Annotated in this window: 107 protein-coding genes and 1 riboswitch (2 of these 108 only partly in view); of the genes, 42 read left to right on the top strand and 65 right to left on the bottom strand. The window is 53.9% G+C overall.

Features of this window, described 5'->3' with window-relative positions:
- On the top strand, window positions 1–1,417 hold the 3' portion of the coding sequence (locus COO92_RS14350) for a peptide chain release factor 3 (RefSeq protein WP_101303175.1). 179 nt of this gene lie to the left of the window's left edge; only the last 1,417 of its 1,596 coding nucleotides appear in the window; the start codon falls outside the window, past its left edge; its stop codon occupies window positions 1,415–1,417.
- A 77-nt stretch (window positions 1,418–1,494) separates the two neighbouring features.
- Here the strand turns inward: COO92_RS14350 and COO92_RS14345 are convergent, their stop codons facing one another.
- The 3 genes from COO92_RS14345 to COO92_RS14335 form a co-directional block, all read right to left on the bottom strand.
- Window positions 1,495–1,824: an AzlD family protein gene (locus COO92_RS14345; protein ID WP_101303173.1), complete on the bottom strand. Its 330-nt coding sequence runs from the start codon at window positions 1,822–1,824 to the stop codon at window positions 1,495–1,497.
- A complete protein-coding gene (locus COO92_RS14340) occupies window positions 1,821–2,630 on the bottom strand; it encodes an AzlC family ABC transporter permease (protein ID WP_101303171.1) in 810 nt (269 codons plus the stop codon). Before COO92_RS14340 ends, COO92_RS14345 begins: the two co-directional genes overlap by 4 nt.
- 131 nt (window positions 2,631–2,761) lie before the next feature.
- Entirely contained in the window at window positions 2,762–3,670 is a 909-nt protein-coding gene (locus COO92_RS14335; RefSeq protein WP_101303170.1) for a LysR family transcriptional regulator, read from the bottom strand.
- A gap of 183 nt (window positions 3,671–3,853) precedes the next feature.
- Here COO92_RS14335 and COO92_RS14325 point away from each other — a divergent pair, with 183 nt between their 5' ends.
- The 6 genes from COO92_RS14325 (at window position 3,854) to COO92_RS14300 (ending at window position 9,709) form a co-directional block, all read left to right on the top strand.
- A complete protein-coding gene (locus COO92_RS14325) occupies window positions 3,854–4,954 on the top strand; it encodes an ABC transporter substrate-binding protein (protein ID WP_101303166.1) in 1,101 nt (366 codons plus the stop codon).
- 138 nt (window positions 4,955–5,092) lie between these two features.
- Entirely contained in the window at window positions 5,093–6,142 is a 1,050-nt protein-coding gene (locus tag COO92_RS14320; protein ID WP_101303164.1) for an ABC transporter ATP-binding protein, read from the top strand.
- Complete coding sequence (locus COO92_RS14315; RefSeq protein ID WP_101303162.1) at window positions 6,139–6,990, top strand: ABC transporter permease; 852 nt, start codon at window positions 6,139–6,141, stop codon at window positions 6,988–6,990. Before COO92_RS14320 ends, COO92_RS14315 begins: the two co-directional genes overlap by 4 nt.
- The gene (locus COO92_RS14310; protein WP_101303160.1) at window positions 6,987–7,793 is read left to right on the top strand and encodes an ABC transporter permease; all 807 of its coding nucleotides are present in this window, start codon (window positions 6,987–6,989) and stop codon (window positions 7,791–7,793) included. Before COO92_RS14315 ends, COO92_RS14310 begins: the two co-directional genes overlap by 4 nt.
- A 53-nt stretch (window positions 7,794–7,846) precedes the next feature.
- The gene (gene speB, locus COO92_RS14305; protein WP_101303159.1) at window positions 7,847–8,902 is read left to right on the top strand and encodes an agmatinase; all 1,056 of its coding nucleotides are present in this window, start codon (window positions 7,847–7,849) and stop codon (window positions 8,900–8,902) included.
- 3 nt (window positions 8,903–8,905) lie between these two features.
- Window positions 8,906–9,709, top strand: coding sequence for a carbon-nitrogen hydrolase family protein (locus tag COO92_RS14300; protein WP_101303157.1), 804 nt, complete (start codon window positions 8,906–8,908; stop codon window positions 9,707–9,709).
- On the opposite strand, the gene COO92_RS14295 is transcribed toward COO92_RS14300, so the two are convergent.
- A complete protein-coding gene (locus COO92_RS14295; RefSeq protein WP_101303155.1) occupies window positions 9,682–10,602 on the bottom strand; it encodes an AraC family transcriptional regulator in 921 nt (306 codons plus the stop codon). The genes COO92_RS14300 and COO92_RS14295 overlap by 28 nt on opposite strands.
- Window positions 10,603–10,939: 337 nt before the next feature.
- Here COO92_RS14295 and COO92_RS14290 point away from each other — a divergent pair, with 337 nt between their 5' ends.
- The 6 genes from COO92_RS14290 to COO92_RS14265 all read left to right on the top strand — a co-directional run bounded on the left by COO92_RS14290 (window position 10,940) and on the right by COO92_RS14265 (window position 21,149).
- The gene (locus COO92_RS14290; protein WP_240626445.1) at window positions 10,940–13,135 is read left to right on the top strand and encodes a methyl-accepting chemotaxis protein; all 2,196 of its coding nucleotides are present in this window, start codon (window positions 10,940–10,942) and stop codon (window positions 13,133–13,135) included.
- A gap of 334 nt (window positions 13,136–13,469) precedes the next feature.
- Entirely contained in the window at window positions 13,470–14,603 is a 1,134-nt protein-coding gene (locus COO92_RS14285; RefSeq protein ID WP_101303366.1) for an efflux RND transporter periplasmic adaptor subunit, read from the top strand.
- Window positions 14,604–14,605: 2 nt separating this feature from the next.
- Complete coding sequence (locus COO92_RS14280; RefSeq protein WP_240626444.1) at window positions 14,606–17,773, top strand: efflux RND transporter permease subunit; 3,168 nt, start codon at window positions 14,606–14,608, stop codon at window positions 17,771–17,773.
- A gap of 1 nt (window position 17,774) precedes the next feature.
- Entirely contained in the window at window positions 17,775–19,226 is a 1,452-nt protein-coding gene (locus COO92_RS14275; protein WP_101303153.1) for an efflux transporter outer membrane subunit, read from the top strand.
- 115 nt (window positions 19,227–19,341) lie between these two features.
- The gene (locus COO92_RS14270; protein WP_101303151.1) at window positions 19,342–19,953 is read left to right on the top strand and encodes an alpha-ketoglutarate-dependent dioxygenase AlkB family protein; all 612 of its coding nucleotides are present in this window, start codon (window positions 19,342–19,344) and stop codon (window positions 19,951–19,953) included.
- 146 nt (window positions 19,954–20,099) lie between these two features.
- Window positions 20,100–21,149, top strand: coding sequence for a LacI family DNA-binding transcriptional regulator (locus COO92_RS14265; protein ID WP_101303149.1), 1,050 nt, complete (start codon window positions 20,100–20,102; stop codon window positions 21,147–21,149).
- Between the two features lie 26 nt (window positions 21,150–21,175).
- On the opposite strand, the gene COO92_RS14260 is transcribed toward COO92_RS14265, so the two are convergent.
- Window positions 21,176–21,775 (bottom strand): DNA-3-methyladenine glycosylase I, encoded by a 600-nt coding sequence (locus COO92_RS14260; protein WP_101303148.1) that lies wholly within the window; start codon window positions 21,773–21,775, stop codon window positions 21,176–21,178.
- Between the two features lie 338 nt (window positions 21,776–22,113).
- Here COO92_RS14260 and COO92_RS14255 point away from each other — a divergent pair, with 338 nt between their 5' ends.
- Genes COO92_RS14255 through folD form a run of 3 tightly spaced genes read left to right on the top strand, consistent with a single transcriptional unit; the run spans window position 22,114 to window position 23,676 of the window.
- Complete coding sequence (locus COO92_RS14255; protein ID WP_101303146.1) at window positions 22,114–22,410, top strand: YggT family protein; 297 nt, start codon at window positions 22,114–22,116, stop codon at window positions 22,408–22,410.
- A 37-nt stretch (window positions 22,411–22,447) separates the two neighbouring features.
- Window positions 22,448–22,780, top strand: a complete 333-nt coding sequence (locus COO92_RS14250) for a DUF167 family protein (RefSeq protein ID WP_101303144.1) — start codon at window positions 22,448–22,450, stop codon at window positions 22,778–22,780.
- Window positions 22,777–23,676, top strand: coding sequence for a bifunctional methylenetetrahydrofolate dehydrogenase/methenyltetrahydrofolate cyclohydrolase FolD (gene folD, locus COO92_RS14245; RefSeq protein WP_101303142.1), 900 nt, complete (start codon window positions 22,777–22,779; stop codon window positions 23,674–23,676). Before COO92_RS14250 ends, folD begins: the two co-directional genes overlap by 4 nt.
- Before the next feature lie 112 nt (window positions 23,677–23,788).
- Here the strand turns inward: folD and COO92_RS14240 are convergent, their stop codons facing one another.
- Together COO92_RS14240 and COO92_RS14235 are read right to left on the bottom strand one after the other, a co-directional pair.
- Window positions 23,789–24,619, bottom strand: coding sequence for a hypothetical protein (locus COO92_RS14240; protein ID WP_101303140.1), 831 nt, complete (start codon window positions 24,617–24,619; stop codon window positions 23,789–23,791).
- Window positions 24,620–24,684: 65 nt separating this feature from the next.
- On the bottom strand, window positions 24,685–26,598 hold the full coding sequence (locus COO92_RS14235; RefSeq protein WP_101303138.1) for an SLC13 family permease: 1,914 nt from the start codon (window positions 26,596–26,598) through the stop codon (window positions 24,685–24,687).
- 187 nt (window positions 26,599–26,785) lie between these two features.
- Here COO92_RS14235 and COO92_RS14230 point away from each other — a divergent pair, with 187 nt between their 5' ends.
- The gene (locus COO92_RS14230; protein WP_101303136.1) at window positions 26,786–28,024 is read left to right on the top strand and encodes a winged helix-turn-helix domain-containing protein; all 1,239 of its coding nucleotides are present in this window, start codon (window positions 26,786–26,788) and stop codon (window positions 28,022–28,024) included.
- 106 nt (window positions 28,025–28,130) lie between these two features.
- On the opposite strand, the gene COO92_RS14225 is transcribed toward COO92_RS14230, so the two are convergent.
- The 7 genes from COO92_RS14225 to COO92_RS14195 form a co-directional block, all read right to left on the bottom strand.
- On the bottom strand, window positions 28,131–28,901 hold the full coding sequence (locus tag COO92_RS14225) for an SDR family NAD(P)-dependent oxidoreductase (protein ID WP_101303134.1): 771 nt from the start codon (window positions 28,899–28,901) through the stop codon (window positions 28,131–28,133).
- An 84-nt stretch (window positions 28,902–28,985) separates the two neighbouring features.
- Window positions 28,986–29,987 (bottom strand): ABC transporter ATP-binding protein, encoded by a 1,002-nt coding sequence (locus COO92_RS14220; RefSeq protein ID WP_022731670.1) that lies wholly within the window; start codon window positions 29,985–29,987, stop codon window positions 28,986–28,988.
- Between the two features lie 39 nt (window positions 29,988–30,026).
- A complete protein-coding gene (locus COO92_RS14215; protein WP_022731669.1) occupies window positions 30,027–30,857 on the bottom strand; it encodes a carbohydrate ABC transporter permease in 831 nt (276 codons plus the stop codon).
- Between the two features lie 9 nt (window positions 30,858–30,866).
- Window positions 30,867–31,739 carry a carbohydrate ABC transporter permease gene (locus COO92_RS14210; RefSeq protein ID WP_022731668.1) on the bottom strand — a complete coding sequence of 291 codons (873 nt, stop codon included), beginning with the start codon at window positions 31,737–31,739 and terminating at the stop codon, window positions 30,867–30,869.
- Between the two features lie 167 nt (window positions 31,740–31,906).
- The gene (locus COO92_RS14205; protein ID WP_101303132.1) at window positions 31,907–33,220 is read right to left on the bottom strand and encodes an ABC transporter substrate-binding protein; all 1,314 of its coding nucleotides are present in this window, start codon (window positions 33,218–33,220) and stop codon (window positions 31,907–31,909) included.
- Window positions 33,221–33,415: 195 nt separating this feature from the next.
- A complete protein-coding gene (locus COO92_RS14200) occupies window positions 33,416–34,366 on the bottom strand; it encodes a sugar-binding transcriptional regulator (protein WP_101303130.1) in 951 nt (316 codons plus the stop codon).
- A 176-nt stretch (window positions 34,367–34,542) separates the two neighbouring features.
- Window positions 34,543–35,568, bottom strand: coding sequence for an aspartate-semialdehyde dehydrogenase (locus COO92_RS14195; RefSeq protein WP_101303128.1), 1,026 nt, complete (start codon window positions 35,566–35,568; stop codon window positions 34,543–34,545).
- Between the two features lie 453 nt (window positions 35,569–36,021).
- On the opposite strand from COO92_RS14195, the gene COO92_RS14190 reads away from it, so the two are divergent.
- The 4 genes from COO92_RS14190 (at window position 36,022) to sigJ (ending at window position 39,509) form a co-directional block, all read left to right on the top strand.
- Entirely contained in the window at window positions 36,022–37,245 is a 1,224-nt protein-coding gene (locus COO92_RS14190) for an SAM-dependent methyltransferase (protein ID WP_101303126.1), read from the top strand.
- A 221-nt stretch (window positions 37,246–37,466) separates the two neighbouring features.
- Window positions 37,467–37,886, top strand: coding sequence for a hypothetical protein (locus COO92_RS14185; RefSeq protein WP_101303124.1), 420 nt, complete (start codon window positions 37,467–37,469; stop codon window positions 37,884–37,886).
- A gap of 131 nt (window positions 37,887–38,017) precedes the next feature.
- A complete protein-coding gene (locus COO92_RS14180) occupies window positions 38,018–38,452 on the top strand; it encodes a carboxymuconolactone decarboxylase family protein (protein ID WP_101303122.1) in 435 nt (144 codons plus the stop codon).
- 133 nt (window positions 38,453–38,585) lie between these two features.
- Window positions 38,586–39,509: an RNA polymerase sigma factor SigJ gene (gene sigJ, locus COO92_RS14175; protein ID WP_240626443.1), complete on the top strand. Its 924-nt coding sequence runs from the start codon at window positions 38,586–38,588 to the stop codon at window positions 39,507–39,509.
- A 34-nt stretch (window positions 39,510–39,543) separates the two neighbouring features.
- On the opposite strand, the gene COO92_RS14170 is transcribed toward sigJ, so the two are convergent.
- The 21 genes from COO92_RS14170 to ccoN form a co-directional block, all read right to left on the bottom strand.
- Window positions 39,544–41,586, bottom strand: a complete 2,043-nt coding sequence (locus tag COO92_RS14170; protein WP_101303120.1) for a hypothetical protein — start codon at window positions 41,584–41,586, stop codon at window positions 39,544–39,546.
- Between the two features lie 170 nt (window positions 41,587–41,756).
- The gene (leuB, locus tag COO92_RS14165) at window positions 41,757–42,860 is read right to left on the bottom strand and encodes a 3-isopropylmalate dehydrogenase (protein ID WP_022731658.1); all 1,104 of its coding nucleotides are present in this window, start codon (window positions 42,858–42,860) and stop codon (window positions 41,757–41,759) included.
- A gap of 91 nt (window positions 42,861–42,951) precedes the next feature.
- Entirely contained in the window at window positions 42,952–43,563 is a 612-nt protein-coding gene (leuD, locus tag COO92_RS14160; protein WP_101303118.1) for a 3-isopropylmalate dehydratase small subunit, read from the bottom strand.
- Window positions 43,564–43,567: 4 nt separating this feature from the next.
- Window positions 43,568–43,756 (bottom strand): hypothetical protein, encoded by a 189-nt coding sequence (locus tag COO92_RS14155; protein ID WP_101303116.1) that lies wholly within the window; start codon window positions 43,754–43,756, stop codon window positions 43,568–43,570.
- Between the two features lie 12 nt (window positions 43,757–43,768).
- The gene (gene leuC / locus COO92_RS14150; RefSeq protein WP_101303114.1) at window positions 43,769–45,175 is read right to left on the bottom strand and encodes a 3-isopropylmalate dehydratase large subunit; all 1,407 of its coding nucleotides are present in this window, start codon (window positions 45,173–45,175) and stop codon (window positions 43,769–43,771) included.
- 616 nt (window positions 45,176–45,791) lie between these two features.
- Window positions 45,792–46,202, bottom strand: a complete 411-nt coding sequence (gene rplS / locus COO92_RS14145; protein ID WP_022731654.1) for a 50S ribosomal protein L19 — start codon at window positions 46,200–46,202, stop codon at window positions 45,792–45,794.
- A gap of 3 nt (window positions 46,203–46,205) precedes the next feature.
- On the bottom strand, window positions 46,206–46,922 hold the full coding sequence (trmD, locus tag COO92_RS14140) for a tRNA (guanosine(37)-N1)-methyltransferase TrmD (protein WP_101303112.1): 717 nt from the start codon (window positions 46,920–46,922) through the stop codon (window positions 46,206–46,208).
- 3 nt (window positions 46,923–46,925) lie between these two features.
- Window positions 46,926–47,600 carry a ribosome maturation factor RimM gene (gene rimM, locus COO92_RS14135; RefSeq protein ID WP_022731652.1) on the bottom strand — a complete coding sequence of 225 codons (675 nt, stop codon included), beginning with the start codon at window positions 47,598–47,600 and terminating at the stop codon, window positions 46,926–46,928.
- Between the two features lie 47 nt (window positions 47,601–47,647).
- Window positions 47,648–48,058 carry a 30S ribosomal protein S16 gene (rpsP, locus tag COO92_RS14130; RefSeq protein ID WP_022731651.1) on the bottom strand — a complete coding sequence of 137 codons (411 nt, stop codon included), beginning with the start codon at window positions 48,056–48,058 and terminating at the stop codon, window positions 47,648–47,650.
- Between the two features lie 162 nt (window positions 48,059–48,220).
- Entirely contained in the window at window positions 48,221–49,708 is a 1,488-nt protein-coding gene (gene ffh / locus COO92_RS14125) for a signal recognition particle protein (RefSeq protein ID WP_101303110.1), read from the bottom strand.
- Window positions 49,709–49,940: 232 nt separating this feature from the next.
- The gene (gene panC / locus COO92_RS14120) at window positions 49,941–50,810 is read right to left on the bottom strand and encodes a pantoate--beta-alanine ligase (RefSeq protein ID WP_101303109.1); all 870 of its coding nucleotides are present in this window, start codon (window positions 50,808–50,810) and stop codon (window positions 49,941–49,943) included.
- A 60-nt stretch (window positions 50,811–50,870) separates the two neighbouring features.
- Window positions 50,871–51,716 carry a 3-methyl-2-oxobutanoate hydroxymethyltransferase gene (gene panB, locus COO92_RS14115; RefSeq protein ID WP_022731648.1) on the bottom strand — a complete coding sequence of 282 codons (846 nt, stop codon included), beginning with the start codon at window positions 51,714–51,716 and terminating at the stop codon, window positions 50,871–50,873.
- A gap of 214 nt (window positions 51,717–51,930) precedes the next feature.
- Window positions 51,931–52,629, bottom strand: coding sequence for a cyclic nucleotide-binding domain-containing protein (locus tag COO92_RS14110; protein ID WP_101303107.1), 699 nt, complete (start codon window positions 52,627–52,629; stop codon window positions 51,931–51,933).
- A gap of 79 nt (window positions 52,630–52,708) precedes the next feature.
- Window positions 52,709–52,906, bottom strand: a complete 198-nt coding sequence (gene ccoS, locus COO92_RS14105; RefSeq protein ID WP_101303105.1) for a cbb3-type cytochrome oxidase assembly protein CcoS — start codon at window positions 52,904–52,906, stop codon at window positions 52,709–52,711.
- Window positions 52,903–55,332, bottom strand: a complete 2,430-nt coding sequence (locus tag COO92_RS14100) for a heavy metal translocating P-type ATPase (RefSeq protein ID WP_101303103.1) — start codon at window positions 55,330–55,332, stop codon at window positions 52,903–52,905. Before COO92_RS14100 ends, ccoS begins: the two co-directional genes overlap by 4 nt.
- Window positions 55,329–55,847 (bottom strand): FixH family protein, encoded by a 519-nt coding sequence (locus tag COO92_RS14095; protein ID WP_022731644.1) that lies wholly within the window; start codon window positions 55,845–55,847, stop codon window positions 55,329–55,331. Before COO92_RS14095 ends, COO92_RS14100 begins: the two co-directional genes overlap by 4 nt.
- 36 nt (window positions 55,848–55,883) lie before the next feature.
- Window positions 55,884–57,377, bottom strand: a complete 1,494-nt coding sequence (ccoG, locus tag COO92_RS14090; protein WP_101303101.1) for a cytochrome c oxidase accessory protein CcoG — start codon at window positions 57,375–57,377, stop codon at window positions 55,884–55,886.
- A 243-nt stretch (window positions 57,378–57,620) separates the two neighbouring features.
- On the bottom strand, window positions 57,621–58,493 hold the full coding sequence (ccoP, locus tag COO92_RS14085) for a cytochrome-c oxidase, cbb3-type subunit III (protein ID WP_101303099.1): 873 nt from the start codon (window positions 58,491–58,493) through the stop codon (window positions 57,621–57,623).
- Between the two features lie 15 nt (window positions 58,494–58,508).
- The gene (locus tag COO92_RS14080) at window positions 58,509–58,670 is read right to left on the bottom strand and encodes a cbb3-type cytochrome c oxidase subunit 3 (protein WP_022731641.1); all 162 of its coding nucleotides are present in this window, start codon (window positions 58,668–58,670) and stop codon (window positions 58,509–58,511) included.
- Window positions 58,671–58,684: 14 nt separating this feature from the next.
- Window positions 58,685–59,416 carry a cytochrome-c oxidase, cbb3-type subunit II gene (ccoO, locus tag COO92_RS14075; RefSeq protein ID WP_101303097.1) on the bottom strand — a complete coding sequence of 244 codons (732 nt, stop codon included), beginning with the start codon at window positions 59,414–59,416 and terminating at the stop codon, window positions 58,685–58,687.
- Window positions 59,417–59,428: 12 nt separating this feature from the next.
- Window positions 59,429–60,886 carry a cytochrome-c oxidase, cbb3-type subunit I gene (ccoN, locus tag COO92_RS14070; protein ID WP_101303095.1) on the bottom strand — a complete coding sequence of 486 codons (1,458 nt, stop codon included), beginning with the start codon at window positions 60,884–60,886 and terminating at the stop codon, window positions 59,429–59,431.
- A 420-nt stretch (window positions 60,887–61,306) separates the two neighbouring features.
- On the opposite strand from ccoN, the gene COO92_RS14065 reads away from it, so the two are divergent.
- The 3 genes from COO92_RS14065 to COO92_RS14055 all read left to right on the top strand — a co-directional run bounded on the left by COO92_RS14065 (window position 61,307) and on the right by COO92_RS14055 (window position 64,121).
- Window positions 61,307–61,816: a hypothetical protein gene (locus tag COO92_RS14065; protein WP_240626441.1), complete on the top strand. Its 510-nt coding sequence runs from the start codon at window positions 61,307–61,309 to the stop codon at window positions 61,814–61,816.
- Between the two features lie 75 nt (window positions 61,817–61,891).
- Window positions 61,892–62,737 carry a diaminopimelate epimerase gene (dapF, locus tag COO92_RS14060; RefSeq protein ID WP_101303093.1) on the top strand — a complete coding sequence of 282 codons (846 nt, stop codon included), beginning with the start codon at window positions 61,892–61,894 and terminating at the stop codon, window positions 62,735–62,737.
- A 190-nt stretch (window positions 62,738–62,927) separates the two neighbouring features.
- Window positions 62,928–64,121, top strand: a complete 1,194-nt coding sequence (locus COO92_RS14055; RefSeq protein ID WP_101303091.1) for a phosphoglycerate kinase — start codon at window positions 62,928–62,930, stop codon at window positions 64,119–64,121.
- Between the two features lie 150 nt (window positions 64,122–64,271).
- Here the strand turns inward: COO92_RS14055 and COO92_RS14050 are convergent, their stop codons facing one another.
- From COO92_RS14050 to gpmI, 11 genes are all read right to left on the bottom strand, one after another.
- Entirely contained in the window at window positions 64,272–64,517 is a 246-nt protein-coding gene (locus tag COO92_RS14050; RefSeq protein ID WP_101303089.1) for a hypothetical protein, read from the bottom strand.
- Between the two features lie 210 nt (window positions 64,518–64,727).
- Window positions 64,728–65,714, bottom strand: coding sequence for a squalene/phytoene synthase family protein (locus COO92_RS14045; protein ID WP_101303088.1), 987 nt, complete (start codon window positions 65,712–65,714; stop codon window positions 64,728–64,730).
- Between the two features lie 110 nt (window positions 65,715–65,824).
- Entirely contained in the window at window positions 65,825–66,499 is a 675-nt protein-coding gene (locus tag COO92_RS14040) for a hypothetical protein (protein WP_101303086.1), read from the bottom strand.
- A gap of 217 nt (window positions 66,500–66,716) precedes the next feature.
- A complete protein-coding gene (locus tag COO92_RS14035; RefSeq protein ID WP_101303084.1) occupies window positions 66,717–67,562 on the bottom strand; it encodes an alpha/beta fold hydrolase in 846 nt (281 codons plus the stop codon).
- A gap of 39 nt (window positions 67,563–67,601) precedes the next feature.
- The gene (locus tag COO92_RS14030) at window positions 67,602–68,408 is read right to left on the bottom strand and encodes a methyltransferase domain-containing protein (protein WP_101303082.1); all 807 of its coding nucleotides are present in this window, start codon (window positions 68,406–68,408) and stop codon (window positions 67,602–67,604) included.
- 64 nt (window positions 68,409–68,472) lie between these two features.
- Window positions 68,473–68,664 carry a hypothetical protein gene (locus tag COO92_RS14025; protein ID WP_101303080.1) on the bottom strand — a complete coding sequence of 64 codons (192 nt, stop codon included), beginning with the start codon at window positions 68,662–68,664 and terminating at the stop codon, window positions 68,473–68,475.
- An 84-nt stretch (window positions 68,665–68,748) separates the two neighbouring features.
- Window positions 68,749–69,309: an RNA pyrophosphohydrolase gene (locus tag COO92_RS14020; protein ID WP_412777376.1), complete on the bottom strand. Its 561-nt coding sequence runs from the start codon at window positions 69,307–69,309 to the stop codon at window positions 68,749–68,751.
- Window positions 69,310–69,358: 49 nt separating this feature from the next.
- Complete coding sequence (locus COO92_RS14015) at window positions 69,359–70,909, bottom strand: divergent polysaccharide deacetylase family protein (RefSeq protein ID WP_101303078.1); 1,551 nt, start codon at window positions 70,907–70,909, stop codon at window positions 69,359–69,361.
- Window positions 70,910–70,967: 58 nt separating this feature from the next.
- Complete coding sequence (locus COO92_RS14010; protein WP_101303076.1) at window positions 70,968–72,269, bottom strand: S41 family peptidase; 1,302 nt, start codon at window positions 72,267–72,269, stop codon at window positions 70,968–70,970.
- Window positions 72,266–73,603 carry a murein hydrolase activator EnvC family protein gene (locus COO92_RS14005; protein ID WP_240626440.1) on the bottom strand — a complete coding sequence of 446 codons (1,338 nt, stop codon included), beginning with the start codon at window positions 73,601–73,603 and terminating at the stop codon, window positions 72,266–72,268. Before COO92_RS14005 ends, COO92_RS14010 begins: the two co-directional genes overlap by 4 nt.
- A 13-nt stretch (window positions 73,604–73,616) precedes the next feature.
- Window positions 73,617–75,209: a 2,3-bisphosphoglycerate-independent phosphoglycerate mutase gene (gene gpmI, locus COO92_RS14000; protein WP_101303355.1), complete on the bottom strand. Its 1,593-nt coding sequence runs from the start codon at window positions 75,207–75,209 to the stop codon at window positions 73,617–73,619.
- A 286-nt stretch (window positions 75,210–75,495) separates the two neighbouring features.
- Window positions 75,496–75,590: riboswitch (glycine riboswitch) on the top strand.
- A gap of 203 nt (window positions 75,591–75,793) precedes the next feature.
- Between gpmI and COO92_RS13995 the strand changes: the two genes are divergently transcribed.
- Together COO92_RS13995 and COO92_RS13990 are read left to right on the top strand one after the other, a co-directional pair.
- Window positions 75,794–77,236, top strand: coding sequence for an L-serine ammonia-lyase (locus COO92_RS13995; RefSeq protein ID WP_101303072.1), 1,443 nt, complete (start codon window positions 75,794–75,796; stop codon window positions 77,234–77,236).
- A 161-nt stretch (window positions 77,237–77,397) separates the two neighbouring features.
- A complete protein-coding gene (locus COO92_RS13990; RefSeq protein ID WP_101303353.1) occupies window positions 77,398–77,931 on the top strand; it encodes a dihydrofolate reductase family protein in 534 nt (177 codons plus the stop codon).
- A 141-nt stretch (window positions 77,932–78,072) separates the two neighbouring features.
- On the opposite strand, the gene rlmH is transcribed toward COO92_RS13990, so the two are convergent.
- The 4 genes from rlmH to COO92_RS13970 all read right to left on the bottom strand — a co-directional run bounded on the left by rlmH (window position 78,073) and on the right by COO92_RS13970 (window position 81,008).
- The gene (rlmH, locus tag COO92_RS13985) at window positions 78,073–78,531 is read right to left on the bottom strand and encodes a 23S rRNA (pseudouridine(1915)-N(3))-methyltransferase RlmH (protein WP_022731621.1); all 459 of its coding nucleotides are present in this window, start codon (window positions 78,529–78,531) and stop codon (window positions 78,073–78,075) included.
- 138 nt (window positions 78,532–78,669) lie between these two features.
- Entirely contained in the window at window positions 78,670–79,059 is a 390-nt protein-coding gene (gene rsfS, locus COO92_RS13980; RefSeq protein ID WP_240626439.1) for a ribosome silencing factor, read from the bottom strand.
- A gap of 57 nt (window positions 79,060–79,116) precedes the next feature.
- On the bottom strand, window positions 79,117–79,725 hold the full coding sequence (locus COO92_RS13975; RefSeq protein ID WP_022731619.1) for a nicotinate-nucleotide adenylyltransferase: 609 nt from the start codon (window positions 79,723–79,725) through the stop codon (window positions 79,117–79,119).
- Complete coding sequence (locus COO92_RS13970; RefSeq protein WP_101303070.1) at window positions 79,722–81,008, bottom strand: glutamate-5-semialdehyde dehydrogenase; 1,287 nt, start codon at window positions 81,006–81,008, stop codon at window positions 79,722–79,724. Before COO92_RS13970 ends, COO92_RS13975 begins: the two co-directional genes overlap by 4 nt.
- A 320-nt stretch (window positions 81,009–81,328) precedes the next feature.
- On the opposite strand from COO92_RS13970, the gene COO92_RS13965 reads away from it, so the two are divergent.
- Window positions 81,329–83,191, top strand: coding sequence for an ABCB family ABC transporter ATP-binding protein/permease (locus COO92_RS13965; protein WP_101303068.1), 1,863 nt, complete (start codon window positions 81,329–81,331; stop codon window positions 83,189–83,191).
- Between the two features lie 75 nt (window positions 83,192–83,266).
- The gene (locus COO92_RS13960) at window positions 83,267–84,376 is read left to right on the top strand and encodes a YHYH protein (protein ID WP_101303066.1); all 1,110 of its coding nucleotides are present in this window, start codon (window positions 83,267–83,269) and stop codon (window positions 84,374–84,376) included.
- 19 nt (window positions 84,377–84,395) lie between these two features.
- Here COO92_RS13960 and COO92_RS13955 read toward each other — a convergent pair whose 3' ends face one another.
- Window positions 84,396–85,352, bottom strand: a complete 957-nt coding sequence (locus tag COO92_RS13955; RefSeq protein ID WP_101303064.1) for an AEC family transporter — start codon at window positions 85,350–85,352, stop codon at window positions 84,396–84,398.
- A gap of 133 nt (window positions 85,353–85,485) precedes the next feature.
- On the opposite strand from COO92_RS13955, the gene COO92_RS13950 reads away from it, so the two are divergent.
- A complete protein-coding gene (locus COO92_RS13950; protein ID WP_165792366.1) occupies window positions 85,486–86,127 on the top strand; it encodes a DUF4269 domain-containing protein in 642 nt (213 codons plus the stop codon).
- A gap of 13 nt (window positions 86,128–86,140) precedes the next feature.
- Here COO92_RS13950 and COO92_RS13945 read toward each other — a convergent pair whose 3' ends face one another.
- The 4 genes from COO92_RS13945 to nadB form a co-directional block, all read right to left on the bottom strand.
- Window positions 86,141–87,205: a sensor domain-containing diguanylate cyclase gene (locus COO92_RS13945; RefSeq protein WP_101303060.1), complete on the bottom strand. Its 1,065-nt coding sequence runs from the start codon at window positions 87,203–87,205 to the stop codon at window positions 86,141–86,143.
- A gap of 146 nt (window positions 87,206–87,351) precedes the next feature.
- Entirely contained in the window at window positions 87,352–88,434 is a 1,083-nt protein-coding gene (locus COO92_RS13940; RefSeq protein ID WP_101303058.1) for a GGDEF domain-containing protein, read from the bottom strand.
- 235 nt (window positions 88,435–88,669) lie between these two features.
- Window positions 88,670–89,128, bottom strand: coding sequence for an MOSC domain-containing protein (locus COO92_RS13935; protein WP_101303056.1), 459 nt, complete (start codon window positions 89,126–89,128; stop codon window positions 88,670–88,672).
- Between the two features lie 35 nt (window positions 89,129–89,163).
- Window positions 89,164–90,810, bottom strand: coding sequence for an L-aspartate oxidase (nadB, locus tag COO92_RS13930; RefSeq protein ID WP_022731610.1), 1,647 nt, complete (start codon window positions 90,808–90,810; stop codon window positions 89,164–89,166).
- 238 nt (window positions 90,811–91,048) lie between these two features.
- Between nadB and COO92_RS13925 the strand changes: the two genes are divergently transcribed.
- Entirely contained in the window at window positions 91,049–91,459 is a 411-nt protein-coding gene (locus COO92_RS13925; protein WP_051145964.1) for a GFA family protein, read from the top strand.
- 40 nt (window positions 91,460–91,499) lie between these two features.
- On the opposite strand, the gene COO92_RS13920 is transcribed toward COO92_RS13925, so the two are convergent.
- The 8 genes from COO92_RS13920 to COO92_RS13885 form a co-directional block, all read right to left on the bottom strand.
- Window positions 91,500–92,471: an SAM-dependent methyltransferase gene (locus COO92_RS13920; RefSeq protein WP_206186414.1), complete on the bottom strand. Its 972-nt coding sequence runs from the start codon at window positions 92,469–92,471 to the stop codon at window positions 91,500–91,502.
- Window positions 92,472–92,569: 98 nt separating this feature from the next.
- Complete coding sequence (locus COO92_RS13915; RefSeq protein WP_101303054.1) at window positions 92,570–93,871, bottom strand: esterase-like activity of phytase family protein; 1,302 nt, start codon at window positions 93,869–93,871, stop codon at window positions 92,570–92,572.
- Window positions 93,872–94,036: 165 nt separating this feature from the next.
- Window positions 94,037–94,642, bottom strand: a complete 606-nt coding sequence (locus COO92_RS13910; RefSeq protein ID WP_101303052.1) for a flavin reductase family protein — start codon at window positions 94,640–94,642, stop codon at window positions 94,037–94,039.
- An 86-nt stretch (window positions 94,643–94,728) separates the two neighbouring features.
- Complete coding sequence (locus COO92_RS13905) at window positions 94,729–96,018, bottom strand: amidohydrolase family protein (protein ID WP_101303050.1); 1,290 nt, start codon at window positions 96,016–96,018, stop codon at window positions 94,729–94,731.
- Between the two features lie 53 nt (window positions 96,019–96,071).
- Window positions 96,072–97,013, bottom strand: a complete 942-nt coding sequence (locus tag COO92_RS13900) for an ABC transporter permease (protein WP_022731603.1) — start codon at window positions 97,011–97,013, stop codon at window positions 96,072–96,074.
- Window positions 97,014–97,024: 11 nt separating this feature from the next.
- Window positions 97,025–98,095, bottom strand: coding sequence for an ABC transporter permease (locus COO92_RS13895; protein ID WP_101303048.1), 1,071 nt, complete (start codon window positions 98,093–98,095; stop codon window positions 97,025–97,027).
- Window positions 98,092–99,702, bottom strand: a complete 1,611-nt coding sequence (locus COO92_RS13890; protein ID WP_101303046.1) for an ABC transporter ATP-binding protein — start codon at window positions 99,700–99,702, stop codon at window positions 98,092–98,094. Before COO92_RS13890 ends, COO92_RS13895 begins: the two co-directional genes overlap by 4 nt.
- Window positions 99,703–99,827: 125 nt before the next feature.
- Complete coding sequence (locus tag COO92_RS13885; protein ID WP_101303044.1) at window positions 99,828–100,835, bottom strand: BMP family protein; 1,008 nt, start codon at window positions 100,833–100,835, stop codon at window positions 99,828–99,830.
- Between the two features lie 477 nt (window positions 100,836–101,312).
- On the opposite strand from COO92_RS13885, the gene COO92_RS13880 reads away from it, so the two are divergent.
- Together COO92_RS13880 and COO92_RS13875 are read left to right on the top strand one after the other, a co-directional pair.
- On the top strand, window positions 101,313–102,413 hold the full coding sequence (locus COO92_RS13880; protein WP_022731599.1) for a site-specific DNA-methyltransferase: 1,101 nt from the start codon (window positions 101,313–101,315) through the stop codon (window positions 102,411–102,413).
- A 140-nt stretch (window positions 102,414–102,553) separates the two neighbouring features.
- Complete coding sequence (locus COO92_RS13875; RefSeq protein WP_101303042.1) at window positions 102,554–102,763, top strand: hypothetical protein; 210 nt, start codon at window positions 102,554–102,556, stop codon at window positions 102,761–102,763.
- A 98-nt stretch (window positions 102,764–102,861) separates the two neighbouring features.
- Here COO92_RS13875 and mutY read toward each other — a convergent pair whose 3' ends face one another.
- Window positions 102,862–103,935, bottom strand: a complete 1,074-nt coding sequence (gene mutY / locus COO92_RS13870) for an A/G-specific adenine glycosylase (protein WP_101303040.1) — start codon at window positions 103,933–103,935, stop codon at window positions 102,862–102,864.
- Window positions 103,936–104,004: 69 nt separating this feature from the next.
- Between mutY and COO92_RS13865 the strand changes: the two genes are divergently transcribed.
- From COO92_RS13865 to COO92_RS13825, 9 genes are all read left to right on the top strand, one after another.
- The gene (locus COO92_RS13865) at window positions 104,005–104,628 is read left to right on the top strand and encodes a DUF721 domain-containing protein (RefSeq protein WP_101303038.1); all 624 of its coding nucleotides are present in this window, start codon (window positions 104,005–104,007) and stop codon (window positions 104,626–104,628) included.
- Window positions 104,629–104,861: 233 nt separating this feature from the next.
- Window positions 104,862–105,458: a thioredoxin domain-containing protein gene (locus COO92_RS13860; protein WP_022731595.1), complete on the top strand. Its 597-nt coding sequence runs from the start codon at window positions 104,862–104,864 to the stop codon at window positions 105,456–105,458.
- Between the two features lie 76 nt (window positions 105,459–105,534).
- Window positions 105,535–109,068, top strand: coding sequence for a chromosome segregation protein SMC (gene smc, locus COO92_RS13855; RefSeq protein ID WP_101303036.1), 3,534 nt, complete (start codon window positions 105,535–105,537; stop codon window positions 109,066–109,068).
- Between the two features lie 65 nt (window positions 109,069–109,133).
- Window positions 109,134–110,483, top strand: coding sequence for a class I SAM-dependent methyltransferase (locus COO92_RS13850; protein ID WP_165792365.1), 1,350 nt, complete (start codon window positions 109,134–109,136; stop codon window positions 110,481–110,483).
- Window positions 110,484–110,709: 226 nt separating this feature from the next.
- Window positions 110,710–111,285, top strand: a complete 576-nt coding sequence (locus COO92_RS22295) for an AtpZ/AtpI family protein (RefSeq protein WP_240626438.1) — start codon at window positions 110,710–110,712, stop codon at window positions 111,283–111,285.
- Between the two features lie 34 nt (window positions 111,286–111,319).
- Complete coding sequence (locus COO92_RS13840) at window positions 111,320–112,042, top strand: F0F1 ATP synthase subunit A (RefSeq protein ID WP_022731591.1); 723 nt, start codon at window positions 111,320–111,322, stop codon at window positions 112,040–112,042.
- Between the two features lie 60 nt (window positions 112,043–112,102).
- Window positions 112,103–112,327 (top strand): F0F1 ATP synthase subunit C, encoded by a 225-nt coding sequence (locus COO92_RS13835; RefSeq protein WP_022731590.1) that lies wholly within the window; start codon window positions 112,103–112,105, stop codon window positions 112,325–112,327.
- Between the two features lie 74 nt (window positions 112,328–112,401).
- Window positions 112,402–112,887: a F0F1 ATP synthase subunit B family protein gene (locus COO92_RS13830; protein WP_022731589.1), complete on the top strand. Its 486-nt coding sequence runs from the start codon at window positions 112,402–112,404 to the stop codon at window positions 112,885–112,887.
- Between the two features lie 4 nt (window positions 112,888–112,891).
- Window positions 112,892–113,395 carry a F0F1 ATP synthase subunit B family protein gene (locus COO92_RS13825; protein ID WP_022731588.1) on the top strand — a complete coding sequence of 168 codons (504 nt, stop codon included), beginning with the start codon at window positions 112,892–112,894 and terminating at the stop codon, window positions 113,393–113,395.
- A gap of 93 nt (window positions 113,396–113,488) precedes the next feature.
- Here COO92_RS13825 and COO92_RS13820 read toward each other — a convergent pair whose 3' ends face one another.
- On the bottom strand, window positions 113,489–114,454 hold the full coding sequence (locus COO92_RS13820) for a glutathione S-transferase family protein (protein ID WP_101303032.1): 966 nt from the start codon (window positions 114,452–114,454) through the stop codon (window positions 113,489–113,491).
- 156 nt (window positions 114,455–114,610) lie between these two features.
- Here COO92_RS13820 and COO92_RS13815 point away from each other — a divergent pair, with 156 nt between their 5' ends.
- A protein-coding gene (locus COO92_RS13815) for a LysR family transcriptional regulator (protein ID WP_101303030.1) crosses the window boundary here: on the top strand, window positions 114,611–115,343 show its 5' portion. 230 nt of this gene lie beyond the right edge of the window; 733 of the gene's 963 nt are visible here — the first part of the coding sequence; its start codon is at window positions 114,611–114,613; its stop codon lies beyond the right edge, outside the window.

Raw genomic sequence — 115,343 nt, 5'->3', positions numbered from 1 at the left:
CGAACAGGACCGTGGTATTTCCGTGTCTTCGGCTGTGATGACGTTCGAGTTTGAAGATAACATCTACAACCTGCTTGATACGCCGGGCCACGAAGATTTTTCCGAAGATACCTACCGGGTTCTGACCGCAGTTGATTCCGCCGTCATGGTGATTGATGCCGCCAAGGGGATTGAAACCCAGACGCGCAAACTGTTTGAAGTTTGCCGGATGCGCGATGTGCCAATCACGACGTTTGTGAACAAAATCGACCGTGAAACCCGCGATTTCTTTGAGCTGATCGATCAAATCGAACAGGATCTCGCCCTTGATGTGTCGCCGGTCACTTGGCCGATTGGCTCTGGCCGTGATTTTAAGGGCTGCTATGATCTGATCAACGACCGCATCCTGTTTATGGAAAAGGGCGGTAATGTTGTTAAGGATTCGATTCAAATCAATGGCCTGAATGATCCGAAACTTGATGAGTTGGTCCCAGATTACCTCGTCGCACAGCTGCGCGAAGACATCGAAATGGTCCGCGCGATGTGCCCTGAATTTGATCTTGAAAGCTACCGCGAAGGTCACCTGACGCCGGTGTTCTTTGGTTCGGCGATTAATAACTTTGGTGTGCGTGAATTGCTGCGCGGTATTGGCGAAAATGCGCCGACCCCGCGCCCGCAAGAAGCCGCCACGCGAACGGTTGAATCATCTGAAACCAAGGTGTCTGGCTTTGTGTTTAAGGTTCAGGCCAATATTGACCCGAACCATCGCGACCGCATTGCCTTCATCCGTCTGTGTTCCGGTCATTTCAAACGTGGCATGAAGTTGAAACATGTGCGCGCGGGCAAACAGATGGCGGTGCATAACCCGATGCTGTTCTTTGCCAATGAACGTGACATTGCCGAAGAAGCCTGGCCGGGCGATATCATCGGTATTCCGAACCACGGCACCTTGCGGATTGGCGATACCCTGACCGAAGGCGAAGACTTGCGCTTCCGCGGTGTTCCGGCCTTTGCACCGGAATTGCTGCAAAAGGTCCGTCTTGATGATCCGCTGAAAGGCAAACATCTTCAGCGTGCCCTTGAGCAGCTCGCCGAAGAAGGCGCATCACAGGTGTTTAAACCGATGATGGGGGCGGACTGGATTGTTGGCGTGGTTGGGCAACTTCAGTTTGAAGTTCTCAAAGAACGCATTTCGGCGGAATACGGCATCAAGGTGCATTTCGAACAAACCCCGGCCTATGCCGCACGTTGGGTGATGGGCGATGACCCGCTCGAAATCAAAAAATTCCGCGATACCAATCAGTCGGCGTTGTTTGAAGACCACGATGAAACGCTCGTTTTCATCGCGCGTAACGCTTGGCATCTTGAAACCGCACAACGCGACTGGCCGAACCTGCGGTTCGAATCCACCCGCGAACAGAATATGGTTGTGGCGTAGTACTACGTTTTGCAAGCCACATAAAAAAGCCGCCCTCTCGTTTGAAGGCGGCTTTTTGTTTTCGCGTGCTTGGTCAATCAACTGCCGATAAAATACCGGCCAACCCCCACCAAAATCATCCCAACCGCCATGGCGGCAAACAGATTGCGGGCCAGTGCCATTGTGATCACGGTGGCGGCGGCCCCGGCAATGCCAATCGCACCGGCCGAAAGCGCACTGGGCACCCAGACGGAAATCAAAACCGCACCGGGCAACCGTTCAAGAACATGTGCCCAGCGCCCATGTTGGGGTAAACGATCGGCCATCATAAGGCCCCCCAGACGCATGCCGTATGTAACGGCGGCCATGCCAAGGATGGTCAGGACAGACTCAAGGCTAAAGCTGGTCAAATCAGGAAAGCTGTTCATTTGCCAACCTCCGGGTTAAGCGTGCCTTCGGGCGCACCATAGGCTTGTCGGCCATCGACGGCATATTCGGCCTCGGGGCTGGTGTCGTCCATATCGTCGCGCCATGTCAGGGCGGCGATGACAACCCCGGCCCCGGCACCAGCCAAAATCGACCATGTGCCGGGCAGGGTATAATGCCCGATGATCGATCCAATGGCGGCTGCTACCCATGGCAGTAAATCGACCTTGCCTTTCCACATGCCAATGGTCAGGGCTGCGAAAACAGCGGTGAAGGCAAAATCAAGCGCATAAACCTCCGGGTCGGGAATGCCGCCGCCCAAAAGGTAGCCCACACTGTTGCCCGTCGCCCAAACGACCCCAAGGAAGATACCACCACCCAGCAAGAACCCCGGATTGGCAAGGTTTTCCTGCGTCATGGTGACGGCCCAGTTTTCATCGGCGACCATATGCATGCCGCACACCTTGACCCAAAGAGGACGGCCGCGAAACACCGGGCGCAGCGACGCCCCGATCAGGATATAGCGCATATTGATCACCGCCGTTGCGATGATGATTGTTGCCGCAGGCACCGTTTCACGCCACAGATCGACCGATACAAATTGTGCTGATCCGGCAAACACCGTCAGGCTCATGAACAGAAGTTCACCAAGTGACAATCCGCGCTGGGACGCAAGCACACCAAGCACCGCACCAAAAATGATGGTGCTGGGCAGAAGCGGCAAACAGGCGATTGCACCGCGCCTTATGGTTTCCGGGGCAAAATGCCCCATCTTTGTTGGGGGTGGGGCAGGTGTGGGGCGTGACATTTCCAACGTTTCCAAATCTTGTTCATTTGTGTGTCAGTTGACCTGACGCTTATGTGGTGGGCGAGGAGCCTGCACCGATCATGGCTGAAATCAAACTCGGAATATTGGACAATATTGCTGTTACGCAATGCTCAATCGCGTTTGGCGCCAAAATCATCAATCAGGATATCAAGGAACAGCTCGGCCACCGGATCAAGTTGCTTGCTGTCATCAAAGCTGGCCTGAAAGGTTGCCTCAACATAAAACTGATCCGGGCGGATCGGGCGCATGCGGCCTGCCTCAACGAACTGTTTGGCATAATGTTCGGGCAGATATCCCAAAAATGCACCTGACAGGATCAGGCGTGCTTCGGCCTCCATGTCGGAAACCATCGCATGCGGCTTGGCGATGGCAAAATCCTTAAGGTCCCGGCCAAGCCAGAATTTACGCCCGACAATGCGATATCGTCTTACTTCGTCGATATCAATTCCGTCATCGGATTGGTTAAATAGCGGATGGTCGGAACTGCAATAAAATCGGTGCATTTCTGGATAGAGTGAAACGTAACTTAACCCCAGTACGGTTTTCGGAAACGCACAAATGCCCACCTGAACCGCCCCGGTGACAATTTCACGCAACAAATCATTGGGCGGATAGGTCACAACATTCAACGTCACATCCGGGGCCTGCTTTACAAAACGCGCAATGGTTTTTTCAATCTTGCGCGCACCGGGATCGGTGATGGTGTTGTCGGTCAGGCCAATGGTCAATGTGCCGTTGAGTTTGTCGCGCAGTGACCGCATCTTGGTTTCATATTGCGACACGGATTTGAAAAGCCGGTGGGCTTCCTCAAAGACAATTTGTCCTTCACGGGTTAGCGAAAACCCGCTGCGCCCGCGTTTGCAAAGCGTGAAGCCAAGCCGGGTTTCAAGGGTGGTGACATAACTTGAAATCGTTGAAAGCGACAGGTTGAGTTCACTTTGTGCGGCGGCAAATCCCCCCACTTCGACAATCGTCAGGAAGATCCGAAGCAGCTTCAGATCGGTTTGGTCCATTGCCATGTGATGGGTGCTCCCTGTGCATTACTTTGAAGATTCCCAAAGTAAGTTTCAGCAATACGTGATTTTTCAATCCGCCGCAATTTGATCTGCTGCTGATACGACGTCGCCGCACTGGAAAACGACGACGGGAAAAAATCAAAAACGGACGCCCAAACAGCGTTCAAAGTATCAGAGGTGGATCACATGGACGACATCAAAAAGGGCATCAGTCGCCGTTCTGTTTTAGCCGGGATTGCAGGCGGTTCTGCAGTGGCGATGGCGGGTATTGCCGGTTTCCCCGGCGTCGTGCGCGCACAGGAAAAAAGCCTGAAAATCGGTGCGTATGGCGGCTATTTCAAAGACAGTTTCGATAAACACATCTTCCCGGAATTCACCAAGGCGACCGGTATTTCGGTTGAATCAATTGCCCAACCGACAGGTGAGGCATGGTTGGTTCAGCTCGAACAGGCGGCCCGTGCAGGTCAGGCTCCTGCCGATGTGTCGATGATTTCGCAAGTTAGTATGCTGCGTGGTTCGGCCGCAGGCATCTGGGCAAAACTTGATCCGGCAAAAATGCCGAATATCGAAAACGTCATGCCGTCCTTCATTAATAAATATGACGATGGCAGCGTTTGTGGCGTTGGTGCGGTAACCTGGTACATCACCCTTGTTTCCAACTCCGATGTGATTGCACAGGCACCATCCAGCTGGGAAGAGCTGTGGAAGCCCGACCGCGCCGGACAGCTTGGATTGCTCGCACTGGTGACAAATTCCTTCCTGCTTGATGTGACGGCCAAGACCTATTTCGGGGGTCAGGAAATCCTCGACACCGAAGAAGGTATCATGAAGGTCATGGACAAGCTGGCCGAGCTCAAGGACAACGTCCAACTCTGGTACCGGGACGAAGCCCAGTTTGAACAGGCACTTAAATCGGGTGAAATCCCGATGGGTCAGTATTACCACGATGTTGCCGGTCTTGCCGCGGCGGATGGGTATCCGGTGCGTTCGACCTTCCCCAAAGAAGGTGGCATCAACGATTCCGGTAGTTGGGCCGTTTCCAAGGCATCCGAAAAGCTTGATTTGGCACATGTCTTTATCGACTTCATGAGCCAGCCAGAAATTCAAACACTTCTGTCACGCAAGGTCGGGACCTCTCCAACCGTGGCGCGGGCGAAAACCAGCCTTACCGATGCTGAATTCGCATCTGTTTCCTCGGAAATCGAACCGATCATTCCGCGGTACGACATGTATCAGCAGCGCGCTGACTGGCTGTCGCAGAAATGGACCGAACTGATCGTAAGCTGAACCTGACACAGGTTTCGCGCACGTATCGCTGATTTTGTCAGGCAGCATGTCACCTGTTGCACTGTGCATGGTCTTGCACCGGCATGCTGTCTGACATTTTCCTAGTTGCCCCGTCTTTCGTCACATACAGGATCGCCAATGTCCGGTCTGGTCTTTGAGTCCATTGTTAAAAAGTTCGGCGAATTCACCGCCGTTCACGAAACCAGCCTTACAATCCCGCAGGGCAAGTTTGTTTGTCTGTTGGGCCCGTCGGGCTGTGGCAAGACAACTTTGCTTCGCATGATTGCCGGGCTCGAAGCCGCGACAGCGGGTCGTATCTTGCTGGATGGGGATGATGTAACACGCATTCCAACCCACAAACGCGATTTCGGGATGGTGTTCCAGAACCTGGCTCTTTTCCCGCATCTGACGGTTGGCGAAAACATCGTCTATCCGCTGCGCATTCGGGGGGTATCCAAGGCCGACTGCTTGGCAGCGGTCAAGCGATTGCTTGATCTGGTTCAACTGCCTGATATGGCGGGTCGTCCGGTTTCAAAACTTTCTGGCGGACAAAAACAACGGGTGGCCATTGCCCGGGCTCTGGCGTTGGAACCAAAACTGTTTCTGCTGGATGAGCCGCTCTCGGCCCTTGACGCCAAGTTGCGCGAAAGCATGCAGATTGAGCTTAAGCAACTGCAACAAAAACTGGGTATCACGACCATTGTTGTCACCCATGACCAGCGCGAAGCCATGACCATGGCCGACCTTGTCGTCGTCATGTCTCAGGGCAAGGTCCATCAGGTTGCCCCGCCGGTCGAAATTTATCGCAAACCCAAGGATGCCTTCGTCGCCGATTTCATCGGCTCAACCAATTTAATCTCCGGGCGCATCAGTGGTTCGGGGAAACTCGCCGTGGCCGGGGGCACATTGCTGGCCGATGACCTACCTGCCACTGGGGATGTGACAGTGTCGGTGCGACCGGAAAATATCCGGGTAACAGCTGGCAGTGGAGACAATACACCGGGGTGTTTGGCTGGTGAGGTGTCTTACATCCGTGACCTCGGCGCGAGTATCGAGATGTATTTGTCGGTCGCCGGTCAGCAGATCACCGCGATAACCACCCCGTCGGACCGTCCCGACATTGCCGCGGGTGACGCCGTTTCGGTGCATTTCCCCAAAGACGCCTGTGTGGTGCTGGGGGACGCATGAAAATCAAACCGCGCACGTTTTCCGATTACGCCTCCATCGGCTTTCCGGCCGGGATGTTGATGGTTTTCTTTGTGATCCCGTTTGGCATCATGATCGCGGTGTCCTTTTTCCAACGCGTTCAGGGGGCCTTTTATGAACCGGCGTTCGTGTTTGATAACTATGCCCGGTTCCTGACATCGTTCTTTGGCGGGATTCTTGGGTTTTCGATCGGGTTGGCGGCATTGGTTGCGGTCGTTTCCGTTCTGCTGGCTTTCCCGTTTACCTATATCCTGACCCGGATGGCCCGCCGCACTCAGGTGGTCTGGCTGGTGTTTTTGCTGTCGGTCTTATCGCTTTCAGAAGTTCTGATCGGCTTTGGCTGGTCAACGCTTCTGTCGCGCACAGCGGGCATAAGCAACCTGTTGGTTGCGGTTGGGATACTCGATAAACCCATGTCGTTATCGCCCAGTTTCGGTGCTGTCATGACCGGCATGGTGTATCAAACGTTTCCCTACACCGTTCTTGTGCTGTTTCCGGCCCTGTCGCGTCTTGACCCATCCTTGGTCGAAGTCGCCCGGACACTGGGTTCCGGGCCGGTGCGCAGCTTCCTCAATGTGGTTGTACCAGCCTTGCGCAACAGCATCGTCTCGACACTGATCATGGTGTTTGTCTTTGCACTTGGCTGTTATCTGTTGCCGCAACTGTTGGGCAAACCGTCGCACTGGACGCTGTCGGTTCTGATTACCGATCAGGCGATCTATCAGTCGAACATGCCGTTTGCAGCCGCAATGGCGGTGTTTCTTGTACTGGTCAGCCTGTCGCTGGTGGCGATCTCGCTTCTTTATGGCAAGAAGGAGAACGCCGCATGATCAACACCTTTATCCTGCGGCTGTTCCTTGGAACGATTGCACTGTTTATGGCCGCCCCCTTGGCGGTGGTGGCCGGGGTTTCGTTCAATGAACGCAAATCGCTGTCGTTCCCGCCAGAAGGCTTCTCACTTGACTGGTACGCGCAGATTTTTACCGAAGACAGTTGGCGCAGTGCGCTTTTCAACAGTGTCGGTGTTGCAGTTGGGGCGTCCAGTCTGGCGGTGGTGGTTGCCTTTCCGCTGGCGTGGTTCCTGTGGCGGTTTCATGCCCCGTGGGCCCGGATTGTTCAGGTTCTTGGGCTGGCGCCCTTTATCTTGCCGCCGGTGATTACTGCCCTTGGGTTTTTAAGTTTCTGGACCACGGCCGGGGCCTATGGTCAGGCATGGACGGTTGTGATCAGCCACGGGATTTTCTTTGTGACCTTGCCGCTGGTGACCCTGACGCTGGGGTTTGAGGCCGTCGATGACAGTCTGGTCGAGGCCGCCGCAACCATGGGGGCCGATGACCGTACCATTTTGCGCACCATCATCCTGCCATTGATCCTGCCGTACATCATATCGGGCATGGCGTTTGCGTTCGTGCTGTCGCTCAATGAATACATTGTTGCCTATATGGCGGTCGGCTTCACGGTCGAAACCCTGCCGATCAAGATTTTCAATTCCTTACGGTATGGCTACACGCCAACCATGGCGTCGGTCACCGTCCTGTTTGTCGCCATCGCGGTGGTGGTGTTTGGCCTGATTGCCCGGTTTGGTGATTTGCCTCGTTTGCTTGGCGCGTGGCGCCATGACGATGACAGTTAATATGCACGCATCCCAAGAAACAATAACGTCCGACACGGATCAAGGAGGCCACCATGGTCAACACTGAAAAACTCGCAAAACTGCGCGAAAAATACGGCAACGCCAAAGGCGGCGATATGTTCGACCCGCACTTCAGGGAAGTGGCCGAAACCCAGTTTTCCGCCAGTGGCGAACGCAAATGGCCGTTTGCCGGTGTGCCGACATTCCTCGATGCACCCTTTGCGCCGGACGCGGCCAAGAATGACTTTGCCGGTCTTGACGTTGCGCTTGTCGGGGTGCCGATGGATTTGGGGGTGACCAACCGGGCAGGGGCGCGGCTTGGCCCGCGTGCGGTGCGTAATATCGAACGCATTGGCCCGTATGAACATGTGTTGCGCATGGTGCCCGGCGCCCAATGCAAGGTTGCCGATATCGGCGACGTTCCGTTTCGCAGCCGTTTTTCGCTGGAAAGCTGCCATCAGGATATCGAGGATTACTTTACCAAAATCGTTGATGCCGGTGTGATCCCGATTGCCATTGGTGGTGATCATTCCATCACCTATTCGATCCAGCGTGCGGTGGGCAAGGATCGTCCGGTTGGCATGATCCATCTTGATGCCCATTGCGATACCAGCGGCGAATACGAAGGCGCCAAATTCCATCATGGCGGCCCGTTCCGCCAGTCGGTGATGGACGGGGTTCTCGACCCTGAACGCACGATCCAGATCGGCATTCGCGGCGGCGCGGAATATCTGTGGGAATTTTCCTATGACAGCGGCATGACCGTCATCCACGCCGAAGAAGTGCCGCAAATGGGGGTTGAGGCCGTCATTGCCAAGGCCCGCGAAGTTGTCGGTGATGGTCCGGTTTATCTGTCCTTTGATGTCGATTGCCTTGATCCATCCTTTGCGCCGGGGACTGGTACGCCGGAAATCGGTGGTCTGACATCACGTGAAGCACTGGCGATTTTGCGCGGTCTTCGGGGGCTTGATTTTGTCGGGGCCGACGTGGTCGAAGTCGCCCCGCAATATGACGCCACCACCAATACTGCTCATGCCGGCGCACAAGTTCTGTTTGAGGAACTTTGCCTTGTCACCGATGCGCTCAAACGGCGCAAGGCGAGGGCGTGATCAATGAAAATCGCGGTTTATCAGTCAGGCTCCGACGCAGTCATTGATAAACCGACCCGGATTGCGTGCCTTGCGCAACGTGCGCGTGAGGCACGCGATGCCGGGGCCGATCTGATCATTGCGCCGGAAATGTATCTGACCGGCTATAACATCGGACGTGACCGGATAATCCAGCAATCCGAACGGTTGTCGGGCGAAAGCCTGTCGGCGGTTGCCGATATGGCCCGGGACATTGGCATTGCGATTGTGGTTGGCTTTGGCGAATTGGGCGAGGATGGGCGCAATTACAATGCCTGTGCCCTGTTTGACAAAACCGGCAAACGGCGGTTGCTCCATCGGAAAATTCAGCTGTTTGGTGATCTTGATCGCACCTGTTTTGCGCCGGGCAACAACATGCCGCTGGTGATTGACTGGAATGGTATCAAGGTCGCGATGCTGATCTGCTATGACGTTGAATTTCCTGAATTGGTGCGCAGCATTGCACTTAAGGAATGTGATCTTTTACTGGTACCAACCGCCCAGATGGCGCCGTTTGACCGGATTGCTGAAATGATGGTGCCGGTCCGCGCGATGGAAAATCAGCTGTTTCTGGCCTATGCCAACCGCTGTGATCAGGAAGGTGACCTGAATTATGTCGGTAAAAGTGTGATTTGTGCGCCGTGGTCCGATCTGGCCCGTGCGGGCGATCAGGATTGCCTGATTATTGCCGATCTCGACTTTGACGCACTTGAAAAATCACGCAAGGAATTCCCGTATTTGCGCGATCGCCGACCGGAAAGCTATTTCGGAATTTTGGACGATGTCTGATCAAGATTGGCAATAAACGCCCCCGGACTGACCCCCCACATGCCTTTGAAATGCCGGTTCAAATGGCTTTGGTCAGAAAACCCGGTGGCCGCTGCCGCATCGGCAATGGATGATCCGTCAAACAGCATCCGTTTGGCGCGGCGCAACCGCATGTGGTTGAAATAGGCATGCGGGGGCTGGCCAGTGGCCGCGCGAAATACCCGCAGCAGGTGAAACCGGCTCAGCCCGGTCAAGGTGGCCAGTTCATCAAGCGATATGTTGGCATCCAGATGGGCGGCCATATAGTCAATCACCGCCTTGACGCGTTTGTCTTCTGATCCGGGGTGATAGACATAGGGGGGCGCATCCGCATGACGCAGTGCCAGGCGCGCCGCACTATAAAGCATCTGGCTGTCGCGTTCCAAAAGGCTTGTGGTCTGTTCAAATTCGGGCCGGAACATGCGATGGAGCCCCTGAAGCTGCAAATGCAGGTCCGGGTCGTTGGCCACGCAATTGCCAAAAAATGGCAGACCAACATCCTTGGGCGAGATCTCACTGACCAGATTGCCAAAGATTTCCGGGGCGATAAACATGATCTGGTAGTTATAACCGTCATCTGACGCCGGGCCGCCATCATGGACCTGCATCGGGTTCATCATCAAAAGCTGCCCGCGCGATGCGACATAGTTTGTCCCGCGCGTCATGAACCGTTCCGCCCCGTTCAGGATGGTGCCAAACGCATAGTAATCATGGCTGTGCTTGGGAAAGGTGAAGTGCTTGTAATCAGCTTCAAACAAATCAATGCCATCAGCCACCCGCCAGTGACGGGCAGTCTCGGGGGCTGTTTTGCGCGGGCGCGTCGCGACCGTTGATAAACGGCCTGCTGCCCGGCCATGTTGCGGAGCCTGATACATTTGCCAACTATACCGCCAAAACAACATTCCAGCTTGGACAATATTGTCATGGCGACAATCAGTCGCCTGTTAGGGCCCTTGATCTGTCTTGTCGCATCATATGTCGCGTGCGCGATCAACATCCGTATCTGGCATTCCAAATCGCCGATTCGCACCATTGGGCGGAATGTCGTGGCAAGTTGGTGTGATTATGGCTTTTCCAAATGGTCAGGAAGACCCCCTATCTCTGTATAGGAAAGGTTCATTTGAACATTTTATCGGGTGATTATTGTTGATGTGAGTTTGCAAAACCATCGTCACGACCAAAAAGCACTGGATGAATGCGGATTTCATCTAAGTGTTACAAAACGGCCCGGCTGCACGGGGTAAGGATCGCGCCAAACGCTTCATCTGTCTGTTTGGATATCTCATGTTCCTTGATCGTATTCGCATCGGATCGCGCATCTTTGCCGGTTTCTTTGTTCTGGTTGTCCTGCTTGTGGGCTTAAGCGCGCTGTCCTCAACCTATCTTCTGGGGTTTGGCGGTCATGCTGATCGCATCGCCAAAAGCACAAACCTTGTCGGCCTTGCCAATGACTACGCCCTCAAACTTGAACGCCTGTCCAATCAGGTCCTGCTGTTTGCCCAGACAGTGGATATTCAGGACCGTGAAGGCATCGCCACGATCCGCGCTGCTGCCGAACAAAGCGGTGCGACACTGGTTGATGCCCTGCGTGATGCCGGGGATGGGGATCGTGCCGACGCGCTCGAAAGCCTGACGGCTGATTACATCGCAACGCTTGAACCCCTTGTCTTGCGCGCTGAAAACCTGACGGCTGCGTCCGATACCATGTTGCTGGGTGCCAGTCAGCTTGGGCAATCGGCCGCCAAACTCGAAGAATTCATCGCCAAGCGCGATCCGGTAATGGCTGAAAAATATGGCGATAAACTGGGCGCGTTTAATCTGGCCGCCATCGTCAATAGCCTGCAATACCCCATTGTGCGCACGCCAGAGGCCCTTGAGGCCGCACGCGCCAAAACCTCCGAGCTCACCGACCTTCAGGAAGAAATCAAATCGGCCTTTGACGGGCTTAAGCGCAACGAGAAAAAGCTGTTCTCCTATGCTGTGCGCGACAATGATTTGCTCAAACAAGGGGCCAATCAGCTTGAAGGCTCCATCGGCGGTTTCCGTCAATCAATGGATGACTTTAAAACGGCCGTACGCGGTGTACAGGCCATCACCCAGAACATCCGCGAAGAAGCCATGGCCCGTCAGGCCGCACTGGTCGATGCCGCCCATGCGGACTCAACCAATTCGGCACTAACCAACATCATTGTTGCGGCGATTGGCGTGCTGATCGCGCTGACACTGGCGTTTGGCATCACCATGAGCATCCTGCGCCCGCTTAAGCGTGTGAACGGCGATATGACCCGCTTAAGTGAAAATGACACCGAGATTGATCTTTTCGATATCAATCGTCGTGATGAGTTTGGCGCCATGGCCCGCACCGTTTCGATCTTCCGCGACAATGCGCTCAAGATCGAAACCATGGCCGAAGAACGCATTACCCTGCAACGCATCGAAGAAGAAAAACGCAGATCCTCTCTCGGCGCGATGGCCAACACCATCGAAGGCGAAACCACTGGTCTGGTCCAATCGGTCAGCCATCAGGTCACCCGCATGCGCGAAGCCGTGACCGAGGTCGCAGCCGCCGCCGAACGTGTCACCACCCAGACCGAAACCGCAACCGATGCCGCCGAACAAAGCCAGTCGCATGCAACCGCGATTGGCGATGCTGCTGTGCGGCTGACCAATGCCATCGGCTCGATCGCCAACCGGGTTGAACGTCAACGCGGTATTGCCCAGAACGCGGTTGGGTCGACCCAGCAATCGGCAAAGGCGGTCGATGATCTGCGCGAAGTCGCCACCAGCATCGAACAGATTGTCGATCTGATCCGCGGTATTGCCGGTCAAACCAATCTTCTGGCCCTTAATGCGACGATTGAGGCTGCCCGTGCTGGTGATGCCGGCAAAGGGTTCGCCGTGGTCGCCGCCGAGGTCAAAAACCTTGCCGGGCAAACCGAAAAGGCCACCGAACAGATCACCGAACACGTCAATGCCATGGGCGCTGTAACCGATCGGTGTGTGGCATCCATGGAAGACGTCGGTGTGACTGTGCGCGACATGATGTCGATTTCCGATGAGGTCGCAGGGGATGTTGAACAACAACGCCTTGAAACCGAAGAAATCACAGGCGCGATCGCCCTTGCCGGGGATGCGGCCCATAACGTCAGTTCGGCCATCTTTGAAGTCTCGAACGACATCGAAGCGACCCGTAAACTCAGCGTCGATCTAACCCGTCGTGCTGACGAGGTTGAACGAAATGTCACGGAACTGACCGCATCGCTGGATCGGGCGGTGGCCTCTGCCGGAAGTGACGAGGATGCGACCGAAGACGGATCAGACAAGGACCAAACGTCATCAGATACGCAGAACTGGGATGAGGGCAACCTTGTGCGGTTTCCACAATCGAGCATGTTAGGGGCTGCTTAAACACCCCTACAATTTCTGGCGATTTGATCGTTTCTTTGTGAACGAAACCGGCCTGCATACCGTACCGTGTATGCAGGCCGGTTTGCGTTTGCAAATTGAATGGCTGTGAAACGTTTGGTTTTGTTGGTGTCTTGATACAAGCTGCGACGTTTCTGATACACTTTTTGTGTGGTTCTGGCCGACGGGTTGCAGTAGCTTTTGCCCCATAATGTATTTCACCAAAAAACAATCACCCTTGCCGGGTAAAGAATTGAAATACAAAATGTTTCCCGGACGGGAACAGGCCTCTCAGGGTGGTGGGTGAAACCTGCCCCGACTTGGAAGTATGGATGTGATGACGCGTAAAACAACGCTTCTGATCGCAGGTGTGGCTATCATCGCGATGGCAGCACTTGCGTATATTTTTGCCAAAGACGACATCGTGGCGCTTGTCACCCCCGGTGAACAAGCCCCGCAGGCGCGCGAAAACGTCGGGGATCGCGGCCTGCCGGTGATTGCCGAATATGCCAGTCTGATGGATGAAAAAACCGTTGTTGAAGCCGTCGGAACAGGCAAATCAGCACTGGGTGTGACGATCTATCCTGCGGTGTCGGGCGAAGTGTCAGACGTTCTGTTTCGCGCTGGTGACAAAGTGACCAAGGATCAGGTTCTGGTCATCCTTGATTCGGATCGCGAACGCCTTGCGCGCAATCTTGCCACCGTGCAGGTCAAAGACGCCAAGCAGCTTCTTGGCCGTTACGAGCAGGCCCGCCCCCTTGGGGCTGTTGCCGACAGCGAAGTCGATACGGCACGCACTGCATTGGCCGAAGCCAAAATTCAGCTCGATCAGGCCGAAGTCAATCTGGCTGATCGCACCATCTTGGCCCCGTTTGACGGCATCGTCGGCATTTCTGAAATTGAGGCAGGCGACCGCGTTGACAGTTCAACCGTGATCGTCACCCTTGATAACATCGAAAGCATTCTGGTCGATTTCGAAGTCGCCGAAACCCGGTTTGACAATGTAAGGCCGGGCCAAAAGGTCCGGGTTGAAACATGGAGCCTGCCGGGCGAGCTGTTCGAAGGAACCGTTGAGTCCATCGGCAGCCGCATTGACCCGGTCAGCCGGACGTTTAGTGTCCGTGCCCGCGTGCCCAACCCAAAAGGCCGTCTTTTGGCCGGGATGTCGTTTGCGGTTTATGTTGATATCGAAGGCAAAAGATACCCGTCCGTGCCCGAAATCTCGGTCCTTTGGGGGGACGAGGGAACTTACATCTGGCGGATCAAGGATGATGCGGTGTCGCGCGTACCCGTCCGCGTTGTCAAACGGACCAGTGGGCGCATTCTTGTGGATGGCGATATCGAAAAAGGCGATCTGATCGTTGTCGAAGGTGTCCTTCGCCTGCGTCCCGGTCGCAAGGTTGCGACTGTCATCCGCGACAACAACGATACGGGTGTTGCCACCCGCGATGGCATTGGTGAAGGTTCCTGACCATGGCGATGGAAACCGGTAATCAAAACCATAATGATCTTGCGTCGCTCAGCATCCGGCGACCGGTTTTAATCATCGTCGCGGCGATGTTGATCATTCTGGCCGGACTTGCCGCCATGCTGGGCGTTGAAATCCGTGAATTGCCAAATGTCGATCAACCAACTGTAACCGTCTATGCCACATATGACGGGGCATCCCCCGAAACGGTGGACTCGGAAGTCACCGGCATCCTCGAAGCTGCCGCATCACGGGTCAGCGGTGTTAAGGAAATCAGCTCCAACAGCGAAGAAGGCAGCGCGCGCGTCCGTGTGCGGTTCTATCCCGATGTTGAGGTCAATGATGCGGCCAATGACATCCGCGAAGCTGTCAGTCGCGCTTCGCGCAGCCTGCCTGATAACGTCGAAGACGTCCGTGTGGTCAAGGCCGACGCCGATGCCAGTGCCATCATGCGCCTTGCCGTGGTCAGCAAAAGTCTGACCGAGGAAGAACTGGCCAATATCGTCGAAGACCAGATTGAGCCTGCTTTGCTGGCCGTCCCCGGTGTTGCCGAAATTTCGATTAACGGTGATCGTGAACGTGTCCTTCATGTCCGGGTCGACCCGCTGCGTCTGGCAAGCTATGGCCTGTCGGTTCAGGACGTGGCCGATGTTTTGGAAACGGCACAGTTCGATATTCCAGCGGGCAGTTTTGAATCAAATGATCAAAAGCTGTTTGTCCGCGCCGACGCCTCTGTCTGGGAAGTTGGGCGCCTGAACCAGATGATGGTCCGCGACAGCATCCGGCTTGGTGATGTTGCCGATGTCTATTACGGCCCGGATGATGCGACCTCCTATGTCCGACTTGATGGCCGCACCGTTATCGGTCTGGGTGTCACCCGTCAGGCCCAATCAAACACCATCGCAATTTCAAACGGTATCCGCGAGGCAGCAGAAAAACTGAACGCGCAATATGATGATGTTGATGTCTTCGTGAATTCTGATGATGCGGTGTTTATCGAAGGTGCCTTAAGCGAGGTGGTCTACAGTCTCGCCCTTGCCATCGTGATTGTGATTGGCGTGCTGTATCTGTTTTTGCGCTCCTTTACCGCAACCCTGATCCCGACGGTGACCATTCCAATCGCGCTGATTGGCACGGTTGCGGCGATTTGGGCGATGGGCTTTTCGATCAATATCCTGACCTTGCTGGCCCTTGTTCTGGCCACCGGCATGATTGTTGATGATGCGATTGTGGTGCTTGAAAACATTCAACGCCGCCGACATCAGGGGCTGGGATCTATGGCGGCGGCTGTTCTTGGCTCACGTCAGGTCTTCTTTGCGGTGATTGCCACCACATTGACCCTGATCTCGGTTTTCCTGCCGATTTCCTTCCTGCCAAGCACCGCCGGAAGTCTGTTCCGGGAATTTGGTTTTGTGTTGGCATTTTCGGTGGCGGTGTCTTCTTTTGTCGCCCTGACCCTGTGTCCGATGCTGGCGTCGCGCCTGAAACATATTGATCCGCATGACGGGGATGCGAATGCCAAACCCAATATGCTGGAAAAGGTCGGTTATTTCTTTGCCGATATTTACAAAAGCATTCTCGAATGGGTTTTGCGGTTTCCCTATATCACGCTGATCGGCTGTATTCTTGTCGGGACAATGGCATTTGGTGTCTATAACAGCGTCACCAAGGAATTGCTGCCCGACGAAGATCGCGGGCGCATTCTTGTGTCGCTGCGCGGGCCCGATGGGGTCGGCATTGATTACATGGACCGTCAGGTTGAGACGGTAGAAAGTATTTTGCGTCCGGTCGTTGAGTCCGGGGATGCCTATAATATTTACACCATTGTCGGACTTTGGGACCCCAATCGGGCCTTGGTCATTGCGCCATTGATCCCGTGGGATGAACGCGACCGCAGTCAGCAGGACATTACCGCCACCATTCAGGATCAGCTTAACGCTCTTCCCGGTGTGCAGGCCTTTGTCTATCAGCCGAACAGCCTTGGTCTGCGCGGCGGCAGTGGCGAGGGGCTGGAATTTGCCCTGACCGGAACCAGTTATCGCGTACTTGCCGCACAGGCGCGCGACATGCAGCGCGAATTCGAAGAAAACTATCCCAACTTGCTGGGAATACGGATCTCCTATCAGACCACACAGCCACAGCTTCTGGTCAATATCGACCGCGAACGGGCATTTGACCTTGGCATTCCGGTTGAAAGCCTCAATGTGACGCTGCGCACGATGATCGAGGGATATGAAGTTACCGAAATCAATGTCGATGACCAGAACGTCCCGGTGAAACTGCGTTCAAGCCTTGGCAGCATCAATGATCCGTCCGATCTTGAAAATCTGTTTGTGACCGGGACGGACGGGCGGGTATTGCCGCTATCGTCCGTGATCAGTCTAAGCGAAGAAGCGGTCGCATCGGAGCTCGAACGCGAAGGTCAGCAGCGCGCTGTGATGGTCTCGGCCAATCTTGCGCCCGGCTATACCTTGCAACAGGCGGTCGATGATGTGAACGCAGCCGCCGACAAGGTTCTTTCCCCCGGGATCGGGGTGTTGATGACCGGCGATGCTGCGACCCTTGGCGAAACCAACAATGATGTACAACTGACCTTCCTGATTGCCGTGCTGGTGGTGTTGCTGGTGCTTGCTGCCCAGTTTGAAAGTTTCATGTCCGCTTTGGTGGTTGTCCTGACAGTTCCATTTGGTCTGGCAGCCGCTATCTTTGCGCTGGGCTTAAGTGGGACATCAATCAATATTTACAGCCAGATCGGGCTTGTGATGTTGGTCGGTCTGATGGCCAAAAACGGTATTCTGGTCGTCGAATTTGCCGATCAGCTCCGCGATTCCGGGAAATCGGTCCGTGATGCTGTGCATGATGCGGCCATGGTACGCTTGCGGCCAATCATGATGACAATGATTTCAACGGTTCTTGGCGGATTGCCACTGGTGCTGGGCTCGGGTGCCGGGGCCGAGGCCCGGGCGGCAATTGGTTGGGTTGTGTTTGGCGGGCTTGGTTTTGCCACGGTCTTTACGCTGTTTTTGACCCCGGTTTTGTATCTGTTGCTGGCACCACTGGTCTCCGCGCGTGCGGACGGCGGGCTTAAATTGCAAAGCCAGTTGCGTGCGGCTGAAGCCATTCCTGATACCGGCGAAATGGACGACAGCAAGATTCAGGGAAGTGCGAAATAACATGCAGGTGAAACGACTTTCGGCACTTTCTTGCGCTGTCATGTTGATCGGGTTGGCCGGGTGCCAATCGGTGGGGCCAGATTATGCCGCACCGAAATTTGATCTGATCGGGGCCTATACCCCGGAAATTCCGGTTATCGCGAATAACCCTGCCGATCAGGCCCGCTGGTGGGAAACCACAACCGATCCGGTTTTGGACGCCCTGATCAAAGAAGGTATCACCAACAATATTGATCTTAAGATCGCGATCAGCCGCATTCGTGCGGCGGCGGCAACCGCGCGTGGTGTGCGCGGGGAAAATGGTCTTGAAGTCGGTGCCAGCGTCGATGGATCGGCTGAACGTAGAACGTCCAGCCGGGTAGATGGCAATCGGGTCGATGACCTTGGATACGGGGCGGGGATTGATCTTTCCTGGACGGCGGATGTTTGGGGCGGCGAAGCCCGCGAAGAACAGGCTGCCGAGGCCGATTATCTTGAACAGGTTTATTTGCGCGAGGATGTCTATCGCGTGATGATCGGCGACATTATCCGTAACTATATCGAACTGCGCGGGTCTCAAAAACGTCAGGAACTGTTGCGAAGCTCACTTGATCTGCAACGCCAGACCAGCAACATCGTGCAGGTCCGCCAGCAAACCGGTCTTGCGTCCGAACTTGATCTATCGCGTGCGCGTGCCGAAGTGTCCGATATTGAATCAAGTTTGCCCGCTCTTCAAACCGACATAGACCGGTCGATCAATGCGATTTCCATTCTGGTTGGTGCACAGCCGGGAACCCATCGTGATGTGTTGCTTGATGTGTCACCCTTGCCGGAATTTCAAAGTGCGCCACCGATTGGTATTCCAGCCGATCTTCTGCGCCGCCGTCCCGATGTGCGTGCTGCCGAACTGGCCTTGATTTCCGCCACGGCACAAATCGGGGTCGAAACCGCGACCCTTTATCCTGAACTCTCACTCGATGGCTCTTTGGCCTTTGGCGTGACGGGCTATGGCACTGGGCCGATTATTCGCACTGCAATGGCGGCCATTGGCGCACTGATTGATGCGACGCTTTATGATGGTGGGCTGCGCCGATCCAACATAACCGTGGCCGAAGAAGAAGCCGAGCAGGCCTTTCTGACCTATCGCAAGACGCTGTTGGCCGCGATTGAAGAAGTCGAAAGTGCGATTTACGGCTATGTCGGTGCCGTGCAGCAACGTGATTCGCTGATTGCATCGGTGAGCTATCACAGCGATGCGTTTGAACAATCGCGGGTACGCTACGTTCAGGGGCTTTCGAACTTTCTTGATGTGCTTGATTCTCAACGCAGCCTGACAACGTCACAGCAATCCCTTGCCGATGCCGAGACCGATCTCGAACTTGAAACCATCAATCTTTATAGCGCGGTTGGCCTAAGCGTTGAGGATGTCGAACGGTATGCCAATCAGGAAGGGATAGATCTGGTCAACGGCTAGGGTCAGAACTGATGTGTGCCAAGTCACTGTGGAAACAACTATATCAGTGAACTGTGTCTTGAGTTTCGCCCACGTTCGTCCTAGGTGTTTGTCAGAATGACTTCCGGGGATGATCATGACCGGCGATCTGTTTGCCAACGAGCCACCACGCAATCTGCTGCCCTTTGACGGGCAGGTTTTGCTGTTGCGTGGCATTATGCCTGATGACGATGCCGACCGGACCTTTGACCGGCTGCTCAGTGGCATTGTCTGGCAACAGGAAACCGCCCGGATGGCTGGTAAGGAAATCCCCGTTCCACGCCTGACCGCATGGTTTGGTGAGGTCGCCTATCGTTATAGCGGCGTCTATCACCCGGCATCTCCTTTTCCGGCAAAGGTCGCCCCGTTGCGTGATCTGGCCGAAAACCTTGCCGGTACGGCCTTTAACACGGTGCTGCTCAACCAGTATCGCGATGGCCGCGACAGTGTATCCTGGCATGCTGATGACGAAGATGTTCTGGGCGAAAATCCTGTGATTGCCAGCCTGTCCTTTGGCGAGGAACGCCGCTTTCATCTGCGTCACAAGAAAACCGGGGATCGCATCAGCATCGATCTGCCCCATAATTCAGCCCTGATCATGGGCGGCGAAACCCAGCATAGCTGGCTGCATCAACTGCCCAAAACCGCCAAGCAGGTCGGGCCACGGATCAACCTGACCTTCCGCAATACCAGCCCCGAAAGCCGTTAAAACCAAGGGCGGTTTTCTGTAACGTCAATGTCTTGTGGCAAGACAGTGTTGGTTCTGGCTATAGTGGTTTTAAGGAAAAAACATCTGCCGTCGTCGCCGTTGGGCGGGGCAGTTTAAAAACGCACGGACTGGGAGAGCAAAACGCAATGGCTGCAAAACGCGTAAAACTTCTGGATGTCGCCAAGGCGGCCGGGGTTTCGCAAGGAACGGCGTCCAATGCGTTTGGCAAACCTGATCTTGTCCGCAGCGAAGTCCGCGACCGCATTTTTGCTGCGGCCAAGGACCTTGGCTATCGCGGGCCGCATGTTATGGCGCGGATGTTGCGCACGGGGAAGGCCGGGGCGCTTGGCGTTGTGTTTCCCGACAATCTTGAATATGCCTTTTCCGATCCGGTGGCGATTGAATTGCTGCGCGGGATCGGGCGCGAATGTGCGCGCCATGGCATCAATGTCATGATCATTTCGGCCGAAAACCCGCAGCAGGCGATTGCCGCGGTCAATAATGCCGCGGTCGATGCCTTTTTGGTGCATTGCTATTCGGACAATAACGATATCATTTCCGCCATCCAGCGCCGCAACCAACCGCTGATCAGCATTGATACCGACATCGCCGGTGCGGCGGGGACAGTATTGCTTGACGATCATGCGGCGGCGAAAACGGCTGGGGCGCATTTGCTCGATTGCGGGGCGCGCAAATTTGCCATTCTGTCGTTACAGGCAACCGAACATGATCATTTCGGCCCGATGAATGCCAACCGTGTCGGTGCGGCAAGCCACCGTGTCGTGCGTGAACGCATGGCGGGCTATCACGATGCCCTGCAATCGGCGGGCATTGCTCCGACCGACATCATCCATGTCGAATGTGACAACCATTCCGAACACAGTGCCAAAATGACGGTCGAGATGCTGGTTCAGCATCCTGAAATCGACGGCATCCTCGCCATGTCCGACGTGATCGCAATTGGGGCGCTGGATGCGGCGCGCGAGTTGGGCCGCAAGGTGCCTGATGACCTTAAAGTCATCGGAATTGACGGCATTGTGGCCGGCGAACGCACCGACCCGCCATTGTCATCAGTACGTCAGGATTCGGTTGAAAAGGGCCGCCTGGCCGCCGAAATGGCCCTTGGCGAAGACACCGGTCGCACCATCATCCTCGAAACCGGTCTTCTGGTGCGCGGCTCAACCAAGGTTGTCTAACCGCCTTGGGACATCCGAACAGAGGACTATTTCACCAGTTCTTTGTAACGGTAGCAGTCAACTGTATGGTCCATGACAAGGCCGGTGGCTTGTAGGAATGCATAGATGATGGTGGTGCCGACGAATTTCATGCCGCGTTTTTTAAGGTCTTTGGACAGTGCGTCGCTGAGATCGGTGGAGACTGGAACGTCGCCCATGGTCGGCCAATGGTTGATGATCGGGGTGCCGCCGACGAAATTCCAGACGTAGGAATCGAAGCTTCCGAACTCTTTCTGGATGGCGATGAATATTCGCGCATTTTGAATAGTCGCGGCTATTTTTAATTTATTTCGAATAATCCCCGGATCGGCCAGAAGCGTTTGTTGCTTTGCTTCGTCATAAGCCGCGATCTTATGGACATCGAAATTATCGAATGCGGCCCGATATGTTTCACGCCGGGCCAAAATGGTCAGCCAGCTTAACCCGGCCTGCGCCCCTTCAAGGATCAGCATTTCAAAAAACTGCCGGTCGTCATGCACGGGCACACCCCATTCGGTGTCGTGATACTCGACGTAAAACGGTTTGTCGACATGGCTTAGCGCCCAGCCGCATCGTTTTTTTTCGCTGTTTTGCACGCTGTTGGTCATGTTTTGCCTTTCCCGATGATCCACTGATCTGTTGTGGCGCGAAGTGACGGCATGGGCAAGGGATGATCACGGGCAGACTGACATCTCCTGACAGTTTTTTGTATGCACAGGTATCGTTTTGGGTGTTTTAAATAGTATGAGGAATATGGTGAGGCGGAAATTTGAGGTGTGCCGCGTCGTGATTGGGATCACAAATCGGGGGAAATCGGCCCAATAGGCGGTTAAATCAATGCTCTGCGCTTGCGTTGTCGGGCATTGCCGACTAGGTTTTGCTGCGTAAAAACATAATTTCGGGGCCGATTTTGCACATCGACCCGGGCGGCAGGTAAGGAGCAGCAATGCTGGCGATTTTTTGGCTTATTGATACGGTTGTGGGTATCTACATTTTCATGCTGATCGGGTCGGCAATCCTGTCGTGGCTTGTCGCGTTTAATGTGGTCAACACCAGCAACAAGTTTGTCTATATGGTCGGTGATTTCCTGTACCGGGTGACCGAGCCCGCATTGCGGCCGATCCGGCGCATCATTCCCGATCTTGGCGGCATTGATATTTCGCCGATCATTCTGATTTTGGTGCTGCAATTTGCCAATATGCTGATCCAGACCGATGTCCGGATGGCGCTTGTCGGCTATTGATGTCTCATTTCGCCTATTCATTCGTCTCATTTAGACAATGTCTGATGCTGTCTGCGTGATAGGTTCTGATCAAACAGGGATAAGTCTGTTTGTCAGGTTGACACCCAAGGCATCGCGCAACGCGATTGGTGATGTGGTGGCCGACGCCAGCGGACAAATGCAGCTTAGGGTGTCAGTGACCGCCGTGCCGGAAAACGGCAAAGCCAATCAGGCGCTGATAAAACTTTTGGCAAAAGCGGCCAAATGTCCTAAGTCCTCGATCAGGATCGTCTCCGGGCTGACTGATCGTAACAAAAAGCTGCGGATAGACGGCGATCCCGACGAGCTGATGGTGCAAATATCCCAACTTACGGGGCGGACAGACAGATGAGTGACGCAAAAATCATCGACGGCAAAGCCTTCGCAGCCAAACTGCGCGAAGACATCACTTCCGAAGTAACCAAGCTGAAAGCCGATCACGGCGTTACCCCCGGTCTGGCCGTGATTCTGGTCGGCGAAGACCCGGCCAGTCAGGTCTATGTGCGCAACAAGGGCAAACAGACCCTTGAATGCGGCATGAATTCCTATGAACACAAATTGTCCCCCGATACCCCGCAGGCAGATTTGCTGGCACTGATTGCCAAACTGAACGCCGATCCAAATGTGCATGGTATCCTGTGCCAGTTGCCCGTCCCCGACCATATTGACGAGCAGGCCATTCTGGCCGCGATTGATCCGGCCAAGGATGTGGATGGGTTTCATGTGGTCAATGCCGGGGCCCTTGCCACGGGGGGCGAAGGTTTTGCACCCTGCACGCCGTATGGCTGCCTGATGTTGCTCAAAGATACGCTGGGTGATTTGTCGGGCAAACGCGCCGTGGTTGTCGGACGGTCAAACATCGTCGGCAAACCGATGGCGCAACTTCTGCTTAAAGAAAGCTGCACCGTCACCATTGCCCATTCGCGCACCCGCGATCTGCCCGATGAAGTTCGCCGGGCCGATATCGTGATTGCGGCCGTGGGTCGCCCGAACATGATCAAGGGCGACTGGATCGCACCGGGGGCCACGGTGATTGATGTTGGTATCAACCGGATCGAAGGTGATGCGGGCAAAATGAAGCTGGTCGGCGATGTCGAGTTTGCAACCGCGTCCAAGGTGGCCGGGGCGATTACCCCGGTGCCGGGCGGTGTCGGCCCGATGACCATCGCGTGCTTGCTCAATAACACCCTGATTTCGGCCTGCCGTGCCAATGGCGTTGCGGTGCCGAAGCTTGGTTTTGACGGCTAAGCAAAGCTTCTAATCGAAATATGCAACAAGGCGGCCCACTGGGCCGCCTTTTTTTGTGTATGATAGCGGCCCGCAACTTACAACAACTTCAGTAGACCAAACGGTTTTATTCCTATTGGTACCAGGTTTTGGGGATGGGTTCTCGACGTTTGGAGCAAAGTTTTTGGTCATGGATGACATGCCAAACCATCCAGCGATCTTCATCTGAGTCAATTAGGAAGACCTCATCCAAGATAGGTGCCTCGTTTCTGTTTATATTCTTAGCCTGATATACTTGCTCAATTTTATTTATAATAAGGTTTGGTTCCGACAGAGCAATATCATTAAACTCTAGTACAAGGACTGATTTGTCTTTTGAGGCTGTAAAAGCAGAAAACTTCTTACTCTTTTCCGTGAAGGCTCTTTTAGTTCGCGTTAAACGAGAGATTTCTAGATTCATAGGTGGGAATCTTGAGAATAGCATGCTGCCGCCGAGTCCCTTGGTCGTTATTAAGACTTTCAGCTCAATTTCGTCAATTATGGTAGAATCTTCGAAAAATTTGTGATCGCCCAAGTCTTCACTCCGTGGCAGGATACTGTTGATCCATAAAGCGGACTTTCTTGCAAACTGACCTACTTCTCGGTCAGAAACTTCATACAATTTGTGTGAGAATGATATTTGTACCGATGCATGTGAGGGCACATTCGCGAATTTTTGTTTCTCTAACTCATCATGTATTTTTGAAAATTTTGAGTTACTTCGAAGCGCATTTTCGTATGGTTCAATTTGAGTATGTTCAATCCAATAAGAATTTTTATTTAATTCTACGTGCAGTTCTGTCGCTTTGTTATTGCGGTCTTCTTTATCTGGCGAAGATTCGTTGGTGCGTTTTGAATGCGTGATTTTCTCCAATATTCTCACAACGATTTCGCAACATTTTTCTTGATTAGCTGTTTCACCCATATTTAGCCAAACTCCTTAACAAGCGTTTGGGGTGCTCCCCAGCATCAGTCGATACAAGATGTTTTTTAAAGCGGCCAAACCCACAACAACATCGGCACGCCAACCGCCACCACGATGATTTCAATCGGGAGGCCGAGTTTCCAGTAGTCGCCAAAGCGGAAGCCGCCGGGGCCGAGGATAAGCGTGTTGTTCTGGTGGCCGATTGGGGTGAGGAACGCACAGGATGCGCCAATCGCGACCGCCATCAAGAACGGGTCGGAGCTGGCCTCAAGCTGGGCGGCACTGCCAATCGCAATCGGGCACATCACGGCCGCGGTGGCGGCATTGTTCATGAAGTCCGACAGGGTCATCGTGACGACAAGGATCAGGCCAACGGCAATGGTCGCGTTGCCCTGCGCCACCGATTGCAGCAGGAAGCGCGCGATCAAGTCGGCACTGCCGGTACTTTCCATGGCATTGGCCACGGGTATGAGGGCGGCGAGCAGGACGACAACCGGCCAATCGACAGCATCATAGAGGGTTCGGGGTGATACCACGCGCACCAGCAATGCGGTCAAAACGCCAAGGGCAAAGGAAATGGCGGCGGGTAGAATGCCAAAGGCGGCCAGCAGGATGGCGATGGCCATGATCACGGTGGTTTTAAGGGCCTGTGCCTTATCGGCCAGATGCAGGGACCGTTCGGCGAGTGGCACACAGCCAAGGCGGCTGGCAAAGTCATAGATAGCTTCTGGCGGGCCTTGCATCAAAAGAACGTCGCCGGCCTGCATCGTCATGGTGCGCAAACGCGCCATCGAACGGCGGCCTTGGCGCGAAACGGCCAGCAGGTTGATGCCATAGCGGTTGCGCAGCCGTATGTCGGTCGCAGACCGGCCAATAAAGGCGGCATTTGGCAGGACAGCCAGTTCAATCAGCGAAATATCATCCGATTGCAGGGCGGTTTTATCGGCGTCTTTGGGCGCGTCATTCTGATCTGCATCGGAGGGGTTTTCTGCATCACCGGTGGTTTCGGGTTTTGTGCTGTCGTCAGCCTCGGTGTCGGAAAGGGTTTCTTCGTCGCTGTCCAGTGCCTTGAGTTTGGCCTGCGCATCGTTCCATTCGGCCTCAAGGGTAAGCTCAACCGCAGAAAGGGCGGCGGCGAGGCCTTCTGGTTCGGTTTCGATCAGAAGAACGTCGTTCTGGTGCAATTCGCGAAAGGGGTTTGGCGCGGGGATGCGGCGTTCATTGCGGATCAGCCCAATAACCTGTGCGTCGGTTTTTTCCAGTTCATTGTTGATGTCGCGCAACAGCATGCCGATGGCCTTGCTGCCCTCGGTAATGCGGGCCTCGGTCAGGTAGGAGCCGGTTTCAAATCCCTCGGCCCCGGCACGTTCGCGGGTGGGGACCAGAAATCGACCCAGCAGAATGACAAACACCAGTCCGGATGCGGCAATCGCGACCCCTACGGGGGTGAAATCAAACATCGAAAAGCCCGAGCCGTTCAGTTCGGCGCGAAAGCCCGAAACAATCAGGTTGGGCGGTGTCCCGATCAATGTGGTCATGCCGCCCAAGATTGAGCCAAAGGCCAGTGGCATCAGGATTTTTCCGGGGGGCAAATTCTGCTTTCGGGCAATTTGAAGTGCCACTGGCATCAGCAAAGCCAAGGCCCCGACATTGTTCATAAAGGCCGACAGGATGGCAGCCAGCAGACTAAGGGCGGCCATGGTGACAAAGGGACCGGCCGATTGCGGCAGAACCGTTCGGGTTAATGTATCGACCGCCCCGGATTTTTGCAGGGCCGATGACAGGATCAGAATACAGGCCACGGTAATGACCGCCGGATGGCCAAACCCGACAAAGGCATCGCCGGTCGGCACCAGTCCCAAGACGACACAGGCCAATAACGATGCCATCGCCACCATGTCATGACGCCAGCGCCCCCATAAAAACAGGGCAACCGTCCCGACAAGGACGCTCAGGATCATGATCTGTTCGATTTCCATCTTGCGTTCGTGTCCTGTGTTGCGGTGTGCGCGATGATCATCCGGGCATAGACCCTTGGCAGACTTGGCAGAGGGTGTGACCCGTCAAGAAATCATACACGAAAACATATGGAATCCTCCTGCCGTATTTGTCAGGGGGATATGCTAACATCATGCTGTTTTTATTTGCCAATTTGAATGTTTAACCATGCCAGATGACAGTGTTCATATCCCGATGCGATCCGTTGCCGTTTCCATCAAGCAGGCGCGCAACCTTGCGCTTGTCGGGCAGGGGTTTGATTGCGATGACAATCGCCCGGTGACCAAACGCCGGATCATCAAGGCGATCCGTCAAACCAATATGTTGCAGGTCGATAGTGTCAACGTTTTGACGCGCGCGCATTACATGCCGATTTTCAGCCGGTTGGGGGTCTATGACGCCGCCTTGCTTGATCAAGTGGTCTGGGGCACGGACCGGCAGCGCAAATTGTTTGAATATTGGGGCCATGAAGCATCGATGATCCCGGTTGAGGATTACCCGCTGTATCGCTGGCGGATGGAGGATGCGCGCAATGGAAAGGGGACATGGGGCCGGATTGCCCGGATGCAGCGCGAACAGCCCGATCTGATCAATGGCATTCTGGCCCGGATTGAGCGTGAAGGTGCGATTGGCGCGAGTGACCTTGAAGACAAGCGTGCCAACAGTTCGGCATGGTGGGGATGGTCGGACACCAAAACCGCGATGGAATATCTGTTCTGGAGCGGTCAGGTCATGTCGCGCAAACGCCGCAGCAGTTTTGAACGGGTTTATGATTTGCCCGAACGGATCATTGGCGATGCGGCCAATCTTGCCGCCCCCGACAGGCAGGATGCGCAATGTGATCTGATCTGTAAGGGGATTGCCGCGATGGGGGTGGCGACCGAGGCGGATCTGCGTAAATATTTCCGCCTGCCAACAGCGGACGTGAAAGGATGCCTTGTGCGTCTTGTCGAAGAAGGACGGTTGTTGGCAGCAGACGTTCAGGGGTGGAAACAGCCGGGCTATATGTGCCCGAACGTCAATCCACGGTCACGGGCCAAGCCGACATGCTTGATGGTGCCGTTTGATCCGGTGATGTGGGAGCGCGACCGGGTGGAACGCATTTTCGGGTTTAACTACCGGATCGAGATATATGTTCCGGCCGAAAAGCGCCAATACGGCTATTACGTCCTGCCGTTTATGTTAAACAGCGAATTTGTTGCGCGTGTCGATTTGAAAGCAGATCGGCAGGCCGGGGTGCTTTTGGTGCAAAGCGCGCATCTTGAAGATGGTTTTGCCGCAGGTGATGTTGCCGGGGCGCTTATGGCCAATCTTGAACGCCTGTCGGCGTTCCTTGGCCTGTCGGGTGTTGTGGTGATGCCCGCGAATGACTTTTCGCGGTATCTGGCCAGTGTTCGCGTGGCCTGAAAAGGTAAACGGGGCGCAGGTCCCACAACCGCGCCCCGTTTTAACCATCATTCCAGCCTGACTGTAAATAACTTCAGGAGATTACAGTCAACAGTTCCACCTGGCCTTACCAGCAGGTGTAACCCCCATCAGCCAGAACGATGGATCCGGTCATCAAGCTGGATGCGTCTGAGGCAAGGAACAGCACAACCGAGCCGATTTCATCGGTCTCGCCCAAGCGGGCCATCGGAGTGCCATTGATCCATGCGTCGTACATTTCCGGCTTGGATTTCACGAACTCATTCAGCGGGGTTGCGATATAGGTCGGTGCAACCGCATTGACGCGCACGCCGCGTCCGCCCCATTCAGCCGCCAGCGATTTGGTCAACTGATGCACAGCCGCCTTGGACGCGTTGTAATATGCCTGTTCCTGTGGCTTGTTGACAATGACGCCCGACATCGAGCCGACATTGACGATGACGCCATTTTTCTTGGCCAGCATCTGCTTGCCAAATTCGCGGCAGCACCAGAATGTGCCGTTCAGATTGACGTCAACGACATTGAGCCAATGTTCATCCGCAACTTTTTCGGCCGGGGTTTCCGACCGTGCGATGCCGGCGTTATTGACAAGAATGTCGATGCCGCCCTGCTTGGCCATTTTTTCGGCACTGGCACGGACCTGATCGGTGTTGGTGACATCCATGATGTCGATGTCGGCGGAGTACCCTTTGGATTTCAGGTAATCACGGCCTTCTTCGGCGACAGCTTCGCTGATATCGCCAATGATGACATGTGCGCCTGCTTCTGCCAGTGCTTCACAGCAGGACAGGCCGATTGCACGACCGCCGCCCGTGACATAGGCACGGCGACCGGTAAGATCGAACTTTTTAAGATACATTTGGGTCTCACAGTTTTCTTGATTTGGTAAGGCGGGATCGCAACGCGTGTGCGGCATTGCGACCCGGTGTGCACGGTTTAGAAATTATCCAAGGGCCAGACCGTGGGCGTCAAAACGATGGATGCGGTCCTGTTCCGGGGTGAGGAAGATTTTGTCATTCCCGCTCAGCGGCATTTCACCGGTTGCCCGCACCGTCATTGCGCCAAATTCATCCGATTGCACATGGAGGTATGTTTCCGCCCCCAAGTGTTCGGCGATTTTGACCGTGGCCGGGATCACACCGCTTTCGGTGCTGACCACGAGGTGTTCAGGGCGAACGCCGATTTCATGACAACCATGTTTTGCCGCCAGTTCGCCGCCCAGGAAGTTCATTTTCGGCGAGCCGATGAAACCGGCGACGAATTTGTTGGCCGGTTTGCTGTAAAGGTCCATCGGTTTGCCGACTTGCTCGACACGGCCAGCCTGCAACACAACGATTTTGTCGGCCATGGTCATGGCTTCGACCTGATCATGGGTGACATAGATCATCGTGGTTTTGAGGTCCTGATGCAGACCGGTGATTTCAAGACGCATGTTGACGCGAAGGGCGGCATCAAGGTTCGATAACGGTTCATCAAACAGGAAGGCGGCCGGGTTTCGGACAATCGCACGGCCAATGGCAACGCGTTGACGCTGACCGCCCGAAAGGGCACCGGGGCGCCGTTCGAGATAGTCGGTCAGATTGAGGATTTTGGCCGCACTCTGGACTTTCTCGTTGATAACTTCCTTGCTTTCACCGGCCATTTTCAGGCCAAAGGCAATGTTGTTAAAAACGGTCATATGCGGATAAAGCGCATAGGACTGAAAGACCATCGACAGGCCGCGCTTGGCCGGGGCTTCGTTGGCAACGTCGATACCATCAATCATGATTTTACCGTCGGTGACATCTTCAAGCCCGGCAATCAGGCGCAGCAAGGTTGATTTGCCACAGCCCGACGGGCCGACAAAGACGACAAACTCACCATCATTGATGTCAAGATCGACACCCGGAATCACATCCAGCGTTCCGAAGGTTTTCTTGACTTTCTCCAGTCGGATAGCACCCATTGCGGTGTTCCTTCTTTCTAGATTTCAATAGGGCAGCGGTTACTTGACCGCGCCAAATGTCAGACCACGAACCAGCTGTTTCTGTGAGAACCAGCCAATGACAAGAATTGGTGCAACTGCCAGAGTTGAAGCGGCTGAAAGCTTTGCCCAGAACAGGCCTTCGGGGCTTGAGTACGAGGCAATGAAAGCTGTCAGCGGTGCCGCATCGGACGTTGTCAGATTGAGTGTCCAAAAGGCTTCGTTCCAGGCAAGGATCACATTCAAGAGCATGGTCGATGCAATGCCGGGCAGGGCCATGGGCAACAGCACAAAGATGATTTCCTTGGGCAGGGTTGCGCCATCCATGCGGGCGGCTTCGAGAATGTCGGTCGGGATTTCCTTAAAGTAGGTGTAGAGCATCCAGACCATGATCGGCAGGTTCATCAAAAACAGAACCATGATCAGACCAAACCGGGTATCAAGCAGTCCCCAGTCGCGAAACATCAGATAGATCGGCACAAGAACGCCAACGGGTGGCATCATCTTGGTCGACAGCATCCAGAGAAGCGCGTCCTTGGTGCGTTTGGTCGGGTTAAAGGCCATGGCCCATGCGCAGGTGACAGCAAAGACCAAGCCAACCAATGTGGAGCCGACCGCCAGAATGACGGAGTTCATGGCGAACTTGAAATAGTTCGACCGTTCCTGAACCTCGACATAGTTTTCAAGCGTCCAGTCAAAGGAGATGAAGCTTGGCGGAATGCTGACGGCTTCAAGTTCGCTTTTGAAACTGGTTAAAACCATCCAGAAGATCGGGAAGAAAATCAAAAGGCCGACAACCCAGGCAAAGGCCGAGAAGCTGATATAGCCAAGAGGTGTTTGTTTCTTTTCCATATCGCGCCCCTAATTATCCAGGTTCTTGCCGATGAGGCGGATCAGGAAGATCGCCACGATATTGGCCAGAATGACCGCGACAATGCCGCCGGCTGATGCGCCGCCAACGTCGTACTGCAACAGTGCTTGTGTATAGACAAGGAACGCAATGTTGGTCGTTGCCAGACCCGGGCCACCACCTGTGGTGACAAAGATTTCGGCAAAGACAGTCAGCAGGAAGATGGTTTCAATCAGCACAACCACGGTAATCGCACGGCTGAGGTGGGGCAGGGTAATATAGAAAAAGATCGATACCGGACCGGCGCCATCCATCTGGGCGGCTTCCTTTTGGTCGCGGTCAAGCGACTGAAGGGCGGTCAGAAGGATCAGCACGGCAAAGGGCAGCCATTGCCATGACACCATGATGATGATGGATGTCAGCGGCGCATTGGTAAACCAGTCAATGGCAGGCAGGCCAAGTAAACTGGCAAGCCAGGCAAACATCCCCGAAACCGGGTCCATCAAAAGGTTTTTCCAGACCAGTGCATTGACGGTCGGCATGATGAAGAACGGTGCAATCACCAGAAGTCGCAGGATGCCGCGCCCAAAAATCGGTTGATCGAGCAGCAATCCCAGCAGGATGCCACCAATCACGGTGATGACCAGAACTGAACCGACAAGCAGCAGCGTGTTTGCAAGGGAGGCAAAGAACGCCGGGTCGGTCAGGAAAAATTCGTAATTGAGAGTGCCGATCCATTCTTCCGTGCCTGGCGACAACAGATTGTAGCGCAGGAAGGAAAAGTAAATTGTCATGCCCAGCGGGACGGCCATCCATAAGAACAGGACGATGATCGATGGCGCGGACATGATGCGCCCGGTAAGGGTCGAGGCACGTGTCGACATGATGTGCTCCCCGAAATTGATGTTGATGTCCCGATCCGGATGGAAAGAGGGTGGCGGTGTTAGAGCAAGTTGCTCTGTGGCCGCCACCCCAAGTTCATCAGGTCAAGGAGGTCAGGCCGGATATCATTTCATGATGTGCGATGATCTGAAATCCGACCTGTGGTGCATCAGTAGTAACCGGCTTTGCGCATGGTGCGGTCGGTGCTGGCTTGTGCGGCCGAAAGGGCCTCTTCAACCGTGGACTGACCGGCAAGAGCTGCCGAGAACTGCTGGCCTACAGTCGTACCGATACCCTGGAATTCCGGGATCGCGGCGAACTGAACACCAACATAGGGTTTCGGTTTGAGGGTCGAGTTGATCGGATCTGCGCTGTCGATGGCGAGAAGCGTCTCGTCTGCAAAGGGTGCAGCCTCAAGATATTTCGGGTTTTCGTACAGCGAAATACGGGTTCCCGGGGGAACGTTTGCCCAACCTTCTTTGGAGGCAACCAGTTCGAGATATTCTTTGGACGTTGCCCAGGCGATGAATTTCTGAGCGGCTTCGACGTTCTGGGATCCCATCGGAATGCCAAGGTTCCAAGCCCAGAGCCAGTTGGCACCGGTGCAGGTTACAGCGCAAGGAGCCTCGGTGAAGGCAACCTGATCGGCAACTTTGGATTCTTTGGGGTTGGTGACAAAGGATGCTGCAACGGTTGCATCAATCCACATGCCACATTTGCCGGAGTTGAACAGCGACAGGTTTTCGTTAAACCCGTTCGATGTTGCCCCCGGAGGACCGTAGTTACCAAGGATGTTGGTATACATGTCCAGGGCGGCTTTCCATTCCGGCCCGTCGAAGGTCGGGTTCCATTCTTCGTCAAACCAGCGTGCGCCATAGGCATTGCCCATGGTCGAGATCAGCGCCATGTTTTCGCCCCAGCCGGCTTTGCCACGCAGGCAGATGCCATAGACGCCGTTGTCCGGGTCATGCAGCTTTTTGGCGATATCAAGGGTCTGATCCCAGGTCAGGCGACCGTTGACTTCAATGCCGGCTTTTTCGAACAGATCCTTGCGGTACATCATCATCGAGCTTTCGCCGTAGAACGGTGCAGCATAAAGCGCATCATCCTTGGAGACGGCCGCCCGGATGGCAGGCATCAGATCGTCGACGTCATAGTCGGAGCCGAGATTATCAAGCGGTGCCAGCCAGCCTTTTTCAGCCCAGATTGGCACTTCGTAGGTGCCAATGGTCATGATGTCATACTGACCGCCCTTGGTGGCGATGTCGGTGGTGACGCGCTGACGCAGGGTGTTTTCTTCGAGGGTGACCCACTCAAGCGAAATATCAGGATTCTGTGAGGTGAAATCATCCGTCAGCTTCTGCATGCGGATCATGTCACCGTTGTTGACGGTTGCGATGGTCAGTTTGGTTTCGGCATTGGCGGTGAATGCAACACCGCCTGCTAGTAGCGCGCAAAGCGCGGCTCCCATAACGCGTTTCATGTTTCCTCCCTAAAGGACTATGTACCCGGTAAGCAAATTCTTGCTCGTATTGATCATTTGTTCAGGTGGTGAGCATTCACTCAATTACTGGGTCTCTTGTCAAATTAAATCGTTCTTGCGGTGCACAAAAACAACCCCTGCCAAACGGGTTGACAGGGGGGATGGGGCTTGGTTCTTCGAGGGTTGTTGCAGATGCTACTGCAATAAAGATTCTGCGGTGGCTTCGTCGGTGATCAGGGTCGAGATCAGTTTGCCGCGCATCGCACCGCGAATCGCTTTGACCTTTTTCGTGCCCTTGGCAACCGCGATGGTATTGGTGGTCGGCGACTGGGCCGGGGCACTGGTAACGCAATGATTGACCGCATGATCAAGGATGGTGCCATCCTGATCAAACGACCAACTGATGACTTCGCCAATGCCGCCACTTTTGCGCAGCGACGTCAGTTCATCCTTGCTGATGAAGCCGTCAATATGAAGCGGCGCGTCATCGCCAAGATGCCCGACCCCGATAAAGCGAATGTCGGCCTCAGCAGCGAGTTTGAGGATATTGTCCATCGGGGGCTGTTGCTGCATGCGTTGACGCATTTGCGGATCTTCGATGATGACCGGAATCGGCAAGGGATAATGCGGTGCGCGGGTGCGGTCGGCAAGGTCGATCACCGCGTCATAGAAACTGGCAGCACCATCATGGGCAATGGTGCCGACAAGCGAGACGATCTTATGGTGGCGGCCATCAATCCGGCCAACCTCATCGACCATGGCGCGCATGGCACGCCCGGTGCCCAGTGCTATGATTTGCGGATCGGGTGATTGCAGGGCGCGTTCAAGATAGGTGGCTGCGGCCTGGGCCATGCCAAACATCGCCTCGGGGGCGGCAGGGTCGGTCGGGACAACGTCACAGGCGGCAAGTTCGTATTTTTCGCAAATCGCCTTGCCCAGTTCCATGCAATGCGCAATCGGATGATCAAGGCGGACCTTGACCAGACCTTCGCTGACGGCAGCGGACACAAGACGCTGTGCGGTCGGGCGCGAGACGCCAAGTTTGGTAGCGATTTCGTCCTGCGTATTGCCAGCACAATAGTACAGCCAGCCCGCGCGGGCGGCTTCGTCCAGACGTGCGGCTTCCTTGCGTGTGCGTTTAACCATCCGATTTCCCCGAAATTATTTTTCTTCGTAACGTGCCGGGCAGGCGGTGGAATTTTCCATCCCTTAGACTGATTGCCTAGCGCCTTTTTGCGCATCTGACCAGCATGTTTGATTTCATAAACGACAAAACCCGCCTTCGAGAAGGCGGGTTTTGCATCGTGGAAAGACGTGAAACGTTATTTCTTCGGCAGATATTCCGCGACCAGTGCTTCGGCGATCTGAACCGCGTTAAGGGCAGCCCCTTTGCGCAGGTTGTCCCCGACACACCACAGCGACAGACCGTTTTCAACCGTCGGGTCCTTACGCACGCGCGAGATAAAGACATTGTCCTCGCCCTGCACTTCCTGCGGGGTGACATATCCTTCGTCCTGACGGTAGTCGACCACCGAAACGCCGGGGAAGGCTTTCATTGCCTTGCGGGCTTCTTCGACGGTGATCGGGCCATCAAATTCGATGTTGACCGCTTCGCCATGACCAACAAAGACCGGGACACGGACACAGGTGGCGTGAACGGCAATTTCGGCCGGGGCCATGATTTTGCGCGTCTCGACCGCCATTTTCCATTCTTCGCGGGTGGCACCGTCATCCATGAAGGTATCGATATGGGGAATGACGTTAAAGGCGATCTGCTTGGTGAATTCTTCCTTTTGCGGAAGATCGTTCACATAAATGCCCTTGGTCTGATTGAACAGTTCGTCCATGGCAGCCCGGCCAGCACCCGATACCGACTGATAGGTCGACACCACGATGCGTTTGATCGGGGCGATGCCCTGAAGCGGTTTAAGCGCCATGACCATCTGGATGGTTGAGCAGTTCGGGTTGGCAATGATGTTCTTTTTGGCGTAGCCCGAAAGTGCTGCGCCATTGACCTCGGGCACGACGAGTGGCACGCCCGGTTCCATGCGCCAGTAGCTGGAGTTGTCAATTACGACACACCCGGCTTCGGCAGCCTTTGGCGCCAGTTTCTTGGCCGCTTCACCACCAGCGGAAAACAGCGCGATATCAACCTTGGAAAAATCAAAGGTCGCAGAATCCAGAACGCTGAGATCGGTGTCATCGCCATAGGAAACCGTGCGGCCGATTGATTTTGAAGATGCCAGCGCAAAGATTTCGTCAGCCGGGAAGTTGCGCTCGGCAAGGGTGTTGAGCATTTCACGCCCGACATTACCAGTCGCACCGACAACAGCGATTTTATAGCCCATCAGATGCCTCTTTTCAGTCTGTATGGCATGTCGCGCCCCCAATGCTGACCTTATTGCAACCATAAGACCGGGCAAACGGCGCGATAAACATACCTGTGGATAGTTTTCGATGATCTGCGGCGAGATGTAAGGCTTTCGGGGCAATTGCGCAAGCGTATCCTTGGCAGGGCAGCCACGATTACTACTTGAGATCGTAGAAAATTCTGGCAGAATTATTACGGGGTTCACGTACTGAGCCCGAGATCAGAATCGTTCGGCGTCCTGCTTGGTTGATTTCTGCTTTTGGCATGGGCGTAACGCGTTGTGCGTGTCATGTGGTGTCATGTTCTGGCTTCCTTCCGAACGTCTTTAAGACATGATCCTGATTTAGGGTTGGTACGTATGCGTGGGTGGCACCGCGCATGGGGCGATCAATTTTCCGACTTTTAAGAAGGAAGGGCGATGACGTACCCGATGAGTTTGGATTGGACACAAAAAAAGGTTCTCGATTTCTTTCGGGAACATGTGACGCGTGGAACATTGATATTCCGCGTTGATGACAAACACGAGGTGGTTCTGGGTGACGGCCAGGAACCAAAAGCCGCCATGACCATACCCGACTGGGCCAATACGCTGAAAATGGCGTTAAGTCCTGATCCCGGTTTTGGCGAAGCGTTCATGCGCAGTGGGTTTGATCTTGTTTCTGGCGAATTGGAAGATCTGATCAAAGTATTGCGCCTGAATTTCGAAGGCGGTCATTCCGCCAACGGGTTTGGCAGTTTCATTGAAAAACTGCAGGCCCTGAAATTCCAGATTGCCCAGTTTACCAGCATCAAGGCGGCATCACGCCGGGTGCGCCATCACTATGATATCGGCAATGATCTTTATACCCGGTTTCTTGATCCGGATATGCAGTATTCCTGTGCGTTCTGGGATGATGGTGCGCAAACGCTTGAAGAAGCACAGCACCGTAAAATGAGCCTGACGACCCAGCGGCTTAAGATCAATGAACCCGGATTGCGGGTGGTAGATATCGGGTGCGGCTGGGGCGGGTTAAGCCGTTTTATTCGGCGTGAAACCGGGGCCGAGGTGCACGGTATCACGTTGTCGACTGAACAATACAACTGGGCACAACAACAGCGTCTGGAATTGGGCGACAATGCCAGTCGCGGCCTTGATTACCATCTGCTTGATTACCGGGTGTTTTCCCAGGCCAATGCGGGAAAATACGACAGGGTAGTATCGGTCGGCATGTTTGAGCATGTTGGCCGCCATCAGTTCAAAACCTATTTCGAAAAGGTTGGTGAGCTTCTGAAAACGGGTGGTCGAGCGGTGATCCACACGATCATCAAGCCGCGTGCTGAATTTACCTCGCCGTGGATTGATCGATATATTTTCCCCGGCGGGTATATCCCGGCAGTGCATGAAGTGATCGAAGCGGCCGAACATGCCAGTCTGATGGTGGACGCATCGCATTTCCATCCCGGACGCAACTATGCCAAGACGCTGATGGCGTGGCGCGACCGGTTTCGTGATGTGGCCGATCAGCTTGATCCGGAAAAATACGACACAGAGTTCAAACGGATGTGGGAGTTTTATCTGGCAGGTTGCATCAATGCCTTTGACGAGGCCGAGGGCGGCGGTGGCATGCGGGTTGGCCAGTTTGTCTTTACCAAGCCGGGATTTGACTACGCGTAATATGACGGGGCGGGGAGCAAAAGTTTCCCGCCCCGTTTGATTTTAGTCCCCATATGCAAAATATCGGTGATGAACCCCGAGACATTGGGGAACACCAAAGGCGACAAAAACAAGAAATGGCATTGTTGCCCAAAAAGATACACATCGCGTGATCGACCGGCACGTCAGATGTGACGCATGCGAACGGTTCTAAACCGGTCATTTTGTCGGGAGGAAACGACATGTTGAAAGTTTTGAACTGGGACGACGGTACGGACCGCACTGCTGATATCAATGCCGGTGATGCGCCCCATATTGGTCAGGTGGAAGATTACGTCAACGCACTTGCATCTATCGAGGTATCGAGCTGTGAACGCGATATGCTGCGGGTCCATGCCAATGCACCGGGCCGTGAGATTAGCGGATTGAAGTTGGCCCAGACGGTGGGACATTTTGGCGCGCGGATTGGCAATAAGAAATATGGCCGGTTGGCGCGTAAAATTTCGCAGGCCGCAGGACTTCCAATGTGTGACAGCGATGTCAGTGATTATCTGGCCGCGATCTTTACCCTTGCCGATGGGAAGCCGACGGACGGTGAAGACTGGACATGGGTGATGCATGGAGCGGTGGCCGATGCGCTGAAAGAAGCTGGCGTTGTCTAGGTTTCGAAAAAACTGATCCTTTTGAAAATAATCGGGCGGGCTGTGTAACACGGCCCGCCCTTATTTCGTCCTTGTTTGCAGAAAGGGCATTTTGCCCGGCGAATTCACTGCTGTTTTCAAGGAGAACCATCATGAGCCGTTTCGCATTTCCCAAAGCCAGCCCGAAACTGTTTGAAGCCATGTTTGAGCTTGCGAGCAAACTTGCGGAAGACGCGAAAATTTCGCCCGCACTGCGCAGCTTGATCGAATGCCGTGTATCGCACATCAACGAATGTGCCCATTGCCTCCGGATGCATTCAAAAAGCTATGGCGAGCAAGGTGGCGACCCGGTCAAACTTGCGATGCTGCCACTGTGGCGCAGTTCAAAGGGCTTTGATGACGGGGAGCGTGCGGCGCTTGACTGGGCGGAATGCCTGACCAAGGTCGAGAGCCAGTCGCGTATTTCGCAAAGCCACCGTGCGTTGCTTGAACATTTCGAAGAAGACGAAGTTTCGGAACTTACCTGCATCATATCAACCATGAATGCCTGGAACCGGTTGGGCATTGCGCAGCATGAGTTTGCGTAAATCCGTTTGCGCAAATCCTGAGGACGGGGGTGACCCTGCGCCTTTGCGTCCCCGTCCCCTTTCGGGCAAAATGACTTTCATATCGGCGATACGGGATTTTCCCGTATCGCTTCATGCGTTTGATGGACCCAAGATGGCAGATCAGATTTTCGAGGCACATCGCCCCCGTTTAATGGCCCTGTCGTATCGCATGCTGGGCAGTCATGCCGATGCCGAGGACGCGGTACAGGACGTCTGGCTGCGGTGGCGGGCGCAGGATCATGAAATGATCAAGGATGCCACGGGTTGGCTGGTTAGGGTTTGCAGCAACATTTGTCTGGATGTTTTGAAGTCTGCGCGGCGGCAGCGTGAAAAATACGTCGGGCAATGGCTACCCGAACCGTGGTTGCCGCCCGAGCAACCCCACGCCGAAAAAATGCTGATCGAACAGGATGGTCTGGGGCAGGCGTATTTGCTGATGCTCGAACGGCTGGCGCCGGTTGAACGGATTGCGCTTGTTTTACACGAAGTATTTGACTGGACCCATGACGATATTGCCCCGGTAATTGAACGCACAGCCAATAATACCCGTCAGATACTGTTTCGTGCCCGGCGCAAGATGGCGCGTGAGAACGACAGGGATCCGACGCCCGCTGTTGCAGCAAAAGCCTGCGACCAGTCGAAAATCGAGGCGTTCATCAATGCCCTTAGTCTGGGGGATGTTGGGCAGTTGATGAGCCAGTTGGCCCCGGATGTGATTATGCATTCTGATGGCGGGGGCAAGGCATCAGCCGCCCTTAATCCTGTCTTTGGTAATGATAACGTTGCGCGCTTCTTTGCCGGTGTCTGGGGCAAACGCAGCCCGGATGCCCAAATTTGTTATGTGACCAATCAACGCGAATGCTGGCTTTTGATGTATGAGGGGGCCGAGGTTGTCACCGCAATCAGCGCATCAGAACGCGATGGTTTGCTGGTTGATGTTTTTGTGCATCGCAATCCGGACAAACTGGCTCTTTTTGCCCCGATGATACGTCAAGAGGAAGCCGTTGCCGTTCCAAAGACAAAGGCCGGGATTTAACCCGGCCTTTGCAAAAGTCTCTTTTTCGAAACGCCTATTTTGCGTTTTCATTGGCCTGAATGGTCAGTCCCAAAAGGTCCGCTATCGCAGGTGGTTGCATGCCGCCCGCCGCCAGCACGCCAAACGGAACAGGTGCATCGGGTGCCAATGTGATGATCAGGTGCTGTGGATTGCTAAACCAATCGACAAGCTCGGTCAGTGCGTTTGACAGGCGAGGATACTGCGCGAATTTTTCCTGCGTTTGCATCAGGACCATTGCACCAACCATTTGCAAGTCCTCGGCGGTTTGGCCATTGCCCTGTGCCGCCAGCCTGAGGAATATTTTCACCAGTTTTTCACCTTGAACCTCAAGACGGGCAGCATTGAAGCTTGTTTTGGTCAAGGCGATTTGGCGTAGTTTTTCGGTCTGATCAAGGCGAGTTGAAGTCAGTTCGCCCATGATTTCAGGTGTCAGATTACCAACACTTGCCGAAAGGCTGATGCTGCCAATGTCGTCGATAGATGTTTCTTCGATGTCGTAGGTATAGACACCGCTTTGATCATCCCACGTGATATTGATTTTGCCATTGAGGCTGAGACGGTCAAAGTTTTCCAGGCCGATCATACTGGCGATCAGGTCTTTCACCGGTGAGGTGTCGGGTAGTTCGATATACATTCCCTGAACGGCGCTGCGGCCCTTTTTGGCAAAGGTGGTGCCGTTTCCGTCAAAACGGACGGGATCACCGATGCTGGCCGACGCACGATCAATGCCAAACTTAAGGTTCTTGTTGGCATCAGTGTTGCCTGATAGCGAAAGGTCGGACACCAGGAAGCTTTCATAGACCATCGGTGACAGCAGAATGCCAAGATCGCCAAGTGTCTGGTTTTGAGCCTTTTCGATCTGTGCCATCGGATCGTTGCTTGTCGGGGTGCCGTACATTTCAACAATTTGTTGCATACGGCTTAAAGACACTTTCGATATTTCGAAATGGCCAAGTTTGAAAACCGGCTTGTCTTCATGGTCCATCAGGTCGAACTGAAAATCTGAAACTGCCAGTTTAGCAACCTCGCCGTCTTTCAGGCCGTTGACGGCAACGCTGCCAAGTTTGGTGGTAAATTCGTCCTGAGAACTCGACATTTCGGTGACAGAGAAAGCATCGACCGACAGGTTATCAATCAGATGCTGCCATTCGCGGGCATCCAATTTATTGTTGCTATCAAATGCGTCAGAGCGAATGGATTGTTTCAAATTGGTCAGCGCAATTTCGCCAAAGCTGATTTGCGGTTTGTCGTCTTTGGAGGCTGTCACTTCGGTCAGGCTTATGGCCTGTGCGCCAGATGAACTCAGACCATCAAAGCCAAAGCTGGCAAGGGTGATTTTTTCCTTGTCAGCCCGTTCAAGCAGCACGCCGGTTCCCGACAGGGCAGAGCAAAGATCGAAAGGCTTTTCAGATAAGTCGAAGGCTGTTTCGAACGATTGGGTGATGTCACAATCTGAAAAAGAAGCCGTTTCAACAGAAAAGCTTTGTTTTTCAGACGGAAGCACCAGACTAAGGTTTTGTAAGGTTAATCCCCCAAGTCGGCTTTCGGTAATGTCCTCAAGCGCGATCAGATCGGCCTTTGCCGTGCGGCCTAAACCGTCTTCGACGTGAATTCCGGGCAGTTCGGCAGCCTTGGCGGCGTAGTGAATGGTGCCATCCTTCTGGATAATGCGAAGATCAATTAAGGATGGAGCCGGGGACGATAGACGCGCGTCTTTGTTTTCGATCTGTCCGTTGTCGACGGTGACCGATCCCGCCAGAGTATCGCCAAACGGATTGGCATTCAGCAGCGTCAGCCAATTGACCTGTTCGAACTTTACGGCATCTCCGGTGATGGTGGCGCCGTCGGCGGTGCGCAGCGACACATCGGTTGCCGACATGGTGCCGCCAAACAGCGAGAGTGCGAAGTTATCAAACTCGCCGTGCAGTTCTGATCTGGGATTGGTCAGATAGCTGCGGAACTGATTTTCAAAGAAAGAAGGGGCGGCAAAATGCGCAGCGGTGGCCGCGATTGCAACGACAGCAACGCCGCCAATAATGATTTTAGTTTTGCTCATGTGGCCCTGCCTGGGTGCGTTTGAAGATGCATTATTTGGATGATTGTATTTCAACACCTTCTGGCGTGCGCGATGCGGTGTCAACCCACCCTAAGGAACAGGAAAGCAAACGGGCCGGACTACAAAGTAGCCCGGCCCGTGGGTATCATCGAGGCAATTTGATCCGTTGATCAGGCCATTTTGTCGAGTTCGTTGATCAAGGCTTCGCCCATCACCGTGGTCGAAACTTTGGCCATGCCGGGCTGCATGATGTCGGCGGTGCGCAGACCACCTTTCAGCACGTTCTGAACAGCAGTTTCGATCATGGTTGCGTCGTCACCCATGTCAAACGAGTAGCGCAGCATCATGGCAAACGACAGGATGGTGGCCAGCGGGTTGGCGATGTCCTGCCCGGCGATGTCCGGGGCGGAACCGTGTACCGGCTCGTAAAGGGCTTTGCGCGCGCCGGTGTCATCGGCCGCACCAAGGGACGCGGACGGCAACATACCGAGCGAGCCGGTCAACATGGCCGCACAATCAGAAAGAATGTCGCCGAACATGTTGGTGGTGACCATCACGTCGAACTGTTTCGGATTGCGGACCAGCTGCATGGCGGCGTTATCGACATACATGTGGCTGACCTCGACTTCCGGGAAGTCTTTGGCAACGCGTTCGACAACTTCACGCCACAGAACAGTTGATTCGAGAACGTTGGCCTTATCAACAGAACACATGCGCTTGTTGCGTTTCATCGCCATGTCAAAGGCAACGCGGGCAATGCGTTCGACTTCGGGTTCGGAATAGACCAGCGTGTTAAAGCCAAAGCGAACGCCATCGCGTTCTTCGATGCCGCGTGGCTGACCGAAATAGATGCCGCCGGTCAGTTCGCGCAGGATCATGATATCAAGACCCTTAACGATGTCTTCCTTAAGCGTTGAGGCACCGACAAGCGCATCAAACACAAGGGCAGGGCGCAGGTTGGCAAACAGGCCCATTTCCTTGCGGATTTTCAGAAGCCCGCGTTCCGGTTTGATATCAAACGGAATATCATCCCATTTCGGACCACCAACAGCGCCAAGCAGAACGGCGTCTGCGGCCATGGCTTTGGCAAGCGTTTCGTCGGTCAGCGGATTGTTATGCGCATCAATCGAAGCGCCGCCGATCAGGCCTTCGGTGGTTTCGAAATTCACATCGCGCTTTTTCGCCATCCAGTCCATGACGCGCTGAACCTGACGCATGACTTCCGGGCCGATACCGTCGCCCGGCAGCATCAATACTTTTTTGGTGATGGTCATAAATGAATCCTTCCCAGAATATATCGGGGCCATTCACCCCGTAGAGATAAAAAAGGGGCGGCAAACATCGGGCTTGCCACCCCTTTTTGAATTAAAGCGACAGCCAGGGCTGACTTGCAGCACGCTTGGCTTCGAATGCGTTGATGGCGTCGCCCTTTTGCAAGGTCAGTCCGATGTCATCAAGGCCATTGAGCAGGCAATGCTTGCGGAAGGCTTCGACTTCGAACTTGATGCAGCCGCCGTCCGGACCGGTGATTTCCTGTTTTTCAAGGTCAATGGTCACGGTGGCGTTGGAACCGCGTTCGGCATCGGACATCAGCTTGTCGACATCTTCGTGCGGCAGACGGATCGGGAGGATGCCGTTCTTAAAGCAGTTGTTATAGAAGATGTCGGCAAAGCTTGGCGCGATCACGCAGCGAATGCCAAAATCAAGCAGTGACCACGGGGCGTGTTCACGCGAAGAGCCGCAGCCAAAGTTGTCACCCGATACCAGAATCTGTGCGTTGCGATAGGCTGGCTTATTCAGAACGAAATCAGGAATTTCGTTGCCATTGTCATCGAAGCGCATTTCATCAAACAGGTTCTTGCCAAGGCCGGACCGTTTGATGGTTTTGAGAAACTGTTTGGGAATGATCATGTCGGTATCGACATTGATCATCGGCAGTGGAGCGGCGACGCCGGTCAGTGTGGTGAATTTATCCATTGTCTTATCCCTTGCTTCCGGTTTCCCACGCGAGACCAAGTGCTTCGATCAATTCTTCGGTTGCGTCAATTTCCTGTGCGACAAAATCGGGCAGGTTAATGCCTGTGAGTTGCGGCAACAGATGTTCGAGCACCGGGGCGCGTCCCAGTCGGGGCGCGCTTTCGCGAAAATTGATGAGGGCTTGTTCTGCCATGGGAACCTGTTCTTAACCGAGTTTACGAATGTCAGTCAGATGACCGGTGATCGCAGCCGCTGCTGCCATGGCCGGGCTGACCAGATGGGTGCGACCCCCACGGCCCTGACGGCCTTCGAAGTTACGGTTCGAGGTTGATGCACAACGCTCACCCGGTTCCAGACGGTCCGGGTTCATCGCCAGACACATCGAACAACCCGGTTCACGCCAGTCAAAACCAGCCTCGATAAAGATTTCATGCAGGCCTTCGGCCTCGGCCTGTTCTTTGACTAGACCAGAACCCGGAACGATCATGGCATTGACGGTTTCGCAAACCTTGCGGCCTTTTGCGACAACGGCAACAGCACGCAGATCTTCGATCCGGCCGTTGGTGCAAGAGCCAATAAAGACACGGTCAATCTTGATGTCTTCGATCGGTGTTCCTGCGGTCAGACCCATGTATTCCAGCGAACGGGCAATGGCTTTTTGTTTGCCCGGATCGGAAACATCGGTCGGCGCCGGGACTTTGCCGGTGACCGGAACGACGTCTTCGGGGCTGGTGCCCCAGGTGACCTGCGGAACGATATCGCCTGCATCAAGTTCGACAATCTTGTCGTAATGCGCACCTTCGTCAGACGGCAGGGTCTTCCAGTATTCGACGGCTTGTTCGTATGCGGCACCCTTTGGCGCCATCGGACGGCCTTTGATGTATTCAAAGGTTTTTTCATCCGGTGCGATCAGGCCAGCGCGTGCGCCACCTTCGATCGACATGTTGCAAACCGTCATGCGGCCTTCGACCGACAGGGCGCGGATGGCAGAACCGGCGTATTCGATGACATAACCGGTACCGCCAGCAGTGCCGATACGGCCGATAATGGCAAGGGTGATGTCCTTGGCGGTCACACCGGGATGCAGATCGCCTTCGACCTTGACCAGCATGTTTTTGGCCGGTTTTTGAACCAGCGTCTGGGTGGCGAGAACATGTTCGACTTCGGACGTGCCGATGCCAAAGGCCAGTGCGCCGAACGCGCCGTGGGTGGAGGTGTGCGAGTCACCACAAACCATCGTCACACCAGGAAGGGTAAAGCCTTCTTCGGGGCCGACAATATGGACAATGCCCTGACGCAGGTCAGACATCGGGAAGTAATGAATGCCGGTATCGGCAGCGTTTTTATCAAGGGTTTCAACCTGAATGCGGCTGTCTTCTTCCTTGATGCCTTCGGAGCGATCAGACGTCGGAACGTTATGATCGGGCACGGCAAGGGTCAATTCAGGATGGCGCACTTTGCGACCGGTATTACGAAGGCCTTCAAAGGCCTGCGGGCTGGTCACTTCATGGACAAGATGACGGTCAATATAAATCAGGCAGGTTCCATCATCCTGCGTGTCGACCACATGGCTTTCCCAAATCTTGTCAAAAAGGGTTTTAGGCGCACCCATCTCGACCTCCTCTTAAAATCGATCTCATATGCAGCGACGATCAGACTTTGGTGCGCAGATCGGACATTAAACCGGGGATTTCGACCGAATAACACCCGTGGGGTGCGATACGGTTTGGCGCGCTTGGTCGCCTGTTCCTCCGGGCATCCGGGTTTATCCCGGCTTGCGAAATATTATTATCCAGAACCGCGCGGGTTTGATCGTTTTTGCCGCGGGAGTGCCTTTATACACCTCGGTCCTTAAATCGCAAGCCGCCGGGCGGGTGTTTTTCCGTGCGGCACACCCTTAAATAGAGTCGTGGGAAAAACAGCATCCCATAGTAGCTAAATGCGACAGAATCCAGATAGGTAAGAGATATCTGATATAATGAAAGCTGATGAAAATATCGTATGGTTTCTGCGGGCATTGGGAAATCGGGTGGAAATCATGCGATTCGGTATAATGCACGCATAGGATGTATTTCTGTGTGCTTGATCACTTGGTGGCCGGCCCGGAGTTCTTTGGCTTTCAGGTGATCACGTCATCAGGTCGGATTTGCCCGTGGGTCTGACAAAATAAAACGGGCCCACCCGAAGGTGAGCCCGCTTATTCTTCCGACACATCGGAACGCCAAGAATTACTTCTTGTTTTTGGTGCGTTCTGCGGCGGTCAGTTTGCCTTTGTGGCCGGTGGTCTGCTCGGCGATACGTGCAGATTTACCGGTACGACCACGAAGGTAGTAAAGTTTTGCGCGACGAACGTCACCGCGGCGAACGACTTCGATTTTGTCGATGGCCGGGGAGTAGTTCTGGAATACGCGCTCAACACCTTCGCCCGATGCGATTTTACGCACGGTGAAGGAAGAGTTCAGGCCGCGGTTCTTACGCGCAATGCATACGCCTTCGAACATCTGGATACGTTCGCGGGTACCTTCAATGACTTTCAGGTGTACACGAATGGTATCACCTGCGTCGAATTCCGGGACTTCGCGCTTTGCAGCGATTTTGTCGAGCTGCTCGGTCTCGAGCTGCTGGATGATATTGGTCATGGTTTAACCCTCTTTGATGTGCCCGTTTGCAACATACGCGTCCCAAAGGTCGGGTCGCCGCTCACGGGTAATTTCTTCTGCCTGAGCATGCCGCCAGGCTTGTACCTTGGCATGATGACCGGAAAGCAAAATCTCCGGCACGTCACGCCCGTTCCAATTGGCCGGGCGCGTGTAATGCGGATATTCAAGCAACCCGGTTTCAAAGCTTTCCTCATCAACGGAGGCGGTCGTATTGACCGTTCCCTCGATCAGGCGAATGCACGATTCAATCAGGACCATGGCCGGCAGTTCGCCGCCCATGAGGATGTAATCACCGATGCTGACCTCTTCGGCCTGATGTGCATCCAGAACCCGTTGGTCGATACCTTCGTAACGACCGCAAAGCAGGATGGCACCCGGACCCATTGCCAATTCACGGCAACGTTTCTGGTTCAGCACTTTTCCCCGCGGGCTGAGGTAAATCAGCGGTAACTGCGGTGCAGATGCACGCAATTCCAACAGGGCGGCGTCGACAATATCCGGGCGCATGACCATACCGGCCCCGCCCCCAAAAGGATTGTCGTCTACAGTGCGGTGGCGGTCGGTTGCATGATCGCGGATGTCTTTGACATCAAGCGACCAGATCCCGTTTTCGAGCGCCCGGCCAGCCAAGGACTGACCCAGAACGCCCGGAAACATTTCCGGGAACAATGTTGCAACTTTTGCCTGCCACACAGACATCGATCAGGCCTCCTTCCCGCTGCCGGTCGCGTTTTCCGCGCCTACTGCATCAGCAGAGACGGCATCAGAATCGCGGTCGGCCTGAGAGTCTTTGCGAGATTTGTTCGGACGACGTGCGCGATTGCCCGGTCCTTCCTCATCTTGCAGTAGCCCCTCGGGCGGATTTACCACCAGCTTGCGTTCCGACAGAACCACCTCTGGCACAGCTTCCTTGGTAAACGGAAGAACAACAACCTTGCCCCGGACTTCTTCGAGCGCGACTTCGATAACATCGCCCGCGCCAAAATCAGCCACACCCCGTACAGTGCCAAACAGCGAACCATCAATGTGGTAAGCGGTCAGACCAACAAGGTCAGCAAGATAAAATTCGTCTTCGTCTATCGTTTCAGGCAGTGCCGTCCGCGGTACATGTAGCTTGGTTCCCCGCAGCCGTTCGGCGGCGTCCCGGTCGTCCACACCTTCGATCTTTGCGATCAACTGGTCGCGGACATGTCCGACAGGGGACAGCTTGTATTTCAAGCGGCCCTTGGCATCGAACAACGGGCCGTAACCGACAAGGTTATCCGGGTCGACGGTATAGCTTTTGACGCGGACAGCACCACGCACCCCGTGTGGAGCGGTGATCATGCCAACGCAGACATAAGCGTCGTCGTTTTTGGATTTGCGGGTATCAGCCATTTCGGTTCACAAGTTTCCGGTATCTGATCAAAGCGTACGTTCAGCGATTACTCGCCAGCAGCTTCTTCAGCAGGTGCTGCTGCTTCGGCAGCGGCTTCCGCAGCAGCGGCAGCAGCAGCTTCAACTTTTTCAGCTTTTTCGCGAAGACGTTCCTGAGCTTTCGCTTTCGGAGCAGACTTCTGCGGCTGTTCGGTCGGTTTGAACGCTTCGGCCAGGCCAGCTTTGCCCAGGAAACGTGCAACGCGTTCGGTCGGCTGTGCGCCAACTGAAAGCCAATATTTGATGCGTTCTTCTTTGAAGGTTACGCGGGTGTCAGAATCCTTCGGGAGCATCGGATCGTAAGTACCGACACGCTCGATGAAGCTGCCGTCACGCGGGGCACGAACGTCAGCAACTACGATACGGTAGTACGGACGCTTTTTGGCACCGCCACGGGAAAGACGAATCTTAACAGCCATTCGGATAAGTTCCTTTCAGCTTGGGTTTGTAGTCTTCTACATCATGGCCCCGAGGGGCCTATTCATTTAGTCTATGGGCGCCGGCTTTATGGGCCGGTTTGGTTCCTGATCAGAATTCGGTACGAACACTTTCAGGAACACGTTCGAGTATCTGGGGTCTGGCTATTTCTTCTTGCCGAACCCCGGAAATCCAGGAGGCATGCCACCGCCGCCCCCTAATCCCGGGAAGCCGGGCGGTAAACCGCCGCCGCTACCGGTTAATCCTTTTGGCAAATTATTCAGGTCGGGCATGTCCCCGCCTTCAAGCATTGCCGGGTCCATTTTCGGCATGCCGCCAAACAGACCCTTTTTACCCATCTTGCCCATCTTTTTGATCATGGTGGACATGGTCTGGTATTGTTTCAGAAGCTTGTTCACATCCTGAACCGAAAGTCCGCAACCTGCGGCAATACGCTTTTTGCGCGATGCCTTGATCAGGGCCGGGTTTTCACGTTCCTTGGGCGTCATCGACAGGATGATGGCTTCCTGGTGGGTCAGAAGTTTCGGATCGAGCTTGGTCTGCGACATCTGCTTTTTCAGCGCGCCCATGCCCGGCAACATTCCCATGATGCCCGAAAGATCACCCATGTTCTGAAGCTGTTTGAGTTGGGACAGAAGATCGTTGAGGTCAAACTGACCTTTACGAAGCTTCTTGGCCATTTTCTCGGCGTCTTCGGCCTTGATGTTCTCCGCGGCTTTTTCAACAAGGCTGACAACATCGCCCATGCCGAGAATGCGGTTGGCAATACGATCTGGATGGAAGGCTTCCATCTCGTCGATTTTTTCGCCAACACCCAGCATCTTGATCGGGCAGCCAGTAATCTGACGCATCGAAAGTGCTGCACCACCACGTGCATCGCCGTCAACACGGGTCAGAACAATCCCGGTGATGCCGACTTTTTCGGCAAATTCCTTGGCGACATTGACCGAGTCTTGCCCGGTCATCGCATCGGTAACAAGCAGGGTCTCAACCGGGTTGACCGCATCACGGACCTGGGCGACTTCGCTCATCAGTTCCATGTCGATATGCAGGCGACCAGCGGTATCAAGGATCACCGCGTCGTAACCTTCTTTGCGACCCATATCCATGGCGCGCTTGGCAATCGAGACCGGCTTTTCGCCCATAACGATCGGAAGGATACCCAAACCATTATCGTCGGCCAGAACCTTCAGCTGCTGCTGGGCGGCTGGACGGTAAATATCGAGTGATGCCAGAAGGACTTTCTTGTTGCGTTTTTTGGTCAGGTGCAGCGCGATTTTGGCGGAACTGGTGGTTTTACCCGAGCCCTGCAGACCGACCATCAAGATTGGAACGGGCGGGGTGGAGGCAAGATTGATTTCTTCGCCTTCGCCGAGCATGTTTTTAAGTTCGTCATGGACGATCTTAACAACCATCTGACCCGGTGTTACCGAGCGCAGAACATCCGCGCCAATCGCACGTTCGGTTGCATTGGAGATGAAGGTTTTAACGACCGGCAGCGCCACGTCAGCCTCAAGCAAGGCGACGCGTACTTCGCGCATGGCTTCCTTGACGTCAGATTCCTTGAGCGCGCCACGTTTGCGCAGCTTATCAAGAACCCCGCCAAGGCGATCGCTTAGTCCTTCAAACATTCCAAATCCCGTCTGTGTTGCTGGTGTTTCCACCGTGTGCGCACAAAAAACTAAAACCCAGTGCTCGAAAACTCGAGGACTGGGGGAGTCACCTCTGGGGCGACCTTTGGTAGGCAGGGTTTATGGGATCGGCTGTCGGGAGTCAAGCGCTATTGGGCGCAAAAGCGCAGAACATCGCGCTTTTTGAGTCAATTACGCCCCAATCAGTGATTCTGCCAGCCCAACCGGGTGTTTAACCCGCAGTATGAGAAGGCTCAATCGCGTGATTGTCAATCAAACGGGCCTTGCCAAGACGGGCGGCAACGAAGACTCGCGCCGGTTTGGTGACGGTTTGCGTGACAAGGTCAAGTGTCTGCGCATCGCGGATTTCAAGATAGTCAATCGGATCAAAACCCGCCGACAAAATATCTTCGCGTCCCTTGGCCAAAAGCGGGCCAATGTCGGCCCCGGAGGCCGCCGCAGCGGTGATAGAGGCGAGAACGCGGTTCAGTGTCGGAGCAATCGCGCGTTCATCGGGTGTCAGGTATCGGTTGCGTGATGACATGGCCAAGCCGTCTTTTTCGCGCAGGATTTTTGCACCTATGATCTCGACCGGGATGTTGAGATCGGCGCTAAACCGGCGAATGACCATCAGTTGCTGATAGTCCTTCTGGCCGAAAATTGCGCAATCAGGCAAGGCTTGCAGCAAAAGCTTGGTGACGATCTGGGCAACCCCGTCAAAATGGCCCGGACGTGCCGCACCACATAAAACGTTGGTCATGCCACCATCGACATGAACCTTGGTGGCAAAGCCATCGGGATACATTTCATCAACCGACGGCGCAAAACACAAGGCGACCCCGGCTCCATCAAGCAATTTCTGATCGTCAGGAAGGGTGCGTGGATAGGCACCGAAATCCTCGTCCGGGGAAAACTGGGTTGGATTGACAAAGATGCTGACGATCACGCGGTCAGCGTGTTCAAGGGCCAGTTTCGTCAGGCTGATATGGCCGTCATGAAGCGCGCCCATGGTCGGGACCAAGGCAACACGAAGACCTTCGGCGCGCCAACTGGCGACAGTCGCGCGCAGATCAGCGACAGTGTGAACAGTCGTAAGGGACATCTTTATCGTCGAACCGAAAATTTCCAGAAATTGCGGCGGTCATATGGGCAGGTTTAGCCCTTAAACCGCGCGCAAGTTACCTTTTTTCGCAATGCCAAAGCAATGTTCATCCGATGGGAATTTCCGGGTACGGACTTCCTCGGCATATTTGCCAACTGCTTCGGATACGGAATCCCCAAGGTTGGCATAGCGTTTGACGAATTTCGGGGTGAAATCGGAAAACAGGCCAAGGATATCTTCGGTCACCAAAACCTGACCGTCACAGGCAACCGATGCCCCAATGCCGATGGTCGGGATATCGATGGTTTCGGTGATCTGGCGTGCGACGCCTTCGACCGTTCCTTCGACGACGACGCAAAAGGCACCGGCCTTGGCAACAGCCTTGGCATCGGTGATCATTTTCTGGGCGGCATCATCGCCGCGTCCCTGGCTTTTAAACCCGCCCATGGTGTTGACCTGTTGGGGCATCAGGCCGATATGGGCCATGACAGGAACGCCGCGTGCATTAAGAAACTCGATGGTTTCAGCCATTTCAGCCCCACCTTCAAGCTTCACCGCAGCACAGCCGGTTTCGGCCAGAATATGGGATGCGGTCTGGAACGCCTGTTCCTTGGATCCCTGATAGCTGCCAAAGGGCAGATCAACAACAACGCAGGCGTTTTGTGATCCGCGCATGACGGCTTTGCCGTGGTTGACCATCATATCGACGGTGACGGCAAGGGTACTTTCCATGCCATAAACAACCATGCCCAGTGAATCGCCAACCAAAAGCAGGTCGCAATGTTCATCAAGGCGTTGAGCCATCGGTGTTGTATAGGCCGTCAGGCAGACAATCGGTTCAAGGCCTTTGCGGGCACGGAGTTGCGGAACGGAAACCCGCCCCGTCTTTTTGCTGGTGGCACTCATGACGTTTCTCCCCCGGTCCTACCGGAATTTGCTGCCCGATCTATGTCAGGCGAGGGGTCATGTTTACAATATGATGACCATTCGCGGGAAATGTTTTTTCGCAATCGCGAAATAAGTAATTCGGCCAATAGCGTGCAATTAAGCGATGTTTTCCCGTGCTTTTCGAAGGTTATTGACCGATTTGGACAAATTGCGTTGCAAGCGCACAGTAAAATTACAAACCTTCGGCAAGATCTTCGAGCATCTCGCGACCGACGGCTTCAATATGTCGGTTGTCTTTTAGTGAAATCGTGGCTTCCTTGCGCAGTTGGGTCAGGGTGCGCGACACGGTTTCAATGGTCAGGCCAAGATAATCGGCAATGTCTGAACGGCTCATGGGGATGCTGATCATGTCGCTGTCTTCGCCGCGATGTTCCTGACGGCGGGCCAGCATCAACAGGAAGGATGCCACTTTTTCCTTGGCGGTTTTACGGCCGAGCAAAAGCATCTGGTCCTGTGCGGCCGCAAGTTCGTCGACAGCCATTCCCAGCATGCGTTTTTCAAGCTGCGGGAAGTCATCAAACAGTTTTTCAAGCTTTTGACGCGGGAAGCGGCACGCGGTTACAGGCTCAACCGCCTCGGCGGTGTATCGGTAATTTGTATTGAGAGCCAGACCCAGAAAGTCACCGGCAAACAGAAAGCCGGTGATCTGACGACGGCCATCGCCAAGAAGCTTGTAAAGTTTTACCGAGCCCGACGTGATGTTGAATACATAGTCGGCGTCTTCGGCTTCGTGGAAGATGGTGTTATGTCCGTCAAACTGAACATGGGTCAGAATTTGGCGCAAATGGTCGTGCTCAGCACCATGCAAAGACGAGCAGAACGTCAGGTCCTTAATGGAACAGGCTTCGCAAAGTTGGGGGCGGACTGCCATTGCAAACTCCGTTGCTTGTAATCCAAGACGTTCAGACTATGACAATCTATGCGATTAGGCAGGTATGTTTCAAGCTATTCTAACTCTTATCTTGTGTAGTTTGATCGAGATTCTTATGTGGTGGGGTTTTATCGTCATCATCATCGTCAAACAGGATGCGATTGGCGGCCCCTTCCATATCGTCGAACTGTCCGGATTTAAGCGCCCATAGAAACGCCCCCAAGCCAAGCAAGCCAAGAAACAGTGCAATCGGGATCAGCAGCAAAAGGTTGCTCATGTGATTGGGGCTCCGGCGTGTTGAGGGGCAGGCGAGGTTTGCGGGTAAGACGGATTGTGGGTTTGTTTGCCATTTGCGTGCAGGCGCAAGGCATTGGCAATCACCACCAGCGAAGACGAGGACATGGCAATTGCCGCAATCAACGGTGTGACCAATCCCGATACCGCAAGCGGGATGGTGATCAGGTTATAGGTAAAGGAGATGGCGAAATTTTGCCGGACAAGCCGGTCGGCTTTACGCGCGATATCAAGGGCTTCGATCACTGCGCCAAGACGGTCGCCCTGAAAAACAATGTCGGCTGCATTCTGACTAATTTCGGCCGCACTGGCGGGGGACATTGATGCGTGGGCGGCCGCCAAGGCCGGGGCATCATTGATGCCGTCACCGACCATCAGATCAAACATACCGGCGTCACGTCGTTTTTGAATATGGGCGGCCTTGTCGGTTGGTGTCAGACGGGCACGCCATTTGGTAATGCCAAGTCTTTCGGCAAATTGTCGCACCGTTTGTTCGCGGTCGCCGGAAAGAAGGCTGATGTCAAACCCGTCGTTGCGCAGATGTTCGATGACCTCGCTGGCATCAGCACGCGGGGTATCGCGAAAGACAAAGCGGATCGGGGATTGGCCCGGTTGCGTCATCCAGATTTCAGGCCCGTAAATGTCACTGGGAAGATCGGCCTGTTCGGCGACATCGCAAAAACGTCGACTGCCAAGACGAATTTCACCGGCAAGTGTTTCAACCATCAGGCCCAGCCCCGGCTTTTCAACCACATTTTTGAGTGGTGAAACATCGCCGACAGCGCGCACCAGCGCACGGGATAACGGGTGGTTGCTGTTGGCGGCAATTTGGGCGGCAAGGGCCAGTGCATCCGGATCAGCCGGGCCATATAGTTCGGGTTTGCCGGTGGTCAGTGTGCCGGTTTTATCGAAAATCACCCCGGTAATTTTTGTCAGCCGTTCCAGTGCAGTTGCCGATTTGACAAGAATGCCGGCACGGAGCAAACGGCCCGTGGCAATGACTTGGACCACGGGGACGGCCAAGGCGAGTGCGCAGGGGCAGGTGATGATCAACACTGCAATGGCATTCATCAGCGCGTCATTCCACGGCACGCCGCCTACAAGCCACCAGCCAACAAAGGTGAGGAGCGACAATAGATGGACCACCGGGGCATAGGCCTTGGCCACCCGGTCGGCAATGGCGACGTATTTTGCCCGGCCCTGTTCGGCATTTTCCATCAGGCGGACGATTTCAGACAGAAGCGTGCTGTTGCCTGTTGCCGTTACACGGATGCGCAAGGGGGCCGATATATTGGTTGTTCCGGCGAAAACCGTTGCGCCGGGCTTGATTTGGGCAGGGATGCTTTCACCGGTAATCACACTGGTGTCGACATCTGACTGGCCGTCGGATACTTCGCCGTCAATGCCAATGCGTTCGCCAGCAGCGACCAGAACGGTCATGCCGGGGTTTGCCTTTTCCGGAGAAACAAGGCGTCTGGTGCCGTTATCTTCAATGATTGTGATTGAGCGCGCGCCAAGGGATAAAAGATGTTCGGCAGCGGATCTGGCCTGCCCGCGGGCACGGCCATCAAGGTAACGCCCGATCAGCAAAAAGAATAAAAGCGTAATGGCCGAATCATAATAGGCGTGTGGCGCGCTTTGGATGGTTTGTGCCAAGCTCATGCCCAAGGCAAGGATCACGCCCAGACTGATTGGTACATCCATATTGACCCGACGATGGCGGATGGCCCCCAAGGCAGACCGATAAAACGGCATCCCGGCATAGGTCGCAGCAGGCACGGCAATCAGGGCGGAAATCCAATGAAACAGATCACGGGTTGCCCCGCCCATGCCTTGAAAATATCCCGCCCAGACGGAAACAGACAGCAGCATGACGTTGCTGGCGGCAAAACCGGCAACTGCGAGACAGCGCAGCAGTTCCTTGTTGCGCGACTGGGTGGCCTGTTCAAGGGCGGCCGGGTCAAATGGAATAACCCGATAGCCCATTTGAAGAACAGGACGCAGCAGGTTATCGACATCTTCAATCTTGCCCGTCCAAGACAGGCGCAACCGGCGTGTGGTCATATTGACCCGTGCCGCCACGACGGAAGCATTTCGTTGCAAAAGGGTTTCAATCAACCAGACGCAGGCGGCACAATGAATGCCATCCACCATCAGATGCAGGTGATGCGTGCCGTTGGCATCTGTGCTGGCAAGATCGGTGAAATCGAAATGGCCGAAATCCTCTTCATCCGGGCGAAGGGCCCTAACTTTGGGATCAATTGCGCGGCGTTTGTAATAGGACGACAGGCCCAATTCACCCAAAAGCGCGTAGGCACCTTCACAGCCCGTGCAGCAAAAATCTGGCGCGGCAGGGGACATGGATGTGACGCGTTCTCCGCAATGGCGACAGGTGGCAGATTGGTTCATGGCTGTACGACGACATACTCGACCGTTTGGTAATCATCCCCCATGGCATGTGCGATGGTACGCAATTGCCAGCGGCCATAAACCGGGAAATTGGCACTGGCGCGATATTCGCCCGGTGCGATTTCGACCATCGGTACGGTCTGATCAAGGTCGTCACGGTCTGAACGGTTCAGCACGACAGACATTTTCGCCCCGGTAATCGGATTGGAGTCGCGATCGCGAAACAGTACGGAAATGGTCGCGTTTTGGTTTATGACGCCTGCAACCGATAGCTTGCTGCGCCAGCCAAGTTCTTGTTGGCGGGCTGCACCAGACATGGCGGCATTGTAATTATTGCCTTCTTCAAAGGCGTGTTTGGTGACAAGCCCGTTCCAGCTGGTCATGGAAAAGGTAATAAGCGAGATATTGGCAATCAGCATGACAGCAAAACCGCCAACAAAGTACCACGGGATCCAGCGGTCCGATTTGCGCGGGCCGTTTGTGTTTGTTGATTGTGAGGTCATCTGTGTTGCCATGGGTTTATCTCCTGTGCCCAAGAACGCGGTGTGTCACTAATGCGCGGTCTTTGGGCCGGCAAATACTGTATCATAGGTTATGGAATTGGCATCTTTTCGGTCGGTGACTTTGAATTCAAACGGGGTTGCATCACCGTCCAGACTATCGGGGGCGGCGGAAACAAAGACGCGGAAACTACCCACCCGGTCGGGTGCCACATCAAGATCAAAACTACCGTCCTGATTGGGTTCAAGTCCGATGACCTGCATTTGTGTCGGGGTGATGCCAGTGACCGTCAGGGCATAGGTTTTTGTTGCCTGTTCCTTGTTCAGGACCTTGATCGTGTAACCGTTGCGTACGTCCCCGTCTGACAGACGAACAAACAGCGGGTTGCGATCGCGCAAGACATTCAGTTCAAGGACAGAACGATTGAGCAAGCCAAACATCATCACCGATGCCACAAGGGTCAGAATGACGGCATAGAAAATCGTGCGTGGGCGAATGATGCGTGTATGGGTGGCTTTGCCCATGGCGCGAAGCTGGGTGTTTTGGATCGAGTCAAACCGGACCAGATCGCGCGGGAAGCCGACCTTGTCCATCATCTCGTTACAGGCATCGATGCACAGCCCGCAGCCAATGCATTCCATCTGCAGGCCATCACGAATATCAATTCCGGTCGGGCAGACATTGACACAGGCATGACAATCAATGCAGTGCCCGGTTTCGGGGACTTCGCCGCGCACAAGGTTTTTGCGCTTGATCGGGCCGCGTGTTTCGCCGCGCCAGTCTTCGTAGGTGACGATCAGGCTTTCATCATCAAGCATCGCAGACTGGAACCGCGGCCACGGGCACATATAGGTGCAGACCTGCTCACGGCCCCATCCGGCGAGAAGATAGGTTGAAAAGGTTAGTGATGCGATGGTGACATAAACCGCAAGAGACGCATAGCCGGTGAATACATCGACGACAACCGTTGGCGCATCGTTGAAATACAATACAAACGCGCCGCCGGTTGCCATGGCAATGCCGATCCAGGCCAAATGCGTGGCGCCGATTTTCCAGATTTTTTCCAATGTCCATTTTGATTTATCAAGACGCACACGCGCATTGCGGTCGCCTTGGATATGGCGTTCGACCAGCATGAAAAGATCGGTCCACACAGTTTGCGGGCAGCCATAGCCACACCAGATGCGACCAAACAGTGACGTTGCCAAAAACAGTCCGATGGCGGCCAGGATCAAAAGCCCGGTGATGTAATAGACTTCCTGGGGCCAGATCTCGATAAAGAAGAAATAAGCGCGCCCCAGATCCATATCGATCAAAACCGCCTGATCGGGGGCGGTTGGCCCGCGATCCCAGCGCAGCCACGGTACAACCCAGTAGATTGCCAAAAGGGCAATCAGGGCAAACCATTTGAGGTTTCGGAAATACCCGGAAACACGTTTGGGGTAGACCTTGTCGCGGGTTTTATAAAGCGGTTGGTCACGATCATCTTCACCGTCGGTGGCGATCATGTTGGGGTCGGGATGCTGCAAATCGGACATGGCCATGTTCGCTACCTGAATTTTACGCCGCACAACTTCGACTGCTCTCTGTGGTGGAACCACCAGCCGGGCTCTGCGGCGGCGCTGCCATAAACATTTGATGTGTTTGACAGCTTTGTGGGGCAGGCTCGAATTATTCAAATCTTAGACTGAAAGTACAAAAAGCCCGCCGCTGTCACCATGATGCATGTCAATTGCTGACAGGATCATTCATATGACGGGGCGACGGGCTTTCTATTTGCGTGGGCCTTACTGACCACCCCCAAGGGAGTGGACATAAACGGTCAGCATTTTGATGGTTTCTTCGTCCAGTCGGTCGCCCCAAGCAGGCATCACACCGCGCCTGGAATTTGTCACGGTGTCCGTCAGCGTTGCCTGATCGCCACCATATAGCCAGATGGCATCGGTCAGATTTGGTGCGCCGAGTTCCTGAATGCCTTTGCCGTTGTCGCCATGACAGGCAGCACAGTTTTCTTCAAAAACAATCGCGCCACGCTGGGCGGCATCCCCGTCGGTCGCCCGATTGGAATAGCCCATGACAAACTGCACGACATCGCTGATGTCTTCGCGTTCAAGCAATCCATCACGGCCAAAGGCAGGCATGTCGTTAAGGCGGGTATCTTCGTTTGCATCCCAGCGAATGCCGACATGAAGCGTTTCATTGATCGCATCAAGCGAACCGCCCCAAAGCCATGCATCATCCTGAAGCGACGGGAAACCGGGATTGCCCGATCCACCCGTACCATGACAGGGCGCACAGTTATCAGCAAAGATCGCCTTGCCCCCGGCCATCGAGAAATTCAGAAGTTCCGGATCGTTGACAACTTCACTGACATCAAGTGCAGCCAGACGTTCCATGTAAGGGGCGCGTTCGGCGGCAACATTGGCCATGGTTTCGTGCAGTTGGGTGCGGTTGGTCGTGCCAAACGTCCCCTTGAGATAGTCGGTCGCGGTTGGCCATGATGGGTAAACAACCCAATAGCCAACAGACCAGATGATGGTGACCCAGAAAACGTAAACCCACCAGGATGGCAGGGGCGTATTCAGCTCCTTGATGCCATCCCATTCGTGGCCGGTTGTTTCACGCCCGGATACTTGGTCTTTTTCGACGTTTGTCGGCATTGCTTTGTTCTCCCCTTAATCCTGATCCCGCAAGGGAATCTGGGCATGCGCTTCCATGTCTTTGTTGCGTTTTTTGCTTGGCCACATGACCCAGGCAATAATCGCGCTAAACAGCAGCATCAGCCACAAACCCCAGAGAGGGCGGAAAAAGTCAGCAAGTTGCGTAAAGAATTCCATGACTTTCCCTCCTCCTAGCGCAGGTTCATTTGCGGGTTGTAAGTGGTAAAGTCGACCATCCGGCCCAACACCTGCAGATACGCAATCAGTGCATCCATCTCGGTCAGTTTTTGCGGATTGCCGTCAAAATCACCCGTCGCCGCCTTCGGATAGCGTGCAAGGAAATCGTCGTCATAGGCGGCGTCCTCGCTTGCTTGCAGGTAAAGGTCTGCCTTGGCGGCCTCGATCATCTCGTCGGTATAGGGAACCCCAACCATTTTGAGCGTTTCGAGATGCGCCTTGGCGTCATCGAAGTCCAAAGCACGGTTCGCAAGGAACGGGTAGCCCGGCATGATAGATTCCGGAACCACAGAACGCGGATCGGTCATATGGGCAACATGCCAGGCATTGGAATATTTCGCGCCAACACGTGCCAGATCGGGACCGGTTCGTTTTGACCCCCACTGGAACGGATGGTCATACATCGATTCGGCCGCAAGGCTGTAATGGCCATAGCGTTCGACCTCGTCACGGAACGGACGGATCTGCTGGGAATGGCAATTATAGCACCCTTCGCGGAGATAGATGTTGCGACCCGCCTGTTCGAGAGGCGAATAGGGGCGCACCCCTTCGACCTTTTCAATGGTCTGTTCCATCGTAAACAGCGGCACAATTTCGACAATGCCGCCAATGATGATGGTCAGGAAAATGCCAAGGATCAGAACGAAGACGTTCTTTTCAACAATATGGTGTTTCTTAAGAAGCATGTTTCGTCCCCCTTATTCGGCCGCAACGGTTGCGGGTGTGCCAATCGGTGCTTCGTTGCGCAGATCGCCGCGGATCGTTTTGTAAACGTTCCAGACCATCAGGAACGAGCCGAGCAGGAACAGCAGCCCACCGGTTGCACGAATGATGTAGTAGGGATGCATTGCCTCGACCGTTTCGATGAAGGAATACTGAAGGAAACCAAGTTCATCGTAAGCGCGCCACATCAGACCCTGCATGATCCCCGATACCCACATCGAGGTGATGTAAAGAACGATGCCAATGGTGCCGAGCCAGAAGTGATGCGACACAAGACGCATGGAATAAAGGCGTTCACGGTTCCAAAGGACCGGGATCAGATGATAGATCGCCCCGAAGGATACGAATGCGACCCAGCCAAGTGCGCCGGAATGCACGTGTCCAATGGTCCAGTCGGTATAATGCGAAAGACCGTTAACCGCCTTGATCGACATGACCGGACCTTCGAAGGTCGACATGCCATAGAAACCAACAGCCGCCACCATGAACCGCAAGACCGGATCAGTGCGCAGTTTGTCCCAGGCGCCTGAAAGAGTCATCAGGCCGTTGATCATCCCGCCCCAGGATGGCATCCACAGCATGATCGAGAAGGTCATGCCAAGGGTCTGCGCCCAGTCAGGAAGGGCGGTGTAATGCAAGTGATGCGGACCGGCCCAGATATAGAGGAAGATCAGCGCCCAGAAGTGAATGATCGACAGACGGTATGAATAGACCGGACGTTCGGCACGTTTGGGGATGAAGTAATACATCATGCCAAGGAAGCCAGCCGTCAGGAAGAAGCCAACCGCATTATGGCCGTACCACCACTGGGTCAAGGCATCCTGCACGCCGGAAAACATCGAATAGGATTTGGTGCCAAACAGCGAAACCGGGATTGCAAGGTTGTTGCCCAGATGGAGCATCGCAATCGTGACGATGAATGCCAGATAGAACCAGTTCGCGACATAAATATGCGGCTCGCGACGTTTGAGCAGCGTGCCGACAAACACTGCCAGATAGCACACCCAAACGATGGTCAGCCAAAGATCGACAAACCATTCTGGTTCAGCATATTCACGACCCTGAGTAACGCCCGTGACATAGCCGATTGCCGCCATGACGATAAAAAGCTGATATCCCCAGAATACAAATGCCGGAAGCGCCTTTCCGCCATAAAGCGAGGCGCGGCAGGTCCGCTGAACCACATAGAATGATGTCGCCAACAGCGCATTGCCGCCAAAGGCAAAAATCACCGCAGACGTATGCAACGGACGCAAACGTCCGAAGTTGAGATATTCTATATCGAAGTTGAGGGCCGGAAACGCCAATTGCCAGGCGAGAACATCGCCCACCAAAAAACCAATCACACCCCAAAATACGGTCGCCAGTGCGCCCCAGCGCACAACGTCCATATTGTAATTAACAGCAGCAGATGATGGTGCTGTCTGTGCCATGCTCCCCTGGCTCATGCTCGACTCCCGTTCAAGGTATTCGGGGAACTGGTCAACCTTTGGCTGGCCGGTTCCAATCTGTCCCGGTGAACGGCATGCTGCTTACAAGCTGCCATTCCCCTGCACCAAAAGCCCCACCCATACGGTGTCGTCCCGGATGGGCGACATCGTCACAGGCGAGGTTTTCTTAAGTCTTGAGCGATTATGCGGGATTGTGATGGTCACGCCATTGATGTGCATCAATGTATGCGCTTAAAACCTTCCTGCTACTCAATCATAAGAAAATATGGGCCTGCATATTTTAAGGACTCTTCAGTGCTGAGAGTGTTTATGCGCGGTTGGCCGGGCAAAGGTGTTGATGCACATCAAGGTTGGGCCGAATTATTTGCGCCATGATCGGGAAAATTCCCAAGGATTAGGGCCATGGCAGCAACATATTACGCACGTCCCCTTACATCGCACACAGCCGACATGACGTATCCGCTGGTGCAGATGTTGCAGGCTGATCTGACGTTTGATCGGTGGTGTGAATTCGTCGCCGAATGTTGTTCACCCACGTCCGAGATCGTGCCCGGCGAGGGATGCGAAGACATTCTTTGGCTGCGGTCGCGCGGTATTATCGTGGTTGCCAACGAGCGTGGGTACATCCACGGGCTGTTTTCCTATCAGGTGCATGATGACATGGCCGATGGTCGTGTTCTTCATCTTGATAATGTGATGACGGTGGAAATTGTTTCGCGGCCCTATGTGCTCGATGCCATGCGCGAAGCCATGACCCGATTGGCAGCGGAACATCAATGTGGGAATGTTTATGTCTCGCTTGGTGAAATGGACCAACGCCAGCGCGATTATTTCAAGGCGGCCGGTTTCACACCACGCAAAGTACGCTATTGCGCACCAGCGACACCTTTCAAGCCAGCAATCTCAGCCTGACCAACAGGTGGGGCACTTATATGTCGTGATAAGCCGCATGTGGACGCAGGGTGAAATCATGATTATAAGGCAGGTATGAACGGTATTCCTTTTGTCAAAATGCATGGTCTTGGAAATGATTTCGTTGTCTTTGACGGACGACGTGATCCCGCTGTGCTCGATCTTGATCACGCAACCGCTGCCCGTATCGCGGATCGTAAAACCGGTGTTGGCTGTGATCAGTTGATTGTTATTGAGCCCGCCCGTGACGAGTTGGCCGATGCGTTTATGCGCATTCGCAACAATGACGGCGGCGAGGTCGAGGCCTGTGGCAATGCGGCGCGTTGTGTTGCCAATATTGTGATGGGTGAACTTGGCCGCAAAGACGTGATCATCGAAACCGTGGTTGGGTTGCTTGATGCCAATGGTTTGGCAGATGGGCAGATCACGGTTGATATGGGACAGGTCAAACTGGACTGGTGCGATATTCCGTTGGGCAGTGCGGTTGATAGCAACCATATTCCGCTGTCGCTGGGGCCGCTTTCGGACCCGGTCGGGGTAAATGTTGGTAATCCGCACGCTGTTTTCTTTGTCGATGATGCCGAGGCGATTGATATTGAAAAGCTTGGTCCGGTTCTTGAGCATCATGAAATGTTCCCGGAACGGGCGAACATCGAAGTATGCAGCATCATTGGTGAAAACCAGTTGCGCATGCGAGTCTGGGAACGTGGTGTCGGTGTGACACGCGCGTGCGGGACAGGTGCCTGTGCAGCGGGTGTCGCCGCAGCACGCCGTGGACTGACCGGGCGCAAAACCGAAATCATTCTGGATGGCGGCAATTTAACCATCGAATGGCTGCCCGATGATCATGTTTTGATGACCGGGCCGGTTGCGACCAGTTTTTCGGGCTTTGTGCATGCGTCGCTTTTGGCCCATCACTGATCAGGTTTCGATAACCGGCCCACACGAATTGTGAAGGCCGGTTTTTTTTGACAGGTATTCTTACGGACCCCATCTGGCCTTGCGTCGGTTGTGCTGATCGGGCAAAACAGGGCGCATCAGGATTTGGTCCAATCCATGTCGGGACATCCCCCATCCCGTCTTTTGTAAAACTCAAAAGCAGGTTCAGATAATGGCTGACTTTAATACGCTTGACGGTGTCAATGTCGCTGGCAAGCGCGTTTTGCTGCGCGCTGATCTTAACGTCCCGATGAAAGACGGTGTTGTCGGGGATACTACCCGTATCGACCGAACCGTTCCCGGACTGATCGAACTGGCCGATGCCGGTGCGAAATTGGTTGTGATTACCCATTTTGGCCGTCCGAAAGGTGCACGTGTACCGGAAATGTCGCTCAAACCGGTCGCAGAGGCACTTGCCAAACAGCTTGGTCGTCCTGTGAAGTTTGCCGATGATTGCATTGGTGATACGGCAGCAGGTGTTGTGAACAGCCTTGAAAACGGTGAGATCGCCCTTTTGGAAAATCTGCGCTATCACGCAGAAGAAGAAAAAAACGATCCGGCATTTGCCGCCGAACTGGCCAAGCTTGGCGATATTTATGTCAATGATGCCTTTTCATGCGCGCACCGTGCACATGCTTCAACCGAGGGACTGGCACGCGCGTTGCCGTCTTATGCAGGTCGTTTGATGCAGGTCGAACTCGAAGCATTGAGCGAGGCGCTTGAAGCGCCGAAACATCCGGTGATGGCGATTGTTGGTGGTGCCAAGATTTCGACCAAACTTGATCTTTTGGGCAATCTGGTTGCCAAGGTGGATCAGCTTGTCATTGGTGGTGGCATGGCCAATACGTTCCTGGCCGCCAAGGGTGTCAATGTTGGTAAATCGCTGTGCGAGCATGATCTTCTTGAAACAGCACGCGAAATTTTCAAAAAGGCCGAAGCCGCCAATTGCGAGATTGTGTTGCCAGTCGATGGTCTGGTGGCCAAGGAATTTGCCGCCAATGCGCCGCATGATGTTTCTGACATCAATGATGTTGCGGATGACGGTATGATCCTTGATGCCGGTCCAAAAACGATTGAAGACCTTAATAAGCGTCTGGAATCGTGCGAAACGCTGGTGTGGAACGGACCTCTGGGTGCGTTTGAAATCACCCCGTTTGACACGGCAACCGTTTCGGTTGCACAGCATGCAGCCAAACTGACCAAGGAAGGCAAACTTCTTTCGGTTGCTGGCGGTGGTGATACGGTTGCAGCCCTGCGCCATGCCAATTCTGATCAGGCATTTTCCTATGTCTCGACGGCTGGCGGTGCTTTCCTTGAGTGGCTGGAAGGCAAGGTTCTTCCGGGTGTTGCGGCCCTGCGCGGTTAACCCTGTCGCACCACACAGAACGCTACAATGACAAACCCCGCCAATTTGGCGGGGTTTTCTTTTGCATCCCGAAGTGGTGCAGCATTGCTCGACAGAAGCAAAGTCGGCGCAAAAGGCCTGATCAGGAGCATTCCGGATTGGTTGCCGTGGTCACTCAGCTTTTTCTTGATAGAAAATGAGCCCGATGCTCCGCAAAACTGGCGGGACCGATCGAATGATGTGGGCCAGCCCCAAAACAAGCACGCCATGTGATGTGCCAACATTTCCAGACATGACATCATCAAAAAGTGTGTCGCCGGTATCATTCAGGGCGGTGAACAGTAATATGAAGCCAACAGCAGCATCGACCCATTGGTTGCGGATCCAGGATTCCACCTTTTTTAGCAACGGAAACATCAATTAACCTCTTTTGCGAACGAGAGAGAGGCCGCAGGGAAGTCTTTTCGTGAATTTTGGCTCTTTTAGTCTGGTTTCCGACATTTGGGACGAGTTTGGCAAAGTCAAATTCGTTGCGGCCGTTATTTTGCTAAGTTGTGGCGAAAAACATCATGATTGAGGTTAGCTCGAAGGTCGAGCCTCTTTGTGAATTCGATCCAAAAGCCCGTCTTATTGTTCGTTAACGTCCGGCAGGCTGCTTTGGGCTGTGATTTGCATGATCTCGTCGCGGTCCGACAGAAACGCAGCATATCCATTTTCCATCATCGCCCCACCCAGTTCGATATAAACCGTAAACAGGCGCGACAGGGTGTCGGCTTCGTCAGCATCAAGAACGGACAGCAATTCGCCAGAGCGGGCCTGACCAGTTTCAAAATGTTCCCAAGCATGTTCCATCAGGATCGAGCCCAGAAGGTCAAGATCGCTATATCGGCCCTGACCGATAGCATTGCGAATTTCGCCAATTGTAATATCGGCAGCAATCAAAACTTCGGACGGGATGGTGACGAGGCGGTCGGGGCCTTTGATGTCTTCGGGAAGGTCGCGCAGGATATGGATGATGTAGCAGAAAATCGCCATGTCGCGCGCATGATACAGCGGTGCGTTCGTCAGCGGCGACGTATAACCAATTGCCTCATCATACCGTGCCGACAGCAGATAAACGAAAATCGATGCCGGTGCGGCAGTCGCCCCCTCGCAATAGGAAATGAAATCGTCCCATTCATCCATCGGGTCTTCGGCAATATCGCGGCGCAAGGCGTCGGCAAGTTCGATCCATGGATCGGTTGCAAGATCGCTGCGTCCCAGTGTTTGACGCAAGGCGTCATAGACATTTTCATCAAGAGGGCCGGTTTCGGGCAGTGGATTGGGCTTGTCAGCCTTGGACGCAACAATCTGTGCTTGCCAGTTATCAAGGGTCGCAAGGACGTTTTCACGGTCGAGTTGACGTTCGGTGTCTGGCAGTTCGAGAAAACCGTCGTCGACAATATCGTCAATCACGCGCATGGAGGCGTAACTTGCCAAAAAGAACCGCTGGCGTTCCGGGCTAAGCCGCATGGCTGCGCGATAAAGATTGGCATTTTTGGCCGAAGCAAGTGCATTGCAGGCGTCAAATGGTGCGCCAAGGATGACTTGTTCGGGCTGGTGCGGAGTGCTCATGCGCGTTTATATGTCCCTGTGTTTCCTGCCAAGAGTCATACAGGACAGCAAGGTGACGCAACAAGGTATTTGATGGTTGATCGGCCAAAAGACACAACGGCAAAGATGGATCAAAACTCGATCCGGTAGCGTGCGGTCAGGCCAAGCATGGCATCAATACCATCAAGTGTACCCTGATGCGTTTCGGAAGGTGTCAGGCTGTGCGATACGCTGCCGTGCAGCCCGATCCAGATGTCTTCAAGCGGCATGAAGGATAAGGATGCGGCAAACCCGGCATCATCAAAGCCGCTGCTGCCATCCGAGAGCATAATACGCGATGAGCGCGTTTGATGCTCATAGCTTCCGGCTTCATAAGCACCGAAATTATCCGCCCTTGAACCGCTGAGGTCGACAAAGGGTCCGACGGCAATGCCGACATCCGGGGTTGGGGCATAGCCAAGGCCAACTTGCGCACTCATACCGTTTCTGTCGGTGGTCTGCCCGTTAAGTTCAAGCCAGACCTGCCCAGCATCATCAGTGTTGTTGGTGTCATCGGGGCTTATTTGGATGCCATATGTTGTGCGGCCGGAGATATAGCGCCCTAAACTGTTATGGCCAGCCGGGGGTAAAATGCCTGACATGAGATTGCCACCCGGCACAAGGTAGGATGATGAAGACGAGGGTGCATCTGTCATGGTTGATGTCGTCGTTGACTGCGCATAGGCAGCATCCAGCGGGCCAAATCCGAATACGGTGGCCAGCGGCGCTGCAAGCAGCCAGTTGATCGACAAATGCGGGTTCGTCATGCGGCTTGTTCCCAAGCAGTAAGAAACAGCACAACATTCGACGCGAGGTTCAGGACAAAGCCTGTACGCTGGCCAACTTGGGCAAGATCGGTGTCGGTCCCATACCAACGATGTCTGTTCGCGGCGTTAATTATTTTGGCTCAACGTTTCGCGAACAGTCAGGCATCATGCTATTTTGGGCCGGGTTTTGTATGGTGCGGCATTCGTTTGGGAATGCCTATTGCGATTGGCCGGTCAAAAATGCCCTGATTGCGTTTATTTGTGCTCTGTCATTCAAATGGGGAGCGTGCCCGCAGTTCGCTACTGCGAAAATCGGCATTTGTGGTTTTTTTTGTTTCATCTTGTCGACGATGCGACGCGGTATCAGGTCGGATTGTTCACCGCTGATCAGCATAACGGGGCAGGGAAGCGCATCAAAAACGTCCCATGCATCAAAAGAATCAATATGTTCGGCAAAGACGCGCATGACTTCGGGATCGTAATGCATCATGAAATTACCATTGGGTAGACGCCGAACTGAACGCGATGCCAAAAACGACCAGGTTGCATCATCTTTGACCCCGAATGGGGCATAGATCATCCGAACGATCTTTTCGACCTCGTCGATTGTTTCAAATTCCGGTGCAGCACCAACGTAGGATTTAATACGGTCAACGGCACCTTGATCCAGTTCGGGGCCGATATCATTGAGAACCAGCTTTTCAATGCGCCCGGCGACTTCGGCGGTGGCATAAAGGCCAATCAACCCGCCCATTGATGTGCCAATCCAGTCGCACGTATCAACATTGAAGTGATCAAGCATCTCAAATGTCTGGGCGACATAAAACGGGACGGTGTATTCCTGATCGGGGTTCTTTGCCCAGCTTGAAAAACCCCGTCCGATCATGGTTGGGCACAGCACGTAATACTGATCGGTAAAATGCGGTGCGACATGATCGAAATCATCTGCCAGACGGGCAAGCCCGTGGCTCATGATCAGGGGGCGTTTGGACGGATCGCCCCAGCTTCGGACATGCATTTCATAGCCGCAAGCTTTGACGAAATGTTCGCGAAAGTCAGCCATGGGAATGTTCCTGTCATAAGTTGGGCGTTATGGTCGGATTTATGCCGGGCGTTTGCGCACAATCATGAAAAGCCGGTTGAATGGAAAAAGGGTGCGACCATCATCGCGCGGGGGATAAACCTGAGACAGCCGTGCCTTGTATTTTTCAGTAAACTTTGCGCGGGCTTCATCATCGGGCAGAGCCGCCATTATCGGACGCAGTGTGGTTGAACTGACCCAGTTGTGCACCGGGTCCTCGCCGGTCAGCACATGGCAATACTGGGTTTGCCAAAGATCAATGTCGTCACATTCCGGTGCCATCGCATCAAAATAGTCGCCGGGGCGCATGATGCGTGCGGCATGCATGGCCTTGGCCACTTCCTTGGGCCAATCAAGACCGGCTTCGCCGATCAATTGGTGGCTGGGAGCAAGGAAATTATTGGGGACCTGAATGGCCAGCAACCCACCGGGGCGCACGAAACTTAAAAGACGTGGAAACAGTTTCGAATGGTCAGGCACCCAATGAAGGGCGGCATTGGAAAACAGAAGGTCGACTTTCTCTTCTGGTTCCCAACTGGCGATATCACTCTTTTGCCAGTCGATGTTTTCGTCGCGCTTTTGGGCGGTGTCGATCATTTCATCAGATGAATCGACACCGACAATTTTAACGTCATCGGTTGCGGTGCCCGGATAGGCCGCGGCCAGCAATGCGGTGACATTGCCCGGGCCGCAGCCCAGATCAACGATGTGACGCGGTGAAAATCCGTCGACCGCTTTGGGTAAGCGGGCAATCAGGTCGATGGCCGGTCGTTGGCGTTCATTGCCAAACAAACCGTAACGGGCGGGATCCCAATGTGTATTGCTCATAGACTATCCCTAACGCGCATCGACCCAGATTGAAACCTGTTAGTTGCAAGGGTTTGTATGCTGATTACGCGTGGTCGGCTTCTTCAAGCTGATCATAATAACCTTTGATCAGGTGGAACATGAACAAGACAGCGCCAATAAACAGGGCCAGACCGACAAAATAAGAATAGCCGTCCTGCGAACCCGACGCATAAAACAGGCCGAAAATGCCGACCACGATGGTCAGAACACCAAAGATAACCCGATCCGTACCCATGTTGGAACTCCTCTAAACCACTGGTATTTTGTATGTCATGAAATTGGGTGAAAAACACGTCGCAATCAAGCCGCGATGGTGGGGTTATAGACCCTTCATTTCACGAATTCTTTGCGGTACATCACGAAATGACTCAGCAATTTGCAAATAAACCGGTCGTTTGAACGGTACAATCAGGTCGGGCAAAGTGACAAAGTCCGTCCAGCGCCACGCATCAAATTCCGGATTGGGCACATCAATCTTGATGTGTTTGTCTTTGCCGGTAAAGCGCATGGCGAACCATTTTTGTTTTTGGCCGCGATAGGCACCCTTGAACGCCTTGCCGATCAAATGGTCCGGCAGGTCATAGGTCAACCAGTCAGGTGTTTCAGCAACGACTTCAGCCTTATCGGTGCCGATTTCTTCTTTAAGTTCGCGCATGGCGGCATCAAGGGCAGTTTCACCGTCATCAATCCCGCCTTGGGGCAGTTGCCATGCCCCTTCAAATCCAAGCCGGTTGCCCATCCAGACCAGACCGTCGGCATTAAAAAGGGCAATGCCGACACAGGGGCGATAGGGCAGGTCTTCGGCCTGAACCTTTGGGGTGTTGGGTATTGGGGTATCCATGTCGGTTGCCGGGGTGGTGGTTTTGGTCTTGCGCGCCATGATGGCTCCTGACTACGGAAGTACCAGACAAGACTGGCACTTTTTCCAGCTAGTTTTCAATGGTGTTGGTTGGTTCGGCAGATTCGTCGCCATTTTCTTGCGCGGCGGCAGCTTCGTTTTCCAGTTGTTCTGCCTGACGCCTTGCGGCTTCGGCTTCGTCGGCGGACTGGGCGGTGACCTGACGGTTTGCAAGAGCACTTACAGGCGCGAGAACAACGCCTTGCCGACGTAATCTGAAAGCCCAGTTTTTAAGCCGTTGAATGGTCACAGGATAGGATTGGGCAAAGCCAATGGCAGCACCATTGCGTTTGGCCAGTTCAACAAGTTCATTTAACCGAGCATCAATTTCGCGGCGGCTGGGAACGTCATCAATCACGATGTTGCCAACGGCATTTGGCGAACTGGCATTTGCGGCCAGTTGCGCGCCATAGCTTGCGATGCCGCTGTTGGATCCTTCGACATACATCAGACCCGACCGGGTGATGATTTCAAGCACCGGACGGATGGCGCTATCCATGCTGCCAAACTTTGATCCCTGATGGCTGACAAGTCCGGCGTATCCCGGGAACCGGGCCAGCAACCATTCAAGCCGTACAAGATTTTCGCCCTCGGACAAGGAGGTCAGAAGCGCACGCGGTCCCGGATCGGAAAGCGGGAAATCATTGGGTTCCATCGGCACTTGCAAGAAGACTTCATGGCCCATGGCGCGTGCATCCATTGCGACCTTGGCAATGTCGCGGGCATAGGGTGAAATCCCCAAAGAGATGTTCAGTGGCAGATCATTGATGGCAGCTTCTGTACGGGCTGTATTCAAACCCACACCGGTCAGGATGATGGCGACATAAGGCTGATTCTCGACAGTTTCAAAGGGACGTTTATAGGCGTCAAACGGGGTGGTCCCATCATCCCCAATCCGTGGAATTCGGCCAAAGCTGCCTTCTTCGTCAAGGCCAGGCACAGGGGCTGGGCGCAAGGGATCAGGTTCAATCGGATCGTCAATTGCGCCTTCTTCTGCGATCAGGGCTGCGAGTTCTTCGGGGGTTGGCTGCGTGCTGTCGCCTGTAGTGCCACCTTGATTGGGAGCGCCGATCAGATCAGACACCCCCTCGAGCTGATTGGCGATATCGTCGGAAGTTTGCCCGTTTTCAGGTGTGCCGTCCGGCGCGGTTGCGTCTTGGGCTGCGCGATCACGATCCTGAACATCCTGAACGCCGCGCGAAATTTCTTCCTGAAGTTCACGTTCGGATCCAGGCACTGCAACGGTGGCCTTGGGACCGCCAAGATGGAACAGGCGCCATCCGGTTTCAGGATCAAGAACCGGGATCATGGCAACGGCTGTTGCCCCAAAGGGGAATATGAAAAGTGTGATGATCAGAAGTTTAGACAGCCAGCTGCGCCGCGATTTCGGGCGCTTTGGCATTTTCTTGACCTGAACTTCAATCGGCAATTCGCTGAACAGAAGGTCGTCTTCGTCAACGCCGTCGGATGCGGCGTTATCCGCATCCGACATGGCGTCGTTCATCCCATCGTCGAGGTCATCAGCCATATCATCGGCCATGTCCTCGTCGAAATCGCCGTTCTTTTTCTTACCGAACGGCAAAGAATTTAGGATTTTCCTGAACACGACTTGTCAGTCTCTCACGATGCCGTTCTGGTCCTTAACCTTGCGGGCGCGGACCAAACAGGGAAATGCCCCTAATCATGTCCAGCGCACGCGACAGCTGATAATCGTCAATCGCAAGCTGTTCGGCATCATCGCGACGGGAATTTGCATCCTTTTCCGCATCTGAGGTGCCTTCATCTTCATTGCGCAATGCGCCACTGAGTGATGCTTCGGAGCGACGTACATCGCTTTCGATGCTTTCGACGCGGGCCTGCGGGACGATGATGTCAGGTACGATACCGACTTCCTGAATGGATTTTCCAGACGGTGTGTAATAGCGCGCTGTCGTAAGGCGAAGGGCGACGTTGCCCGGCATCGGCAGGATGGTTTGCACCGATCCCTTGCCAAAGCTGCGTGTGCCCATGATCACGGCACGGCGATGATCCTGAAGCGCACCGGCAACAATTTCAGATGCCGAAGCAGACCCGTCATTGATCAGAACAACCACCGGCAGGCCTTCGGCCAGATCGCCAGTACGGGCATTATAGCGTTCGGTGTTTTCCGTGTCGCGCGGACGGGTAGAGACAATTTCACCCTTATCAAGAAACGCATCGGAAACCGAAATTGCCTGATCAAGCAAACCGCCCGGATTGTTGCGCAGGTCAATCACCAGACCCTTGATTTCAGGGCCGATCTGATCACGCATGTCGCCAATGGCGCGCTGCAGTCCGCTAAAGGTTTGTTCGTTAAACTTGGTGATCCGGATATAGCCAATGTCTTCTTTGACTTCGGCGCGGACCGATTGGATTTTGATCACGGCCCGGGTCAGGGTGACATCGAACGGGGCCTGTTCACCCTTGCGGATGATGGTCAGAATGATGTCGGTATTGACCTTGCCACGCATCATCTCGACGGCATCGTTCAGTGTTTTACCACGGATGGCGGTGCCATCAATATGGGTGATGAAATCGCCCGGTTGCAGACCGGCCTTCTCAGCAGGCGTGTCATAGATTGGCGAGATGACTTTCACAAAGCCTTCTTCCATCGTGACTTCGATGCCAAGTCCGCCGAACTCGCCGCGGGTGTCGACCTGCATTTCCTCGAAATTATCCATGTTCAGATAAGAGGAATGCGGATCAAGCGATGTCAGCATGCCGTTGATGGCGGCTTCTATAAGCTGCTTATCATCGACTTTTTCGACATATTTTGTTTTGACCTGTTCAAAAACATCGCCAAACAGGTTCAACAGGCGATAGGTCTCGGCCGAGGAGCTTGAAGACTGCGCCAAACTAGGCGACGCAAGGCCGAAAGTCATGCCGGTCGCGAGAGCGAGTACTGCCAATCGAGAGGTTTTCATCCACTTACCTTGCCGTTTTTCGAGGCCAGCCACGGAAGCGGATTAATCGCTTCTCCGTCCTGACGCATCTCCAGATACAGTTTTGGCGCAGTTTCACCCATAATACCAACAGGTTCGCCAGCCAACACATATTGTCCTACCACACTGTCGAGCCGATCAAAACCGGCGATAAGACTATGGTATCCTTCGCCGTGTTCGATAATCAAGAGGCGGCCGTAACCGCGGAAAGGACCAGAAAAGACAACTTTACCGTCAAAAGGCGAGACAACCTGCGCATTTTCGCGTGTGCTGATCTCGATCCCCTTTGACCGGGCGACGGTTAAACCGTCGGGCCCACGTGATTTTTCACCAAACAGTGTGACGACTTTGCCACTGACGGGCATGCGCAAATGGCCGCGCGCCAATGTGATGGAACTGCCAACCGCAAACTTTTCGTCATCGGCACTTTCCGCACTGGAGGCATTGCCCTTTTCGGCGGGTGGCTTAGGTGGTTCATTTTTCGCAATTGTCGAGGAGCCCAGCGTATCACTATCGGGTTCGGTGCGCTTAGCTAATTGTGGTTCGGGCTGTTGTTTGATCGGCTCGTCCGGGCGCATGCGCGGTATCGGCAGCCCTTCGGCACGTGTGCGCAAGGTCGCCAACAGGTCACCAAGTGACTTTGCCTCGTCGGCAAGCTTGCTGACGGCTTTGGCGGCTTCGCGTGCCTCTGCCTCAGTTTCCGACCGTAAACGGCGTTTTTCATCAAGTAACGCGGCAAGGGATCCGCGTTCTTGTTGCAGGGCGGCGGTTGCGGTTGCCATTTCTTCGCGGCGGTCGCGGATATCAGCGCGCAATGTCGAGATGTCATGCAGTTCGTCGCGCAGATCACGCGCATGCTGTTCAACACCGGGCAGGGCGGCCTTTAACAGAACCGCAGACCGCAGGGTATCTTGCGGCGATGTTGGCAGCGCAATCACGGCCTCGGGCGGGGTGGTTGAAAGTCGCTGAAGCGCCATCAGAATGCGGGCATATTGCCCGGCCTTGTCTTCGAGGCTGGTATTGGCGCGTTTTTCACGTGCTTCAAGCGTTTCGAGCTGATCTTCAAGGTCGGTCAGGGTTGTTTCAAGGCGCTGGGTACGGCGTGCAACCGAAATGGCTTCGGATTGCAGCGCTTGTTCTTCGGTCCACAACTCACGCGATTTACGCGACAGGAATTCTTCCTGTTTTTGCTGTTCGGAAAGCTGATTTTCAAGCTGATCGAGTTTACGATCAACCTTTTGCAGCGATTGGGCAAAAGAAGGCGCTGCCCCGCCTGCAACCAGAACTGCAAAAGCAGCCAGCGCAGGCAGGGACATCTTTGAAGCTGTTTTAGCTCGCAAGAAGCGCATCATGTCCTTTCAGACCCTTAAGCAAGGGTGTGCCGGTCATCTCATTTGGCTGGGCAACACCAAGCAGTTGCAGCAATGTCGGTGCGACATCGGCAAGACGCCCATTTTCAAGCGTTACCCCTTCTGGACCGTTAACAAGAATGGTCGGCACCAGATTAAGTGTATGGGCGGTGTGTGGTTCGCCGGTTTCCGGATTGACCATGACTTCACAATTGCCATGGTCGGCGGTCACAAACGCAACTCCGCCAACCGATTTGATCGCGTCAATCACCTGACCAAGGCAGGTGTCGACTGCTTCGGCGGCTTTCATCGCGGCGCTCAGAATGCCGCTATGGCCAACCATATCGGGATTGGCGAAATTGAGGATGATCGCGTCATAGGTTTCCGCCTTGATTGCGGCAACCAGTTTTTCGGTCACTTCCGGGGCGGACATTTCAGGTTGCAGGTCATAGGTTGCGACCTTGGGCGATGCCACCAGAATGCGGTCTTCGCCTTCAAATACCTGTTCTTCACCGCCGTTAAAGAAGAACGACACATGCGGATATTTTTCAGTTTCCGCAATGCGGAGCTGTTTGAGCCCCGCCTTGGAAACGACTTCGCCAAAGATATTTGGCAGAACCTGCGGCGGGTAAATCGCATCCATATAGGCCGCATGGGCCGATGAATATTCGACCATGCCCGCGGCAACGGCGAAGTTGACCGGCGTGCCACGATCAAACCCGTCAAATTCCGGCGCACAGAGGGCGGCCAGAATTTCACGCGCGCGGTCCGCACGGAAATTGGTCATCAACAGACCATCACCATCCTTGATTCCGTCAAAATCACCAATCACAGTCGGCAGAACAAACTCATCGGTGGTGTCGGCGTCATAAGCGGCCTTAATCGCAGCTTCGGCACTTTGCGCGGTGCGACCATCTGCGTAATTTTTGCCCTGCACCATTGCAAAATAGGCCTGACTGACACGTTCCCAGCGATTGTCACGGTCCATCGCGTAATAGCGACCGGTCACAGTGGCAATTTCAACATTGGCATCGCCAAGAAGGGTGCGGAATTTTTCAAGGAACTTGGCGGCACTTTTAGGCGCGGTATCGCGCCCATCAAGATACGCATGGATTTTGACTGGAATCCCAGCCCTCGCAATAATCTTTGCCAAGGCTGCCATATGGACTTGATGGGAATGAACCCCACCGTCCGACAGGAGACCGGCGATGTGGCAAACGCCTTTGCTGTCGGTCAGTTTGGCGATGATTTTTTTGACCGCATCGGTGTTGGCGATGGAACCGGTTTTGACGGCTTCGTCAATTTTGGGCAATTCCTGCATGACAACACGACCAGCCCCAAGGTTCATGTGACCGACTTCCGAATTGCCCATTTGACCCTCGGGCAGGCCAACATCCAGACCACAGGCCTTTAAAAAACCGGTTGGATAGGTGGCATAAAGTTCATCCCAGACAGGCGTGTTGGCCAAGGCAACAGCGTTGTCCTTGGTTTCTTCACGATATCCCCAGCCGTCCAGAATGCACAGCACCACAGGACGCGGGCGCTTTACGGAATTCAACTCAGTCACGTTCATAAACCCCACAGATAAGAATACTGATACAGATAAAGGCTGAATTTCCTGTAAATATGGTGACTTACAGGATGGTTCGCCAGAAATCCTGTTGTGCGCACTGGGTGGGACAGCCGTCAATCACATCAGGAAAATGTTCGATATCGGCAATTTAGCATGAAACCCCTGTGATAACAGCCACCCGACAGGTGAATTTTTTGCAGGTGCAAAGCTGCTTTTTGACAGGGGGGCATGGCACGGATACTCTTGCCGACAACGGTGATCCTCAGAGGTGACATTTATGGCATCTCGTACCGTGACGGGAGAGTTCGACCATTGCCATGGTCGGCGCCGAAGGAGCAATTGCCCCAAAAAACTCTCAGGCAGATGGACCGTCGCGGATTGAGGCTCTGGAGAGAGAAAAAGAAAGTCGCATCTAACATATCAGGGCGATGTTCGGATTCCACCGAAGGATGAAATCCGGTTGGCAGAAACAGTGTTTTTGCAAACAGGGGTACAATCTCAGGTCAAGGGACAGAGGGGGCGAGACACCGGTTCGCAAACGGCGCGACTTTTCGCGCGTTCAAGAGCCGTGAAGGAGGCCCTTTATGACCAATGTTCCCGCCACCGATCCCTCTTCGGGGTCGCAAGACAGATCGTCACATGACGTAAACCTGTCTGTTGTTGATCTTTATACCATCGGGATCGGACCATCGAGTTCGCATACGGTTGGCCCGATGCGGGCGGGGTACCGGTTTTGTCTTGAGCTTGAAGCGCGCAATCTTTTGATCAAAACAGGCAGTGTGATTGTCGATTTGTATGGGTCACTTGCCCTGACCGGCAAGGGCCATGCGACCGATACGGCGGTGATCATGGGGCTTTGCGGGCAACGACCGCGCAGCATTGATCCCGACCAAATCCCCCCAACCATTGCCGCGATTGACGCCAATAAGCAGCTTTCACTGTATGGGCAGCATGCGGTGGCGTTTAACCGCGATACCAATCTGGTTTTTCATTTTACCGAAACTCTGCCGCAGCATCCCAACGGCATGCGCATTACCGCCTTTGACGGTGATGGGGTTAAAATCCACGCACAGGAATATTTTTCAGTCGGTGGTGGGTTTATTGTGTCTGGCGATGACCGGGGGGCGGAATATTCCGGCGATAACATTACCCTGCCATTCCCGTTTTCATCAGCCGATGAGCTGATGGAGATCTGTAAGCGTGAAGGACAGTCGATTTCCGACATCATGATGGCCAACGAGCAAAGCTGGCGGGTGGCTGAGGAAACCATTGAATTTCTTGATCGGGTGCACGGCGCGATGATGGCCTGCATTGATCGGGGTTGCAAAACCGATGGTATCTTGCCTGGTGGATTAAAAGTCAAACGCCGGGCCAGCAAGCTTTATCATGAATTGACCGATAAACCCGAAGCGGGCCTTCGCGATCCGCTGACCGTGATCGACTGGGTTAATCTTTATGCGCTGGCGGTGAACGAAGAAAATGCTGCGGGTGGGCGGGTTGTGACCGCACCGACCAATGGGGCGGCCGGGGTTATTCCGGCGGTGCTGCGCTATTACGAACGGTTCGGGGCCAATGCCAGCCAGATTAAAATTCGTGAATTCCTTCTGACGGCGGCGGCGATTGGATCGATCTATAAAAAGCGTGCATCGATTTCTGCTGCCGAGGTTGGCTGTCAGGGGGAGGTCGGGGTTGCCTGTTCAATGGCTGCCGGGGCTTTGTGTGCGGTCATGGGCGGAACGCCAGAACAAGTTGAGAATGCCGCCGAAATTGGTATGGAGCATAATCTTGGTCTGACCTGCGATCCGATTGGCGGGCTTGTGCAGGTGCCCTGCATTGAACGCAACACCATGGGGGCGGTTAAGGCGATCAATGCAGCCCGGCTGGCGCTGCGCGGTGATGGGCAGCACACAGTGTCACTTGATAAGGTGATCGAAACCATGCGCCAGACGGGACTCGACATGCAAAGTAAGTACAAGGAAACCAGCCAGGGTGGTCTTGCGGTTAATGTGAACGTTGTTGAGTGCTAAAAGCTGTTCGGAAGAATAGGGTGTGAAATCAATGCCTTCGGATGTGATGTTCGGAGGCATTGATGTGTCTGGCCTCTTTATTGCCATCGTTGGTTGGCAATCTGTTATGGTTGATTGAGGGAAAAGGGGCAAAGACCCCACCAAAGGTTGGATATAAACACATGAGCAAAAAGCTGTTCCGCATTTACATTGCGGTCAGTCTGGATGGCTTTATCGCGCGTGCCAATGGTGCGGTCGACTGGCTGGATCAATATGATCCGGCGGAATTCGATTTTGATAGCTTTCTGGACACCGTCGGGACCTTGATTATTGGCCGGAAGACCTTTGATCAGGTCATGCAATTTGGCGACTGGCCATATGAGGACTGTCGCACCATTGTTTTGACATCCCGTGAATTGCCAAAAGACCGCCCGGCCAATACAGAGGCCTATGGTGGCAGCATCATCGAACTGGTTGATCAGTTGCGGAGCAACCGGGCTGATGATGGTGACATCTGGATCGTTGGTGGGGGATCTGTGGTGACACAGTTCCTGTTTGGTGGTTTTGCCGACCAGCTTGATATCTTTACGGTTCCCGAAGTTCTCGGACAGGGGATTTCGTTGTTCGGGCAAGATGCGGGTGGGATTAAGCCGAAATTGCTGGCCACCGAGCGCTATAACTCAGGGGTTGTCCGTTCCCAATACGGATTGCATTAAAAAACGAAAAATCGCGCCGGAGCCAAGCCGCTCTGGTGCGATTCCTGTTTTATGATCTTTGCTCAGGCATGCCTGTTTCATCACCCGCCGCAATTTTCTTTTCGCGAGTGTAATGAGCGAAGTTTAATCCGCCGGGGTGGGTTATTCGCGGTGGTAGGGATGGTTGGTCTGAATGGCGTGGGCGCGGAAAAGCTGTTCGGCAATAAGGGCGCGTACCAGCATATGAGGCCACGTGGCTTTACCCAGTGACCAAAGCGTATTGGCGCGCGATTTCAAGGCGGGCCCGTGCCCGTCTGCGCCGCCAATCACGAATGCGATATTGCCGGCATATTGGTCAATCCAGCCTTCAAGTTTTTGGGAAAACTCGATCGATCCGTATTCCTTGCCGCGTTCATCAAGGGCGACAACGAACGCGTTGTCAGGGATGACACCCAGCAGAAGTTCTGCTTCGCGGTCTTTAAGCTGATTGGGGGGAAGTTTTTTCTTTTCTTCGACTTCCCGGACAACGAATGGCCAGCGAAGGCGGGCGGCATAATGGTCAAACAGGTCTTTTTCCGGGCCGGATTTCATGCGGCCCACAGCAGCAAGAGTAATTTGCATACGTTTGATCCAGACCTTTGACCGGGCCGTTATCTTGAGTGTCGTCTTTACAACATCGCGCAGTATGAGGCCGATACTGCGTGCAACCGCCTGATTGCACGCAGGCCAGCGACATGCCCAAACAAAGGGTGCTGACTGTTAGTACAGTCGCGCGGCCTGCTGTTTGAGTGCCGGATTTTCAACGCCCCACATCTCTTCGATGTTGTAGAACGCACGTACTTCCGAGCGGAACAGATGAACAATGACGTCGCCGGTATCAACCAGCACCCAGTCACCCTGTTCTTTGCCTTCGGCGGCAGCGCGGCCTTGTCCAGCGGCTTTGATGGCTTCGACAATATGTTCTGCCATGGAAGCGACACGACGTGACGATGAACCGGTTGCAATGATCATATGATCTGCAATCGACGTCTTGTCGGTCAGTTCGATGGTGACAATGTCTTCGGCCTTGTCTTCTGCGAGAGTACTCTGGATCAGCGAAAGCATTTCGCTCGGCTTCAGAGTTGTTTTTGCGGTACCTATGGTCGCCACCTTAATTTTCCGCGGGATGCCCCGGCATGTCGCCGACAGCAAAATTCACCGCGTTGCTTACACCTGCCATCTGCCTTCGGCGCGAATTGCGGTCGAAGATGCCGGATGGCGCTTGATTGGCAGGTATACCCAGGCCGGAACATTTAGATCGGCCAGCAAACCCGCCTTGTCCATCGGGATGCGCCAACGTTCCATACGGCGCGCAGCGGTCCCGGACAATGCCTTGTTAGAATACCCTTCACGGTCGATAACCGCAATGGGAGCATGCAAAATCAACCTGTCCCACCATTTCCATTTATGGAACTGGGCCAGATTGTCTGCTCCCATCAGCCAAACAAATCGTGTTTGGGTAAAACGACGTTGCAAAGCTGCAAGAGTATCCGCCGTATAACGGGTTCCGAGTTCGGTTTCAATTGCAGAAACCACAATGCGGGGATGCTTTGCCATCATTCGTGCAGAATCAAAGCGATCCGCGAGGTCAGCCATGCCATCGCGCGACTTCAGCGGGTTCTGCGGTGACACAAGCCACCATACCGCATCAAGTTGCAGGCGCTTTAATGCCTCAAGCGAGATATGCAGGTGCCCTTCGTGGGCGGGATTAAACGACCCGCCCAGCAAGCCGACCCGCGGTGGGGCCAAATGTGATCTTGGCGCAGCCGCAATCATGGGCGCGTTTGGCCCGTGCCGCGCACGATGTATTTATAGCTGGTTAGCTGTTCGACTCCGACCGGGCCGCGTGCATGCAGCTTGCCCGTAGAAATGCCAATTTCCGCCCCCATACCAAATTCACCACCATCGGCGAACTGGGTTGATGCATTGACGATCACAATCCCCGAATCAACTCCGTTCATGAACGTCGTGGTCGCGGCGGCATTTTCGGCAATGATCGCATCCGTGTGGTGAGAGCCATACGTATTGATGTGATTAACCGCATCCGTAACGCCGTTGACGACTTTGATCGAAACAATTGCATCAAGATATTCGGTCACCCAGTCTTCGTCCGTAGCCGGTTTGATATGGCCGTCAATTGACTGTGCGATGTCATCGCCGCGTAACTCGCACCCCTTGGCGACAAGGGCTTCGGCAATGCGCGGCAGAAGGCGACCGGCAACAGAACTGTCGATCAGGATGGTTTCGGTTGAGCCACATACACCGACACGGCGCATCTTGGCATTGACGACAATGTCGACAGCCTTTTGCGGATTGGCGCTGGCATGGACATAGGTATGGCACAGTCCTTCGAGGTGCTTAAACAGCGGAATGCGGCTTTCATCGGTGATGCGGGCAATCAGGGATTTCCCCCCACGCGGTACAATCACATCAATATATTCGGACAGTTTCAGCATCTCGCCCACAGCGGCGCGATCTGTCGTCGGGATCATCTGGATGGCATTGTCGGGCAGGCCTGCTTTGGCAATGCCTTCGGCCATGCAGTCAAAAATCGCGCGTGACGAATGAAAACTTTCTGACCCACCGCGCAAGATCGCAGCATTGCCAGATTTGATGCACATCGCACTGGCGTCGGCGGTGACGTTCGGGCGGCTTTCATAAATGATCCCGATGACGCCAAGCGGTACCGAAACGCGCGCGATATCAAGCCCGTTATGTTCGGGACTCCAACGTGCCAGTTCACGACCGATCGGGTCGGGCAGTTCTGCAACGGCCTCGATACCTGCTGCCATGCCTTCGATCCGGGCCGGATCAAGGGCCAAACGATCGAGAAGGGCGTCGGTTAGCCCTTTGGCGCGACCGGCTTCCATATCCTTGGCATTGGCGGCAATGATCGCATCTGCATTGTCGCGCAGCTTGGCAGCGGCGGCTTTAAGGGCAGAGATTTTTGGTTCTGACGGGACCTGTGCAAGTTCCAGCGCTGCTTTGCGTGCATTGATGCCCATATCGCGCATCAGTGCTGCGATATCCTGGTTTTTGATACTGGCAAGAGCCGTCATGGTCCTGTTTCCGTTCCTTTAAGCGTGTGCGTCTTTGATCCGCATGATGGATCGTTCTTTTTGTGATTTTATCAACAAATTGACAAAATAGACCGCAAACCGTTTATCCGCAATGATCTTGGGATCAAAATACTTATCCGTGATCGAGCCTGCGACGGTTCTCCTCAGAACAGTGCGGTTTGCTCCGACGGGGTCAAGTCGACTTAAGCTTGCCAAACCGGGTGTGCCGTTCCATTTGTTGATGACAGAATGAAAAGGCACACCGTCAGAGCATACCGCAATGCCGCCGGTGACCGTTTGGGGATAAGATTTTGAAAAATATGGGTTCCGGCCAGTCAACTGCGCGCGCAGAGCTTGGCGTTGTTAAGAACTTTTTGCCGTATTTGTGGCCACGCGGCGAGTTTGAGCTTCGCGCGCGCGTCGTCATTGCCCTGTTGTTTCTCGTCGGGGCAAAGGTCGCCAATGTCTATATGCCGGTGCTGTATAAATATGCCGTCGATGCGTTGGGCGGTGCGGGACAGAAAACTGGCCAGGCCGCGTCTGGTGGCACAGATACCACATCATTGATTGTTGTCCCCGTTGCCCTAATTGTCGGGTACGGGATGGTGCGTATTCTGGTGTCGGCCTTTGGCGAATTACGTGATGCGGTTTTTGCCAAAGTGGCACAGCGTGCCATTCGCACATCTGCCCTTGGTGTGTTTGAACATCTTCACGGGCTTTCGTTGCGGTTCCATCTGGATCGACAGATGGGCGGGCTTTCGCGCGCGATTGAACGCGGGGTCAAGGGGATTGAATTCCTGTTGTCCTTCATGCTGTTCAATATTTTGCCTACCCTGCTTGAGATTTTCATGGTCTCGGCAATTCTGTGGGCGCTGTATGATTTCTGGTTTGCGCTGATCACGTTTGTCACCATCGTGATTTATATTGCCTTTACCCTGATCGTCACCGAATGGCGGATGAAGTTCCGCCGCGAAATGAACCAGCGCGATGATGAGGCCAATACCAAGGCCATCGACAGCCTGATCAATTACGAGACGGTCAAATATTTCAACAACGAACCGCACGAAGCAAGGCGTTATGATGCGGCCCTGCGTGGGTATGAAACGGCTGCTGTTTTGTCACAGGTGTCGTTGTCCAAACTTAATATCGGGCAGGGTGCGATCATTGCCGTTGGGTTGGTTCTGAACATGCTTTTGGCGGCCAAGGGCGTTCAGGATGGCAACATGACGGTTGGCGACTTTGTTCTGGTTAATACCTACCTGTTGCAGCTTTATATGCCACTTAACTTCCTTGGATTTGTCTATCGTCAGATCAAACAGTCTTTGACCGATATGGAACGGATGTTTTCGTTGCTCGACGTCGATAAGGAAGTTGAAGACAAGGCGGGATCGGCTGAACTGGCATGCAGCGATGCGGCCATTCGGTTTGAGGATGTAAAGTTTTCCTATAACCCGGACCGCGAGATATTAAAGGGTGTCAGTTTCGAGGTGCCAGCGGGCAAGACGGTTGCGGTTGTCGGGCCAAGTGGGGCGGGTAAATCGACACTGACACGGCTGATGTTCCGGTTCTATGACGTGTCGGCAGGACGGATCACCATCGACGGGCAGGATATCCGCGATGTGACGCAAAACTCGCTCCGTCGGGAAATCGGGATCGTGCCGCAGGACACCGTTCTGTTTAACGATACGATTGCCTATAATATCTCCTACGGGCGTCCGGGGGCTGAGCAGTCTGAAATTGAAGACGTTACCAAACTTGCCAGCATCGACGGCTTTATCGAAAACCTTCCCGAAGGGTTCAAAACCAAGGTCGGCGAGCGTGGTCTTAAGCTGTCGGGTGGCGAAAAACAGCGGGTGTCGATTGCACGTATGTTGTTGAAACGTCCGAAAATCATGATTTTTGATGAAGCAACCTCGGCCCTTGATACCCGAACCGAAAAGGATATCCAGCAGGCGTTACGCGACGTGTCACGCGGGCACACGACCCTGATCATTGCGCACCGTCTTTCAACCGTGATTGACGCCGATGAGATCATCGTTCTTCGCGATGGTCAGGTGGCCGAGCGCGGTCGTCATCAGGACCTTTTGAGCCAAGAGGGGCTTTATGCCGAGATGTGGGCGCAGCAACAGGAGCTCCGCGAGGCCGAGGAACTCCTTGCCCATGCTGGGGAAATTCCCGGCTAGGTCAAATTTGGACTGGACCCTTGTGACGTCATCCCCAAATAATGGGTGACGTCACATTCTTTGGGGGAAAGTCTGTTGTCTAAAATCACACGTCGTCAGCTTCACGCATTACAAACACATCAAGACCATGATGGTCATCATCATGCGCATCGCCATAACGCACATTCCCATATCCATGAACCGATGGATGAGGGGCAATATGCCGGTGACAATCGTGATGACGTTGACCGCATGCGTCGGAATGTTCTGGTTGGGATGGGTATGTTGCCGTTGGCGGGGATGGTCTTAAATCCCATGCATCAGGCATGGGCGCTCAGCAACGAAGTCAGCATTCGCGAAGACAGTCGGTATCGTTACATCACATCCAATGCGATCCCGGACCATTCCATGGGAAGTTTCCCCAATAGAAGCAACCCGAATTCAATCAAGGCTCAGTCGCTCGAATTTCGGTTGCCGATTAATCCTGAACGCAGTGGCCGGTTCATGCCCAACCCGCGCAATTTATTTGGTGTCGCGGTAAATGGTGTGCCCTTTGATCCGTTTACGGCGGAGTTCTGGCAACGAGACCGCAAATCGGGTTGGCGCTACGAGGCGATTTCACCGACATTGGATTTGGGGCTTGATCAGAACAATGCCCATGTGCAGCCAAACGGCACGTATCATTATCACGGTGTCCCTAAGGGATTGATCAAAAGCTGGTCACCAGATCAGCATTCCATTCGCATCGGTTTTGCCGCCGACGGTTTTCCGATTTATGCAATGTTTGGCTATGAAAATCCCAATGATCCGAATTCGCCTATCACACCATTGCGCAGTTCATGGCAGGTAAAAAGCGGTACGCGCCCGGGTGGTCCAGGTGGAAAATATGACGGCACGTATGGCGAGGATTTTGAATTTATTCCGGGCCTTGGTGATTTGGATGAAGCCAATGGCCGCGAAACGGTCACCCCGGAATATCCAAACGGAACATATGCTTATTTTGTAACCGAGTCCTTCCCGTTTATTCCGCGCATGTTGGCCGGCATTTCAGATCCGAGTTTTGACAAGGGACCGGGCGGCATGCCACCCGGTGGAACAGCTGGTGGCCCAAATGGCGGCCCCCCGGGTGGTCCTGGTGGACGCCCCAAGCCGGGTCGAGATGGTTTCCCCGGTCAACGCCCTCCACTTGGCAAGCCGCCGCGTTGATATGAGCTTGGCCGCTCTGTCAGGGTAGTGGCCCGAAAATCTGTGTCAGGTCAAGCAACCACAAGGCGGTGCTGATGGTAATAAAGGATAGTGAGGTCGCAAACATAAGCGATGCGGCGCACAGTCCTTCGTGACCATAGCGTTGGCCAAATATCGGATAGATGCTGAGCATCGGTGAGCAGGCAAAAGCAACGCAGGCGATTTGCAAAACCGGATCGATATCGGGCAACGCCCAGACCAGTGCAAAGACGATCAACGGATGCAAAATCAGTTTTGCGGTGATGATACGCGCCACATCGGTACGCAGGCCTTTTAGTTTGAGCCCAACCAGCCCACCACCGATGACAAACAGCGCAACCGGTCCGGATGCGGATGCCAGCATATCAATGGCCTTGAAAATCGGGCTTGGGATGGTCCACCCTGAAAGCGAAATACATAGGCCCAGGACAATGCCGATGATGATCGGATTTTTGCCAAGTTTCAGGAATGCTTTAGCTAGAACGCGGCCTTTGCTTTGGTCTTCGTTCTGGCTGCTGTCGCCCAGCACAAGCGCCATAGGCATCATCACAAGGTTTTCGATGATGACACATAAGGCCAAACCGATTTCAGCAGCTGGTCCCAACAGTTGTAATACAATTGGATATCCGACAAAGCCACTGTTGGAAAACGACATGCCCATGCCTTGTAGCATTGCGTTGGATTGTCTTTTCTTCGCGACCGCAAGGGCATAAAAATACCCCGATGAAAACAGGATGATCGATGCACCGCCATAGGCGAGCAGATAAATCGGCTCGATGACTTCTGAAAGGTCACGTTGTGCCAAAGCCCGGATTAAAAGGCACGGCAGGGCGAAGTTCATAACAAAGGCGCCCATGCCACGCACAATGGTTTGTGGAACAATGTTGCGGTAAACAGCAAAATAGCCAACCGCAATAATCAGGAAAATCGGTGTGGTGACGGCAAGAATATCAATCATCTGATAGAAGATCCCGATGAGTTGGCTGGTGCTACAAGGTGTGAAAGATGCGTGCGGACAGAGGGGGCGTGATCCATTGCCTCAGGTATCAGCCTTGCGTAGCACAGGGTCAAGAAACAGAACGGATTTGATCATGAACCAAACGGTAATAGATTGGCCCGATCCCTTGTGTGCGGCGGCCTTTCGCGGGCTGGAAAAGTTACAGAAGGCATCTGATATTGGTGCGAATGTGGCTTTGGCGTTGCAGCAGGCGGATGTTTTGGGCCTTTTGGCGGAATTTGATCCGGTGATCGCGGGAACCTTGCCAATAGCGATCAACACGGAACAGTCCGATATAGATATCCTGTGCCATGCGGTCGATCTGTCACGGTTCAATGACTGTGTCGACAGCACATTTTCGAGTTACCCACACTATCGTCGTCACCAGCGCGCGCCGACAAACCATGTCGGGGTGGCAAGTGTTGTAAGGTTTGAGTGCGCCGGGGGTGATTGTGACGGGTTTGAAGTCGAGATTTTTGCAACTGATTGCCCGAGTACAGCCCAATACGGATTTATCCATATGCTGGCAGAGGCCAGAATTCTTTCCCTGCTTGGACCCGATTTCGCAAAGAACGTTCGCGCACTTAAACGCCAGAACGTGAAAACCGAACCCGCATTTGCGCAGTTGTTAAGGCTTTCGGGTGACCCCTATATTGGGGTGGCGGAACTTGCAAACATGTCAATGGATGAAATGACGGCGTTTGTTAACCGCAAGGGCCTGTTTGTGGTTGGCTGAAAGGAAATTTAGCCTATGTGGCGGGAATATTCAGCGCCTTATAGACAACGTTTTCAATGCCTTGTGATTTTGCCGATCCAAGGGCTTCTTGGGCAACGCCAAGAATTTGATTTGCCGTGAAATGTTGTTTTGCCACTGGTGGTGCCCATGTTGCACCAACACTGATGGTAATGCGGGTGGGGTTGCCGTCAGCATCATAGAACCGGCACTGTTCGCGGACGGTGTCACAGAGTTTGAAGCCAAGAAAGCTTGTCTGTTCTTCACGGACTGTTGGCATCAGACAGGCAAAATCGGAACCATCAATATGCCCGACGACATCGCGGTCACGCAGGCTTGATGTGATGGCCGCAGAAATTGCCTGAATGATGTTCTCGGCTGTTTCATCGCCGTAGTTCTGTTCCAGCTTATCAAATTGATCAATTTCAAACCGGTATATTGCAAGCGGTGTGTTTTGCAGTCTGGCATTGATCAGTTCACGATGAAGAAATTCAACAATACCGGTTTTGTTCCAGATGCCGGTCAATGGATCAATCAGCATACGGTGTTTGGCCGGTTCAAGATCATCAAGGACCTGTTGTGGACTGCGCGCACCATAGCGTATGGCGATGGTTGTTTCGGCCCAATGCCCCAAGTCTTCAAGAATTTGAATGTCTTCCGCAGAGAATGTGCGCGCGACGCTGTCCACAACACACAGGGCGCCGATTTTAAAGCCATCCGGATTGGTTAAAGGCACACCGGCATAGGCCCGAACATGCGGAACGCCAGTGACCAATGGATTATCGGTGAAACGTTGATCGCTTGTTGCATCTTCGACGATAAAAGGGACATCGTCATTAATCACATGGCCGCAAAATGAAATGTCACGCGGGGTTTCGGTTGTCGGTTGATTGATGTTGGATTTGAAAAACTGCCGATCATTGTCGAGCAGTGAAATCGCAACGATTTCCGAGCCGAAGATACGCTGTGCAACACGTGTGATACGGTCCAGTTCCGGGTCGGCTTTGCTGGTCAGAATACCCATGCTTTCAAGGGATTTCTGACGGGCATATTCGTTATCTGGCCGCTGTGCGGATTTCACTGTGCATCCCCCGATGTTCCAAAGCCCCTTTGCCGTGAAGTTTTAGGGATTTTGGACACAGGATCAAGTCAGCATTTTTTGATTAAGACGTGTTTTCGCCCGGGCTTCAGGTGCCTGTTGTATCCTGTCTGAACGTGGTCGGTTTATTATTCTTCGAGCGTTTCGAGGCTGCCATGTTCATCAAGCGGGATGTAACGCACCGTATCGCGGCCGCCTTTTTTTGCTTCGTACAGGGCATCGTCGGCCGTTTGTAATACCTGATCAGAGCTGTATTTCGTCGTCGCGTGCGGCGATAGCCATGTCGCCCCGACACTTACCGTCACCGATACCAACTCGCCGTCTTTGTTGGTGACCTTGCATTGCTCGCGGAATGTTTCGCAAAGCTTATAGCCAAGATACATCATACGTTCCAGACGCAACCCGGGCAGAATACAGACGAATTCTTCACCGCCAAACCGCCCGATGATGTCCTGATCGCGCATGCTCGACGCCATGATTTCAGAGATCGACTGTATCACCTTGTCGCCGACCAAATGACCATAGGTGTCATTGACCCGTTTGAAATGATCAATATCAAGCATGAAAATACCAACCGGCGCGCTTTTGATTTGTGCCGATGAAATCTCGCGCCCCAGAAGTTCTTCAAGCCCGCGCCGGTTCCAGATACCTGTCAGCGTATCAATCAGAACGTCACGTTGTGCGGTATTGAGGTCTTCGAGAAGTTGTTTCTGGCTGCGTTCGCTATAGCGCAGCGCAATTACGGTTTCGACCCAATGGGCAAGGTCCTGAAGCGTTGCGATTTCGTCCTTTGTAAAATCGCGTTTTTTGCTATCAATGACGCAAAGCGTGCCAAGCTTGTATCCTTGCTGATTGGAAATCGGAACGCCAAGGTATGATCGGATTTCCGGACCACCTGTCACAAGTGGGTTGTCGTGAAACCGATCATCATCAAGCGCGTTGGAGACAACAAGTGGTGCATCATGCATCACCGCATGCCCACAAAATGAAATGTCGCGACCTGTTTCTGAAACGGAAAGATTGACACGCGACTTAAAAAATTGCCGATCATTGTCGAGTAAGGATATCGCAACAATATCTGATCCGAACAAACGTTCGGCCAGCCGCGTAATGCGATCAAGTTCCGGATCGCGCGGCGTTGAGAGCAATCCCATTGCTTCGAGTGATTTTTGACGATCAACTTCGTCAGAAGGAACGGGCGCTGGTTTCACAAATCGATCTCCTAGCTTTCTCAGCCGAGATTTAGAAAATACGGGACAGTCTCAACACGTTTCATCAGCAAGTCGGTTGTGCGTTAAAGCAACTCGAAACCAGCTTGCACCGCGACGCGTTATGGGCTCATGGCGTAATGACCCATCCCAACCCAGGCAATTGATATCCCTTAATCAGGTTGGTTCGATTATCCCGTATTTAAAGGTAGACCCTAAGTATAATCTACCAAAGGTGTCAATCGGCCATCGATGTGATCTGCACAGCATCACCGCATTGAATGGTGCCGTCTTTGATGACACGGCATGTCACACCGCCGCGCCAATCTGGACGAAGGGCTTCTTCAAGGCCTTTTGCGGCGTCTTCCATCCGGCGACACGGGTCGGTCTCCCCGGTGATTTCAAACACGACTGAGCCAATTGAAATTTTGGCTCCGATGTCACGCGGAAGGGGAATGCCGCTGACCAGAAGGTTTGCGCGCCGGGTCGTCCAGGGAAGATCTGCTCGATCAATAACCGCGCAGGCTGTTTGCCAGTCTTCATTCGACAGGATGGTGACCTGGCGTTTACGCAATTTTCCCCGATAATCGCCATCAACGCCCAATGCCGTCGAACATGCGACCTTTTCGAGCGTCTCCATCGGGGCGCGCGATTTTGCCTTACGCGCGATCCCGATCAGTTTGGCTTGCCCGGTCATGCTTCTTGTTCCTGTTTGCTGATGTTGCCGATGGATCAGGTTTTCCACTGACCGGAAATGACCCAGCGACCGGCGAAGTTTTCTGGCACCAGAATGGTCTGACGCGGGGAGCCGCTTTCGTCGAGTTCGGGATAGTCGGTGGTGTAATGCAGGCCACGGCTTTCGCGGCGCCACAGGGCCGACTGAATGATGAGTTTGGCAACAACCGACAGGTTGCGTAGTTCGAGCAAGTCATTGGTGACGCGGAAATTTCCGTAATATTCGTCAATTTCCGACAGCAACAAATCAACCCTGTGCTGGGCGCGCTGAACCCGTTTTGTGGTGCGGACAATGCCGACAAAATCCCACATTACGTTGCGCAACTGTTCCCAGTTATGGGCCACAATGACTTCTTCGTCTGAGTCGGTAATGCCGGTTTCATCCCACTCGGGGATCGGTTTGAAATGATCTTCGACCGGTAGGGCTTCGATAATGTCCTTTGATGCGGCTTCGCCAAACACCAGACATTCCAACAGCGAATTGGATGCCAAACGGTTCGCGCCATGCAAACCAGTACCGGCACATTCCCCAATTGCATAAAGCCCGGTAAGGTCGGTTCGACCGCGAAGGTCGGTCAAAACCCCACCGCATGTGTAATGTGCTGCGGGTACAACCGGGATCGGTTGCTTGGTCATATCAATGCCATAGGTCAGGCAGGTTTCATGGATGGTCGGGAAGTGTTCCCGAATGAAATCTTCGCCTTTGTGGGTGATATCAAGATAAACGCAATCGGCACCAAGGCGCTTCATTTCATGGTCAATTGCGCGTGCAACGATATCACGCGGGGCCAGTTCGCCGCGCTCATCAAAGCGGTCCATGAAACGCGTACCATCGGGCAATAGCAGTTTGCCGCCTTCGCCCCGTACGGCTTCGGTAATCAGGAATGATTTGGCTTGCGGATGATAAAGGCATGTGGGGTGGAACTGGCTGAATTCCATGTTCATCACCCGGCACCCGGCACGCCATGCCATGGCAATGCCATCGCCGGTCGAGCCATCCGGGTTGGACGTGAAACGATAGACTTTGCTGGCGCCACCTGTTGCCAGAACAACGGTGCGGGCATTAAATGATTTTACCTGCCCGGTTTCGAGATCAAGTGCATACGCCCCGATACAACGCCGGCCTTCGCCGCCAAACTTTCGGTCGGTGACAAGATCAATTGCCAGAAAGTTTTCAAAAACCTTGATGTTGGGGTGATTGGCGGCCTGGCCTTGAAGCGTGGTTTGAACAGCCCGCCCGGTGGCATCAGCAGCATGGACAATGCGACGGTGGCTGTGCCCACCTTCACGCGTCAGATGAAAAGGTTGATCATTCCCGCCTGCCGGATCGCGGGTCAATTGAATGCCAAGTTCATCAAGCCATGCAATGGCACGCGGTGCATTGGCCGCAACATATTCGACCGTTTCACGCTTGCACAGGTCAGCCCCGGCAATCAGCGTATCGCGCACGTGGTTTTCGATACTGTCAGCGGCATCAAGCACTGCGGCAATGCCACCTTGCGCCCAATTGGTCGAACCATCGTCGATCTTTCCCTTGGAAAGAACCGCGACTTTTACGTGGGGGGCGAGCTTAAGGGCGGTCGACAGCCCAGCAGCACCGCTGCCAATAACGAGCACGTCATAATTGAAAGAGTTTTCGGACATGTTATCCCATCACATTTGGGCAGGACTGGATGGCGGGGAATGGCGCGGTGGCGTCTTCATCCTGCCCTTATCAGAAGCCGCAGAATAGGACTGCTTTTCGCCAATCTCAAACATATTTGTCTGAAACCCGTGCCTGAAATTGATTTGCGGCTGTTTTGATCGGCGTTAACACCTTGCGATATGCTGATCACCCGATAAATTAAATCGCATGGATCAATTGTAATTTGGGGGCATTGTCATGATCAAGAAAGCGGACACGAACGTCGTTTTCGACGGTGGATGCCATTGTGGTGCGGTGCGTTACAGCGTGATGGCACCGCTTGAAGATGCGGTGATGTGTCATTGCCAACTATGCCGTAAATTACACGGCCATGTCAGTTCGTATGCCGGTTTTGATAAAAGTGCTTTGACGCTTGTACGTGATGCCGGATTGCGGTGGTATCGGATATCGCCAAAGACGGATCGGGGGTTTTGCAAGGAATGTGGTTCAGGGATTTTCTGGCGCCCGGTCAAGTCCGATCACATGGCACTAATGCCCGGTACCCTTGATGACAGTCAGGGTCTTAAAACCGGCGGGCAGATTTTCTGTGCAGATAAAGGCGATTATTATCCGATTGATCCATCAATCAAGGAAATTGCGGCGTCCTGATTTGAACGCCGCAATTTGATATGATGATTGGGTTCAAACCCTAGTCCTGATCGGTCACGCCGGGGACTTTCAGCCAGGTCAGTTCGTGCTTGTTGTTATAAAGGTGCACAACCTTTGATCCCGGGATATCTGCAAACTGGGTGATGGCGGAATAGTCGGTGTCACCTTGCAGTTTGATGGTGCAGATGAAATTGGTTGCCATAGCGGCATCCATCCATTGATTGACCAACTGATACAGGCGATCCGGGTAACAGATCACGTCCGAACACAGCCAGTCGATATAGCCAACTTCTTCCGGGTTAAGGCCAAAGGCACTTTCCTGACGGAAATCAACACGCGGCAATTTGGCGATATTGGCGTCAAGGCGGGCTTTGTCGATGGAAATGACATCGGTACCAAATTCATGCAAAACCCACGTCCAACCGCCGGGGCTTCCGCCCAGGTCCATGGTGCGATCACCAGCCTGCGGTCCCACACCAAGGCGTGTAAAGGCTTCCCACAATTTCAAATAGGCCCGGTTGGGCGGTGTTACTTTGTCTTCTTCAAACTCGAGCTCGCCGTTTTTCCAAGGGCTGGAACAATCAGCAGACGCGATGATGGTATCAGGATCAATCAGGGTCCATGAGCCAAGCGGTGCCGTTGGGGCCGGTTCGCCAAAAATCTGACGTTTGGCCGACACATGGGGCAAGTGTGCCTCAATCAGTTTGGCGCGGGAAAAATGGTCAAACTTGAACATTGCCCAATTGCGCTGATTAAATTTCAGGATTTTGGCAGCACCCTTGATCGAGGGAATCGCAATCCGTACCGGGTTGCGCCAGACATTCTGGGCCCAGAACACACGCCGTTCCGGACCGGGTGCAAACATCAAACGGTCGTGGCGCTCGGTGACATCGCCAAGTTCATTGAACAACTGGTCTTCAAACCCGACAGGGGCAAGGTAACCCGTTTCATTCATTGGCTCGATCACGGATTCTACGCCGTCGGGCGTATCGAATATCTGTTTTTCTGTCATCATGGGCCTGCTTTTACGCCCATTTCACGCAATAAAAAAGCGGGAAAGCCGCATGGCAGCTTTCCCGCAATGATGTACGGTAAAAGACAGGCTGAGAATCAGTATTTATCCGCCTGAACCAGACCGTCGATCAGGATAACCTGGGTCGGGTCGCCCTTGATGCCAAAATCGTTATCATTGATCATGGCCAATGCGCCATCACCCATGATTGCCAGACCTTCAAGTTTGTTGGGGGCCATCGGGTAATCGGCACTGTCAAAACGAAGAGTTTTGGGAACCGCGATCAGATCAAGCTTGGAAAGATCGTTTTCCTGCTCAAGTGTCGGGTTGGTAGACATGTCATCCCAGCGGCTTGCCAGAATGTTGGTCGCACCCGCCAGTTTGACTTCATGCAGCTTGGTGGTTTTGTCGGTACGTTCAAGAACCAGAAGGCGGTCATTGCCCAGTGCGAGCACTTCGGAAATGCGCGGTGAGTTCTGTTTGTCCGTCGGATCGTTGCGGAAGGTCTGCGGATCATCAAGCTGATAGATATATTCGCCGCTTAGCTTTTCAGATATGCGGTCATAGACGAACAGACGGGTGTTCTTGGCGGCTTTGTACGCATCGGCATTCGGGTTTGCCAGCGGGTTCTGAACCATGAAATACAGCTTGGTTTCATCTGGCGATACGGCCATCGATTCGATGCCGCGGTTCGTCTGGCGTTTGACCAGAATGGCCGGGAGACCACCGGTGACCTTATAGGCTGCACCGTCGAAATCTTTTTCAGATCCAGCTGGGACAATACGGTTGATCACGGTGCCGTCGGCGGCAACATGCAGAACAGACGGGCCATTTTCTTCACCAATCCAGTAGGAACCATCGGTCAGGCGAATGATGCCTTCGGCGTCGATGGATGATACCGACTGTTCCAGCGCATTACCGTTGGCATCAACCGGCTTTTCGGTTTTGGCAACGGTCAGTTTGTTGGTAAGGCCGGTCAGTGGAATACCGTTTTGATCCTTGATGGTGATGACATCCTTGATGTCAAAACTGCCATCGTCATTGAGGAAAATGGTGTAGATCGACGGCGAATAATCCGGGGTCGGATAGACACGGACTTTGTTGCCATGGCAGACGGCGTCTTCTGAAACGCCAAGAACGGTTTCAACATCACCGCAAACAAAGTTCGGGCCACGGTCAGACACGGCATAAAACATATTGGCCGGATCGCCCGGACGACGATACGCACCCGATCCCAGACCAACGGTCAGATCACGTGCCTTGCCGCCATCAACCATAACCGTCGACAGATTGTTGATTGCGCTTTTGGTTTCGAAAATCTTGGCTTCGCCCGCCATTGCCGTTCCGGCAAGAAGCAGTGCTGCGATGCCGGCAACGCCGGCCGCAAATGTATGTTTCATAAAAGTGCCCCCAGAAAAATCATCAGAAACGTAAAAAAGCCCAGCTCAAGCCCGGTTGATGTTCGAGCGAACTGTGTTGCTTTTCACATTAGAGAGTTTCTGTGACAGTTTGTTTGCGCTTGCGCGTCGCTTTCATGAAACAAACCGGCGATCAAGTAACAGGGGTTACTTCCAAAAATCTTCGCGTTTGACGGTAAAGGTTTCCGAGATGCTGGCGTATTCCTGATACCCCAGCCGGGCAAGCGGTTCGAACAGGGTAATATCAACCATGCCATCGCGAATGATCGCATCATCAATATGCAAACCAACCACGGTGCCAATCACCATCGCGCAGGGCTTCTCCGGGTTGGCACTGGGCAATTCGACGATCTGAAATACTTCGCATTCCATATGGATCGGAACACCCTTGATCAAATGTGGTTTCACACATTTAGCAGGCATTTTTTCAAGACCGGCATATTCAAATTCGTCTTCTCCCGGCGGTAATGGTGCCGAACAGAAATTGATTTCACGCAGCATGGATTTTGGTGCGACGGCGGCGACAAATTCGCCGGTATCGCGTGCGTTGCGCAGGCTGTCGACCGATCCCCCCGACGAAAACATCACCATTGGCGGATTGCCATGCACCGCATTGAAAAATGAATAGGGTGCAAGGTTTGGCCGCCCGGCTTTATCCACCGTCGAAATCCAGCCAATCGGGCGTGGTGCCACGCAGGCCTTAAAAGGATCGTGGGGAAGATTGTGGGAGGTTTTTCCGGGTTCGTAGAACATGAGACGTCCGTTCAGAGGGTAATGGTTTCTATTCGGTCGGCGGTTATGCCCCGATCAGCTTGATATGTCGATCACCGGGCTTTGGATCAAAGGGCCGGTGCATATTCATGTTCACGTACATGGTCGGGGCGGTCATTCAAATGCAGGCGGGTTTGTGCCATCGGGGTTTCGGCGATGATTTTACCGCGCCGGATGACAAACAGGCGATTGGCCCGAATGCGGATGGCCTCAATGGTGTCGCGGGCTTGCAGGACAACAAAGTCGGCGTTGTTGCCAACTTCAATACCGTATCCTTCAATCCCCATGATCTTGGCCGGTTCGGTGGTCACGGCGTTAAAGCAGGCCCTGATGTCGTCGCGTGATGTCATTTGTGCAACATGAAGCCCCATGGACGCGACTTCAAGCATATCCCCCGACCCCATCGAGTACCAAGGGTCCATAACGCAATCATGGCCAAAGGCGACGGTCAGACCAGCGCTGCGCAATTCCGGCACACGGGTCATGCCACGGCGTTTGGGATAGGTGTCATGGCGCCCCTGAATGGTGATGTTGATCAGCGGGTTGGCAATGGCGGAAACCTCGGCCTCTGCCATCAGGGCGATCAGTTTGGATACATAGTAATTATCCATCGAATGCATCGAGGTCAGATGCGATCCGGCCACACGGCCCTGAAGGCCAAGGCGCTGGGTTTCATAAGCCAGCATTTCAATATGGCGCGACATCGGGTCGTCTGTTTCATCGCAATGCATATCGACCCGCAAACCCCGGTCTGCGGCCATTTCGCAAAGCTCTGTGACGCTGGCTGCCCCATCGGCCATGGTGCGTTCGAAATGCGGAATGCCGCCCACCACATCGACACCCTTATCAAGCGCACGGATGACGTTTTGCTTGGCGGTTGGGCTCCGGAAATAGCCATCCTGCGGGAAGGCAACCAATTGCAGATCAAGATACGGGGCGATCTGCTTTTTAACGTCAAGCAACGCATCAACCGCCAACAACCGATCATCGCAGACATCAACATGGGTCCGGATCGCAAGCAGGCCCTTGGACACGGCAAGGTCACAGTATTTAAGGGCGCGTTCAATGACGGCATCGGGGGTCAAAAGCGGTTTAAGCTCCCCCCAAAGTGCGATGCCTTCAAGAAGGGTGCCAGACTCATTCATACGTGGCAGGCCAAGCGACAGCGTCGCATCCATGTGGAAATGGCTGTCGACAAAGGGCGGGCTGACCAGCATGCCGCCGCAATCAATCACCTCAAGCGCAGGGACATCAAGATTTTCACTGATCTCGGCGATTTTGCCATCGACAACTGCGATATCAACGCCCGTTGCACCATTGGCAATGTTGGCATTTTTTAGGATCAGATCGGGCTGCATGATGTCGTCCTTGGTTGGTGGTGGCGAATTCGGGTTTGAGGTCTGCTGTCAGATCAGCGCTGCCCTTTAAACCAGGGGACCAAAAGTGCTTTGGGGTAATCAGCTTTGCGCGCAACCACGATCAACGCAATGATCGAGAGGATATAGGGCATCATCAAGAACACTTGCGATGGGAAAAACGCACCGACTTCGGTTTGCAGGCGGACCTGAAATGCATCAAACGCCCCGAACAAAAGTGCACCAATCAGCGCCTTGCCCGGTCGCCAGCTGGCAAAGACGGTCAGCGCAATGCAGACCCAGCCACGTCCATTGATCATGCCAAAGAAAAATGCGTCAAAGGCCGACATGGTCAAAAAGGCGCCGCCCAGCGCCATCATGGCCGAGCCGACCACAACAGCCCCAATGCGCAATCCGTAAACCGAAAGTCCCTGTGCTTCAACCGACGACGGGTTATCGCCAACGGCACGGATCGCGAGGCCAAGTGGGGTGCGATATAAAACCCAGCCGGTAACAAACACCAGCACAAGAGCCAGCATCGTCATCGCGGTTTGTGAAAATAAAGCCTGCCCGATAAACGGCAAGTCAGACAGTATCGGGATATCAAGCGGCTGAAACGGGATGATCCGCGGTGGCGATGACACATCGGGCAATGCGGTGCGATAGGTGAAATAGGACAGACTGGTCGCAAGCAATGTTACCCCGATGCCCGATACATGCTGGCTCAGGCCAAGCGGCACGGTCAGGATCGCATGGATCAGTCCGAAAAATCCCCCGGCAAGGGCGGCAACCAGAACGCCGCCCCAAAGGCCAGCCCCCAGCCAAACAGCCATCCAGCCCGCCATGGCACCAGCGGTAAAGATGCCCTCGATCCCAAGGTTCAGTACACCGGCCCGTTCGCAAACAAGTGCGCCCAGTACCCCGAAAATTAGCGGAGTGGCAATGCGAATGGCGGCTTCCCAAAAACTTGCGGCCAAAAGGATATCAATGATTTCCATGTCTTTTCCCCTTAACCGGCTGTCTTTCTGCGGTCGAACCGGACTTTAAACCGGGTCAAAAATCCGCCGATCAAAACGCACAGCAACGACATCGCAACAATCAGATCGGCCAGATAGCTTGAAACACCAATCGCCCGGCTCATGGAATCTGCCCCGACAAATACCGATGCAACGAAAAGTGCCGATATAATAACCCCCACGGGCGACAGGCGCGCCAACATGGCAACAACAATCCCGGCATAGCCATATCCCGGTGACAAATCGGTTGCGAGATATCCACGCGTCCCGGCAACTTCGGAAACCCCAGCCAGTCCGGCCAAGCCACCGGAAAGGGCGGCGACGAGGATCATGGTTTTGGTCACTGAAATACCGGAAAATTTCGCCGCAGCAGCGTTTTCACCAACGGCACGGATTTCAAACCCCCAGACGGTACGTTTGACAAAAACTGCCAAGCCACTTGCGGCAACCAGCGCAATGATCAGCCCCAAATGCACGCGCATGCGTTCCAGAAGCGGGGGCAAAATGGCGCTATCAATGATCGGTTCTGATTGCGGCCAGCCCATCGACATTGGGTCTTTCAAAGCCCCTTCCAGCATCATCTGAACAAATAGCAGGACGATGAAATTCAAAAGAAGGGTGGTAACGACCTCATCAACACCCATGCGGGTTTTCAAAAGCGTCGGCCCGATCAGCATCAAGGCCCCGGCCAATGCGCCCGCAATCATGATCACCGGGATCATCACCCAGCTTGGCCCGTCAATCACGCCGGTTCCAACGACAACGGCCGCCATGGCCCCCATGTAAAGTTGTCCTTCAGCACCGATGTTCCAAAGCTTGGCGCGAAACGCGATGGCAGCGGCAAGCCCGGTTAGGATCAAGGGCGTGGCGCGGGTCAGCATTTCGGAAGTCGAGAAGACCGAACCAAATGCACCAGTGATCATAAGGCCATAGGCGTCCATAATCGGGGCGCCTGCCAAGGCCAGCGGAATGGCGGCAAGCAGGATGGCAAAGACGGCAGCGAAAACCGGAACACCATAGACAAGGATCGGGCCGGGATTGGATCTGGGTTCGAACCGGATCATGGCGTTTCTCCCTGACGGATGGTGTTGCTGGTCTGTGCTTGCTGTGTATAGGTTTTGGTTTGTCCGGCCATCATCAGGCCAAGCTCGGATCGGTCAATGGCATCGGTTGGAATGGCCTTTGAAACATGACCGGCGTGAATAACGACAATCTGGTCCGAGATCGTCAAAAGTTCGTCCAAGTCTTCGGAAATCAGAATGACGGCAGCACCATTTTGCCGCGCTTCAAGCAAGCGGCGGTGGACTTCGGACTGTGCGCCAACGTCGAGGCCGCGTGATGGCTGATTGGCCAAAATCAGTTTTGGCGATTTTTCCAAGACCCGGGCCAGAATAAGCTTCTGGATGTTGCCACCTGACAGCAATCTTGCCGGTGCGCCCGGGCCGGGGCAACGTACATCGTAATCCTTGATTGCCTGTTCGGCGCGTTTGCGAATGGCGGCGAAATCAAGGAAACCGAATTTTTGATAATCCTTTGACCGGACGTCTTCGATGGCGATGTTCTCGGCAACACTCATAGATCCGACCATGCCATCGTGATGGCGGTCTTCGGGAATACGGGCAATGCCGTTCTGGGCAAATTTATGGGCATCGAATTTTGTAACGATTGCTTCAAAAATCTCCACAATGCCACTATCGGGTTTATCAAGACCAGCAAGCAATTGTGCCAGTGCGGCCTGTCCATTGCCCGATACACCAGCAATGCCAAGAATTTCACCTTCGCAGGCGGTCAGGTTTACACCATGAAGGGATCGCCGAGCATCGCCGCGATCAATCGTCACATCTGACAATCGCAACACAGGTGCACCCGGTACGCGTTCGGTGCGGCGGCTGACCGGGACCTCGCGACCGACCATCAGTTCGGCAATCGAGCGATGATCGGCATCGCTTGTTTGCATTTCTCCGACTTTCTTCCCACCGCGTAAAACCGCAATACGGTGCGACACGGCAAGGACTTCGGCGAGTTTATGGGCAATGATGATGACCGAAAGGCCGGTTGCGGCCAGTTGGCGCAAGATGACAAACAGGCTGTCGGCTTCTTGCGGCGTCAGTACTGCGGTGGGTTCATCGAGAACCAGCAAGCGCGCGTCGCGATAGAGCGCCTTTAGGATTTCAACGCGCTGCTTTTCGCCGACGGTCAGTTTGTGCACTGGCTGATCAAGATCGACATTCAAGCCTGATCCTGACATCAGATCCGCCAGCTTGGCGCGCGCCGCCGTCCGGTCGCGCCGCAGTCTGAAAATCGGTTCGGTGCCAAGGACAATGTTATCAAGCCCCGACAGGTTTTCTGCCAAGGTGAAATGCTGATGAACCATGCCGATCCCGGCATCAAGGGCAGCTTGCGGTGCGCCGGGTTCAAGCTGTTCAAGATTGCCATCGCGATTGGTGACCGTGACGGTGCCTTCATCGGCGACATAATGGCCAAACAGGATGTTCATCAATGTGGTTTTGCCCGCACCGTTTTCGCCAAGAAGGGCGACAATTTCGCCCTTATGGACCTTAAGGTCGATGGCATCATTGGCGATCAGCGGGCCAAATTTCTTGGTAATCCCTGCAAGCTGAAGCAGCAGTTCCGGGGACGTTTTATGTGATGAGTGCGCAGCAGATGACATCCGGGTAATCCGTTTGGTTTTTATGCGTCACGCTGTGGGGCGATAATGTGGTGCGTGGCCTGTTGGCCCAAAAAGAAAGGGCAGGTCGGCTTTTATACCGAACTGCCCTGCATTTTAAGGAAATCTTACATAGAAGATTTCGGTTCTTCGTCATTCACCGTGACGGTGAACTTGCCATCAAGAATTTCAGCTTTCTTGGCCTCGACGTCTGCAACCGTGCCATCGGGCAGAAGTGCCGGGTCAAGCACGACGCTGCCGCCGTCATATTCCATGTAGCTGAATTTGCCGTAATTTTCGGCTTTGAACTCACCGGCTTTGACCGCCTCAATCGCGTGGTCAACGGTGGCTTCCATGTGCCAAAGGGCCGAGCCCAGAATGGTCGACGGATAATCCGCCGCGGTGTCGATCACGTTGCCAACGGCAAGGATATCGCGTTCCTTGGCGGCATCGGAAACGCCAAAGCGTTCCGCGTACATGATGTCGGCACCTTTATCGATCATGGCAAAGGATGCTTCTTTGGCCTTGGGCGGATCGTACCAGCTGTTGATGAAGGTCACCATGAATTCAACATCCGGATTGACCGATTTGGCACCTTCCATGAAGGCATTCATCAGGCGGTTCACTTCCGGGATGGCAAAGCCACCGACCATGCCGATTTTGTTGGTTTTGGTGGCCGCACCGGCCGCCATACCAACCAGATAGCTTGGCTCATGGATGTAGTTATCAAAGACCGAGAAGTTTTCGCCTTCCGGGCCAAAACTTGAGCCCATCAGAAACGCAGTTTCCGGATACTGTGCAGCGACTTTACGTGCGGCACGTTCAACACCGAAAACTTCCCCCAAAATCAGGTTGGAGCCATTTTCGGCATATTCGCGCATGACGCGCTCATAATCGGTATTGGCAACGTTTTCGGAAAATTCATAGGAAATGTCACCGCGTTCCTGGGCTGCGTTCAGCGCCTTGTGGATACGCGAGACCCACTGCTGTTCGACCGGAACGGTGTAAATTGCCGAAACTTTGATCGGATCAGCGGCCTGTGCCGGCGCGCCAAAGCCAAATGACACCACCGCTGCTGCGGCCGCCATGGCCGAAAGCAGTGCACGGCGGGAAAGGCCGAATGTACCAGACTTCATTATGTCCCCCTGAAGGTTATTGCCGTTGTGCGAAGTTCAACTTTTATGGTCAGTTTGTGAGCAGATTGTATACGCGATCAGAAAAGAGGCAAGGCAAGTTCTGTCCAAATGGTCAGTTTTCGCCTGTTACGCTAAGTATTTGGGATGACATTCAGTTTTGAGGATGTGTCTGGCGTGCAGAAGGCTATGGCCTTGCGTCTTTAAGATGATGCGCATTGTTCTGAATGAATGTTTTGCACGGCAAAGAGGGGGGCTATTCTGCGGAGTCTGACCGGTCTGACCGGTGAAAGACGCCTTGGCGGGACACGATCCAAAATCTTCCGGTTTTTGAAGCAGACCGGTTAAGATTGTCTAAACAGTCAGCGCACTTTCTAACACAATGCGAATCCTTGAAAAATTTCGGAGTCGGTTAACTCTTTCATTAACTATTTCGGTTGATGCTTTGGTCAAGTTTCAAGGGGGAACCTAGAAGGCATCATGACAAAAAAGACATCTTTACCACTTGATCAGGTTTTGGTTGGCGACTGCATCGAAATGATGAACAGCCTGCCAGAGAAATCCGTCGATCTGATTTTCGCCGACCCGCCCTACAATCTTCAGCTTGGCGGTGATCTTTTGCGTCCGAACAACTCCAAGGTTGATGCGGTCGATGATCACTGGGACCAGTTTGACAGTTTTCGTCACTATGACGAGTTTACCCGTGACTGGCTGACAGCAGCGCGCCGTGTGCTTAAAGACACCGGTGCGATTTGGGTGATCGGTTCGTACCACAACATTTACCGCGTTGGTAATACGCTTCAGGACATTGGGTACTGGATCCTCAATGACATTGTCTGGCGTAAAACCAACCCGATGCCGAATTTCCGTGGCAAGCGGTTCTGCAATGCGCATGAGACGCTTCTGTGGTGTTCGAAAAGCGAAGAGCAAAAAGCAATCACGTTCAATTACGAAGCGATGAAGCAGCTTAATGAAGGCTTGCAGATGCGCTCGGACTGGTTGATGCCGATTTGCTCTGGCTCGGAACGTCTCAAAGACGATAACGGCAAGAAAGTCCACCCGACCCAGAAACCCGAAGCCTTGTTGCAACGTGTTTTGTTGGCAACCACCCGTCAGGGCGATGTTGTCCTTGATCCGTTCTTTGGGACCGGTACGACGGGGGCTGCGGCACGCCGACTTGGACGTCACTTCATCGGGCTGGAGCGCGAAGAAACTTACGCCGAAGCAGCCCGTGAACGGATTGCCAAAGTGCAGATGCTTGATGGTGATAGCCTTGAAGTTACCGAATCGAAACGGTCGCTCCCGCGGATTCCGTTTGGTGCAGTGATCGAACGTGGCCTGCTGTCGCCGGGCGAGAAAATTTATGACAACCGTGGCAATGTTGCCGCGATGGTCCGTGCTGATGGCTCCATCAGTCATAAGGATAATGCGGGTTCCATTCATCAGATTGGTGCCCGTGTACAAGGCGCAGAAGCTTGTAATGGTTGGACTTATTGGCATTACAAATGTGATGGCCGATTGGTTTCGATCGACAATCTGCGCAGCCAGCTTCGCAAGGAAATGGGTCAGGTCCCCGCCTGATCCTGATCGGGAATTCCCGGTTAAATCTATGATGCCTAAAAGCCGACGTGGTTTAAAAACACGTCGGCTTTTGCATTTTCAGGCGAAAGTTGTTATATCTTAGGTCTTGAACTTATCCGTAAGGATAGACGGAGGCGAAAATGCAGGCAGGACCAGTAGGTGGTGCAGGATACGCACCAAACCCGATCCAAATTCAGCAGGCGACAGCACCGATTGCTGAAACCGGCAGCAATGACTTGCAGTCCCCATCGTCACAACGTGTCGAGCAAACAGCAGAAGCAGAAACTTCGCAACAGGCTGCGCCAACGCCCACCGAGGGCCGAGGACAGGTTATCGATATCTACGCCTGATCGCGCCGAGCGAGTTTACAAAATGACAAAGGCCCGTGGTTTTAATCACGGGCCTTTGTTTTGGTTACCTCAAAGACATGTCGTCTTGACTGGGGGCTCTAACGATACGTCAGAGCATGTCGGACAATTTTTTTCATCACGGTCGGCAGGGCAAAATCGGCCAACCCGTCAATGGTTGTCCAACTGCCGTCCATCTGGTCAGCCTGATCAGCGGGCAGGGTCGTGGCCAGAACGCTGACGTTCAGGTGAAAATGGGTAAAGGTATGCCCGACAGTACCTTCAAGTTCTGACCATTTTGCCGTTATCGGCGCTTCGGACAGCATGACGTCGTCGGGTGTCTCAATGGCGCGCCAGTCACTGCCCGGAACCTCATAAAGCCCCCCCAGCAATCCTTTTTCCGGGCGGCGCCGGACCAGAATGCGACCGTCATCTTCGCGGCGTATCCAGAATGCATAGCCAACCCGCGTTGGTTTGGCTGCTTTTTTACGTTTTTTGGGAAGGTCGGGGGCGATGCCTGATTTGCGGCCTTCGCAATCGGCCTGCCATGGGCAGATGCCACAGGCCGGATTGCGCGGGGTGCAGATGGTCGCGCCCAAATCCATCAACGCCTGAGCATAATCGCCCGGTCGGTCTGACGGTGTCAGGGCTGATGATTTTTCCTTAATTTCCGGCTTTACATCGGGGAGCGGCGTTTCAAGCGCGAACAACCGCGAAATCACCCGTTCGATATTGCCATCGACCGGACTCGCATGACGGTTAAAGGCAATGGCGGCAACCGCGCAGGCGGTATAGGGGCCAATACCGGGCAATTTGAGCAAGCCTTCCTCGGTATCGGGGAAGATGCCATCATGTTCGTCTGCGACAACTTTGGCGCACTTATGCAGATTGCGCGCCCGGGCATAGTAGCCAAGCCCTTGCCAACCATGCAGAACATCATCAAGTTCAGCACGGGCAAGGTCTTTGACAGTCGGCCAGCGCTGCAAAAACGCATGAAAATATGGACCCACCGTTTGCACGGTGGTTTGTTGCAGCATAATTTCGCTGAGCCATACATGATATGGATTGGGCAAATCGCCCGGCTCTGATCGCCACGGCAGGGTGCGATGATGGCGATCATACCATTCAAGCATGCTGCGGTTGAGGCGATGTATTTCCTGATTGGTGAAATGCACGGCGTTCCCGTGTTATGTTGCGGGTTGAATGACGGGTAATTTTGATCTGACCCTACGAAAGAAGCGGGCGTGAGCAAGAAAAAAGATATCACCGATACGAATGCAGGGTCCGCAGCGGATCAGGTGTCGGGCGACTTGGCGGCAAAAAACGCCGTCAAAAAGAGACAGAATATCACCCCAATGGGCAGTTCCGAACGGCGCAATGGCCTTCGCAATGTTGCGCCGCTTGTCGGCAACCTAACACGTCCGTTGGTGCGTAAGCGCGGTTTTTTCCAAACTGAAATTATCCTGCACTGGGCTGAAATCGTCGGACGTGATTTGGAAAAATTCACGATGCCGGTCAAATATATCCAGCCACGCGGCGAAAATGCCGGTGGCGGCACATTGGTCATTCGGGTCAGTGGTCCGGTCGCGATCGAACTTCAGCATCGCATGCCCCAGATCATTGATCGGGTGAATACCTATTTCGGGTATCGTGCTGTTGAACGGATCAAAATGATGCAAGGCGATATATCGCGCCCTGAGCGCACGGTTCACACGCCGACATCGGTTCCCGAAGGCAATATTGCCAAGGCCAGTGAAATCAACATCGCCAAAATCGAAGATCCGCATTTGCGCGAAGTCCTGACCCGGCTTGGGCGTCATATCGCCGGGGCAACCGGCGGTCTTCGGCCCAAGGATGGCAAAAAATAACCTTGCACAAACAGGACGATCCGTCCCAAACAGGCGATCTGTTTTGACACGCGATGGGCATTGGGCCCGTCGGAAGATATCGAATCATTTTATTGGAATGTACGATCACGGAGTTGCCGCATTTTCCCGGCAGCTTGGCGACTCGTTGGTGCGATAGCTGTTTTGGCGCGCGTGTTGACTCCCGCGCTGCAACAGGCTTGTAATCACAAAACTTTGTTTTAACGGAGGTTTCCTTGCTAAAGGCAGTTAAGTTTTTTGCTGGCGCGTTTTTGTTGGCGCTCGGCGTTGTTAGCGCACAACCGTCACAGGCAGCAGAATGGAAAGAACATGTTCTGGGCGATGCCGATGCGCCAGTGACGATTATTGAATATGCTTCTTTGACCTGTCCGCACTGTGCTGCGTTCCACAATGAAGTCCTGCCTGAAATCAAGGAAAAGCTGATTGATACCGGCAAGGCGAAAATGATTTTCCGTGATTATCCGCTTGATGGTATCGCCCTTCGCGCGGCAGCCGTTGCGCAGTGTGCCGGTGATGACCGTTATTTCGGTGTTTTGAGCATGCTGTTTAAATCGCAGATGACCTGGGCCCGTTCGGAAGACCCGATTGAGGGCATCAAACAGGTTGTGCGGTTTGGCGGCATGAACGGTGATGCGGTTGATGCGTGTCTGGCCGACGAAGCCATGATTGACGCGATTGTTGCATCGCGCATGAGGGGTGAGCAGGAATACAGCGTTTCATCCACGCCAAGCTTTATCATTGATGGTGAAACCATTGCTGGTGCACGTGAAGCTGAATTCTTTATCGACAAAGTCGAAGACCTTATCGACTGACAAAATAAGATCTGCCGGGTACCGTCTGGGACGGTGTCCGGCGACAGGGGCAAAAGGTGCGGACCGGGGGACATGATTGGTCCAGTTTAAATCGTTACGGCTGACGGGGTTCAAATCCTTCGTCGATTCAACAGATCTTCTGGTTGAAGACGGGCTGACAGGTGTTGTCGGCCCGAACGGCTGTGGCAAATCCAATCTTGTCGAAGCGCTGCGTTGGGTCATGGGGGAAACCTCGGCCAAACAAATGCGCGGCTCGGACATGTCCGACGTTATTTTTGGCGGGACATCGTCGCGTCCTGCCCGCAACGTGGCCGAAGTGTCTGTGACGCTCGATAATAGCGAGCGCAAGGCACCCGCCATGTTCAACGATTTCGAAATGCTCGAAGTGACCCGGCGGATCGAACGCGGCGGTGGGTCAAATTACCGCGTAAACGGCAAGGATGTGCGTGCGCGCGATGTACAATTGCTGTTTGCCGATGCCGCGACCGGTGCGCGTTCCACGGCCATGGTCTCCCAGGGTAAAATTGGTGCGCTGATTGGTGCAAAACCAAGTCAGCGCCGCCTGATTTTGGAAGAAGCCGCCGGGATTACCGGCCTGCATTCACGTCGCCACGAAGCCGAACTTCGACTGAAAAATGCCGAACAGAACCTTGAACGTCTTGAAGACGTCCTTGTGACTCTCGATGGGCAAATTGCGTCCTTGCAAAAACAGGCGCGACAAGCCGAACGGTATCGCAAGCTCAGCATCGGCATCCGCCAGACCGAAGCACTGCTGTTTCATATCCGGTGGACGGACGCGCAGAAACGTCAGGAAGACGCCCGTGAAGTGCTGGTGGCCGGTGAAAGTGCTGTACGTGACCTGACATCGTCAGTCACCGAAGCCACCACCGTTCAGGCCCATATTGCCGCAAGTCTGCCCGACCTTCGCAAAAAAGAAGCCGATGCGGCCGCCGCCTTGCAACGTCTTTTGATCGAGCGTGAAGGTCTGGATAAAGACAAAGCGCAGATCGAAACCCAGATGAGCCAGCTGCGTGGGCGCATTCAGCAAATTGATGCCGATCTATCGCGCGAAGCCGAACTGGCAAGCGATGCACATGGCGCGCTTGAGAAGTTGAAAGCCGAGGGCGAAGAACTGCGTGATGCGCAGGGTGGTGAGGATGACGAGCTTGATATGGCCAAGGAAACGGCTGCTGAAAAGGCGCTGTTTGTCGAAGAGCTTGAAGCCGAGGCCGAAGTCCTGACCAGTAAGGTTGCCGACGAAGAAGCACGCCTGAAATCGGTTCAGCAACGTCTTGGTGAACTCAATGGACGGCGCAATCGCCTGACCGAGCGCCATGACGAAGCCGTTGCCAAACTTGATGATATTCGCATCGAGGCAGATTTTGACGAGGCCCTTGAAGAAGCAAGCATGCATCTTGAAGAGTGCGAAGAGCTGTGTGAGCAGCGCAAAATGGCAACCGAAGAAGCCGAAATGCGCTTGGCCGAATTGCGCGACCGCGAAGACAATCTGAAAACGGCTGAAAACGACGCCCGGGATGCTCTGCGTGATGCTGAAAGCAAAAAGTCGCGCCTTCAGGCGGAAATAGAAGCCCTAGAAAGCCTGCTTAAAGGCAACGCCGATCAGCAACACCGCGCCGTGATCGAAGATATTTCGGTGCAAAGTGGTCTTGAACTCGCGATGGCGGCTGCCCTTGGCGAAGACCTTGATGCGCCCGATGCCGATGACGCGCCGATGCATTGGTCGGTGATTGATCCGGCCACGGATGATCCTGCCTTGCCCGACGGTGTTGATGCCCTTGCCAAGTTTGTCGAAGCACCGGCCCTTTTGAACCGCCGTCTTTGGCAGATCGGGGTTGTTGATGACGAGGCAACCGGCAATTGGTTGGCCAAAAACCTGAAGGCAGGGCAGCGGCTTGTCTCGCGCGAAGGCGCGCTTTGGCGCTGGGATGGGTATCGTATTTTGGCGGGGGCAGAATTGCCGGCTGCTGTTCGATTGCGTCAGCGTAACCGCCTTGAAGAATTGCGTGGCGAACTTGAAGAAGCCGAGGCCATCGTCGAAACGGCAAGCGAGCGTTCGGAAATCGCCAACGAAAATGTCGAACGCCTCGAAGAAGAAATCGAAACGGCCCGTACTGCCGAACAGGAAACCCATCGTGCGGTGCGTGAGGCCGAAGGTACTCTGTCGCGTGCCCGCGAAGAAATCGCCAACATAAAACGCGATGCCAGCGCGATTGAAGGCCGTCTGCAAAACGCAGAAGAAGCCGAAAAGCGCGCCAAACTGGACCTTGATGAAGTCATCGCCGAATACAACGAGCTGTCAGCTCTGCCAGAAGAAAGCAGCGAAGGGCTGATGGAAATCAAGGCCGAACTGATCGAAAAACGCGCCAATCTGGCCGATGCGCGTGCCGATCAGATGGAAGCCAGAAGTCAGCTTGATCGCATGTTGCGTGATATGTCGGGCAGACGGAAGCGTCTTGAATTTGTTGAAAACGAAATTTCGTCATGGAATGAACGGGCGTCCGGTGCGGGGGAACGGATTTCGGAACTGCGCGAACGTCAGGAAGAAGCCCGGATGGAGATCGAGGAGCTTGAACTCAAGCCCGAAGAGATCGAAGAACGCCGCGCGATCCTGTCTGACCGGATTGATCTTTCTGATCAAACCCGTAAGGAAGCGGCCGACGCATTACAGCGTGCCGAAAATGCTCAGCGCGAAGCCGACGTCAACCTGAAAGAAGCCGAACAGAAACTGGCCGAAGCCCGCGAAGGGCGCGTACGTTGTGAAGCCCTTCTGGAGCAGGCCGAACAGCATCGTCGCGACTTGATCGAACGCATTCGCGAACGGATCAATGCGACGCCAGACCAATTGGTTGAGCTGGGTGAAATTGACCTGACCAAGGAACTCCCCGGCGAGGGTGATATCGACGCCCGTCTGCAACGCCAATCGCGTGAGCGTGAAAATCTTGGTGCGGTCAACCTCAGGGCTGAAGTTGAACTTGCCGAGATGCAAGAACAAAAAGATACCATGGTGTCTGAGCGTGATGACCTGACCGCCGCGATTGACAAATTACGCAATGGCATCAATCAGCTTAACCGCGAAGCACGTGCGCGGCTTAAAGTCGCCTTTGACGAAGTCGACAAACATTTCCAACAGCTGTTTGTTCGCCTGTTTGGCGGCGGTGGCGCGCATCTGATGCTGACCGATGCGGATGATCCGCTCGAAGCCGGGCTGGAAATCATGGCATCCCCGCCGGGCAAGAAATTGCAGCACCTGTCGTTGCTATCAGGTGGGGAGCAGGCCTTGACCGCGGTGGCGCTTTTGTTCGCGGTGTTTTTGACCAACCCGGCACCGATTTGCGTGCTTGATGAGGTTGACGCACCGCTTGATGACGCCAACGTTGACCGGTTCTGTAAGTTGCTTGAAGCGATTGGGCGTCATGCCAACACGCGCTTCCTGGTCATTACCCACCATCGTATGACCATGGCCCGCATGAACCGCCTGTTTGGTGTCACCATGGCCGAACGCGGTGTGTCATCGCTGGTTTCAGTCGATCTGCATCAGGCAGAAGTCTATTCCAAGAAAGAACAAACCGAACTTGATTTCACCGGTTAGGTCACTTTCCTATGGTGGCTTGGAATGTTACACCTCTTTGAAATTCAATGAAGGTGAAGGTGGCAATGTCCCAAAAAGTGCGTGAACTCTATGAACAGTATCCCTATCCACTGCGCGACCCGCAGCAGGAAAAGGACCGTTTGCTCATGCCGCCGATGGATAGCTTGTCACGGATTAATCATTATGGTTTTGCCGGGCGCAAAGTGATCGATAACAACTTCCGGGCGCTTGTCGCAGGGGGCGGCACCGGCGATGCCATGATCTGGCTTGCCGAGCAACTGCGCGACGCCGGGGGCACGGTGACCTATCTTGAGCCGTCGCTTGCCAGTACCAAGGTTGCCCGTGCGCGCGCCGAGGCACGCGGGCTTGAAAACGTTACCTACGTCAATGCGACGATATCCGACTTTGCCGCGTCAAAACCCGATGGATTTGATTACATCAATTGTGCGGGTGTGCTCCATCACCTTGAAGATCCCGAAGAAGGCCTGCGCGATTTGACGATGGTCCTGAAACCCGATGGGGTGATGGGGGTTATGGTTTACGGCGAACATGGGCGTCTGGCGGTTACAGAATGGCGCAAAATGGTCGCACCACTTTTGCCCGAAAAGGATCTGGGGGCGCAATTGTCCATGACCAGAGCACTCTTGGCCGACCTTCCCGAAGACAACATGTTGCTAAAAATGGGCGGCGGTCCGGGCTTTATCAAAGGGTTGCTTGAAAACGATCCGGAAATTGTCGATTTGCTGCTTCACCCTGTGGAATGTGCCTATGACGTTCACGGGGTGTATGACTTTGCCGCCTCGGCCGGATTGAAGGTTGCGGCCTTTACCGGGTTCTTTGGTTTTGGCGGCACAGGCAAGGCGCATTACGCCATCGAAAACCTTGTGCGCGATCAACGAACGTTGCGCGAATTGGCGACCAAGCCACTACGCGATCAGCAGGCCTTCTGTGAACGGTTTAGCGGGGCGATGCCGCTGCATGCGTTTTATCTGACCAAAGCCAAAGCTGAGGATGCAGACGATGCACAAGGTGCCGGTGGCGTGTTGCCCGACGCAGATTTGGCGCCTTATTTCTTTGTCCGGCCGAACGAGACGTTTTTTGACGATCTGATCGCGCTTTCGGGGCAGCCGGTTTTGATCGAAGATGGCAGCGGGAATGCAATTGACCTGACCGGCGGGCCTGATTTGGCAAAACTGCTTTCTGTGTTTGACGGGACCAGAACTGTTGAACAGCTTATTGCCGTTCTGCGTGATGAAATTCTGGATCGCCAACCCATCGACATGAACCAGATTGCCGCAAACACCCTTGGCGCTGTCTGGGCCTTGTTTAACAAGTTCGACTGGATGCTCGCCGCACTTCCTAATGGATGGCAACAGGCTGATCAGCAAAGAACACTTTCGGTGCGTAAGCTGTAAATTACTGATCCATCGGACGCCCCGGCGCGGTGTGCGCTGTCGGTGAATCGGCATTGGTAAAATTGCACTGTCTGGTTTCAAATTGCCTTTGGCGGGTGAAATATCGGTCACTTTGGTTGAAAACGCCCGAATAGATTGAAATTAAGATTAACTGTGATCTTGGGCACTCACTGTGCTTAAATGCGTAAGAAACAAGGAAAACCGCCGGTTGCAGCGGATGTTGCCCGTGACAGAGCAGTATAATCGTCTGCAACTATCGCCTAACGTCAAATGTGTTTTCCTTCACATTATGGTGGATAAGTCTTTATTTTTCATATGCTTAGGTGACTTATTGAGTGCCCTGTCAGGTGGGGTTTTACAGCTTGACAGCCCATGGGGTGCTAAGTATGTTGCCCGCGCATTTCCTTGCGACGTTTGCAAGGCTGCTAAAGCGGGGTTCACGACAATGAGCGATGACAAAGATCGCGCTTCATTAGAAGAGCTTGAGACGAAGCTTTCGGCAGTCGCGCACAAACGCGAAGAAAAGCACAGCCCGAACCGGGCGACTGGTAAACCATCCCAAGGGATGGCGATCGGCATGAGGATTTCGGCGGAAATGATCGCTGCGGTTCTTGTTGGTTTGCTGATTGGCTGGGCGCTGGATCGGGTGCTTGATACGACGCCTTGGCTTATTGTTCTGTTTGTCTTTCTCGGAGCAGGGGCTGGAGGTTTAAACGCTTATCGCGTTGCCAAAGGATACGACAGTGCTGTCGGACTTGGGCGTGCGATGAGGGAGCGCAGCAAGCAGGGCGACGAGGATTAACCTCGAAACCTTATAATATTGAGCGAGGATTACGGTGGCTGGACCGCTAGAGCAGTTTGAAATCAAACCATTGGCCGATCTTTCGGTTGGCGGTATTGACGTTTCCTTCACCAACTCCGCACTTTGGATGGTGATCGCAGCCGTTCTGGTAACGTGCTTCATGACGATGTCTATGCGTCGTGGTGCATTGGTTCCCGGACGCTGGCAGGGTGCTGCCGAGGTGATGTATGAATTCGTCGCCAATATGCTCAAAGACAACGTTGGAAGTGCGGGACGTAAGTATTTCCCGTTCATTTTCACGCTTTTCATGTTTGTGATGTTCGGGAACCTGCTTGGCATGATCCCGCACAGCTTTACTTTTACGAGCCACATCGCGGTTAACTTCGCGCTGGCTCTGGTGATTTTCATTGGTGTGACGGTCATCGGCTTTATGCGTCATGGTACGCATTACTTCCGGATGTTCTTCCCGGAAGGCGCGCCGATTGCGACCGCGATCATCTTGATCCCGATTGAAATCATCTCCTATTTCTCTCGTCCGTTCAGCTTGGCGATCCGACTGTTTGCAAATATGACAGTTGGCCACATCATGCTGAAGGTTATCGGTGGGTTCGTCGGCCTGATTGGCATTCTTGGCGTGCTTCCGTTTGCTCTTCTGACGGGGATTACTGTTCTGGAGTTCGGCATTGCTGCGCTTCAGGCTTATGTGTTCACAATTCTCACCTGCATCTATCTCCATGATGCAATCCACATGCACTGATGTGTGTGGTTTGGTGTGATCTCTTCTGATTGCCTTTAAGAAATTCGAAAGGGTGAAGTTATGGAACTCGATGCTGCAAAGATGATCGGTGCTGGCCTGGCTGCTATTGGTATGATTGGTGCCGGTATCGGTGTCGGTAACATCTGGTCAAGCCTGATTGCCACTGTTGGCCGTAACCCGGCTGCCAAAGCTGATGTAGAACTTTATGGCTGGATCGGTTTTGCCGTTACCGAAGCTATTGCGCTTTTCGCACTTGTCGTTGCGCTGATCGTTCTCTTCGTATAATCGGCGCCTTTTGAGCGAATACTCGGCCCGGCGAGGAACGCCCTCGCCGGTGTCGTTGAATTCGGGAGTAGGCTATGCCGCAGTTTGATATTGCGACGTTCTCAGAACAGATTTTCTGGCTGTTTGTTATTTTCACCATCTTGTATTTCTTGATGTCGAAAATTGCGCTGCCAAAAGTTGGTGAAGTTCTTGAACGCCGTCAAAAGAACATCGAAGACAATCTTGGCAAGGCTCGGGCGTTGAAAGACGAAACCGATGCCGCTATCGCGAAGTACGAGGCTGCTTTGGCAGAAGCTCGTGATGCTGCGCAAGCAGATATTCGTGAAGCTTCGGAAAAGGCTGCTGCAGAGCAGGCTAAAAAAACCGAAGCACTGGTCAAGAAGCTGTCTAAAAAGACATCTGATGCCGAAAAGGCAATTGTGGATGCCAAAACGGATGCGATGAAAGGTGTTGCGGAAGCAGCCTCTGAAATCGCCCGCGAAGCAACCGACAAACTTATCGGCGTCAAGGTTCAGGCCAAAACTGCCGACAAGGCTGTTTCGGCTATTGTAGGAGAGTAAGATAATGGCAACCCATGAGGTTACTTTCCTTACCGATCCATACACATGGACCACGCTTTCGTTCGTTTTGGTCGTTGGGTTTGGCGGGTTCAAAGCCGTCAAAGGGATCTCTGCTGCACTTGATAAACGTGCAAAGAAGATTTCCGACGACATTGACGAAGCTCAGCGTCTTCGCGAAGAAGCTCAGGAGCTTCTGGCCAATTATCAGGCCAAACAACGCGAAGCCCTGAAGGAAGCTGACGAGATCCGCGCGCATGCCAAGGCAGAAGCCGACCGTATGCTGGAAAGCGCCCAGGCTGAGCTCAAAGCGGCACTTAAGCGCCGTGAACAGCAGGCTCTGGAACGTATCTCCAATCTCGAAAGCCAGGCGGTTGCCGAAGTTCGTGCGCATGTCGCCGAAATCGCAACCAAGGCGACCATGGCCCTTGTTTCTGACAAGGTTTCTGGTGCCAAGGCTGACGAACTGGTTGATAACGCGATCGCGGAAATCAAGGGGCGCCTGAACTAAGATTTTCCGTTTTACGGATTTAAAAACCCCGCAGCACTGCTGCGGGGTTTTTTGTTTATCCTATGAAAACCATCACATGACTGCTTGGGGCTGTTATGAACCTTTGAACCTGTCGCGGTCATGGGGCGCATCGAAATCAAGAGCAGGCCCAATTGGCACCACACCGTGCGGGTTAATGGTCGGATGGCTTTGATAATAGTGGTTTTTGATGTGGTCAAAATGGACCGTTTCTTTGATCCCGGGATGTTGATAGAGCGCGCGGGTATAGTTCCAAAGGTTTGGATAATCGCGCAGCATCCGCAGATTGCATTTGAAATGCCCGTGATAGACCGGATCAAACCGCACCAGTGTCGTAAACAGCCGCCAATCGGCCTCTGTGATGCGATCGCCCGCAAGGTAAGACTGGGTTGATAAACGGTCTTCAATCCAGTCTAGCGCGTTAAAAAGCGTCTTGGCGGCGTCTTCATAGGCAGACTGTGTTGTGGCAAAGCCGGATTTGTAAACGCCGTTGTTGATCTCGTGATAAACGCGTTCATTTACTTGGTCGATTTCGCCGCGCAAATCTTCCGGGTAATAGTCGCCGGGCTTTGCTCCAACATCGTCAAACGCGCTATTTAGCATGCGGATGATTTCGGACGATTCATTACTCACAATGCTGTTGGTTTTCTTGTCCCAAAGGACCGGCACGGTGACACGACCGGTATAGTCCGGTTTCGCATCGGTATAGACCTGATGCATGAAGTCGCGGTCGGCCAGATCGTCAGCCAAACCGTCTTTGCGCGAAAACTCCCAGCCGTTTTCTGCCATATGCCAGTGAACCACAGACACAGAAATCATGTCCTCAAGGCCCTTAAGGGCGCGCATGATCAATGCGCGATGCGCCCACGGGCAGGCATAGGAAACATACAGATGGTAACGGCCTGCTTCGGCGGGGAAACGGGCATCGGCATCGTTGGACAGCCAATTGCGAAACGCAGAATCCTGACGTTTGAATTTTCCGCCCGTGCTTTTGGTATCGTACCACTTATCTTGCCAGCGTCCTTCGACCAACAGTCCCATCTTGTTTCCTCCGGCGTCGTCGTTTTGGATTTAGGGGATCTGCTTTACGCGATCCTGTTCCTATTGTCGTCATTTCCGCGTTGAAGACAATTAGGTGATGTGACATTAATTTGTTTCCAAACAGGCAACAGTTTGGCGGCAGGCAGGAGCAAAGTAATGTTGATCGGAAATCTTGATGCGATGACTGTTTTCGCCCGTGTGGTTGAAGAACGCAGTTTTTCAGGAGCGGCGCGAAAGCTTGGTATGTCAAAATCCGCCGTCAGCAAACATGTCACCAAGCTTGAAGACAATCTTGGCATCCGGCTTTTGAACCGGACCACAAGACGGTTGAGCCTGACCGATGCCGGATCAACATTTTATCAGCATTGCGCGCGCGTGGTCGAAGAAATCGAAACCGCCGAGCATGCCCTGACCGATTTACGCGGTACTCCGCGCGGCACACTGAGAATATCGGCGCCCCTGACGTTCGGGCAGATGTATTTGCCTGCCCTTGTCACAGAGTTCATGGAACAGTATCCCGGTCTGCATGTCGACATTCATCTGGCCGATCATATGGTTGATCTCGTCGCCGAAGGTGTTGATATGGCGATCCGTATTACCAGACTAAAGGACTCTAGTCTGATCGCGCGCAAGCTGGCTGATTTTTCCAGTCACATCGTTGCGGCACCATCGTATTTGCAAGAACATGGCGAACCGAAAACGCCACAAGACCTGACCCAGCATAAAACACTGTCCTACACCAACCTTCCCAGCCCGAATATCTGGGATTTCAACGGACCGGACGGACAGGTCAGCGTGCGCGTTGACCCGGTTTTATCGTGCAATAATGGTGAATTTACCTCAACCGCTGCAATTCGTGGGCTGGGTATCGCGCGCGAGCCGGAATTCA

Origin of the sequence: Thalassospira lohafexi, from assembly GCF_002844275.1 — a bacterium.
GTDB lineage: Bacteria > Pseudomonadota > Alphaproteobacteria > Rhodospirillales > Thalassospiraceae > Thalassospira > Thalassospira lohafexi.
Note: the sequence above shows the minus strand (reverse complement) of the source record. Positions and strands in the feature narration are given on the sequence as shown.

Coding starts and splice junctions, on each gene's coding strand:
- COO92_RS14345 (WP_101303173.1), bottom strand. CDS start 1,824: ATGAACAGCTTTCCTGATTTGACCAGCTTTAGCCTTGAGTCTGTCCTG.
- COO92_RS14340 (WP_101303171.1), bottom strand. CDS start 2,630: ATGTCACGCCCCACACCTGCCCCACCCCCAACAAAGATGGGGCATTTT.
- COO92_RS14335 (WP_101303170.1), bottom strand. CDS start 3,670: ATGGCAATGGACCAAACCGATCTGAAGCTGCTTCGGATCTTCCTGACG.
- COO92_RS14325 (WP_101303166.1), top strand. CDS start 3,854: ATGGACGACATCAAAAAGGGCATCAGTCGCCGTTCTGTTTTAGCCGGG.
- COO92_RS14320 (WP_101303164.1), top strand. CDS start 5,093: ATGTCCGGTCTGGTCTTTGAGTCCATTGTTAAAAAGTTCGGCGAATTC.
- COO92_RS14315 (WP_101303162.1), top strand. CDS start 6,139: ATGAAAATCAAACCGCGCACGTTTTCCGATTACGCCTCCATCGGCTTT.
- COO92_RS14310 (WP_101303160.1), top strand. CDS start 6,987: ATGATCAACACCTTTATCCTGCGGCTGTTCCTTGGAACGATTGCACTG.
- speB (WP_101303159.1), top strand. CDS start 7,847: ATGGTCAACACTGAAAAACTCGCAAAACTGCGCGAAAAATACGGCAAC.
- COO92_RS14300 (WP_101303157.1), top strand. CDS start 8,906: ATGAAAATCGCGGTTTATCAGTCAGGCTCCGACGCAGTCATTGATAAA.
- COO92_RS14295 (WP_101303155.1), bottom strand. CDS start 10,602: ATGTATCAGGCTCCGCAACATGGCCGGGCAGCAGGCCGTTTATCAACG.
- COO92_RS14285 (WP_101303366.1), top strand. CDS start 13,470: ATGACGCGTAAAACAACGCTTCTGATCGCAGGTGTGGCTATCATCGCG.
- COO92_RS14280 (WP_240626444.1), top strand. CDS start 14,606: ATGGCGATGGAAACCGGTAATCAAAACCATAATGATCTTGCGTCGCTC.
- COO92_RS14275 (WP_101303153.1), top strand. CDS start 17,775: ATGCAGGTGAAACGACTTTCGGCACTTTCTTGCGCTGTCATGTTGATC.
- COO92_RS14270 (WP_101303151.1), top strand. CDS start 19,342: ATGACCGGCGATCTGTTTGCCAACGAGCCACCACGCAATCTGCTGCCC.
- COO92_RS14265 (WP_101303149.1), top strand. CDS start 20,100: ATGGCTGCAAAACGCGTAAAACTTCTGGATGTCGCCAAGGCGGCCGGG.
- COO92_RS14260 (WP_101303148.1), bottom strand. CDS start 21,775: ATGACCAACAGCGTGCAAAACAGCGAAAAAAAACGATGCGGCTGGGCG.
- COO92_RS14255 (WP_101303146.1), top strand. CDS start 22,114: ATGCTGGCGATTTTTTGGCTTATTGATACGGTTGTGGGTATCTACATT.
- COO92_RS14250 (WP_101303144.1), top strand. CDS start 22,448: ATGTCTGATGCTGTCTGCGTGATAGGTTCTGATCAAACAGGGATAAGT.
- folD (WP_101303142.1), top strand. CDS start 22,777: ATGAGTGACGCAAAAATCATCGACGGCAAAGCCTTCGCAGCCAAACTG.
- COO92_RS14240 (WP_101303140.1), bottom strand. CDS start 24,619: ATGGGTGAAACAGCTAATCAAGAAAAATGTTGCGAAATCGTTGTGAGA.
- COO92_RS14235 (WP_101303138.1), bottom strand. CDS start 26,598: ATGGAAATCGAACAGATCATGATCCTGAGCGTCCTTGTCGGGACGGTT.
- COO92_RS14230 (WP_101303136.1), top strand. CDS start 26,786: ATGCCAGATGACAGTGTTCATATCCCGATGCGATCCGTTGCCGTTTCC.
- COO92_RS14225 (WP_101303134.1), bottom strand. CDS start 28,901: ATGTATCTTAAAAAGTTCGATCTTACCGGTCGCCGTGCCTATGTCACG.
- COO92_RS14220 (WP_022731670.1), bottom strand. CDS start 29,987: ATGGGTGCTATCCGACTGGAGAAAGTCAAGAAAACCTTCGGAACGCTG.
- COO92_RS14215 (WP_022731669.1), bottom strand. CDS start 30,857: ATGGAAAAGAAACAAACACCTCTTGGCTATATCAGCTTCTCGGCCTTT.
- COO92_RS14210 (WP_022731668.1), bottom strand. CDS start 31,739: ATGTCGACACGTGCCTCGACCCTTACCGGGCGCATCATGTCCGCGCCA.
- COO92_RS14205 (WP_101303132.1), bottom strand. CDS start 33,220: ATGAAACGCGTTATGGGAGCCGCGCTTTGCGCGCTACTAGCAGGCGGT.
- COO92_RS14200 (WP_101303130.1), bottom strand. CDS start 34,366: ATGGTTAAACGCACACGCAAGGAAGCCGCACGTCTGGACGAAGCCGCC.
- COO92_RS14195 (WP_101303128.1), bottom strand. CDS start 35,568: ATGGGCTATAAAATCGCTGTTGTCGGTGCGACTGGTAATGTCGGGCGT.
- COO92_RS14190 (WP_101303126.1), top strand. CDS start 36,022: ATGAGTTTGGATTGGACACAAAAAAAGGTTCTCGATTTCTTTCGGGAA.
- COO92_RS14185 (WP_101303124.1), top strand. CDS start 37,467: ATGTTGAAAGTTTTGAACTGGGACGACGGTACGGACCGCACTGCTGAT.
- COO92_RS14180 (WP_101303122.1), top strand. CDS start 38,018: ATGAGCCGTTTCGCATTTCCCAAAGCCAGCCCGAAACTGTTTGAAGCC.
- sigJ (WP_240626443.1), top strand. CDS start 38,586: ATGGCAGATCAGATTTTCGAGGCACATCGCCCCCGTTTAATGGCCCTG.
- COO92_RS14170 (WP_101303120.1), bottom strand. CDS start 41,586: ATGAGCAAAACTAAAATCATTATTGGCGGCGTTGCTGTCGTTGCAATC.
- leuB (WP_022731658.1), bottom strand. CDS start 42,860: ATGACCATCACCAAAAAAGTATTGATGCTGCCGGGCGACGGTATCGGC.
- leuD (WP_101303118.1), bottom strand. CDS start 43,563: ATGGATAAATTCACCACACTGACCGGCGTCGCCGCTCCACTGCCGATG.
- COO92_RS14155 (WP_101303116.1), bottom strand. CDS start 43,756: ATGGCAGAACAAGCCCTCATCAATTTTCGCGAAAGCGCGCCCCGACTG.
- leuC (WP_101303114.1), bottom strand. CDS start 45,175: ATGGGTGCGCCTAAAACCCTTTTTGACAAGATTTGGGAAAGCCATGTG.
- rplS (WP_022731654.1), bottom strand. CDS start 46,202: ATGACCAATATCATCCAGCAGCTCGAGACCGAGCAGCTCGACAAAATC.
- trmD (WP_101303112.1), bottom strand. CDS start 46,922: ATGTCTGTGTGGCAGGCAAAAGTTGCAACATTGTTCCCGGAAATGTTT.
- rimM (WP_022731652.1), bottom strand. CDS start 47,600: ATGGCTGATACCCGCAAATCCAAAAACGACGACGCTTATGTCTGCGTT.
- rpsP (WP_022731651.1), bottom strand. CDS start 48,058: ATGGCTGTTAAGATTCGTCTTTCCCGTGGCGGTGCCAAAAAGCGTCCG.
- ffh (WP_101303110.1), bottom strand. CDS start 49,708: ATGTTTGAAGGACTAAGCGATCGCCTTGGCGGGGTTCTTGATAAGCTG.
- panC (WP_101303109.1), bottom strand. CDS start 50,810: ATGTCCCTTACGACTGTTCACACTGTCGCTGATCTGCGCGCGACTGTC.
- panB (WP_022731648.1), bottom strand. CDS start 51,716: ATGAGTGCCACCAGCAAAAAGACGGGGCGGGTTTCCGTTCCGCAACTC.
- COO92_RS14110 (WP_101303107.1), bottom strand. CDS start 52,629: ATGGCAGTCCGCCCCCAACTTTGCGAAGCCTGTTCCATTAAGGACCTG.
- ccoS (WP_101303105.1), bottom strand. CDS start 52,906: ATGAGCAACCTTTTGCTGCTGATCCCGATTGCACTGTTTCTTGGCTTG.
- COO92_RS14100 (WP_101303103.1), bottom strand. CDS start 55,332: ATGAACCAATCTGCCACCTGTCGCCATTGCGGAGAACGCGTCACATCC.
- COO92_RS14095 (WP_022731644.1), bottom strand. CDS start 55,847: ATGGCAACACAGATGACCTCACAATCAACAAACACAAACGGCCCGCGC.
- ccoG (WP_101303101.1), bottom strand. CDS start 57,377: ATGGCCATGTCCGATTTGCAGCATCCCGACCCCAACATGATCGCCACC.
- ccoP (WP_101303099.1), bottom strand. CDS start 58,493: ATGCCGACAAACGTCGAAAAAGACCAAGTATCCGGGCGTGAAACAACC.
- COO92_RS14080 (WP_022731641.1), bottom strand. CDS start 58,670: ATGGAATTCTTTACGCAACTTGCTGACTTTTTCCGCCCTCTCTGGGGT.
- ccoO (WP_101303097.1), bottom strand. CDS start 59,416: ATGCTTCTTAAGAAACACCATATTGTTGAAAAGAACGTCTTCGTTCTG.
- ccoN (WP_101303095.1), bottom strand. CDS start 60,886: ATGGCACAGACAGCACCATCATCTGCTGCTGTTAATTACAATATGGAC.
- COO92_RS14065 (WP_240626441.1), top strand. CDS start 61,307: ATGGCAGCAACATATTACGCACGTCCCCTTACATCGCACACAGCCGAC.
- dapF (WP_101303093.1), top strand. CDS start 61,892: ATGAACGGTATTCCTTTTGTCAAAATGCATGGTCTTGGAAATGATTTC.
- COO92_RS14055 (WP_101303091.1), top strand. CDS start 62,928: ATGGCTGACTTTAATACGCTTGACGGTGTCAATGTCGCTGGCAAGCGC.
- COO92_RS14050 (WP_101303089.1), bottom strand. CDS start 64,517: ATGTTTCCGTTGCTAAAAAAGGTGGAATCCTGGATCCGCAACCAATGG.
- COO92_RS14045 (WP_101303088.1), bottom strand. CDS start 65,714: ATGAGCACTCCGCACCAGCCCGAACAAGTCATCCTTGGCGCACCATTT.
- COO92_RS14040 (WP_101303086.1), bottom strand. CDS start 66,499: ATGACGAACCCGCATTTGTCGATCAACTGGCTGCTTGCAGCGCCGCTG.
- COO92_RS14035 (WP_101303084.1), bottom strand. CDS start 67,562: ATGGCTGACTTTCGCGAACATTTCGTCAAAGCTTGCGGCTATGAAATG.
- COO92_RS14030 (WP_101303082.1), bottom strand. CDS start 68,408: ATGAGCAATACACATTGGGATCCCGCCCGTTACGGTTTGTTTGGCAAT.
- COO92_RS14025 (WP_101303080.1), bottom strand. CDS start 68,664: ATGGGTACGGATCGGGTTATCTTTGGTGTTCTGACCATCGTGGTCGGC.
- COO92_RS14020 (WP_412777376.1), bottom strand. CDS start 69,309: ATGGCGCGCAAGACCAAAACCACCACCCCGGCAACCGACATGGATACC.
- COO92_RS14010 (WP_101303076.1), bottom strand. CDS start 72,269: ATGAAAACCTCTCGATTGGCAGTACTCGCTCTCGCGACCGGCATGACT.
- COO92_RS14005 (WP_240626440.1), bottom strand. CDS start 73,603: ATGTCCCTGCCTGCGCTGGCTGCTTTTGCAGTTCTGGTTGCAGGCGGG.
- gpmI (WP_101303355.1), bottom strand. CDS start 75,209: ATGAACGTGACTGAGTTGAATTCCGTAAAGCGCCCGCGTCCTGTGGTG.
- COO92_RS13995 (WP_101303072.1), top strand. CDS start 75,794: ATGACCAATGTTCCCGCCACCGATCCCTCTTCGGGGTCGCAAGACAGA.
- COO92_RS13990 (WP_101303353.1), top strand. CDS start 77,398: ATGAGCAAAAAGCTGTTCCGCATTTACATTGCGGTCAGTCTGGATGGC.
- rlmH (WP_022731621.1), bottom strand. CDS start 78,531: ATGCAAATTACTCTTGCTGCTGTGGGCCGCATGAAATCCGGCCCGGAA.
- COO92_RS13975 (WP_022731619.1), bottom strand. CDS start 79,725: ATGATTGCGGCTGCGCCAAGATCACATTTGGCCCCACCGCGGGTCGGC.
- COO92_RS13970 (WP_101303070.1), bottom strand. CDS start 81,008: ATGACGGCTCTTGCCAGTATCAAAAACCAGGATATCGCAGCACTGATG.
- COO92_RS13965 (WP_101303068.1), top strand. CDS start 81,329: ATGGGTTCCGGCCAGTCAACTGCGCGCGCAGAGCTTGGCGTTGTTAAG.
- COO92_RS13955 (WP_101303064.1), bottom strand. CDS start 85,352: ATGATTGATATTCTTGCCGTCACCACACCGATTTTCCTGATTATTGCG.
- COO92_RS13950 (WP_165792366.1), top strand. CDS start 85,486: ATGAACCAAACGGTAATAGATTGGCCCGATCCCTTGTGTGCGGCGGCC.
- COO92_RS13935 (WP_101303056.1), bottom strand. CDS start 89,128: ATGACCGGGCAAGCCAAACTGATCGGGATCGCGCGTAAGGCAAAATCG.
- nadB (WP_022731610.1), bottom strand. CDS start 90,810: ATGTCCGAAAACTCTTTCAATTATGACGTGCTCGTTATTGGCAGCGGT.
- COO92_RS13925 (WP_051145964.1), top strand. CDS start 91,049: ATGATCAAGAAAGCGGACACGAACGTCGTTTTCGACGGTGGATGCCAT.
- COO92_RS13920 (WP_206186414.1), bottom strand. CDS start 92,471: ATGACAGAAAAACAGATATTCGATACGCCCGACGGCGTAGAATCCGTG.
- COO92_RS13915 (WP_101303054.1), bottom strand. CDS start 93,871: ATGAAACATACATTTGCGGCCGGCGTTGCCGGCATCGCAGCACTGCTT.
- COO92_RS13910 (WP_101303052.1), bottom strand. CDS start 94,642: ATGTTCTACGAACCCGGAAAAACCTCCCACAATCTTCCCCACGATCCT.
- COO92_RS13905 (WP_101303050.1), bottom strand. CDS start 96,018: ATGCAGCCCGATCTGATCCTAAAAAATGCCAACATTGCCAATGGTGCA.
- COO92_RS13900 (WP_022731603.1), bottom strand. CDS start 97,013: ATGGAAATCATTGATATCCTTTTGGCCGCAAGTTTTTGGGAAGCCGCC.
- COO92_RS13895 (WP_101303048.1), bottom strand. CDS start 98,095: ATGATCCGGTTCGAACCCAGATCCAATCCCGGCCCGATCCTTGTCTAT.
- COO92_RS13890 (WP_101303046.1), bottom strand. CDS start 99,702: ATGTCATCTGCTGCGCACTCATCACATAAAACGTCCCCGGAACTGCTG.
- COO92_RS13885 (WP_101303044.1), bottom strand. CDS start 100,835: ATGAAGTCTGGTACATTCGGCCTTTCCCGCCGTGCACTGCTTTCGGCC.
- COO92_RS13880 (WP_022731599.1), top strand. CDS start 101,313: ATGACAAAAAAGACATCTTTACCACTTGATCAGGTTTTGGTTGGCGAC.
- COO92_RS13875 (WP_101303042.1), top strand. CDS start 102,554: ATGCAGGCAGGACCAGTAGGTGGTGCAGGATACGCACCAAACCCGATC.
- COO92_RS13850 (WP_165792365.1), top strand. CDS start 109,134: ATGTCCCAAAAAGTGCGTGAACTCTATGAACAGTATCCCTATCCACTG.
- COO92_RS13835 (WP_022731590.1), top strand. CDS start 112,103: ATGGAACTCGATGCTGCAAAGATGATCGGTGCTGGCCTGGCTGCTATT.
- COO92_RS13830 (WP_022731589.1), top strand. CDS start 112,402: ATGCCGCAGTTTGATATTGCGACGTTCTCAGAACAGATTTTCTGGCTG.
- COO92_RS13825 (WP_022731588.1), top strand. CDS start 112,892: ATGGCAACCCATGAGGTTACTTTCCTTACCGATCCATACACATGGACC.
- COO92_RS13820 (WP_101303032.1), bottom strand. CDS start 114,454: ATGGGACTGTTGGTCGAAGGACGCTGGCAAGATAAGTGGTACGATACC.